Origin of the sequence: Stenotrophomonas sp. GD03654, from assembly GCF_029845105.1 — a bacterium.
GTDB lineage: Bacteria > Pseudomonadota > Gammaproteobacteria > Xanthomonadales > Xanthomonadaceae > Stenotrophomonas > Stenotrophomonas africana.
Genome location: NZ_JAOCLC010000005.1, coordinates 1 through 114,289 on the forward strand (window position 1 = coordinate 1; position 114,289 = coordinate 114,289).

The following is a 114,289-nucleotide window of genomic DNA, read 5'->3' on the forward strand; positions in this document are numbered from 1 at the left end:
TGGTCGGCGTGGGTGATGGTCAGGCCGTGCGGCGCACCGGGGTACACCTTCAACTCGGCGTCCTTGATGATCTGCGAAGACAGCTTGGCCGAGGCATCGAACGGCACGATCTGGTCGTCATCACCGTGCACGACCAAAGCCGGCACATCGATCTTCTTCAGGTCCTCGGTGTAATCCACTTCTGAGAACTCGTGCACGCAGTCGTACTGACCCTTGACGCCACCGAGCATTCCCTGCAGCCAGAACGCATCACGCATGCCCTGGGTAACGGTGTTGCCGTCGCGGTTGGCACCGAAGAACGGCGTGGTCAGGTCCTTGAAGAACTGCGAACGATCGCCACCGGTGCCCTTGCGGATGCCATCGAAGACCTCCAACGGGGTGCCGGCCGGGTTGGCATCGGTCTTCAGCATCAGCGGCGGCACGGCGCCGACCAGCACCACCTTGGCCACGCGCTGGCTGCCATGGCGACCAATGTAGTGGGCCACTTCGCCGCCACCGGTGGAATGGCCGACCAGGATCGCGTCCTTCAGGTCCAGCGTCTCGATCACCGCGGCCAGGTCATCGGCGTAGGTGTCCATGTTGTTGCCGTCCCAGGTCTGGCTGGAGCGGCCATGGCTGCGACGGTCGTGGGCGATTACGCGGAAGCCGTTCTGGCCCATGAACAGCATCTGCGGGTCCCAGGCATCGGACGACAGCGGCCAGCCGTGGGCGAACACGATCGGCTGGCCGGTACCCCAATCCTTGTAGAAGATGCGGGCGCCGTCGGCGACGGTGACGAAGTTGCTCATTGCAGGTTCCTTGGCGGAAGGGAGGGAAGGCGCTGGCAGTCATGCCGGTGCCTCCGGCAGTACAGCGCAGCGCCAGGCCGACGACTTGCACGGCTGTGCTGGATTGCACCAGATGTGACGCGTATCGCTCTGGCACGAAGCCGTTCCGGCATCGAGGATGGCGGCAGCCCTGTCGAGGAGCCTGTAATGTCGAATGCGTGTTGGCGCTTGTTGTGGTGCCTGCTGCTGGCCACGGGGGCGCATGCTCAGACCAACGTCTACAAATGCGTGGACGGGCCGCATCCGGTCTATCAGCAGACGCCGTGCCAGGGGCGTGCGGAATGGCGTTGGGAGGTGCCGGCGGAACCGCCCTCAACAGGTGCGACGGCGGCCAAGGCGGCGAGCCCGACCCCAAGACGTGCGCGCGTGGTGCAGCAGGGGCGTGCGCGGGCTGCGCTGATACCCATCAGCACGGATCCCACCGCCTGTGAGCGTGCGCGGCAGCAACGCGGGAAGGTCCTCGCCAGGGCCAAACGCCTGGACTTCGTACAGCGGCGGCAGCTGGATGACGCGGTGTACGACGCGTGCCGCTGAATCCAGGAGTGCCAGAAGCGACAACGGCGCCCAATGGCGCCGTTGTCAGCAGATGCCAGGTGCCGGATCTCAGCGACCGTCGCTGGCCGACGCCGGTGCCGGCGAGGGCACGCTGTCCGGCTTGGGCAGGCTCAGCTCCGGGTTGCCCTGTTCGGCCTGCAGGATCTGGATGCGGCGCTGCAGGGAATCCAGCTGGCTGTTGGTGCTCTGCACATCGCTGCTCAGGCTGACCGCCTGCTGCTGGGCCTGCTGCAGGGCAGCACTGACCTGGGCCGACTGTGCCTGCTGCTGTTCCATTTCCTGCTGCAGGGTGCGCAGGCGTTCCTCGTTGTAGGCCACCAGGCGCTCGGTATAGCGCTTGCCGGCTTCCAGGCGCGTGGTGTCGATGTAGACCTGGGCCAACTGCTCGGACTGCTGCGCGAAGGTGCGGTAGACACGCTCGGCGTTGTCGACGGCGTCGGTCTTGATCACCCGCCAGAAGTTCTTCTCCTGGAACAGGGCGACGTAGTAGGTCAGGGTGTTGGCATTGAACAGCAGGCTGGCGCCGTAGTTGCCGTTGTAGGTGGTGCGCAGCTCGGTCAGCTGGCGCGCATCCATCAGCTGCTTGAGCTCATCAACGGTGTTGCGCACCACCGGTGCGGTGCGCGCGGCCGGCTCTGCGGCTGCTTCGCGATCGCCACGGGCAGCCATCGCCGCCGGTGCCACCAGCATCATGGCCACGGCCAGCAGTGCCGCGCCGCGCGCGTGCCGGGCGAAGACCGCGCCCCCTGAAGTTTCTCGCATGTCTAGACCATCCACGGATGAGTGTGGGTTGAGATGAAGGTGGTTCCCCGCCGGGAGTCTAGCATGCGCGCGGGCGCCGCCAAGGGCGCCGGTCACGGGTCAGTAGACCAGCTGCGCCGCGCTGCACTGGATCGACTGCACGTTGACATCGGTGCGGCCCAGCTCCAGGCCCAGCACGCTGGCCAGCAGGTTGGTCAGCAGGGTGCCGACGCTGTTGAGGACCGGACGCAAAGCGGACAGGATCGGCTTGAGCAGCGTGCACAGCAGGCCACTGCAGGTGACGCTGCCGTCGGGGTTGGTGACGCCCGTTCCCCCCGCACCATCGAGGAAGCCGGCCGGTGCGGTCTGGATGTACGACGCCAGGTTGTTGCGCACACAGCCGTTGTAGTCGATCAAGTTGCCGAGCAGGCTGTCGCAGCGGTTGATCAGCAGGCCGCCGACCAGCGATCCGAGCAGGCCGTCGAGCAAGCCCAGCCCCTGTCCGGTGACGGTCGTCCTGTAGCCGGTCCACACCGAACCGTCTTCCCAACAGGTGGTCAGGCCCAGCAGGCAGGGCTTGGGCACGCCATTCTTCACCGTCCAGTTGCCCAGCGGCGCGAGGTTCCGTGCCGGGTCACCATCACGTAGCAACGGGATGACCTGATCGACGTTGTAGCGCCCGCCACTGGGAAAGGCCGCCAGTAGATAACGGTCGGCCAGGGCCTTGGCCGTGTCGTTGGCGCTCATGCCCTGCTTGGGTGAACTGAGCATGCCTGACAGCACGCGCAGCAGTTCATTGACCAGATCCGACACCGCGTTGCCTACTGCCAGCGGGTTGATCCGGGTCGATGCGGTCTCGCCGGCGGCCAGAGTCAGGTTCTGCGAGCTGGTCAGGGCGGGCAGGGTGATCTTGTCATTGATCAAGGGTTGCCCGAGCAGTTTCAGCAACTGCTCGTTCTTCAGGGTGGCGTCGCAGACATTGTTCTTGGAGAAGCGTTGCGCCGGGTCGACATTGCCGACACACGCGCGCAGCACCGACGAATCGACCTGGATGGTGGCCTTGGGTGGACTGGCGCCGCACTGGATACCGGTCAGCGTACCCATCGCGTTGGCGACATCGACATGCAGCGGCAGATGCAGGCGCGTGCCGAGCAGATTCAGCAGCGGCCCAAGTGCGAACAGATTATTGCTGTCCACGTCCACCAGCAGGCGCACCTGGGCGTTGTACGCGCGCGTGCCGACGCCACCGATGGCGATCGAGGGCGGCTCCACCACGCCGGCCTGGATGTTGATCCCCAGCAGGTCCAGCCCCTTCACCGCAACGCCATTGCCGTCATTGGCGATGGAAATGGCGGTGCTGATCAGGTTGAGCACGTTGACCTTGGTTTCCAGTGCGCTGCCGACCGTGCCATCCGGCGAAACGACCTCGGCGAACAGACCGCCACCCCCGGACTGGCTGCCCAGCACGATGTTGAGCTTGTTGATGTCCAACTGGGTGGCGACCAGATCGGACAGGGCGCGCAGCTGCACGCCGACGGTGGTATCGCGACCGACCACGGTGGCGGTGGCATCGACCAGCTGTGCCAGTGAGATCTTGTTGACCGACAGCAGGCGGTTGAAGTCGGCCACGCTGAGATTGGCGGTGACCGGGATGTTGAGCGCCTTGAGCAGGCCCGACGGGGTGATGTTGGCCTGGGCCAGACCGTCATAGGAGAGCACGGTCGCATTGGTGACATCCAGGCCGATCATGCGCAGTGTCGACAGCAGCACCGAGTTGCCGTTGGTGCGCAGCAGCTGCGAGCCCACCGCGAACACTGCCGTGGGCTCCGACCGGCGGGCAACAGCCTGTGCGCTGACGGTCGGCAGGCTGGTGTTCTGGCCGAAGAAGGGAAGCACACTGCGCTCGGCGACAACCTGTACTGCATTGCGCGGGTTGGCGGCATCGACGGTGGTGACGAAGCGGTTCGCGGTGGCGCGTGTGGCGCTCCAGTTGCCGCAGTGGATCTGCAGGCTCCCCGCAAACCTGTTCTGGGTGAGTGCGCTCTGCCGGGCAGCACTGTTGTCGCTGTTGTCCGAGGTGCACAACTCCAGTCGCTGCGCGCCGGCCAGAGCGGCCAGGTCGGCAACCTTCTGCGCATCGCGCTTGGCCCAGAACAGATAGCCGATTTCAATCAGGCCCAGCATCGCCAGCAACGCCAGCATGACCAGCATCATGGTGACCGACATGCCGCCGCGTGCGCGGCTGAAACTGAACTGGCGTGGGCGTTTCATGGCCTACCTCAGCGTCCGGATGAGGATGTTCCCTTGGACTTGGCGACATCGGCTTCAAAGAAGTCCGGGATCTCGTGTTCGAAACTCTTGATGTAGCGGGCATAGCTCAACGTGGCCTGGTCGCCAAGGATCGGCAGGCGCTGCCCGGCCTGCTGCCCCGAAGCCTGCAGGCGGAACAGGCCACGGGTGGTATCGCCGATCTGGCTGCGTACAGGGCGGACCGCCGGTGTGGTGGCATCAGTGGCGGCGATCGCCGCCGGCATCGCGGCGGGTTCCGGCGGTGCAGGTGTGGACAGATCCACGGTGGGCAGCGGCTCGGACTGCAACGGCCGTGAGGCCGGTGCGGGGCCGCTGCCGCCGAGCATCTGCCCGGTCAACGGCTGTTGCTGCGCCTGCGCGACGCCTGCAATCAACAGGCAGGCCAGCACAGGCAGCAGGCCTCGGGTCAGGGGCATCGCGGTCATGGTGTGTTCCCGTTCCGGTGATCGGAGGTGCTGAAGCGTTCCAGCATCGAAGGCGGCAGGCGCTGCGGGTCGCGCTCGTCGCGGGTCTCGCGACGCGGCTCGACGGCCAGCCGTGCAGCGCTGGCCGCGGGAGCAGCGACGGTGCGGGCAGGCGCGGGGGCGGCCACTGCTGCAGATGCCTGTCGTTGCTGCAGGCGGGTGCGGATCTGTGCGGCCTGCTGCTGGATGCTGCGAAGGGTGTCCTCGTTGAGGCTGGCCTGCTGCGCCAGGCGCTGGGCGGTGGCGGTGTCACCGCGCAACACGGCCCACAGGGCGAGGTTGGCCGTGGCCTTGGCGTTGCCCGGGGACAGCTCCAAGGCCTTGGCCAGCGGCTCACGTGCCTGATCGAACTGTCCGGCACGCAGGCGTGCGTAGCCGAGGTCTCCCAGATAGTCGGTATTCAAGGGCTGCAGCTGCGTGGCCCGCGCCAGTGCCTTTTCACTGCCTGCATCGTCATCACGGCGTGCGGCGATCAGGCCCAGGCCGTGCGCGGCGGCCGCCGCCTGTGGGCCGCTGGAAAGATCACGGTACAGGGCGATGGCCGCATCGGCCTGCCCGGTCTCGCGCAGCGCGTCGGCCTGCAGCAGACGCAGCGCCGGTGGATCGCCGTAGCGTTGGCGGAAGGCATCCACATGCGCCAGCGAGGCATACCAGGCACCCTGCAGCTGCATGCGCGCGATCAGCTCCAGGTAGGCATTGCGGCTGTCCTGCGGTGCCGGCTCGGGTGCGGCCAGGGTGGGCGCGCGCAGGTACTTCGGCGTGGTTGACGCGCAGCCGCTGGCGACGGCGGCGAGGGCAAGCAGCAGGCAGGAGGTGCGCAGGGCAGGCATCAGGGCGATCCCATCTTGGACATGGTGGTGGCCAGCGCGACCAGCGCCGGGCCGGCAAGGACCAGCATCAGCGCTGGCAGCAGGGTCAGCATCATCACCACGGTCATCTTCACCGAGAGCTTGCCGACCTTTTCCTTCAGGGTGTTACGGCGCTGTTCGCGCAGCCGGATGCTGAACTGCCGTAGCGGTTCCTGCACCGCGCCGCCATGTGCGTGCACCTGCAGGATCAACTGCATCAGGCTGGTCAGGTCATCGTAGGCATAGACTTCGCTCAAGCGCCGCAGCGACTGCGCGCGGGTGCGGCCGTGGGTGTAGGCGACGTTGGCCTCCTGCAGTTCGCCACCGAGGACCGGCAGTGCATCGCGCAGCTTGTCGCCCAGCGTCTGCAGGCTCTGGTCCATGCTGAAGCCCACGCCCTGCAGCAGGCGCAGCAGATCGATCAGCAGGGGCAATTCGTTCTCGACAGCGCGCCTGCGTCGCTTCACCCAGGCGGACAGGATGAACTTGGGCAGCAGCAGGCCGGCAGCCAGCGCGCCGATGATCACCATGATCCTGGCCAGCCCTGTGACGCTGCTGAATGTCAGCACCAGGGCCAGTACCAGCACGGCCAGCAGCAGGCGCAGGCCGAGGTAGATGGCTGTGCCGCGGCGGGTGTTCCAGCCGGCCAGGTCCAGCAGCAGCCGGTCTTCATTGGTCAGCAACGCGGCCTCGAGGCGACCGCCGCTGAGCGCCCGGCCGAAACGCTCCAGCCAGCCCAGAGAGTCGCGCTGCGGCGCTGTTTCGCTGTCACGGGCGTCTTCCCGCGGTTGCAGGGCCGTCTTCAATGTGGCTGACGTGCGGTGCTCACGATGGCTGCGTACCCAGCCGCCGATACCGAGCAGGGCGACACCGGCGGCCAGCACCAGCAGGGAGAGGGCGAACCACGCGCTGGCGCTCATCGGTCGTCTCCGCAGGGGCGGGGGTGGTTCATAGCGACTTGGCCAGGCGATACAGCAGGAAGCCACCGACAAGCTCCAGGCCCAGTGCAATCAGCAGGATCTTGTGGCCGAGCGGGTCATGCAGCACCGGCTGGAAGAAGTCCGGGCTGGCGATCGCCATCAGCACAGCGCAGGCCGGTGGCAGCAAGCCGAGGACCCAGGCCGACATGCGGGTCTCGGAGGTGGTCGCGGCCAGTTCCTGCTGGGCTTGTTCCAGGTCGCGCATGAAATCACCCATGCGCTGCAGGATCTGGTCGGAGCGGCCGCCGATGCGCACGCTGACGCCGATCACCACCGACAGTACTTTCAGTACGTCCATCCGGTAGGGCTGTGCGGCCAGTGCCAGCGCCCTGTCCAGGTCCATCCCGCTGCGCGCGTAGCGTACCGTGGTATCCAGCAGCCCGCGCAGCGGCGCGCTGGTCTGCATCGACGCGACCTGGAACGCCGCCTGCAGACTGTTGCCCAGTGCGGTCAGCCGTACCAGGTTGTCCAGGAAGTCGGGAAGCATATGCAGCAGCTGGGCGCGCAGTTTCGAGGTGCGCCGCATCACCCACAGCCAGCAGCCCAGCAGGTACAGCAGCAAGGTCAGCGGGAACATCCATGCGGTGCCGAGCCGCAGCATCGCTACGACCGAAAGCACCAGTCCAGGCACCAGCAGCATGATCGGAAGCTTCCAGCCGGTCTGCAGGCCCGCACGCTGCAGCAGGCCATCCAGCGGCAGCACACGGCGTGCACCGCTGGCCGTTCGCGCCGGATCGTTGGCAGCGGCGATGGATGGCCCGGCAGGTGCGCCACTGCCTGCACTTCCACGTGCGAGCTGCTGCTCGGCATGCTGCAGCGATGCCTGACGTTGTTCGCGGCTGCTGGCCGTACCCCACAGCCAGACCGCCAGCGCCAGCAGCACCGAGATGATGCTCAACACGCCCAGCAGCAGGCCGGTGCCCATGTTCAGAAGTCTCCGTACAGCGACTCGCGCAGCTGCTGGCGGAACGGCTCCAGTTTGTGCGAGTGCGGATGGAAGCCCAGCCCGATCCAGCGATCGGTCTCTTTGCCATTGCCGTCGATCTGCAGCTCGTGGCGGAACATTTCCTGGGTGGTGATCAGGTTGTCGCTGACGCCGGTGATCTCGGTGATCGAAACCAATACACGACGGCCGCTGCCCAATCGAGAGATCTGCACGATGAAATCGATGGCACTGGCGATCTGCCGGCGCAGGCTGTCTTCGCTGCCCTGGAAGCCGGCGAAGCCGGCCAGCATCTCGATGCGGTACAGGCAGTCGCGCGGCGAGTTGGCATGGATGGTGGCCATCGATCCGTCATGGCCGGTGTTCATCGCCTGCAGCATTTCCAGCACCTCGGCACCGCGTACCTCGCCGACCACGATGCGGTCCGGGCGCATGCGCAGGCTGTTGCGGACCAGGTCGCGGATGCTGACCGCACCCTGGCCTTCGGCACCGCCGATGCGGCTCTCGAGCCGCACCACGTGCGGATGGTTGAGCGACAGTTCGGCCGTGTCCTCGACGGTGATCACGCGCTCATTCGGGGGCACGTAGCTGGCCAGTGCATTGAGCAGGGAGGTTTTGCCGGAGCTGGTGCCACCGGAGACCAGGATGTTGCAGCGGCCCAGCACCATCGCCTTCAGCAGTGCCTGCATCGGTGCGTCGAAGGTGCCCTTGGCCAGCAGCTCGTCAGGCGTGAACGGATCCTTGCGGAACTTGCGGATGGACACCATCGGTCCGTCCACCGCCAGCGGCGAGATGATCGCGTTGAGGCGGCCGCCGTTGGGCAGGCGCGCGTCAACCATCGGATTGGAGTCATCCAGGCGACGCCCGAGCGGGGCCAGGATGCGGCGCAGGATGCGCAGCAGGTGGGTATCGTCGGTGAAGCGTTGGGTGGCGCGCTTGAGCTGGCCGCCCTGCGAGACATGCACGTCCCTGAAGCCATTGATCAGGATGTCTTCGATGGACGGATCGTGCAGCAGGTCGTCGAGCGGGCCGAAGCCGGTCAGTTCCTTGACCAGACCTTCGGCAACCACCTGCATCTCCTCCTCGTTGATCGGGATTCGCCATTCCTGGATGAATCCCACGGTCTGCACCTGCACCCATCGGGCGATGGTGTCCGGTGCCCAGGAGTCGATGTCGATGCGCTCGTCCTCGATGCTGTTGAGCAAGTGCTCATGCGCTGCCGACAGCACCTTCTGGTACTGCTCGGTCTGCGCGAACGGCACGTGCGCCGGCGCGGTGTCGGGCAGCACCGGGCGGGTGGCGGCATGCGGGAACGGGGTTACCTTGTCTTCCATTGCGATCCACCCAGGGCAAGGGAGAGTCTTTCCCGCAGTCCCTGTGCCTGGACCGGGCAGGCGGCCGGATCCAGGCGCGAGACGAGCGGGGCGAGGGCACGCAGGTATGGGTCGCGCGGTGCATCCTGCAACAGCAGGTGGCCCTGGCTGGCAGCGAGGCGCACACGCGGACGTTCGGGCAGCGTGGCCAGCAGCGGTACTTCGAAGCGACGCGCGATCTGTTCGGGGCTCATGCCGCCGCTGTCGTCGTGGCGGTTGATCACCAGCTGCAGGCGCTTCTCGCGCTCGCGTTGACCGGCCAGATGCTTCAGGGCCTGATCGAGCGACACCAGCGTGGCGATCGACGCGTCGATGACCAGCCAGATTTCGTCCGCCTGGTCCAGCAGCAGCGGTGGCAGCTGCCGCAACGGACAGCCACCGGCATCACACAGCACGCTGGCAAACACGCCGCGCAGGCGCTGCAGCAATGCGCCGGGATCGGACGGTGGCACCGCATCGCTGCCGCTGGCGCGGTCCAGCAGCACCAGCCCCGAATCGTGGCGTGCCATTGCGGTGCGGGCGAGGGTGGCATCGATGCGGCTGGCATTGCGCAGCGCGTCTTCGTAGTGGAAACGGCTGTCCAGGTTGAGGTACAGCGCCAGATCGCCGGAGGGCTGCGCCAGCTCCATCAGCAGGCCGTCCTGGTGCAGCGCTTCGCCCTGGGCGAGTGCGCGTGTCTGTTGTGCCAGCACCGACAGGTGTGCGGCCAGGGTACTGGTGCCGACGCCGGCGCGGACGCCCAGCAGTACGATCAAGCGTGCCTTGTGCGCATGTTGTGCGGCGGCGGCTGGCCGTGGCGACAGCGCCCGGCGCAGCGCTGCTTCGATGCCGGTATTGTCGCTGTCCAGGTCCAGCACATCACGCAGTCCCACGCGCAGGGCCATCACCACGCCTTCCACCTGACCGGGACTGGTGGCGCCGACCGCAACCAGCATCAGATCCGGCTCGGTCTGCTGCAGCTGCTGTGCAAGCACGCTTGACGCGGCCGCATGCTCTGGGCGGAAATCGAGCAGCACCAGGCTCTGCGGTCCGCGTTGCAGGTCCTGCGCGGAGGTCGGCGCACTGCTGTCCTGCCAGTGCAGGGTGGTGGTCGGCGGCAGCTTGGCCGCCAGCCGGGGCAGCAGTTCGCGATCCATTCCGTACAGGACCAGGTTCATCGGTGGACCTTGCGGATGCAGCGGCTGAGCGGTGGCGTAGGGCATGGGCGTGGTATCGCAGGCATCATGGAGTCAGCGCGAGAAACCGGGTACCGGGTCCTGGCTGATCGGGCCAAGCAGCCACGCGCCCCATTCGGGGAGGTTCGGCTTGGCCTCGCGGTCGCCAGGCAGCGGCAGCTCGGTATTGCGTGCCAACGGCTGCACCAGCCGTGGCGTAACGATGATCACCAGCTCCTTGTCCTGGCGCTTGTAGTCGAAGTTGCGGAAGAATGAGCCGATGATCGGCAGGTCGCCCAGCAGGGGGATCTTGCCGACGTTGGAGACGACGTTCGAGCTGACCAGGCCACCGATCACGAAGCTCTCGCCGTCGCCGAGTTCGACCGTGGTGTCGGCGCGGCGGGTGGTGATCGAGGGAATCTGCACGCCGTTGAGCGCGATGGCATTGCTGTAGTCCAGATCGCTGGCTTCCGGCGCCACCTTCAGCGCGATGCGGTTGGGCGACAACACCGTCGGGGTCACGGTCAGGCCGATGCCGAATGGTTTGTAGGTAATGGTGGTGGTGCCAAGTCCCTGTGGCTCCAGGATGGGCAGCTCGCCACCGGCCAGGAAGCTGGCGCTCTGACCGGACAGCGCAACCAGGGTGGGTTCGGCCAGCACGCGGGCCATGCCGTTGCTCTGCAGCAGGTCCACGTCGGCGTTCCACAGTCCCTTGGTCGAGCCGAACACCAGGCGGAACGCAGACGAGATGGGCGACTCGGCTTCATTGCCGGAGTTGCCCTCCTTCATGCCTGGCAGGATGCCGGTATTGCCCGGCAGCTGGCCGCCAGGCCGCGCGAAACCATAGGCGAAGCTGCCATTCCGGTTCTGGAAGCTGATGCCGATCTGCTTCAGCGCGGTCTTGTTGAACTCGACCACCTTGACCTCGACCTGGACCACGCCGCCGCTGTTGACGGTGGAGGCATCGGCGAGCATGCCGTCCTTGCCCAGCGCCATGGCAGCGGGCTTCTGCTCCTGCATGTGCGACAGCACACTGTCGGTGCTCCCCTGCAGCAGGCCCTGGTTGTCCTGCTGGGTGAACACCAGCCCGTTCGCACCTGCATCGGCGGCGCCCTGTACCGCACTCTGTACCCGTACCTGCAGGCGCTGTGGCTCGGTCTGCTTGCGATGCCAGAGCAGCAACGTGGTCGTGCCCGGAGCCTTGCCGACCAGCAGCGCCTGGCGCTGGCCGCGCAGCACCACGATATCGGCTACGCCCGGATCGGCAATGGCGACCCGCTCCAGATCGCCCGGCAGGGTCCAGGGGCGCTGCTCACGTGCCTGCAGTACCAGGTCGTCGGCAGCCACGCTCGTCGCCGGTGCCAGCAGCACCAGCAGCAGGGCCAGCCAGCGCTGGCGTGGGGACGGACGTGGACAGTGGCGACGTTCGGTCATGGATGCGCTCGATGCAGTCATAGGGAACCACGGGGAGCGGAGCCGTCACCGCGGATGATCTCGATACCCGGCGCGCGTGGCGCGCTGCGTCGCGGCGCCGGCGCGCGGGCGGGCGCTTCCGGGTAGTTGCGGGCGGGCGTGCTGCTGCGACCGGCCAGTGCATCGCCGTCGATGCCGGCGAACGCGTGATTTTCTGGCCGTTGCAGCGCAAGTTGCTGTTCTGCATCCAGGCCACGCAGCGGATCGATCACCCCGCGTGCCTGCGGGAACAGCGCCAGATCGGGCTGGCCGGAATCGGCAGGGTTGCGCAGGGCCAGGAACAGCTTGCCCTGCTGCGCACCCAGCAGCAGGCGGTTGGCATCGGCCACCGGTACCGCCAGTACCGCGCTGCGTGCGGGCTGGGTGGCCTCGCTGCCTGTGCTCTGGTTGCTGCTACCGGTGATGTCGGCGGCGCGTGGATCGTTGCGGGTGTCGGCCTCACTGCTGGCTACCGCAGCATCGCTGGCTGGGGCAATGTCCTGCTGGCCATAGCTGAGCACTCTCAGGCGTGACAGCAGCAGGCGGGTCTGCGCGGCTTCGCCTGGGCTGTTGACGTTAGGCTGGGCATTGCGAAGGTTGAGGAACACGTCGACGAAGTCACCCGGCAGGATGCGGTTGCCGGCACCCACCAGCTCGTCGACCGGTACGGCCAGCGCACGTTCGCCCGCGCGCAGCTGCAGCGAGAAGCCCTGTGCGAGACTGCCGGCACTGATCGCCGTGCCTTCAGCGATATCCTGCACCGGCACCTTGCCGACGACCGCGGACATGCTGGTGGCGGCACCGGCAACCGGCGTGCTTCGCTGTGCAAGGCGCACACCATTGGCGCTGATCGGTTCGCCGGCCGGCAGGCGCGCCACGGCTTCGACCACGGTGATTTCCTGGGCCTCGCTGTGCGCAACAGGGGCAACCGAGGCAGGCGCTGCCGACCTGCGTCCGATCATCAAGGCAACCACGGCCAGCAGCACGGCCAGCCCGATCAGGGCGACGGCGGCGATGCGGGTCAACTTGAGCATGGAACCGTCTCCTTGAGTGTTCGTCAGTTGCCGCTGCCGAGGTCGAGCTGGGCGACGGCGACGCTGCGGATGGGAGCCTTCATCACCCACTTGTAGAGCGTGGCGGTGCCGGGCAGGAAGGGGTGGCTGGCATAGTCGTAGCTGACCGTCACGGTGATGCATTGGACCGTGGCGAGGCCGGCACAGGGCGCCTGCGCGGATACCGTGACGGCGTTGCTTCCCCCATTGCTGCAGTCGACGGGCTGACCCGAGAAGTTCAGCAGCCACTGCATCGAACCACGCGCGGCAACACAGGCCGCTGTACGGCGTTCATTGTCAGTGCCGTAGCGCAGCGATGCGCGAGCACCCTCGGCCGAGGCGGTTGCCAGCGTCTGCTGGGCCGCCATGATCATCACGCCGGAGAAAGTGAACAGCAGTAGTGGCAGCAGGCCCAGCATCAGCATCAGCGCGAATTCAATGCTGACCACGCCCCGTTGCAGCCTTGGACGATGGATGTTCATGTCAGGCCTCCGTACGTACTGAAGAGGATCCAACCGATGGCTGCCATTGCCAGGTAGGCCGCGTAGGGAATGCCTTGGCGTCCCTGGCGAGCGCTTTGCATCCCGCGCAGCGCCGGGTGTGAATGCCATTGCGAACTCGCCCGGATCATCTGGGCCTGCAGGCCAATGGGCAGTACTGGACCCAGCCGGCGCGACACCAGCACCACCGCTGCATGTACCCCCGCTGCGATGCTGGCCGCGATCCAGATCGGCAGCAGCGCCTGCCAGCCAAGCATCAATCCCAGTGCGGAAAAAAATTTCACATCGCCGGCGCCCATCCAGCGCAGCGCATAGAAGGGCAGCAATGCGACCAGGCCGAGCGCCGCGCCGGCAACGTGGGAAATCCACGGCAGGCGCGGCGCACTGAACTGGCCGGCGATGAGCAGGACAACGGTGATCGCGCATGCAGACAGCAGCCAGGCATTGGGCACCCGACGGGCGTACAGATCGCTGATCGCGATCCGCAGGCACACACCGATGGCCAACAATCCCAGCAGTGTCATCACACACTCCATCGTCCGTCAGTGGACGGTCAGCAGTTGCTGTCCCTGATCCAACCTGGGACGCGGCTTACGCAGGCGTGGTGCCCGAGGCCTTGTTGGCAAGCTTGGTGAGATTCTCGAAGAGCGTGCTGAAGAACGTCTGGATCTGCGTGCTGCCCAGCGCGATCAGGACGCCGGCAATCACCGCGGCCAGCAACCCGTACTCAAGGGCGGTTACGCCGTCTTCTTCCTTCAGGAACTTGCGGATCGATGCGTTCATGACCTTTGTCTCCCTCAACCTGTCTGCTACAGGACACCTGTTGGGCGGTGGCCCGGCTCCGCCGGGATCGTCCGTGGGCCTCCGCGCATCCTGGCGGAGGAGGCACGGCGGGATGGACCCGCTGTGCTCAAGCAGGGTGATCGTTTCCAGGCGGGACGTCGTTCGCGCAATGACGACCCCGCGGCCAAGGGCCGGTGGTCGAAACATCGAGCGATACGTGCATGGTCATGCAGTCCCCCTGGGTGAGGCCATTGCTGGATGGCCGGATCACCGTGTTATCGACTTTGCCTGAATGGCGGCCAGCTGCAACCGGAACCTATATGCAAATTCGGCAGAAAGTCGTTGGGCCTTAAAACTTCAGTCCGTTTCTGTGACGAAAATCCGTTCCCTGGCAAAACGATTCATCGACGTGCAGATAATGTGATTCCAGATTCCTGCGCATGCGAAAACCGTGCCGTGGGCGACAACTTTACGTTCACGTCTGTATCCATCCTGTTCCGGGAGCGAGGGATGTTTATCCTCGTAAATTATCGGGCATACTCGCATTCAAGTATTCGTGTTTCTTTATGGGGCGAGCACGTTGTTGGCGGCATCGCTCGCCCCGGAGATGGAAGCAATTCCATGAGGGGTGCGTGCCCTGTCAGGCAGTGGGGGTCGCATCGCACGACGGATATAAACGGGGGGACGACACTGTCATGGTCGATGGTGGGGTAGGAGACAGCGACGAAAGCGGCCTGCGGTCGATCGACCTGGCGACGCTGAGCGGCGTACTTCGTGTGTGCGATGTCGAACTGCTTCTGCTCGATGGCAACGGGCCCCGGGCGGCCTTCGCTTCGCGCGTGCATGAAGAGGCTTTGTTCTGCAGCATCAGCTGTGGATTCCATTGTCGTGGCCGTTTCATGCTGCCGCCGGACTGGGCGATGCTGGGCTACCTGCATGCAACGGATGAAACGCTGAGTTGGTGCCACGGAGTACCGCTTACCCCCGGCATGGCGTTGACGGTGATGCCGGAAGGCATCAGCGAGTTCACGCTGAGTCCGGGTACGCACATGACGCTGATGCTGGTGCCGGTTGCGCGGGTGCAGCGAAAACTGACCGAGTTGAGCCTTCGCAGTACGCCGCCGGCAGGCCAGGCGTTGTCGTTGTTCAATCTCGCCAGCGAAACCACTCCTCTTGCACAGCATTACCAGCAACTGCACGTGCAACTGGGGCAGGGGGCGAGCCTGCAACCGGAAGAAACCGAGAAGCTGCTGCACGAGCACGTGCAGGCCCTGCTCGGTGCCGGTGCAGCCGATCGGCCTGGATGCAGTCGTGCACGGCGCACCCATTATCTGATCGCGCAGCGGGCAGAGAATTTCATGCGGCTCAATCTGCGCCGCAATATCTATATGAATGAGATCTGCGATGCGGCTGGCGTCAGTGAGCGTGGACTGCGCTACGCCTTCGAGGATCTGTTCGGCACCTCGCCCAACCGTTACCTGTCCATGCTGCGCCTGTGCGCAGCCTGCCGGAGCCTGTCGATGGCCGATTCCAGCCGTCGCTCGGTCAAGGCCATTGCCCTCAGCTGTGGGTTGTGGGACCTGTCGCGTTTCGCCGACAACTACCGCAAGGTGTTCGGTGAACTCCCGCGCGACACGCTCATGCGCGCGCCCGCGCAGATCGGCCAGCCGGCCTGAACCAAGCACCACAAGGGTTTCCCGGTCGTTTCTGCCGGAATTGCATATCCGCTTGCCGATATGGTTGCCGCTTCTGCATAACCGGCTGCCGATTCCGACCGTGGATTTGCCGGAATGCGCGATTGCCGTGCCGGAATGAAGTGCGCAGCCGCCGTTGCAAACGCTGAAATGTCAGTCACCTGCCTAACGGCAAGTCCACTGACATTCAAGTTGTTCGCCTACGGGGGAAATGCTCATGAACCGCATCTACCGGCGTGTATGGAACCGCCAGCTCAATGCTCTGGTTGTGGCCTCGGAACTGGCCACCGGCGACAGCGGCGGCAGCGCTGCCCGTGATCCGCGCAGTGCCCTGCTGATGCCCACCGCCTTGGCCCTGGCCCTGCTGTGTGCGCTGGCCAGCGGGCATGCAGGAGCGTCCGAATCCAATCAGTCCCTGCGTGACCTGCAGGCGCTCGCGGCCAAGTACGCGCAGCCGATGCCGGTCAAGGTTGATGCTGAAGTGGCATTGGCGGCCGCCTCGCGTCAGGCGCAGAGCACAACGGCAATCAGCGCTGATGCGCGTGTCGGCCTGCAACTGAGTACGAACGCGCTGCCTGTGGTGCGCGACGTGCTGCCGGCGACGGTGCAGGTGAAGCTGGATGCGAACACCGCGCCGGAGCAGGTCGCCGTTCCGGCGCTGGCGGCCGATGTCCGGGCCAATGTCGGGCTGGGTCATGCAGCGTCCAATGTGGCGAAGATTGATGCATCGCTGGCGGCCAACGTTGCACCGTCTGCGCACGGGCCGCTTGGTGTGGCTGCGGATGCGCAGGCGAAGGCCAGGGTTGGCGTCGCCGGTACCCAGGTGGCCTCGATCGATACCGGTGCCAAGGCGGCTGTCGCTGTTGCCGGCGCGTCCGCTGGCTCGCTGCCCGGCCTCAAGGCGTCGGTTGACGGCAAGGTGGATTCGCAGCTCAAGCTGGCGGGCCACCAGATCGACGGTCAGGGACAGGTCAAGGCGACGGCAGCGGTCACGCTGCCGGCCAAGGAGGAGCTGCCGGGCGAGACCCACGATCGTGCGATCACCGCAGCCTTCGATACCGGTGTTGCCGGCAAAGTGCGCGTGCAGGCGCCGGATGGCCAGGAAGTCGTGGCCGACCGCAATCTGAAGCTGGCCGGCCAAGCGACCGTGGCAGCGCAGAACAGCGCGCTTGGCGTCGGTGGCCTGGTGGGCGGCGTTGTCGGCGCGGCAGGTGGCGCCGTGGGTGGCGTGCTTGATGGCACCGTAGGCAACACGGTTGGTGCGGTCGGCGGCGCCTTGCACGGCACGGTTGGAACGGTAGGTGGCGCAGTGGGCAGCACGCTCAATGGCGCCGTGGGTACGGTTGGTGGAGCCGTAGGCGGTGCGCTCAACGGCACGGTCGGTTCGGTCGGCAGCACAGTCGGCGGAGCACTCAACGGTGCGGTTGGCACAGTGGGTGCAGTTGGCGGCACCGTGGGTGGTGCGCTCAACGGCACGGTCGGTTCGGTCGGCAGCGTAGTGGGCGGCGCGCTCAACGGCGCGGTTGGCACGGTGGGCGCAGTCGGCGGTACCGTGGGTGGTGCGCTCAACGGCACGGTCGGTTCGGTCGGCAGCGCAGTCGGCGGTACGCTCAACGGCGCGGTTGGCACGGTGGGTGCAGTTGGCGGCACCGTGGGTGGTGCACTGAATGGCACGGTCGGTTCGGTTGGTAGTGCTGTCGGCGGCACGCTCAACAATACAGTGGGTGCGGTAGGCAACACCGTCGGCGGTGTACTCAATGGCGCTACCGGAGGCAGCACGGGCGGCCTGGGTGGCCTGTTGGGCAACACGCTCGGCAGCGTCGGCGGCGCCGTGGGCAACCTGCTCAACGGCAACCTCAACGGTACCATCGGTAATCTGGGCAGCGCCGTGGGCGGCCTGGTGGGTGGCACACTGAGCGGCCTCGGCCTGACCAAGCCCTCGGCGATTCCGCCGACCAGTCCGAAGGCGCCGGCTCCGGCCGATCCGAATGCAGGGTTGATCATCGGCACTGGCGGCCTGGTCGGCAATGTCGGGCAGCTGATCGGCCCGACCACCACCAGCCTGTTCGGTGGCAACGGCTACCTGAGCAACGGTAACCTCAAGCTCAGCAACGCCAACGTGATGCAGACCTACTCGACGGTCAATGTGCTGGGCCTGCCGGTGGTCAACCTGTCGCCAGTCGGCAGCACCCTCAACGGGCTGGGCGGTGCCGCTACCGGTGGCAGCTCGCACCTGACCCTGATCGGTGGCGTCACCTCCGACAGCTACATCTACAACATCAACAATGGCAATCCGGGTGGCCTGCTGGGCCTGTTGCTGCCGAAGGACTCGCCGGCGTGGGCCGCCAAGTGCCTCGATATCGCCCTTGCAGACATCTCGTGCTGGGCGGTCAATGCCGCGCAGGACTACCAGGTGTTGATGGGGGACGGCGCCTTCGCCAACGGTTCGAAGGAAGTGGTGATCGGTGCCAATGCACGGCACGAACTGCCGAAGGTCGATGCCAACGTCGCCTTCCCGGGTGATGGGGGCAACGACCCGAGCAACCCGACCGGTGTACCGACCGCCGACTACGCTGCGCGCATGGGCCATTCGGTGATCGTCGGCGACAGTGCCGTCGGTACCGCAAACGGCCAGACCCTGCTCGGTGCTGAAGCCACCTCCAACCAGGCCAACTCGGTCGCACTGGGCTACCGCTCGGCCGCACTGCGCGGCGCGCAGGCCAGCTACAGTGCTTACGGCCTGACTGCACCGCAGGTCTCCGCCGGTGAAGTGTCGGTGGGCACCGCAGGTGGTGGCGAGCGCCAGATCACCAATGTTGCTGCCGGTAGTGCCAATACCGATGCAGTCAACGTGGTCCAGCTGAAGGGCGCGATCAGCCTCATCAACGATGTGGCGGCTGCAGCGGTGACCTACGACCTGGATGGTGCAGGTAATCCGAACTATCGTCGCGTCACGCTCGGCGCCGGCACCGGCACCACCACCATCGGCAACCTGGCCGGCGGCGCGGTCACCGCAGGCAGCCTGGAAGCGGTCAACGGTGGCCAGCTGGCTGCGACCAACGCCGCCATCGCCAGCTTCTTCGGTGGCCGCGCCGCGTTTGATCCGGCCAGTGGTGCCTTCACCGCGCCGCTGTTCGAGATCAGCACCATCTCCACCGGCGGCGCCATCGCCAAGGGCCTGTATGACAACGCTACCGATGCCTTCGCCGCGGTCGACGGCTCGCTGGTCAACCTCAACACGCAGATCACCGACATCCGTAACGGTGGCACCAAGTACCTGCGGGTGAACTCGACCGGTACCGAGGCGCTGGCCACTGGCACCGACTCGATTGCAGTCGGCACCAATGCCCGTGCCACCGCTGCCAACAGCATTGCGGTTGGTGCCGGCAGCCTGGCCGATCGTGCCAACAGCGTGTCCATCGGTGCCGCCGGTGCCGAGCGTCAGGTCACCAACATGGCCGCGGGTACGGCCGCCACCGATGCGGTCAACGTCGGCCAGCTGCAGGCATCGGAACAGGGTGCACTGCGCTATGACCTCAACGGCGATGGCAGCGTCAACTACGCCAGTGCCACGCTGGGCCAGACCGGCACCGCCACCACGCTGCGCAACCTGGGCCCGGGCCAGGTGAGTGCCACCAGCAGCGAGGCCATCAACGGTGCCCAGCTGTTCGCGGCCAACCAGGCAGTGGCCACCCATCTCGGCGGTGGCGCAGCAGTCAACGCCAGTGGCGTACTGACCGCACCGACCTACTCGATCAACAACGTTGCCGCCAACGGCACCGTCAGCAAGGGCAGCTACAACGACGTCGGTACCGCTTTCGATGCCGTCAGCAACTCGCTGGCCAACGTCGCTGACCAGACCGGCGAGATCGACAAGCTGGCCGTGAAGTACGACGTCGATGGCAGCGGCAACGTGCTCAACAGCGTGACGCTGACGGGTACCGGCACCGGCGCGGTGAAGATCACCAACGTGGCCGCCGGCAGCATCCTGGCCGGCAGCAGCGATGCCATCACCGGCGACCAGCTGTTTAACACGAACAGCACCATCGCCAACTACTTCGGTGGCACCACCGCCTACAACGGCACCACCAACGTGTGGACCGCGCCGAAGTTCAGCATCTCCAGCATCGCCACCGATGGCACCTTCACCAGCGGCGACTACAACAACGTCACCGCCGCCTTCACTGCCGTGGACGGCTCGCTGAAGGTCCTCAACCAGCGCATCACCAACGGTGGCGGTGGCAGTGCCTACCTGGCGGTGAACTCGACGGCGGCCGCAGCCACCGCGGCTGGTGCGGAAGCGGTGGCGGTCGGCCCGCAGGCAAGTGCAGCCGGTGCCAACAGTGTGGCGGTCGGCAACGGTGCCAGCAGCAGTGCCGGCAACAGCGTGGCACTGGGTGCCGGTTCGGTGGCCAGTGTCGGCGCACAGAGCGGCTATACCGGTGCCTATGGCCAGACCGGTGCCAGCAACTCGGCTGGTGAAGTCTCGGTCGGCAGCACCGGCAGCGAGCGCAAGATCACCCACGTTGCCGATGGCTCGGACGACCACGATGCGACCAACGTCGGCCAGCTCAAGAACGGCGTGAACTACGCCATTGACCAGTCCAAGTCCTACACGGACCAGAAGATCCAGAACATCACCAACGTGGCGGGCAGCTTCCGCGCCAACAACACCAACAACCTGGCCGATCCGTCCGCCAGTGGTGCCAACTCGGCCGCCGGTGGTGCAGGCTCCACCGCAGCCGGTGCCAACTCGACCGCGCTGGGCAATGGTTCGCAGGCGCAGGCCGACAACTCGGTGGCGCTGGGTGCGGGTTCGGTGGCGAACCGGGCCAACACGGTCTCGGTCGGTGCCGCCGGTGCCGAACGCCAGGTGGTCAACGTGGCCGACGGCTCGCAGGCCACCGACGCGGTCAACGTGCGCCAGCTGCAGGCCTCGCAGCAGGGTACGATCCGCTATGACACCACTACCAACGGTGCCACCAACTACAACAGTGTCACCCTCGGCAGCACCAGCAGCGGTCCGACCACGGTGCGCAACGTCGCCGCCGGCACCGCCGGTACCGACGCAGTCAACGTGGACCAGTTGAAGTCGGGCATGGCGCAGACCCTGGACTGGTCCAAGGCCTACACCGACGAGCGCATGGGCGGCTTCGAGCGTGACCTGCGCAAGACCGACAACCGCGCCTCGGCCGGTATCGCTTCGGCGATGGCCACCGCAGCCCTGCCGCAGCCCAGCGAAGCGGGCCGCAGCATGGCCTCGGTCGCCGCCGGCAGCTACAACGGCGAGTCTGGCGTGGCGGTCGGTATCTCCGGTGTCTCAGAGGGTGGCCGCTGGATCTACAAGTTCAGCGGTTCGACCAACAGCCGTGGCGAGGCCGGTGTGGCCGTCGGTGCCGGTATCCAGTGGTGATCGCCGTCGCCGGGCCGCAACCGCGGCCCGGCAGCGCGGAAACGTCCATAGGGGGAATGACATGAAACTGCATCGCATCGCCCGTAGCGGCCAGATGGCCGCCATGCTGGGCCTGGTCCTGGGGATGGGACTGCTGGCCGCCTGCCGCAGCCATGCGCCGGCCGCCGAGGGTCCTGCCGAAGCCACCGCCGTGCACTTCCCGGAGGCCTCCAAGGCTTCGCTGAAGGAAGGCATCTATCCTGACGTCGCCGACCTGCGCCGCTTCGCGCCGGGCATGACCAAGCGCCAGCTGTACACGCTGCTGGGTACGCCGCATTTCAATGAAGGCATGTGGGGCGTGCGCGAGTGGAACTACCTGTTCAACTTCCGCACCGCACAGGGCGCGGAGTACTTCACCTGCCAGTTCCAGGTCCGCTTCGACAGCAAGGGCGTCGCCCAGGGGGGCTACTGGAAGCCGGAATCGTGCGCGGCGGTGATCGAACCGCCACGGCCACCGGCGCCACCGGCACCGGCACCGTTGCCGGAGCAGCCGCTGCGATTGTCCGCCGATGCGTTGTTCGGCTTCGACAGTGCGGTACTCAGCGCTGAAGGCCAGCAGGCGGTGCAGGGCATCCTGGCGCAGGTACGCGAGGCCGCGCAGGTACAGTCGATCCGGGTGACCGGGTACACCGACCGTATCGGCAGTGCCAGCTACAACCAGACCCTGTCGCAGCGACGTGCCGAGGCCGTGCGCAGCGCGCTGGTGCAGGGCGGGGTGCCTGCGGCCAGCATCAGTGCAGAAGGGCGTGGTGCAGCGGAGCCGGTCGTGCAGTGCGAGCAGCGCAATCGGCGCGAGCTGATCGCCTGCCTGGCGCCGAACCGTCGCGTGCAGATCGCCGGAATGGCCCAGCCGCGCTGAGAGTCCCGCACCGGGGCCATGCCCCGGTATCCCGAGTCCCCCCTGACCGTCGGCAGGACGTGGTTACGTCTCCCCCGTTGACCACGCCTGCCGGCGGCTCAGGTTTTCCATGGTGCACGCGATGAACGCCCAATTCCTGCCTCTTTCCATGAAGACGGAAACCACACTGAGTGTGTACGGTCAGCTCGGTAATCATGCCGTGGTACGCATTCCCGGGCGGCGCCTGCCGGGGTTGATCCTGCAGGCCGATACCGTGGCCGGGTTCCTGGCCCAGCTGCAGGAAGCCCAGGCCTGCCTGCGCAGCGGCCGCGCGCAGCGCACCGATGCCGAGCTGGACATGCTGATCGACGTGCTGCAGCAGTGGTATGCGCTGATCGAATCGCGCCTGGCCGACGCTGGCGAGGCGCTGTAGAAGAAAAAGGGGACGGAGGGGATTAAGTCGTTCTTGCCCCGGCTGTGCCGGAAACGACTTAATCCCCTCCGTCCCCTTTTTTCTAGGCGCGGGCGCGCACCAGCCAGCAGGCGGCATCCACGCGTACGCGGTCGCCTTCGATGAATGGGTTGAATGCCGCCAGCGCCGTGTTGCGGAGCGAGGTGGCCCGTTCTTCGGGCAGGTTGCGCAGCGCCAAGCCAAGTGGGCCCAGCTGTCCCACGTAGGTCGGCAGCGCATCGCGGGCAATCGAACACGGCAGGTCCACCGCAATCGTCTCCACCTGCGTCCAGCCAGCGGCCTGCAACAGGCGCTGCACGTGCTGGCCATCGGCAAAGGCGAACTGGCCGGGTGCTCCTGGCGCACGCGGGGGAAGATCGAGTTCATCGCCAATGGCGCGCTCGGCCGTCGTCATGAACGGGTTCTCCGCTGCGCTGCGCCAGGCGATGAAGCGCAGGCCGGCACCGGGCCGCGCGGCGCGGTGCAGGTTGCCGAAGGCGGCCTCGGTATCCTCGAAGAACATCACGCCCAAACGAGATTGGATCCAGTCGAAGTGTGCGGGTGGCAGCGGATGCTGTTGTGCGTCGGCGACGATGAAGTCTGCGTCCAGTCCTGCCGCCTCGGCACGCTGATGGGCCATCGCCAGCATCGGCGCGGAGATGTCCAGGCCGGTGCAGTGCGCGGCAGGGCGAGCCGCTGCGGCGGCAAGCAGGCTGGCGCCGGTACCGCAGCCGATATCCAGCAGCTGCGTGACGGTCTGTGGAAGCTCGGCCACCAGCAGGTCGGCCATGGGCTGGAACAGGCCGTCGAGAATGGCCTGCTGCGCGACCCAGATCTGGCCGCCAGGGCCGTTCCACAGGGTGTTCTGATCAACGGGGGGTGTGCTGGTCATGGTCTTGCCTTGCGGGGAAGTCGCCCATAGGTTGGCGCTTGAAGGTCACTTGAGGTCAAGCCCGTGCGTGAACTGGATATCGGCGAGGTGGTCAAGCGCAGTGGCGTGCCGGCCTCGACCCTGCGTTACTACGAACAATTGGGCTTGTTGCAGGCCCTGGGCCGTCGCGGCCTGCGCCGGCAGTACGACGAGCAGGTGCTGGAACGGCTGGCGCTGATCGGTCTTGGCCAGGCGGCCGGGCTGTCACTGAAGCAGATCGGGGCATCGCTGCCGCCGCAGCATGGATGCATCTCGCTGGACCGCAAGGCGCTGCTGGCACAGGCTGATGTGCTGCAGCGGCAGATCACCCAGCTGCAGCGGGTGCGCCGGCAGCTGCAACGCGCGGCGGCCTGCCCGGAAGCGCAGGATGCGCGGCAGTGCGGTTCATTCCAGAAACTGTTGCGCGCGCAGCAGCGCATGGCGGGTAGGTGAGTTGCTGGTGCCCGTTCAATCGCGGGTACTGACTTCCCAGGTGGCATGCAGCACGCCCGGCACATGCTCCATCCGCGCCAGCACCACGTCCAGCTCATCGGCACTCACGGCGGTACTGACCAGCACCGCGATCACATCGGTGGGCGCATCGGCATGCTCGACCAACTGCACATCACCAACCGGATACTGCGCCGCCTCCAGCGCATCGACCAACCGCTCGCGCACCCGCGGCACCGCTTCGGCATCCACGCTCAGACGCACTTCGTAGGTGGCTTCGGTCGCCGCCTCGTTGATCGGGATGCGGTTGATTGCATTCACCAGCGGCCGCAGCAGGGTATTGCCGGCGATGATCAGTACGGTCAGCAGCACGCCTTCGGCCAGCATGTCCGCGCCGGTGCAGCTGCCCACCGCTGCCGAGCACCACAGGGTGGCGGCGGTGTTCAGGCCGCGCACGTTCATGCCTTCCTTCATGATCACGCCGGCGCCGAGGAAGCCGACCCCGGAGACCACGTAGGAGATCACCCGCACTGCCTCGGCGCTGCCGGCGATGCGCATGCCCAGGTCGACGAAGGCAGCGGCGCCGACTGCCACCAGCACGTTGGTGCGCAGGCCGGCCGTGCGTTGCCGGTACTGGCGCTCGGCGCCGATCAGCGTGCCCAGCACGAAGGCGGCCAGCAGGCTGACCACGGTGTCGGCGAAGGGGCCGGCCTGGAAGGTTTCAATGAAACGCATGGCCGGAGTCTATCGCGTCGAAGTGACAAGAGATCCACACCATGCGTGAATTTCAAAAGTGTCAGAAACGACTTAATCCCCTCCGTCCCCTTTTTTCGGGGTCAGTCGGTGTCGTCGACGCGCTCGCCCATCAGTTCGCGCTGGCGTTTGTCCAGTTCCTCGGCGTAGCGCTTGCGTACGAAAGCTTCGGAAACCACGCCCAGTACCTGGCCGTCGGCGGCGACCACGGCCAGTTCGTCGGCCTGGGTCTGGTCGAAGCGCTGCATCACGCTGACCACGTCCGCGGCTGGTGACAGCGACACGTCCCGGTTCCCGGCCAGCTCGCCGATCATGGTTTCCGGCTTCACGCCGTCGCCGTAGACGCGTGGAATCTGCACGATGCCGGCGTAGTGGCCCTCGCTGTCGATCAGGATCACCCGGCTGCCCGAGCCCAGCGGGAAGCGCTGGCGGAACGCGGCGGCATCGAGATCGGCCGGGGCGGTGGCCACGCCTTTGCGCATCAGCCGACCGGCGTTGAGGTTCTGCACCCAGCCCACGTCGCGGGCACTCTTGATGGTCTCGCCGCGCAGGTGCATGCGCCAGGTCGAGAACGAATAGCCGAACCACTGCCGTACCAGTGTGCTGGACACCAGCACCGCGCTCATCACCACGCTGGTCAGCAGGAAGTCGTGGGTACCTTCCAGCACCAGCATGGCCATGGTCATCGGCGCACCGACCACCGCCGCGGCCAGCGCCGCCATCCCGGCCAGTGCGGCCGAGGTGGCGTCGATCACCGGCACGCCGGTGGCCATGGCCAGCAGGCCGGCGAACAACGCACCGACCAGGGTGCCCATGAACAGCGAGGCGAAGAACAGGCCGCCCCGGAAGCCGAAGCCCAACGAGATGCCCGAGGCCAGGCACTTCAGGGTCAGCAGGCCGCCGATCCAGATAAGCGGCAGATGCGTGGTCAGGTCCAGGTGCAGCGCGCCATGTCCGGACGACAGCACCTGTGGGCTGGCCAGGGCCAGCGGAATCAGCAGCAGGCCGCCCACCACCGGCCGTCCCCACAGCGGCAGCGGACTGCGCTTGACCGTGCCTTCGATGGACGCGATCAAGCGCATGATGACAATACCGACCATCGCGCAGCAGCAGCCGAGCAGGCCGTAGATGGCGTAGTCCGCTGCACGCACGTCGATGGTCGAGGCGGCAGGCAGCAGGTAGGCCTCGATGCCGGCCTGGTCGGCCACGAACGCGCCGGCCAGTGCGGCAACCGCCACCGGCGCCAGTGCGGCCGGGGTGTAGGCGCCAATGACGATTTCGAAGGCATAGAACGCACCAGCCAAGGGCGCACCGAAGGCGGCGGCGATTGCACCGGCGGCACCGGCGCCGACGAGGATGCGCACGTCATTGCGGCGCAGGCGCATCACCCGGCCCAGCTGCGAACCGCTGCCGGCGCCCATCTGCGTATAGGAAGCCTCCAGCCCGACCGAGGCGCCGCAACCATTGGACAGCAGGGTCTGTGTCAGAACGATAAGGTTGTCGCGCATCGACATACGGCCGCCATGCAGGGCATTGGCTTCCACCGCATCAAGCAGGGGGCGCTTGAGCCGGGTCGCGGCCAGGCTGACCAGCCCGACCAGCAGGCCACCCAGCGGCAGCACCAGCAACGCAGTCCAGGTCAGCGAGGGCAGGGAGCTCAGGCGCATGCCTTCATCCAGCCCGTACAGGGTGCCCTGCAGCCAGCGTGCGATGCCGGACTGCAGCAGGGTCAGGTAGCCGGCGATCAGGCCGACCAGCAGCGCAAGTGCAATGAACCAGAGGTCGCTGCCGCGCAGTCGCAGGCGCAGGCCCTGGAAGGCCAGATGCAGGCGCGATGGCAAAGCAGACGGTGACATGGTGGCGGCATGATACGCCGCCACCGTGATCGCCACCGTCACTGCATCGGGCGATTACCGCTTCAGAAGCGGTAGCGGCCCTGCACGTAGAACGTGCGCGGCGCGGCTGCCATGCGGCCGGCGTTGCCATCGACGTTGCGGGTATACCAGCGCTTGTCGGCCAGGTTGTTCACGCCCAGCGCGATCTCGCTGTCACCCAGCCCGGGCACCTGCCAGGCCACCTGCGCGTTCCACAGGCGCACGCCCGGCACGCGGCCCACGCGCGCATCGGCGGTTTCTTCCCAGGTGTTGGCGGCATCGGAGAACTGACCGCTCTGGTGGGTGCTGGAGACATTGAACGTCCAGCCGGCCAGGGCGTAGCGGGCGCCGACGCTGTCGGTGTCGCGCGAGTAGAAGGGCACGTCCAGGCCGCGGTTGTCACCGGACTGCTGGATCGCCTTGGTCCAGGTGTAGTTGGCGTACAGCTCCAGCCCGGCCAGTGCGCTGTCCTCGGCGAAGCGGTACTCCAGCGCGCTCTCCACACCCTTGTGGTCGGTGGCACCAATGTTCTGGAAGGTGGGCGGGGTGATACCCGGCACCTGCAGGATCTGGTTGTCGAAGCGCATCTTGAACACGGTCACTTCCGCGCGCAGTGCGCCGTCCTGCCAGCGCGCGCCCAGTTCGGCGGTCTTTGCCACCTCCGGGTTCAGCGGATTGCGGGCGGTCTGCGAGTTCAGCTGGATGTTCTGCACCGGCCCGAACGACGTGGTGTAGTTGCCGAACACGGTCAGCTGCGGCGTCAGCAGGTAGGCGACGTTGAGCGAGGGCAGGGCCTTGTCGTTGCGGCTGCTGAAGGTCGCCGTGCCCCCGGCCTGGCGGCGGTCCATATCGATCCACTCCATGCGCACGCCCGGAGTGATCCGCCATTGGCCGATCGCGATGCGGTCGTCGATGTAGAACGCATGGGCATCGGTGGCGTTGTCAAAGCGGGTGGTGGCACTGGCCACGCCGGTACGGCGGGTGACGGTGTAGCTGCGGTCGTTGCCGCGCTCGCGCAGGAAGCGGTAGCCGGCGGTGATGTCGTGCACGCTGGCGCCCCAGTGCAGGCGCTGGGTGTAGCGCGGCTCGATGCCGAGCACGCGGTAGTCGCGCGGCTGCACGGTCAGCTGGGTATTGGCGGCGTTGATCAGCGAGCTGGCACGGTTGCTTTCGTTGTAATAGGCCAGCACCTCGAACTCGCTGTTGGCCGACAGCGTGTTGGTGTAGCCCAGGTCGATGCCGGTGCGGTGGCCCTTCCAGAAATCAGTGGGGCGGGTGTTCTGGAACGGATCGGCCTCGTACTGCGCGCGGGTCAGGCCGCCCGGGGTCAGCGAGCGCACGTCGTAGTACGACAGTTTGGCGCGCAGCTCCTGCTGTTCGTCGATGGCATAGGCGAACTTCAGCGCCAGGTCGTTGAAACGGTCATCGCTGCCCTGTCGCCAGCCGCGGCCATCCTGGCCGGAGTAGAGCAGGGCGGCGCCCAGCCCGTTGTCGCCGGTACCGCCGAGGAAGGCGTTGTACTGGGTGCTGTCACCGCCGCCATGGTCGTAGGCGGTGTAGCGCACGCCCGCTTCGCCGTGCAGGCCTGCCTCGGTGGGAATGGCGCGGGTGCTGAAGTTGATGATGCCGCCCACGTTCTGCGGGCCGTAGCGCACCGCGCCGCCGCCGCGCACCACGTCGATCGATTCGATGTTGGACAGGCTGGTCGGCGCGAACGACAGCTGCGGCTGGCCATACGGCGCCACCGCCAGCGGTACGCCGTCCAGCAGTACGGTCGAGCGCGGCGAGTAGCGCCCGGTCAGGCCGCGCACGCCGATGTTCAGCGAGACCGAGCTGCCGGCCGTGCCGGAGTTGTCGGTGACCTGCACGCCGGGGATGCGGCGCATCGCATCGCCGATGCTGGCCGCGCCGCTGGCCTCGATGCGCTGGCGCTCGACCACCGTGCGCGCGCCGGCGAAGCTCTTGACGCTGTCATGCAGGCCGGTGCCCAGCCAGCTGCCGGACACCTGGATGCTGTCCAGCGTTGTGGCGCCGTCCTGGGCGAAGGCACGGGTGGCCGGGAGCAGGCACAGGGCGAGGGCGGCAGCCAGGGGCAGGCGGGCCGGTTGCAGGGCGTGGATGGGCATCGGTGCGGGTTGTGGAAGGTCGTAAATGAGAATTATTGCTGATTCCATTCGCTATTGGAATGCGCCTCCGGTTCATGCCGATGCCCCGGTGGTAGAGTGGGCGATTGCTTCCTGACCCGCTGAGATCCGCCATGTCCCAAGCTGCTTTCTACCCCGTCGGAACCCCTGGCCAGCCGTGGGGAGCGGCGGAGCGGGAGGCGTGGCGTGGCCGCCAGCAGCGCCTGCGTCGCTATGACGAAGAGGTGCTGCCGCGCATCGCGGCGCTGGCTTCGCGCTTTGACAAGGTGGCCTACGGCCAGCTCGACTACGCGGGCGAGACCTACACCTTGTTCGCCCTGCGCAGCCGCGACTGGAACCCGGCGCTGCCGGCTGCCCTGGTCACCGGCGGCGTGCACGGCTATGAGACCAGCGGCGTGATGGGCGCGCTGGAATTCCTCGAAAAGCACGCCGCCGACTATGCCGGCAAGGCCAACCTGCTGGTGGCGCCGTGCGTGAATCCGTGGGGCTTCGAGCGCATCAACCGCTGGAACTTCGATGCGATCGACCCCAACCGCAACTTCCGCGCCGATGGCCCGGCCCGCGAGTCGACCGCGCTGATCGAGCTGATCACACCGATCCAGGGCCAGTTCGTGCTGCACATCGACCTGCACGAGACCACCGACAGCGATGAAAGCGAGTTCCGCCCGGCGCTGGCCGCGCGTGACGGCAAACCGTTCGAGCCGGGCCTGATTCCCGATGGCTTCTACCTTGTGGACGACAGCGAAAACCCGCAAGCGGCCTTCCAGCAGGCGGTGATTGCTGCGGTGGAGAAGGTCACCCATATCGCACCGGCCGACGACAAGGGCGAGATCATCGGTTCGCCGGTGGTGGCCCATGGCGTGATCGAGTACCCGCTGGTGAAGCTGGGCCTGTGCGCCGGCATTACCGGCGCGAAGTACACCACCACCACCGAGGTCTACCCGGACAGCCCGCGGGCGACCCCGCAGCAGTGCAACGATGCACAGGTGGCAGCGGTGTGCTCGGCGCTGGATTACGCGCTCGCCCGTCGTTGATGAAAAAGGGGACGGAGGGGATTAAGTCGTTTGTGCCACAAACAACTTAATCCCCTCCGTCCCCTTTTTTCGGTTCATCCAAGCGCGTCGGCCCACCACAGTGCGGCCGGTCCCGGCGGCGTATCACGGCGCCACAGCAGGTCGCTGTGGATGCGCCGTGGCCAGCCGGGCAGCACCAGTTCCACCAGCCGGCCACGGTCATAGCGCTGCACCAGCGCCCGCGGCAGCTCGGCCCAGCCGAGGCCGTCCTCGGCCATCTCCATCACCATCAGGTAGTCGGTGGCGGTCCAGGCCAGGCCGGTGACCACGCGGGATTGATCGACTTCCGCGCTTAGGCGCACCTGCCGATGCCGCGCCAGTTGCGCGGCGGCGCGACGTCCGGCGCGGGCCAGCGGGTGTTCGCGAGCCACGTACACCGATAGTTCGCTGTGGTGGGCCAGCGGTCGGGCGACCAGCCCATCGGGATAGCGCTCCTGCCTGGGCAGCAGGCCCAGCCCGGCGCGACCACTGCGGACCAGCTCCAGTACGTCCTCGCCCTCGGCATCCAGCCATTCCAGTTCGATCTCCGGGAACGCCTCGGCGAAGCGCTGCAGGATCCGCTGCTCGGGATCGAGCTGGTAGACATCGGAAAACACCACGGTCAGGCGCGACTCGACCGGTGCGGCCAGGCGCACGCTCAACTGTTGCAGGCGCGCATCGGCGGCCAGGATCTCCTGCGCGTGGCCAAGTACCTGGCGCCCGGCCTCGGTCAGCTGCGGGTAGCGCCCACTGCGATCGAACAGGCTCACGCCCAGGTCGGCCTCCAGGTGGGCAATGGCGGTGCTGACCGTCGACTGCGTTTTGCGCAACCGCCGTGCTGCGGCCGAAAACGAGCCCAGCGCGGCGGCTTCCACGAAGGCCTGCAGGGATTCAGGGGAGTAGGGCATTGATCCATCGCTCCTGTCGATGGAATCCATTTTGATACCACCGTAAAAGGCGATGATACTGGTCGCCATCGCCCCTGTCTGCGGGGCGCTCCGGACCCTCCACGCATCGCGTGGATCTATTGAAAAGGCGGCGCGGTCCCCGCCCTGCAAGGAGCTTCACATGTCCCGTACTGTCCCCGCCCGTGGCGCGCTGGTCGCCTGGGCCTGCCTGACCGTGGCGATCGTCGCCGAAGTGGTCGGCACCTCGTTCATGGCCCATGCCGCCCGCGATGGCGGCTGGACCGGTTATCTGATCATGGCCGGCGCGCTGGCGCTGTCCTACTTCTTCCTGGCGCAGTCGGTGCGCCGCATCGCCGTGGGCGTGGCCTACGCAGTGTGGGAAGGCCTGGGCCTGACTCTGCTGACCGTGGTCGGCCTCACCGTCTTCGGTGAAAGCCTGTCGCTGCAGCAGCTGGCCGGCCTGGTACTGGCAGTGGTCGGCATCGTCTGCGTCACCCTCGGGGAGGCGCACTGATGAACACCCTGGCCCTGTTTTTCGTGATCTGTTCGGCACTGATCGATGTCGCCGCCAACATGATGGTCGCCAAGTCGGAAGGTTTCCGCCGCTGGCGTTGGGGCGTCGGCGCGATCATCCTGGTCTGGATCGCCTTCGCCCTGCTGGGCCAGGCCGTGCGTTACATGGATCTGGCCACCGCCTATGCAATGTGGGGAGCGATCGGCGTGATCGGTACCGCCACCTGCGGCCGCCTGCTGTTCGGCAACCGCCTGCGCCCGATCGGCTGGGTCGGCATCGGTCTGGTCACTGTTGCGGTGCTGCTGCTGAGTACTGCGAAGTAACGCGTCGCCGTGCCAACCAAGGTTGGCACCTACCAGTGCTCAGTCGCTGTGCCAACCAAGGTTGGCACCTACCGGTGCTCAGTCGCTGTGCCAACCAAGGTTGGCACCTACCGGCGCTAAGCCAACCAGGGCTGGCACCTGCCAGAGCGTGAGCCGCCGCAGGCAAGCGCCCCGGGGAGGATCTCTCCGGGGCGCTGATGTTTCTGCAGCAGTTAGAAGCGTGCGGTGAAGTTCAGCCGCGTGGTGCGGCCCGGGCCGGGCATCAGGCTCATCGCCAGCGTGTCCATGTAGTAGGTGTTGCGCAGGTTGCTGACCACCAGTTCCACTTCGCTGCGCGGGGTGAACTGCCAGCGTGCATAGAAGTCGTAGATGGCGGTCGGCAGGTAGATGTTCTGCAGGCCGGTCGAGCCGGTGGTGTTCCAAGGCTTGTCGAGTTCATGGGTGGGGCCGCTGTTGTAGGTGCGTCGGATGCCGGTATCAAGGCGGCGATCGAACAGACGGAAGCCCAGCGTGCTGTGGATCGAGTACTTCGGCGGGTTCTGCGCGTTGACGAACGAGGTGCCAAAGCCGCCGTCCACGCAGTCCGGCGTGGTGTCCAGCTTGCTCCACTTTGCATATGGGTCGTCGCGCAGGCGCTTGGCGGTGGCCGCGTCGCAGGTGCGTGCGCGCTGGTAGTAGCTGGCCGACAGGTCCAGGTAGGCGATGCCGGCGTCATAGCCGGACTGCAGCTCGTAACCGGACACCGTGTAGTTGTCGACGTTGTCGACGTAGAAGGCCCAGTTGCTGGAATCGAAGCGACGGGTGATGGCGTTGTCGATATCGTTCTTGAACCAGGCCACCTTGAACGCCAGGCGATCACCGTCACGCCACAGGTCCTGCTTGAGCAGGCTGAAGCCGATGTCCCAGGAACGGTTCTTCTCCGGCTTCAGGTCGGCCACCGGGGCCGAGGTGCTGTTGCCCAGCGTCGACTCGAACAGGCTGGGCATCTTCCAGCCCTGCGCATACTTCACGTAGAAGAACATGTCCGCGTCGACGTTGAAGCGCGCTTCTGCATAGGGCGCAACGCCGTGGCCCGAGCGACGGATCGCCGGCTTGTAGCCCCAGGCGGTGGGAATCTGCTTGGTGTAGAAGCCGTTGGCACCGCGCGGGTCACGGATGAAGCCGTCGAAGTCGTAGGTCTGGCCCAGCGTGCTGTCGCCATAGGGCGTGGCGCGCAGCGAGTCATACGTATAGTTGCCCTGTGCATCCGGGTACCACTCCTTGTACCAGCCTGGCAGCAGCTGGCCGCCCTTGCTCAGGCGCGCGAAGGTATAGCGCAGGTCGCGCGATTCACTGACGAAGGCCACGCGGTTGCGGTCGCGGGTGCGGTAGTCGATGAAGCGGCCGCCGGCCGTCAGCGACAGCCAGTCCCACGGCTGCCATTGCAACGATGCCACCGCGCTGGCCTCGCGGCGCGTGCCCGAGCGCAGGTAGCGGTTGTTGTTGTAGTCCACCGGCAGCACCGGCGAGTTCGGTGCGGTGTCTTCGTGCTGCAAGGACGCGCCATAGCGCAGCGTCCAGGCGCCCAGCGCATTGCTGAAACGCGTGGTGTTGCTGCTGTCCACGCCCCAACGCTGGGTCTTCACGTCCGACTGCAGGCCCGGGCCGTAGGTCTCGCCCAGCGTGTCGGGCATCTGGTCCGAGGGCACATCCTTGAACAGCGGCGTGTTGGCGATGTTGCTGTTGAACATGCGGCTGGTGGCGGTGGTGAGCCACAGCGTGCTGCTCAGGTCCAGCCACGGATGTGCCTCGGGCCGGTAGCGGTGGCGCAGCGAGGTGGCATTGACCCGCATTTTCCCCGGCTCGAACTGGAACATGGTGTTGGCCTTGTCCACGTAGGTCACCCATTCGTTGGACTCACCCACGCGTCCGATCGCCGACGGCATGATCTCGCCGAAACTCGAATTGAAGTAGCGGTGGCTCAGCTCCAGGCGCTGGTTGGGGTTGGGTGTCCAGGTGAATTTCAGCAACGCCGATTCGTTGTCGGTATGCGTGTTGAGCACTTCATCGCCCGGATGGAAGAGCTTGGACACCGCCTGGCCGGACATGCCGGTGCCGCCGCTGGACAGGTGCTGGTTGTCATAGCGACGCGCACCGTTGCTGCCGGCGAAGTAGTTGCCCTGACGGCGCCGTGCATAGGCCGCGACCAGCTGCCAGTCTTCGCCGCGCTGGGCGAAGGCCACGCTGCCGTTCCAGTCGCGCGGGTCGCGCAGGCTGTTGCGGTTGTCGCTGCCACGTGCGATCTGCTTGAAGGTGCGGGTGCGGTCGATGCTGTTGTCGGCCACACCGCCGCGCACGCGCAGGCCCCAGTCCTGGCGGTCGTCGAGGATGTCATCGGCCTTCAGCGTTTCCATGTAGACCACGCCACCGATCGCGCTGGCGGCGTTGGCGGCCAGGCTCGGCCCCTTCTCGATGCTGATCGCGCTGATCAGGTCCGGGTCGAGGTAGCTGCGCTGCTGCACACCGGCATAGCCGCGGTACACGTCGATGGCCTGCTGGCCGCCGTCGATGATCACCGGCACCCGGTTCTGGCCCTGCAGGCCGCGGATGTTCACGTCCAGCGCACCACCATTGCGTACGTCTCCGGTGTGCACGCCGACTGCGCCGGCCAGCACATCGCCGATCGACTGGCCGCGGAAGCGTTCCAGCTGCTGGTGGTCCAGATGCACGCGCGAGCCGCTGTCGCGGTATACGGCATCGGCATCGGCCAAGCCCCAGGGCGACGCACCTTCGCTGGCCTGGCCGGCTACGCGCAGGGTGCCGATCTGGCGCACACCAGCATCGGTGGCGGGGGCGGCCTGCAGCACCACGCCGCTGGCATCACGCTGGAACGACAGGCCGGTGCCGGCCAGCAGCTGCGCCAGCGCGGCCTCGGTGTTGAGCGAGGTCTGCACGCCGCTGCTGTGGCGGCCGCGGGTCAGGCGCGCATCGGTGGCGATGGACAGGCCGGACTGCTGGCCGAACGTGGTCAAGGCCTGGTCGAGCGGTCCGGCCGGGATCTGCCAGCGAACGGCAGCGGCTGCATCCTGTGCGTGGGCGGCCGCCGGGAACAGGCACGGGGTGAACAGGGCCAGGCACAGCGCGATGGCAAGCGGGCGAGGGGAGGGGCAGGGGAGCTTCATAGGGGGGCGGCAACATCCGCAATGGGTTCCCTTGTAGTGCCCGCCGAGCGCGCAGAAAGGGAACCGCCATTTCAACGTGGACGCACAACGGTCCACCATGGCCAGCGTTGCTCGATGCGGATCGGCAGGGCGCGCGCCAGCAGTTTCAGGGCCTGCAGGCTGTCCAGGCGTGGCAGTACCGCAGTGACATTCAATGCGGACAGCGCCGGATCACAGCCCAGATAGCCACCATGGTGGCGGGCCAGTTCGTCGATCACCCGGATCAGCTGCGTGTCCTGCACCTGCAGTCGTCCGTCCTGCCAGTTGCCGCGCAGAGGATCGGCAGCCACCGATGTCAGTCCCCCCATCGGTCCGATCTGCAGCGCACTTCCCGCGGGCACATCCAGCGCCGCACCGAACATCGGGAGGCAGCGCACCACGCCTTCGAACACGTCCAATCGGCTGTCCTGCGCTTCGCGGCCGACCGCGAAGCGGGTGCCGATCGGCCGCAGATTCGCGCCAGGTACATGCACGGTCAGGGGCAGCCCGGAGAATGCGGGGTGATGTCCGGTCTGCAGCAGCAGTTCGCCGCGCAGCAGATGCAGGGCGCGGTGGCCGTTGCCGATGTCGATGGTCACTTCGCTGTTGGCGTTGAGCCACAACTGGCTGCCATCGGCCAGCGTCCAATGACCGGTGTGCCCGGCAGCGGTGCGTTGCGTTTGCAGGTGGCGCTGCGCCTGCAGCCCGTGCAGGCCGAGAATTGAGACCGCACCGATGCCGAGTGCGCCGCCGAGACTGCGAAGCGCGCGGCGGCGGCGATGGCCGGCGGCATCGAGCGCCGTTGCTGCCGCCGGTGCCGACAGCGGGGCGAACGATTGCCAGACCGCCTCGACCCGTCGCCAGGCATCGGCGTGACCAGCATCGGCCTGCAGCCAGACGTGCCAGCGCCGCTGGTCGCCGTCGCTCCAGCCCTGTTGGCGCAGCGCGAACCATTCGGCTGCCTGTTCCAGCGCCGGGCTGGCCAATGCCACACTCATGCCGCCGCGTCGCCGGACAGGCGCAGGCAGTGCAGCATGGCCTGCGCCATGTACTTCTTGACCATGCGTTCGGACACGCCGAGCTGCACGCCGATCTCCGCATAGCCCAGGCCGGACAGCCGCGCCAGCAGGAACGCGCGCCGTGGCCGCTCGGCGAGGCCGGACAGCATGTCGGCGATGGCATGCAGCAACTGCAATGCCTGGGTGCGCTCCTCTGCCGAGGGATGCACCGGCTCCGGTTGGGCGGCCAGCGCGGTCAGGTAGGCGCGTTCCAGGTCCGCGCGCTGCCAGTGGTTGACCAGCAGGGCGTGCGCGATGGTGCTGAGATAGGCGCGCGGCAAGCGCAGTTCTGATGGATCGACACGACGGCTGAGCAGGCGCAGGAAGGTGTCCTGGGTCAGGTCGGCGGCGCAGTCGGCGTTGTGCGTGCGGCGGCGCAACCAGCCGAGCAGCCAGCCATGGTGTTCGCGGTAGAACCCCGCCAGCGCAGTGCTGGAGGCGGCGGGCACGGCCATCGGCATTGATCATTAATGAGAATGATTCCCATTATAGGGTGATCGAGCGGCGCGCGACAAACGTTGCGCGGGGCGCAGCGGGAGAGGTCGCCGGATTTGCGATGCCCGACGTGCTCGCCGACACTGCGGTTTTCCACAGGGAGTGCCCGCATGTTCAGCCACATCACCGTTGGAACGAACGACATGGACGCCGCGCATCGCTTCTACGATGCACTGTTCGGTGCGTTGGGCGCACGTCCGGGCGTCTTCGATGACAAGGGCCGTCTGGTGTATTTCAAGGATGGCCGTATGTTCATCGTCACCGCGCCGATCGACGGTCAGCCGGCATGCCACGCCAACGGCGGCACCATCGGCTTCACCCTCGACAGTGCTGAGGCCGTGCGTGGCTGGCAGGACGCCGGCGTGGCCCATGGCGGCACCGCCATCGAAGACCCGGCCGGCATCCGCAGCATGGCCGGGCGCCAGCTGTTCCTGGCCTACCTGCGCGACCCGGATGGCAACAAGCTGTGCGCGGTGCATGTGATGTCGTAATTGGACAGTACGCGCGCGGCCGCGTCGCAGGCAGTGCGCGCGGCTGTGCTCGCAGCCGTCTGCCGGCGCGCGCGTGATAACACGTAATGGTGGATCGGGCCTGTGACCGCTGGCCACAACTTCATGCTCTGTCCACTGCGGTTCAGCCACAATCGGTCGGCTAACCCTTTGATCTACCGGAGAACGCCGCCCCATGGATGTACTGGAGCCGCAACAATCCCCGGTGCGCACCCTTCGGCCTGTGTTCGCCTTCGCGGCGATCGTTGTCGTGGCGTTCGCGCTGTTCGTCAGCCTGTTCCCGCTGGGCGCAGGCCGCCTGCTGCTGAAGGCGCAGGACTGGGCCGCACTCAATGTCGGCTGGTACTACCTGCTGGCGATGACCCTGTACCTGGTGTTCGTGGTCGGCGTGGCGCTGTCCAAATACGGTGGCATCAAGCTCGGCGCCGACCATGACGAGCCGGAGTTCAGCTACCTCTCCTGGGCCGGCATGCTGTTCGCCGCCGGCATCAGCATCACCCTGTTCTTCTTCTGCGTTTCCGAGCCGCTGACCCACTACCTGCAACCGCCGCAGGGCGATGCGGCCGCGGGCGAGGCTGGTGCGCGCCAGGCCATGCAGCTGCTGTTCCTGCACTGGGGCCTGCATGGTTGGGGCGTGTTCGCGCTGGCGGCGATGGCGATGGCCTACTTCGCCTACCGCCACAACCTGCCACTGGCCCTGCGCTCGGCGCTGTATCCGCTGATCGGAAAGCGCATCAACGGGCCGATCGGTTACACCGTGGACGCGCTGGGCATTGTCGCCACCGTGTTCGGCATCGGTGCCGACATGGGCTTCGGCGTGCTGCACCTTAACGCCGGCCTGTCGCACCTGTTCAACATCCCGCACTCCAACCTGGTGCAGATCATCCTGGTGGTCAGCATGATGGGCGCGGCGGTGGCGGTGGCTGTGTCCGGGGTGGAGAAGGGTGTGCGCTGGATGGCCAACATCAACATGCTGCTGGCGATCGCGCTGGTGCTGTTCATGCTGTGCGCCGGCCCCACTCAGTACCTGCTCAGCACGCTGATGCAGAACCTGGGCGACTATCTGGGCAGCGTGGTCGGCAAGAGTTTCGATGTGTATGCCTATGGTGGCCGACCGGAATGGCTGGGTGGCTGGACGGTGTTCTATTGGGCCTGGTGGATCGGCTGGGCGCCGTTCGTTGGCCTGTTCATCGCGCGCATCTCGCGTGGCCGCACCATCCGCGAATTCGTGTTCGGCGTGCTGCTGATTCCGCTGGGCTTCACCCTGGCCTGGCTGTCGATCTTCGGCAACAGTGCTCTGGACCAGGTGCTGCACCACGGCCAGCAGCAGTTGGCACAGCTGGCAGTGGATGATCCACCGACGGTGCTGTATGCACTGCTCGATGGCTATCCGTGGAGCCGCACGGTGATCGCGGTGACGGTGCTGGTCAGCTTCATCTTCTTCGTGACCTCGGCTGATTCGGGGGCAGTGGTGTTGTCCACGCTGTCCTCGCACGGCGGTGCGCCGGAGGATGATGGTCCGCGTTGGCTTCGCGTGTTCTGGGGCACGGTGATCGCGGTGCTGACCGCCGGGTTGCTGCTGGCCGGCAGCATCGATGCGCTCAAATCGGCGGTGGTGCTGGCGTCGCTGCCGTTCTCGGCGGTGCTGCTGCTGATGATGTGGGGGCTGACCCGCGCCTTCAGTGACGAATCGCACCGCAAGCGCGCGCTGCAGTACCGGCCATCGCCGCTGATCGGTGACGACCGCCACCACCAGGGCTGGCGCCAGCGCCTGAGCCAGGCGATGCATTTCCCGGTGCGCGACCAGGTCTACCGCTTCATGGACGACACGGTGAAGCCGGCGATGGAGGCGGTGGCCGAACAGCTGCGCGGCCAGGGCTGGGACGTGTCCACGCGCTTCGAGGCCGGCGACATGGAGCTGACGGTGAATCACGGCGAGCAGCAGGACTTCCTGTACAGGGTGATCCTGAGCGGCTACCTGACCCCGTCGTTCGCCGCACAGCAGTTGCGCAACCAGCGTTACTACCGCGCTGAAGTGCATCTGTTCGAAGGCAGCCAGGACTACGACCTGGTGGGCTACAGCCGCAAGCAGATCATCAATGACATCATCAGCCAGTACGAACGGCACCTGCAGTTCCTGCACCTGAGCCGGTGATGCGGTGGGTGCGGACCGTTGGTCCGCACCCCCTGTAGAGCCGAGCCCGCGCTCGGCTCCTCGGTGTCGGAAGAGCAGCCGAGCATGGCTCGGCTCTACAGTGGCAATCAGAACCTGTAACGAGCGCCCAGCGAGACGAACTGTCCGCGCAGGTTGTACTGGCTGATGTCGAAACCGTTGGAGCCACCGGCCGGGTCGAACGGCGGATCCTTGTCGGTCAGGTTCAGCACCGACAGCGACAGCGTAGTGTTGGCAATGCCTTCGTAGGCCACATACAGGTCCAGTTGGTGATACGGCTTGATGCGGTCACGCAGGCCGGGGTTGCTGGTCGCCGTGGCCACGCGCTGGTCGTAGCCGCTCACGTACTGCAGGCTCAGCGTGCTGCTCCAGTCGCCCACCGCCCAGTTCAGCGACGTGGTGCCACGGGTGCGCGGCAGTGCGCCGTGGCGGTTGTTGCCGGCCCCTTCATACGGTGCCTGACCGGCCACCAGCGGCTGCTTGAAGCTGAGCAGATGGGTCCAGCTGCCGGCCACGGTGAAGTTGCCCCAGCCGTCGGTGCGGAAGGTGCGGTTGGCTTCCAGGTCCAGGCCCGAGGTAGTCAGCTCGCCCTGGTTGGCATACTGGTTGGTGATGAACTGGATGCGCCCCTGTGCATCACGTTGCACGCGGCCGGGGAACAGCGTCGGGTTGTCGACGATGAACTGCGCGCTGTCCGGCTTGACCAGGTTGTCCTGCTCGATGCGGTACCAGTCCAGGCCGATGCTGGTATCGCCATCGGGGGACCACACCGCGCCCACGTTGAAGTTGCGCGAGCGTTCGGCCTTCAGGTCCGGATTGCCGGTGCGGATGTTGGTCACGCCACGGCTGCCACCGGGCTGCAATGGATCCAACGGATCGATCACCGAGCCGTAGCTGACGGTCTGGCCCGGCGCGATCTCCGGCAGCGACGGTGCACGGAAGCCACGCGAGAACGAACCACGCAGCAGCAGGCTGTCCAGCGGCTGCCAGCGCAGCGCTACCTTCGGCGAGAACGCCTTGCCGAAGTCGTCATAGTGGTCGCCACGACCGGCCACCTGCAGCTCCAGCGTGCGGTGCAGCGGCACGCTCAGTTCCGCATAGGCGGCGCTGACCTGGCGCTCGCCGTTGACCACGTTGATGGCCGGGCGCAGTTCGGTGCCCGACAGCACCTGCGCGCTGGTGCGCGCATCCAGTGATTCCTTGCGGAACTCCGCACCCCAGGCAAAGCCGACCGTACCGGCTGGCATCTCCCACAGCGAGGTCGAGGCCTTCAGGTTCAACGAGTGCAGCTTGTACCAGCCTGGCCGCTTGGTCTGCAGGCGCAGTGCATCCAGCGCGCCCGGCGTGGCGGACGGGTTGAGGAAGTTGTAACTGCCATCGCGCAGGATCTGTTCGAACGCGTAGCGGTTGACGAAATTGTCGACGTATTCTCGCTGCGCGCTCTGCGAAGTCAGCGCCGCCACTTCCCAGTCCCAGCGCTCGCCACTGCCGCGCACGCCGGCCAGGGCACGGTAGAACACCTGGGTGTTGTCCTTCAGGCGCGGGCCGATGTCGAAGAAGGTGTACTCGAACGGCAATGGCGTGCTGCCCGGGTTGTTCGGGTGGCCGACCGGCAGCACCGCCGGCACGTCGATCAGGGTGCCGGTGGCCGGGTTGTAGGCACGCAGGCCCGGGCCGACGGTCAGCGGCGCGCTGAAGATCTGGTCGGCCTTGTTGTGGCTGTACAGCACGTCGGCGAACGCCTCGACGTTGTCATTGAAGCGGTACGTTGCACTCAACGACGCCTGCAGGCGCTCGGCGCCGGGCTGCAGGGTCTTGAACGGCTGCGCGTTGAAGGCGCAGGCCTGGCCGGGCAGGGTGCTGCCGAAATCGCTGTACGGGCGCAGCTGGCTGCCATCCGGGCAGTTGGCGAACGGTTGCGGCGCGCGCGGGTTGGACAGCCAGTTGCCACCGGCAGTGGACCAGCCGGCCAGGCGGCCACCGGGCTTGTCGCGGAAATCGCCGCTGCGGGTGTAGGCACGCTGGTCGGCGTCGAGGCGATCACGCTTGAGCAGGTCCAGCCCGAACAGCACGTTCCAGCCCTGCTGTTCGAGGTCACCGAAGCCGGCCAGCAGGCTGGCCTTGCGTTCGTCGAGACCGCCCTGGGTGGCGGTACCGAGGCCGCCGCCCACTTCCACGCCCTGGAAGTTCTTTCGCAGGATGATATTGATGACGCCGGCGATGGCGTCGGAACCGTACACCGCCGAGGCACCATCCTTCAGCACTTCGATGCGCTCGACCGCGCTGATCGGCAGCGCATTGAGGTCGACGAAGGTGTCCTGGGTGTTGAGCGCAAAACCGAAGTTGGCCACGCGGTAGCCGTTGACCAGCACCAGCGTGTTCTTCGGCGACAGGCCGCGCAGGCCGATCGACGCCGAGCCGGCGGCGAAGCTTCCGGTGTACTGCTCGTCGAAGCTGTTGCCAGCGTTGGCCGACAGGTTGCGCAGCACGTCGGTGAGGGTGGAGCGGCCGGTCTGCTCGATCTGTTCGCGGCTGACGATCTGCACGGGGTTGGGCCCAGCGGTATCGCTGCGCTTGATGTTGGAGCCGGTCACAAGCACGGTGCCTAGGGTGGTGCTGTCCTTGCCGGAGTCGGCGGTTTCAGCGGCGCCGGCAGCGCCGGCGATGAGGCCCAGCGCGATGGCGCTGGCAAGCAGGTTCAGGGTGGTGCGGTACATGAAGCGACAACGCCGAACGGGGGAGGAGCCATCAGTACCGCACGCAGCCCCGTGCGCCTTCCAATGACGAAAGCGCATTCAGTTATACATCACAGGTTCTTAACGAAAGTCGGTGCCTCCGTTTGAGCAGACCCACTCGGTGGGTGCGGACCGTTGGTCCGCACTCCCCTGTAGAGCCGAGCCTACGCTCCGCTCCACACACTGACCGGAAAGCAGCCGAGCATGGCTCGGCTCTACAGAAGGCAATGTCAGCCGATCAAGGCCGCAGCAGCACCTTGCCGTTACGGCCCGAACCGGCGCCGGCCTTCGCCGCCTGGGCGATGTCGTCCAGCGCGAAGATCTGCTCCACCGGCAGGGTCAGTTCGCCGCTCGCCGCACGCTTCAGCAGTTCGCCAACCAGCCGGCGCTTGTCTTCCACCGCCATCGCCTGGCTGACCTTGCTGCCCCAGAATCCCTTCACCGTGGCTTCCTTGTAGATCAGTCCACCGGCGGGGATGCGCATCGGTTCGCCGCTCATCACACCGAACGACACCAGGGTGCCGTGGTGGCCGAGCAGGTCAACCAGGTCACCGCTGGCGTCGCCGCCGATGGAATCCACTGCGGCCGCGGCCTGTGCTTCGCCGGTTGCCTCACGCACGCGATCCTTCCAGCCGTCCACCGACGTGTCGAACACATGATCGATGCCCAGCGCCTGCAACTGTGCGACCGCATCGGCATTGCGCACCAGGTTGGCCACGTGCACGCCACGCGCCCGCGCCAGCATCGCCAGTGACTTGCCCACCGCACCGTTGGCAGTGTTCTGCACGATCCACTGGCCCGCCTCGACGTGCAGGAACTCCAGCAGCATCAGCGCGCTCAGCGGCATCGCGATCAACTGCGCGGCCATCTCGTCCGGGATCGCCTCCGGCATCGGGATCACCATGCGTGCCGGCGCAATGAACGCTTCGGCCCAGGTGCCGTGCACCGAGGCGGCGGCGACCCGCTGGCCGATCTGCAGGCCGTCGACACCGTCGCCGAGTGCATCGACCACGCCCAGTGCTTCACTGCCACCGATCGCCGGCAGCGTCGGCTTGTAGCCGTACAGGCCACGCACGGTCAGTAGGTCGTGGTTATGGATCGAGGCCAGCACGGTGCGGATGCGCACCTCGCCGGGGCCGGGCTCGGGCAGCGGCGCATCGGCAATGGCAAGGACGTCGGCCGGGTCGCCGAAGGAGGGGTACTGGGCAGCGCGCATGGACGGTGTTCCGGGGAAAGTGGATGTTGTACCGAACTGGGGACGCAGGCGTTGTCGACAAGGCGCCGCAGGTGCAACACGGCATCCTGCGACTGATCGTCGCGACATGTGCTGATTACCGCATCTTGTGTTGACGGCTTCGAGTATCCCCACTATGTTGTGGCCGTCACTCCCGGTCAGCCGTCGCCGCCGGACATGCAGCAAACGTCCCGCGGCCCGCCCCTGAGGCTTGCCGTGTCGACGCGGCCGCCATCGCGCGGACCCAGATCGCCCCCACGGCCCGGATACCGGCCGCAGGCGCAGGCAATTGCCGACGACCTGGTGTTCCCGCGCTATGGCATCCTACCCCGACCGCCCCGTGCGCCGGTATCGCGTGCAGGGCCGCCACGGCATCGACCGCCACGCGCGTGCGAGCCTGGAGTTCCACCACATGACCGACAGTACCTTCCGCGTGGCCGATCTGGCCGGCGCTGGCGGCGCCTTGCGCGCCGGCGGCGAGCGTGTGCCGACCTGGATTACCAAGGAGGCCGGCAACCGCCGCCTGCCGTTCGAGGCCGAGCGCCTGCAGCGCAGCATCGATGCAGTGCATGCCGAGTTCCCGCAGCTGGATGTGAGCGACTACCGCCGTGTGGTGCAGGCGATGGTCGAGCGCAAGCCCAGCATCAGCGCCGACGACCTGGTCGATCTGCTGATCCGTGAGGCCGAGTCGCGCGTGGACCTGGTCGCGCCGGAGTGGGAGCAGTTCGCCGCGCGCATCTACCTGCGCCGCCTGTACAAGCGCGCCAGCCGCAACCGCTTCTACGACGTCGGCCTGAAGTACGGCTCGTATGTGGGCCTGCAGGAAAGCCTGGCTGACCGTGGCATCTACAGCAACGACATCCTGCGCTGCTACTCGAAGGAAGAATTGCAGCAGGCCGGCGAGATGATCAATCCGGAACGCGATCGACTGTTCGCCTACAACGGCCTGTACCTGCTGGCCACGCGCTATCTGGCCAGCGACCGCAGCCGCGAGGTTTATGAACTGCCGCAGGAGCGCTGGCTGACCATCGCGCTGTACCTGATGCAGGAGGAAAAGCCGCGCGAGCGGCGCATGCAGCTGGTCGGCGAGGCGTACTGGGCGCTGTCCAACCTGTACATGACGGTGGCCACGCCGACCCTGGCCAATGCCGGCAAGGTAGGTGGGCAGCTGTCCAGCTGCTTCATCGACACGGTGGACGACAGCCTGCAGGGCATCTATGACTCCAACACGGATATCGCCCGCGTGTCCAAGCACGGCGGCGGCGTCGGTGCCTACCTCGGCTACGTGCGCAGCAGCGGCGCACCTATCCGTGGCGTGGCCAATTCCTCCGGCGGCGTGGTGCCGTGGATCAAGCAGCTCAACAACACCGCGGTGTCGGTCGACCAGCTCGGCCAGCGCAAGGGTGCGGTGGCGGTGTACCTGGACATCTGGCACCGCGATATCGAAGCCTTCATGGACCTGCGCCTGAACAATGGCGACCAGCGCCTGCGCGCGCACGATGTGTTCACCTCGGTCTGCGTGCCGGACCTGTTCATGGAGGCGGTGGAGCGTCGCGCCGACTGGTACCTGTTCGACCCGCACGAGGTGAAGCAGGCCAAGGGCTGGTACCTGCAGGACTTCTACGACGAGAAGCGCGGCTCAGGCAGCTTCCGCGACCGCTATGCCGAACTGGTAGCCGACGAGCGCATCAGCCGACGCACGGTGAAGGCCATCGATCTGTTCAAGCGGATCATGCTCAGCCAGTTGGAGACCGGCAATCCGTTCCTGTTCTACCGCGACGAGGTCAACCGCCGGAACCCGAACAAGCACGCGGGCATGATCTATTCCAGCAACCTGTGCACCGAGATCCTGCAGAACATGAGCCCGACGCGGATGATCCAGGAGATCGTCAGCGGCGACCAGATCGTCACCACACGCCGCGCCGGTGACTTCGTGGTCTGCAACCTGTCCTCGATCAACCTCGGCCGCGCGATCAGCGCGCCGGATGACCTGCTGGCCACCGATGTGCTGGAGCGCCTGATCCCGATCCAGGTGCGCATGCTCGACAACGTGATCGACCTCAACGCGTTGCCGGTGCCGCAGGCCACCATCACCAACCGCAAGTACCGCGCTATCGGCCTGGGCACGTTCGGTTGGCACCACCTGCTGGCGCAGCAGGCGATCCAGTGGGAATCACCGGATGCCGAAGAATTGGCCGACCGTCTCTACGAACGCATCAACTTCCTGACCATCCAGGCCAGCGCGCAGCTGGCGAAGGAGAAGGGCAGCTACCCGATGTTCGCGGGTAGTGACTGGCACAACGGGCGTTACTTCCGTGACCGCGACTACAGCGGCGCCGCATGGGACAGCCTGGCCCACGAGGTCGCCACGCACGGCCTGCGCAACGGCTGGCTGCTGGCCGTGGCACCGAACATGAGCACCGCGCAGATTGCCGGTTCCACTGCCTCCATCGACCCGATCTACAGCGCGTTCTACTACGAGGAAAAGAAGGACTTCCGGCGGCCGGTGGCAGCGCCGGGCCTGTCGCTGGAAACCTGGCCGTACTACGAGAAGGGTGCCTACAAGGTCGACCAGTTCGCCAGCGTGCGCCAGAACGCCCGCCGCCAGCGCCATGTCGACCAGTCGATCAGCTTCAACCTGTACGTGCCCAGCACCATCCGCGCCAGCACGCTGCTGGAACTGCACCTGAGCGCCTGGCGCGAAGGCCTGAAGACCACGTACTACGTGCGCTCCAACGACATCGACATCAGCGAATGCGAATGGTGCTCCAGCTGATTGCTTCGACTCCTGTAGAGCCGAGCCTATGCTCGGCTCAGGCGCAAGGCAGCCGAGCGTGGGCTCGGCTCTACAACGGCAACGCACGCAATACGAAGGTAGACGACCATGGCAACCCCCCTCGACCGCATCAAGATCCTCGAACCGCGCCATCCCAACCGCAGCACCGGCATCATCAACGGCCGCACCAGTGGCATCCTCAACTGGAACGACATCCCGTACCCGTCGTTCTATCGGGCCTACAAGGAGCTGTCGACCAACTTCTGGATTCCCGACGAGGTCGACATGAAGCTGGACGCCCGCCAGTACGGCGAGCTCAACTCGCGCGAAAGGAACGCGTACGACTCGATCATCGGCCTGCTGGCCACGCTCGATTCACCGCAGACCCGCTTCATCTACAACGTGGCCGAGTACATCACCGATCCGGCCGCGCATGCCAATGCGGCGATCATCGGCCAGCAGGAAGTGATCCACAACGAGAGCTACAGCTACGTGCTGGCCTCGATCACCGATCTGCCAAACCAGAACCGCATCTTCGAGATCGCCCGTACCCACCCGACCATCATCAAGCGCAACGCGCCGATCATGGGGGCGTACGACGACTTCATGCGCGAGAAGACCGCCGAGACCCTGCTCAAGTCGCTGATCCAGTCCTCGATCCTTGAAGGCATCAACTTCTATTCCGGGTTCGCCTACTTCTACAACATGGTGCGGCAGAACCGCATGAACGGCACCGGCAAGATCATCAGCTTCATCAACCGCGACGAACTGGCGCATACCAAGTTCATCAGCGAGCTGATCCGCGCCATCATCGGCGAGAACCCGGAGTTGCAGACCAACGAGTTGACCGCCTACGTGCACCAATCGTTCGAACACGCGATCGAACTGGAGACGCAGTGGTCGTCGGAGGTGCTGGACGGCATCGATGGCATCGACGTGGACGAGATGGTGCGCTACGTGAAGTACCGCGCCAACAAGATGGCCGGCATGCTCGGCATCGAGCGCCTGTACAGCGACACCACCGACAACGTGATGCCGTGGATCAAGGCCTACGCTGACAACTTCACTGAAACCAAGACCGACTTCTTCGAGATGCGCAATGCAAGCTACAAGAAGACCAACGTCGACAACGGCTTCGACGATCTCTGAGCCCAGCGCCGCGCTGAGTATCCTGGTGGTGGTCGCCTCGTTGAGCGGCAACACCCGCGAACTCGGCCGGCAGATCGCCGAGCGCTGCTGCGGTGCCGGCCATGCGGTGCACTGGCAGGAGGTCGACGACCTGCGCCAGGCGCCGCCACTGGCCGCCGGCGAGGCCGATCTGGTCCTGCTGGGCAGCTGGACCGACAACGCTGGCCGCACGCCGGCGGAGATGAAGGCGTGGGTGGCCGGCATCGCCGAGCGCGGCGAGCGGCCACGGCAGCTGGCAGTGTTCGGCACCGGCGAAACGCAGTGGGGGCAGGAGTACTACTGCGGCGCCGTGCACCGGCTGATCCGCTATTTCCGCAGCGACTATCCGCCGTTGGAGATCGAACAGATGCCGCATGGCGTTCGCCATGCCGAAGCCATTGATGCTTGGATCAATACGGTCCTGGCCCATTACTGGAGCAACAGCGATGCAGATCATCGACGCCACCACGCCTGAGCAGTTCCAGCAGCTGCTGGCCGAGCACCCGCGGGTGCTGGTGGATTTTCACAAGGACCAGTGCCCGGGCTGCCGGATGCTGGAGATGTCGTTGCACCGGGTGGCCAACAGCGTGGCGGGGCAGGGCACGACCCTTCTGCGCGTGCAGCTGGAAGTGCTGGGTGAGGCGTTCTTCCGCGAGTTGGGGCTGCGGCAGACGCCGACGCTGTCGCTGTTCCGTGATGGTGACGAACGTACGCGCCTGGCCGGGTTCCAGTCGCCGCAGCAGATCGAGGCCGCGATCGCGTTGCATTTGTAGAGCCGAGCCATGCTCGGCTGCTGTTCGTGCGGTGTGCGATGAGTCGAGCATGGCTCGACTCTAGACAGGCGTCCCTGGCATCTCGCGCTATGCGCCGCTGAAGGTATCCACCAGCAGTTTCACGTTCAACACCACGATCACCAGCGCGATCACCCAGGCAATCGCGCCCAGCCAGCGCGGTGCGACCAAGGTGCCCATCGTCACCTTGTCGGTTACGATCCGCACCAGCGGGATGATCGCGAACGGTAGCTGCATCGACAGCACCACCTGGCTCAGCACCAGCAGCTTCACCGCGCCCTGGTCGCCGAAGAGCATGATCACCACCACCACTGGAATGATTGCCAGTGCGCGTGTGATCAGTCGACGCAGCCACGGCGGCAGGCGCAGGTGCAGGAAGCCTTCCATCACGATCTGCCCGGCCAGCGTCGCGGTCACCGTCGAATTCAGGCCGGAGGCCAGCAGGGCGACGGCAAACAGTGTCGCTGCGGCGCCCACGCCCAGCATCGGGGCCAGCAGCTGGTGCGCCTGCTCGATGTCTTCCACATCAAAGCGGCCGTTGGCATGGAACACCGCCGCCGCCAGGATCAGGATGCTGGCGTTGATGAACAGTGCGAGGGTCAGCGCGAGGGTACTGTCGGTCACTGCCCAGCGCAGGGCACTGCGACGGCCCTCGTCGGTACGCGGATAGGCGCGGGTCTGCACGATGGACGAATGCAGATAGAGGTTGTGCGGCATCACCGTGGCACCAATGATGCCGATGGCGATGTACAGGGCGTGCGGATCAGTTACCACCTGCGCGTGCGGAATGAATCCGCCCAGCACGTCCATCACCGGCGGTGCGGCCAGCACGATCTGCACCATGAAGCAGCCGAAGATCACCATCAGCAGCGCGATCACGAAGGCTTCCAGCGCACGGAAACCGCGGTTCATCATCAGCAGCACCAGCAGGGTGTCCAGGGCGGTGATGACCGCGCCCCACAGCAGTGGCAGATCGAACAGCAGTTTCAGTGCGATCGCGGTGCCGATCACCTCGGCCAGGTCGCAGGCGATGATCGCCGCCTCGCACAGCGCCCACAGCGCCAGGTTCACCGGTTTCGGATACCGGGCGCGGCAGGCCTGCGCCAGGTCCATGCCGGTGGCGATGCCGAGCCGCGCCGACAGCGCCTGCAGGATGACGGCCATCAGGTTGGAAATGAGGATGACCGACAACAACAGGTAGCCGAAGCGCGAACCGCCGGCGAGGTCGGTGGCCCAGTTGCCCGGGTCCATGTAGCCGACCGAGATCATGTAGCCCGGGCCGAGGAAGGCCAGCAGGCGGAACCACCAGTGCCCCTTGTCGGGCACCGCGACCGAGGCGTTGAGCGCGCCCAGGCTGGCCGGAGTGGAGGCCGAAGGGTCGCGGGGCGCCAGGGTGTTCATGGGTCCGAATATAGCTCCTGCTATAGTCATTAGCAATGTGAAACAATCGTCTTTATCGCGTTACTGGTCCAGAATTCAGGTTCAACACCGGATTACACCGGAAGGACAGGCGCAGGCGTGGGCAAGACCGACGATTCGACATCGCTGAAAAGCACCCCCTTGATCGAGGCCGAGCGCCAGGTCGAGAGCTTCCGGCAAGTGCGCGAGGCGCACCGGATGGAGCTGGTGGAGGACTATGTCGAGCTGATCTCGGATCTGCTGGCCGACGGCGGCGAGGCCCGCCAGGTCGACATCGCGACCCGCCTGGGCGTGGCCCAGCCCACCGTGGCGAAGATGCTGCGGCGGCTGGCCCGCGATGGCTGGGTGGTGCAGCGACCGTACCGCGGCGTGTTCCTGACCCCGGAAGGCGAGGCGCTGGCGCATGCCAGCCGCCAGCGTCATCAGACCGTGGAGCGTTTCCTGCTGGCGCTCGGGGTGGATCCGGATACCGCACGGCGTGATGCCGAGGGCATCGAGCACCATGTGAGCGAGCAGACGCTGGCGTTGTTTGAAGCGTTCGTGCGCAAGGCCGAGGGCGGGGCGCCGTGACGGTAGCGCCGGGCCATGCCCGGCGGCATTTCGTGCGATCCCGATTTTTGTAGAGTCGAGCCATGCTCGACTGCTGTTCGCGCGGTGATGGAATGAGTCGAGCGTGGCTCGACTCTACAATTCGGGCGGGCAACGGGCCTGCTGCTGCGCGCACGCCCGTTTCGCCCATTCCTTCAACACCGGCTGCAGGCCTTCATAGCGCCGGCCGTGCCAACCATTGGCCAGCACCCTGCCGTCGGCATCGATCAGTACCAGATTCGGCGGTGCCAGCCCGGCCAATGCCTGCAGCGCCGGCATGCGCGCGGCGCGGCGTGGGTCCAGCACCGGCCACGGCATGTCCTGCGCGTGCATGTAGCGGCGCAGCGCGGCCTCGCTTTCATCCAGGCTGACGTACACCACTTCGGTATCGGCGCCGGCCTCGCGCAACGCGTCGCGCACGCTGCGCAGCGTGGGTACGAAGGCGTGGCACGGTGCACACCAGTCGGCACCGAAGTACAGCGCCACCAGTTTCGGCGGCTGCGTCCACTGCATCGGCCGCAGCGAACGCTGCTCCGGCCGCATCAGCGAGGCCGAGACCTGCGCGTGCAGGTCCGCAGCCATCGCCGGTGAGGCCAGCAGCACGGCACAGGCCAGCAACAGCGCTCGTAGTGGATCAGAACGCATAGCGCAGGTTGACGTACCACGAACGCGCGAAACGCGGCCCGTAGACATAGTCGCTGTCACGCAGCGCGCCCACTTCCAGGTCCTTCTGGCGCTGATCGAACACGTTCTTGACGCCTGCGGCCACCGACACTTCCTGCTGCGCCTGCGCGCCCAGATGCCGGTGCCAGCGCGCACCGAGGTCGGTGACCAGGAACGAGCGCGTGCGGTGCAACGCGCCCAGCCGGTTGTTCAGCACCGACATCGGTCCGGTATGGCGCAGCGCGACGAAGGTTTCCCAGGGCTCGGCGGGCATCCAGCTGAGCTGGGCCAGGCCAGTCCAGCGCGGGGTCTTCAGGTAGTCGCGGCTTTCGATCACGGTGTCGCCACCATCGCCGGTGTCGTCGAAGATGCGCTGCGGTTCGCGGAAGCGCGAGCGGTACCACGAGGCGCCGGCGGTCAGGCGCCACTGCGGCGAGGGTTGCCAGCCGAGGTTGGTTTCCGCGCCCAGCACGTTGGAGCCGGAGGCGTTGTAGCGCAGCTGGCTCAGTTGTCCGTCATCGCCACGCTGGATCTCGCCCAGCGCGAAGGTGTCGCGGATGCGTGCATAGGAGGCAGTGGCATCCCAGCTCCACACCGGATTGGCCGGGTCCGAACGCCAGTCGAAGCCGAACAGGGTGGTCAACGCGCGCTCTTCCTTCAGGCCATCGGTGTTGCGCACGCGCACCTGCTCTCCGCCGAGGGTATCGACGTGCACATCCTCGACGAAGATCTCCGGTGCACGGAAGCCGGTGGCAATGCCCGCCCGCCATTTCAGGTTCGGGTTGGCCTGCCAGGCCAGCGCGATACGCGGCGAGAACACCGCATTGTCCAGCTCCGAGCTCTTGTCCACGCGTGCGCCCAGCACCAGGTCGACGTTGTCGCGCAGGCTCCATTCGTCCTGGATGAAGGCGCCCAGGTTGTGGAAGGTGGCGTCCTCCAGCACCGCAAGGCGCCGGCCGTCACCGGTGCGGTTGTCGTCGCGCAACGCCTCGTGCTTGTACTGCACGCCGAAGGCCAGCGCGTGCGCGCCCAGCCGCCAGTTCAACTGGCTGTCGATGTAGTGCAGCGGGTTGTGGGTGCGGCCGTACTGGCGCCACGAACGCGAGGCCGCGCTGCCGGCCACGTTGCGGTCCAGCTGCGAGGGGTCATAGCCGGGCGCGGACGGATCGGTGACCACGTTGCCAAGGCCGCCATAGAAACTGTCGCGATCGATGTCGGCGAAGGCGTAGGCCAGGCGGAAATCGACGTCGGCGTTGACTTCCTGATCCCACGACACGCTGCCTCGGCGGTATTTCGTATCCAGCGATTCGGCGATGTTGGCCAGATACTCGGGCTGGTCCAGGCGGTTGCCGCCGCGGCGGGTTTCATCGGTCACCTGCAGGTCCAGGCGCAGCCGCGTGCCCGGCGTGGGCGCGTACCAGGCCTGCAGCCCGCCGACCTTGAGGTTCTTGCGGGTGATCTCGGTGTAGCCATCACCGTTGTAGTCGATGCCGCTGTTCCAGTTGCGCTGGGCAATCACCGACAGGCCGGCGTCTGCTTCCTTGGCCACCAGGTCCAGCCGCACATCGGCGTTCTTCTGCGGCGTGCCTTTCAGGACATCCACGCCGGCCTGCACATGGCCACCGCTGCGCGCCGGCAGCGGCGGAACCAGGTTGATCACACCGGCAACCGCACCCGGGCCGTACAGCGCCGAGCCACCACCCTTGACCACTTCGATGCGATCGACGAACCCGGCCGGGATCTGTTCCAGACCGTACACGCTGCCCAGCGTGGACAGTAGCGGAATGCCATCGAACAACAGCTGATTGTAGGCGCCGGGCAGGCCCAGCAGCTGTACTTCGCTGGTGTTGCAGTTCTGGCAGTTGCTCTCCACGCGCAGGCCGTTGATCAGCTCGGCTGCGCGCGAGAAGTCGGTGGCCGCGCGCAGCGCGATGTCTTCCTTGCGCAGCACTTCGGTGCGGATCGGGACATCGGACAGCAGGCGTTCGCTGCGGGTGGCAGTGCTGACCTTGACCTGCACGCGGTCCAGCTCGGTCGGTTTCGGAGTGGCGGCCAGTGCGGGCAGCGGCAGGGCAATGGCGGCGGCCAGGGGCAGCCGACGGATGAGGGGTGCGGCAACGGGCATGAGGGCGTCGTCCTTGGGGGAAGAAAGGCGGCGAGGGCGACCTGGCTGACGCATATTAAAGCAGTGGCTTATCAATATAGCAAGTGCTATATAACGAAGTCGTAGCAATTCCGAGTGGAGCGCCGGCCGGGTTAGATTATGCTGGTGTTATAACATTACATAAAGCAACCGCAACCCTGCCGGTGGTCATGTGCGGAGGATGGCGTTGCCGTGTGGGCAGGGAGGTTGGGGTCAGAGCCCTTTCCTTTGGAAAGGGATCCGACCCTCGGGGGCGATCGTCAGCCGCGGCGGAATGCGGCGGGCGTGCGGGCGCCGACGATGATCATGCGGATCATCGTGGAGATCTGCTCGACCAGTTCCGGATCCTTCTCCGGCGGCAGGTCCATGGCGGTCGCGCCCATCGCGAACACCAGCCGGGTGATGGCCTTGGCCACAAGTTCCGGGGCATGCAGTACCGCGCCATCCAGTGCGGCCAGTCGCACCAGGTCGTGCTGCAGCTCTTCCTCGAAATAGTGCAGCTCGCGTTCGACCGCGTGCTTGAAGTCGTCCGAGCCGACCGCGCCTTCGCGCAGCAGTACGTGCAGCAGCTTGTCGTCGGCGCGCAGCTGCTCCATGAAGGTCTCCACCGAGACCCGCACGACGCTGGTGGCGGTGGAGGTGGCGCGTTGGCGGGCCTCGCCGATGATGGTGCGCAGCGAGCGGCCGGCTGCATCGATCAGCGCCACGGCCAGTTCGTCCATGTCGCGGAACTGCCGGTAGAAGCTGTTCGGCGCGATGCCGGCCTCACGAGCCACTTCGCGCAGGCTGAGCGTGGACAGGCTGCGGTGCGGCCCGATCAGTTTCAGGGCGGCGGCCAGCAGATCCTCGCGGCTCACCGTACGGCGGGCCGGGCTGTTGGCATCTTCGGGCGTCGACAAGACGGTGGCGGCGGCCATGGGGGTTCCGGTGGGGCGAGGCTGAATCATACCCAATCCGGTTCAATATACACATGTATACACAGGTGTATGTGCGCCCGTATAGTTCACCCATGAACGCTGTCGTCCGTCCGTCCCTGTTCTCTCCGTACCGCTGGGTCTCGCCGTCGCTGTTCGATTTCTGGGCGGGCCAGCTCAATCCCCTGTGGACCCTGCGCGAGCCGGTGGCCCGCCTGGTCCGGCGTGAGCCGGCCGGCGAGGGCGCGGCGACCCTGGTCCTGCGCACCAACCGGCACTGGGCCGGCATGCGCGCTGGCCAGCACGTCACCCTGGGCGTCGAGATTGAAGGACGCCTGTGGCAGCGCAGCTACAGCCCCACCGCACTGGGTCGGCGTGAGCTGGCGATCACCGTCAAGGCGATCGAGGGTGGCCGGGTCAGCCAGCATCTGGTCCACCATGCGCAGCCGGGCGAACTGTGCCGCCTCGATGCCGCCTTCGGCGAATTCCATATGCCTGCCGCCGCGCCGGTGTTGCTACTGGCTGCCGGCAGTGGCATCACGCCGATGCGCAGCCTGTTGCGCGACGCCTGCCAGCGCCCGCTGGCAGCACCGGTGGACCTGTTCTATTGGGAGCGCACCGCCGCCCACCTGCAGTTTCGTGATGAACTGCAGGCGATGGCTGCGGCGCATCCGAACCTGCGCGTGCATCTGCTGACCACCCGTGAGGGTCAGGCGCCGGCCGCGCGCATCGATACCCATGATCTGCAGGTGGCCGGTGATGACACGCCGCTGGCGCAGCGCCATGTGCTGGCCTGCGGCCCAGACGGCTTCGTTGCCGCTGCGCGCGAACGCCTCGCGCACCAGGTGGCCGGCTTCCAGGCCGAAGCCTTCACCCCGCCGGCGCCGCTGCGCGATGCCAGCAGCGAAGGTGAGGTGTCGCTGACGCTTGCGCGCAGTGGCCGCCAGCTGAGCGTGCCGCGTGGCCGCTCGCTGCTGGAAAGCCTGGAAGCCCATGGCATCAAGCCCAAGCATGGCTGCCGCATGGGCATCTGCAACAGCTGCAGCTGTGACCGCGTCAGTGGCGCCACCCGCCACCTGCGCACCGGCGACCTGCAGTCCGAATCGGCACAGCCGGTGCGGATCTGCGTGAGCGCGCCGACTACCGACCTGACCCTGGATCTCTGAGGACGCCTGCCATGACCCGCGCTACCGACCGTGCCCTGAGTACAGCCGAGATGCATGCCTTCGGTGAGGAACTCGACGCGATCCGCGACCGTGTGATCGGCAGCCTCGGCGCCTCCGATACCCGCTACATCCGCCGGGTGGCTGCCGCCGTGCGCTGGTTCGGCGTGGGTGGCCGCGGCCTGCTGTTCCTGGCGGCATTCTCGCCGCTGTTCTGGATGCCGCTGCTGTGGCCGGCCGCGATCACCGGCACGCTGCTGCTGGCGCTGTCGAAGATCCTGGAGAACATGGAGCTGGGCCACAACGTCATGCACGGCCAGTTTGACTGGACCGGCGACCCCAAACTCAATGGCAACACCTACGAGTGGGATATCGTTGCCACCGCCGACAACTGGCGCAAGACCCACAATTTCCGCCACCACACCTACACCAACGTGCGTGGCATGGACGATGACATCGGCTACGGCCTGCTGCGCATCTTCCCGGAGCAGCGCTGGAAGCCGTTCTACCTGCTGCAGCCGATCATCGCGCCGATCTTCGCGCTGCTGTTCCAGTGGGGCGTGGCCGCGCAGGACCTGCGCCTGGGCCGTTGGCTGAAGGGCCGCATCAGCGGCCGTGCGATGTGGATGCAGACCCGCCCGGTGGCGCGGAAAATGGCCCGCCAGGTGCTGAAGGACTACGTGTTCTTCCCGCTGCTGGCCGGCCCGTTCTTCCTCACCGTGATGCTGGGCAACATGGTGGCCAACGGCCTGCGCAACATCTGGACCTACGTGATCATCTTCTGCGGCCACTTCACCGCCGAGTCGGAAACCTTCCCGAAGGAATGCCTGCGCAATGAATCGCGCGGCCACTGGTACCTGCGCCAGCTGCGCGGCTCGTCCAACATCAGCGGCGGCTTCCTGATCAACGTGCTGTCGGGCAACCTCAGCCACCAGATCGAGCATCACTTCTACCCGGACCTGCCGGCCAACCGCTATGCGGCCATTGCCAAGGAAGTGAAGGACATCTGCCGCCGTTACGGCCAGCACTACAACAACGGCTCGCTGCCGCGCCAGTTCGGCCAGGTGGTCTGGCGCATCCTGCGTCACGCGTTCCCGAGCAAGCCGCGCCGCCTGCCGATGTCGGACATCATGTCCACACCGGCATCGGCCAACGCGGGCTGATCGACTCAGCCCGCCTTCGCCAGGTCCGCCTGCTCGCGGTCCAGGCGTCGCAGGAACACCTGCATTTCCTTGCGTGCCTGCTGGTCGCCCTTGCTGCCGGCCACGCTCAAGCCGCGTTGCCATGCTTCGCGCGCCGCCTGTGGCTGGCCACTGGCCAGCCAGGCTTTGCCCAGCAGCTTCCAGGCGGCCGAGTATTGCGGATCAAGCACCACGCAACGGCCCAGATGGGTCGCCGCGCGCACCGGATTGCCGGCGTCCAGCCAGCCCTTGCCCAGGCCGAAGCGCAGCAGCGCGCCGTCCTTGCCGGCGGCAAGCATGCATTCCAGGGCTTCGATGTTCATCAGCGCACCTCCACCAGCAGCTCGGCCGGGCCGGGCTGGAAGCGGCCCCGATGGAACAGCAGCGGCGCGCCGCCGTTCTCGTGCACTTCGATGATGCGGCCGGCCAGCAGCAGGTGATCGCCCACCGGCCACTGTGCGTGGCGGGTACAGGTGAGATGGGCGACCGCACCGGCGATGCGTGGCGGGGCGTTCTCATCGTCATCCAGCAATGCCAGGCCGTCGAAGCGGTTGCGCACCTGCGGATCGGCAAAGCGCCGGGCCAGCGCCTCCTGGTCGGCCGCCAGCACGCTGATCGCAAAGCGGGTGGCGCGCTGGAAGGTGGACAGGCTCTGCGCATGCAACGCCAGGTTCCACAGCACCAGGGGCGGCTGCAATGACACCGGCACGAACGAATTGATGGTCAGGCCGATGGGTTTGCCCTGCGCATCGCGTGCGCAGACGATGGCCACGCCGGTAGGAAAGTGGCCGAGCAGCCGCCGCAGGGCACGCGGCGGCATCTCGACCGACGGCACCGGGGCCGGGGCGGGGAAGACCCCCGCCCACGGCCCGGCGTACGGCAGTGTCTCGCCGCTCATGAGGCCCGGGCCTGGCGGTAGCGCCGGCCGACCTCGGCCCAGTTGATGATGTTGAAGAACGCACCGATGTAGTCCGGGCGGCGGTTCTGGTAGTGCAGGTAGTAGGCGTGTTCCCAGACATCCAGTGCGAGGATCGGGGTGTGGCCGGACAGGCCGACGGCTGCACCCATCAGCGGGCTGTCCTGGTTGGCGCTGCTTTCCACCTGCAGGCGGCCATCGCGATCGCTGGTCAGCCAGGCCCAGCCGCTGCCGAAGCGGGTCTGCGCCGCCTTGGTGAACGCATCCTTGAAGGCATCGAAACCGCCGAGGTCGCGGTTGATGGCGGCGGCCAGTTCATCATCGGGTGCACCACCGTTGGTGCTGAGTACGGTCCAGAACAGGCTGTGGTTGGCGTGGCCACCGCCGTTGTTGCGGACCGCGCCACGTTGCGCCTCGGGCACGGCATCGAGGTTGGCGATCAGCGCCTCGACCGGCTGCTCGGCGATGCCGGCCTGCTCGATGGCGGTGTTGAGGTTGTTGACGTAAGTCTGGTGGTGCTTGCTGTGGTGGATCTCCATCGTGCGCGCATCGAAATGCGGCTCGAGGGCGTCGTAGGCATAGGGCAGCGGGGGAAGCGAGTACGACATCGAAGCAATCTCCGTGGGGAAGGCCAGAGGGCTGGCCGTGGGGAGATCGTTATCGCACCTCAACATTGGTTGAGGTCAAGGGGCGGGATTGAAATGCGTGCGCGTTCGTCGCTTTGATTCCTTCCATCAGTCTCTGCAGGACTGCTCCCTGCGGCGGCGCGGAGACGGAGTCAAAGGCAAGAGCAGGAGCGGCATGGTAGTGCCGGCCGCTGGCCGGCAGGCAAACCAGCCGCCAGCGCCTTCATCAACTCAACTCAACCAATCCTTGCACGCACCATCCACCTGGTCGCCGCACGCCTGCTGCATCCGCTGCTGCAGCCGCGCCAGTGTCTCCGCACCCTGGTGCTTGCCGCTCCACGTCTTCAACTGCCCGGCCAGGCGCTCGAAGCGCTGACGGGTGCGCTGGTGGTAGCCCGAAGGCTGTGCTTCCAGTTCGGCGATCAGCGAGGCGGTGGCCTGCTCGATGCGTGGTGCGTCGTCCGGCGCCAGCTTCAGCAGGCCCTCTACGTACAGCACGCCCCACTGCACGCGGGTGGCCGGACCCTGCGCACCGTCGTAGGCACGCTTCAACCACTCCAGCGCCCCGGCGGTATCGCCGCGTTGCTCGGCCAGTTCGGCCAGCTCGGGCATGTAGTAGTACGGCTGTTCGCTGCGCTTCAGCTCGGCCAGCAACAGCGCCTCGGCACCGGCGTCGTCGCCAACCTCGCGCAGGGCATGGACCGCGCTGCTGATCGTAGCCTGGCGCGCATGCGCATCGGTGGCGGCGGCATCGGCAGCGGCCACGCGCTGCTTGACCCGATCAACCAGCGGCGCGGGCAGTGCACCCTCCGGCTGCTGCTGACGGGCCAGCGACACTTCGGTCAGCGCGCGCGACAACGCGTCGTCGGCGCGGTCGCCGCGCTCGGCGTCTGCCCGCTCCAGTGCGACCAGCAGTTGCTGGCCCAGGGTGTTGGACGTGGCCGGGCCTGTGCTGGCCTGCTTCACCAGGTTGGCGCCGGCATAGCCCAGCAACTCGCGGTTGCGGCGTACTTCGGCGGGCTGCGCCAGCACCGCCTGCAGCAGTTCGCGCACTTCGGTGGGCGAGGCATCGGGCTTTTCGGCCGTCGCCAAGGCAAGCAGAGCGAAGCGGCGCTGCAGGGCGGCATCCGGTGCCGCCTTGGACAGCTGGCGCAGCACGTCCTGGCTCCTGCGCTCGCCGGCCAGGCGGTTGGCGTCCACTTCCCAGCCGTAGTCGCCCAGCACCTGCCAGTCTTCGGCAGCCAGCTTGCCCGGCGTCGCCAGCGCTGTGGCCAGGGTGGCGGCAACGGCACTGCGGCGGCCTGCGGCGACGGTCAGTGCCCGGGTCAGTTCGGCGGCGTCGTTGCCGCCGGCCACGCGGGTGATTTCGTTGCGCTGTGGGTCCAATACGATCAGGGTCGGATAGCCGCGTACGCCGAAGCGCTCGCCCCAGGCCTGCGCCCCTTCCTCGTCGCCATCCAGATAGACAGGAACGAATTTGCTGGTCAGCGCGATGAAGGCCGGATCCTTGAACAAGCCTGCTTTGAGCTGGTTGCACGGCGGGCACCAGACGGCACCCCAGTACAGCAGCACCGGCTTGCCGCTGTCGGCGGCCTCGGCGAAGGCATCGTCGACATCGCCCTGGCGCCAGGCGATTGCCTTGGCCGGCGCGGGCGCCTCGGCGGAGTTGGCGGTGGAAACCGGGGCCGGGGTGCAGGCGCTCAGCGCCGAAGCCAGCAGCAACACGGAAAGCGCGACGCGCATCGGCAGCATCTCGAAGGGCAGGGTGACAGGCCATTGTAGGAACCGCCGGGGAGCCCGCTGATTCAGTTTGCTTATGACGGGCGTGCCGCAGGGCATGACGCCCGCCGGGCATTGCCGGGCATGCCCGGCGGATGCCTTCAGGCCGCTGCCCGCACCATCTGTTGATACACCAGCCCATTGAACTCGCCGACGTCGCCGTCCAGCACGAAGCCATAGCGCAGGTAGGTCGGTACTGCATTGAGCGAGGCGCGCACGGTCAGGACCGGCTCGCGCACCTGTGGAAGCGCCGCCTCAAACAAAGCATGGCCGATGCCCTGGCCCTGGCAGGCGGGATCGACGAACAACATCGCAAGGTGCCGACCCTCCTTCAGTTCGATCACGCCGACGACACGGCCGTCCTGCTCGGCCACCAGGATGTGGTTGTCGCCCTGCAGGCGCGCGCCGAACGCTTCGGCTGCGGCGACACTGCCGAAGGTGGCGATGCCGGCCGCGCTGAGCGAAGGCGCGACCGCGGCAGTGAACGCAGCCAAGCACACCGCACTGATCGCGGGCAGGTCATCGACATGGGCAGGGCGGATCATCGGCATGCAGTGTTCTTCCGGTAGTGGGCGGCGCGTCATCGTTGCCGCAGGCCTGCACGCTAAGCTGCCGGCATGAGTGATTTCAATCCCGCATACGCTGCGTTGTTTCCGCAACAGGGCCTGAGCCTGGGCCTGATGACGCCGGTTGCATCGCATGGGTTGGCCGATCCGCACGAGGCCCGGCGCATCGCGCGACTGGCCGATGATCTGGGCTTTGCCGCGCTGTGGACACGCGACGTGCCGCTGATGGTGCCGCAGGGTCCGGACGCGACAGCAAGCGCGCTGGATGACCCGTTTCTGTGGCTGGGCATGCTGGCCGCCGCGACCGATCGCATCGTGGTCGGTAGCGCGGCCATCGTGCTGCCATTGCGGCAGCCGCTGCAGGTGGCGAAGTCGGCCTTGAGCCTGGACCGGATCAGCGGCGGACGCTTCGTGCTGGGCCTGGGTTCGGGCGACCGCCCGGAAGAATTCGCCGCCTTCGGTGAGGATCTGGAGGGCAGGGCGGCGACGTTCCGTGAGCGCTGGACGTTGCTGCGCGCGGCGTTGTCACCGGAGGCCGATGAGCGGAGCGCCGTACTGCAGGCCACGGGTGGCTTCGACGTGCTGCCGGCGCCGGCAGCGCGCATTCCGATGCTGGTGGTGGGTACCGCGCGGCAGAGCCTGCAGTGGGTCGCCCGCGAGGCCGAAGGCTGGGCCACCTATCACCGCGAGGAGGCCGCGCAGGAAGGACGCATCGGCCTGTGGCAGCAGGCGCTGGCGCAACGCGGCGGACCAGGCAAGCCGTTCGTGCAGTCGATGCTGCTGGATCTGCAGGCGGATCCGCAGGCGCCAGCCGAGCCGCTGCCGCTGGGCCTGAAGGTTGGCCGCGATGGCCTGCGTGACTACCTGCTGCGCGTGCATGCGCAGGGCGTGGCGCATGTGATGTTCAACCTGGTCGATAACGGGCGACCGATGGACGCGGTGCTGCGCGAGATCGGGGAGCAGGTTCTGCCGCATATGCTCCGGTAGGTGGCCACCTGGGTGGGACACGTTCCAGCAGTCGAGCACGGCCCGACTCTACATGGGGTTCGCATCTGCGTATCATTCGCATTTGATACCCCGATGCCGGAGCCCCCCGTGACCCAACCTTCCCCCATGCACCCGACCGGACGTCTGTTCGCCGCGGTCGCTTTCATCGAGGCTGTGACCTGGGCCGGGCTGCTCATCGGCATGTGGATGAAGTACGGCCCAATGGCCAGCGTGGCGCTGGTGAAGCTGTTCGGGCCGCTGCACGGCGTGGCCTTCCTGGTCTATGTGGCAGTCACCCTGTTTGCGGCGGTGCGCCTGCGCTGGCCGTGGTGGGCCAGCGCCCTGGCGCTGCTGGCGGCGATCCCGCCGCTGGTGACGCTGCCGCTGGAGTGGTGGTTCAAGCGCCGTGGCCTGCTGGGCCTGCGTGCGATGCGCTGAACCCGCTGTTGCATGCCCATTCAAGAGAATGGGTATCAAATGCAAATACGAGCCGTTATCATTTAAGGGTGGTGTCTGGTCCTGAGCGGGGCCGGTGCCGGGTGGGGCGCGCAGGTGCGCCCGCCCATCCTTTCCTGTTACGGCTGGTGTTCCATGCATGCACGTCCCGTCGTCCCCGGTTTGCCGGCGCTGGTGTTGGCTGCCCTGATCGGCACCATGGCGATGATGTCCTTCGTCGCTGTGATCGGCCCGGTGGTCCGCATGCTCGGCCTGTCCGAGTGGCATGCCGGCCTGTCGGTCACTGCCGCAGGCGTGTTGTGGATGCTGGCCGCGCGCCCCTGGGGCCAGCTCAGCGACCGCATCGGCCGCAAGCGCGTGCTGATGCTGGCGATGAGTGCCTACACCGTGGTCTACATCGCGCTGGCGGTGTTCATCGACATTGCCTTGCAGGCGGTGCCGCCGGTACTGGTGTCAGTGCTGGTGCTGGTCGGCGCGCGTGGCCTGATCGGCCTGTTCTATGCGGCGGTGCCTCCTACCGCAGCCGCGCTCATCGCCGACAAGGCACCGACCGGCCAACGTGCGAAATTCCTCGCCCGCCTGGGCAGCGCCAACGCGCTGGGCATGGTGCTCGGCCCGGCCGCCGCGGGCTGGCTGGCCTATACCAACCTGTCGCTGGCGCTGTACGTGGCCGCGCTGCTGCCGTTGCTGGCACTGGCGTTGCTGGCCTGGCGGCTGCCGGCCACGCCGCCCGTGGTGGGTGCGTCCTCACAACGCCGCACGCCGATGAGTCGCCTCGACACGCGCCTGCGCCTGCGCCTGCCGCAGCTGGCGGCGTTCATCGCGATGGTCTCGGTGACCATCGCGCAGGTCACGGTCGGCTTCTTCGCGATTGATCGCCTGGGCCTGGATGCGGCTGCGGGCGCGCGCATGGCCGGCATCGCACTCACAGCGGTCGGCGTCGGCCTGATCCTGGCGCAGGCGCTGGTGATGAAGCTGGAGGTACATCCACGCCGCTGGATCGTCCTTGGCGCCCTGATTTCCGGCATTGGCTTTGCCTCGGTGGCAGGCGTGCAGCAGTCCTGGCAGTTGCCGGCGGCGTATGCGCTGGCCGCGTTTGGCATGGGCTTCGTATTCCCCTCGTTCCAGGCGCTGGCCGCCGATGCGGTGGAGGCGCACGAGCAGGGCGCCGCCGCCGGCACCGTCGCTGCCGCGCAGGGGCTGGGCATGGTGGCCGGGCCGATGCTCGGCACGCTGTTGTATCGCGGCGGGCCAAGCCTGCCTTACCTGCTGGTCGGCGCGCTGCTGCTGTTTCTGTGCGCGCTGGCCGCAGCGCATCGGATGAAGGAGACCCCATGAACGATTCCCTGATGCAGGGCGCGTGGCCGGAGGCTGCGCCAGCGCCGCAGGAGAGCACCGACGACGCGTCGCTGTTCCTGTTGCAGCATGCGGGCCAGCACGTGCACGCACGCGGCTGTCGCGCCACGCTGCCGGCCGGTGCGCTGGCGACCTTGGCAGAGCGCGTTGCGGCGTTCTTTGCCCAGCAGCGTGGCGGCCCGGGCCTGCTGGTGGGGGCGGTGCCGTTCGAACCGCGTGCGGACGACGCGTTGTACCAGCCCGAGCGCCTGCTGCCGGCGCTGGCACTGCAGCCGCAGGCCGCACCGCCGCTGGACGGTTCCCTGAAGGCCGAGCCTGCGCCGCAGGACTATGCGTCAGCGGTTGCCGCGGCGGTGCAGGTACTGCGCGCGCCCGAACTGAACCTCCAGAAGGTGGTGCTGGCGCGCAGCCTGCTGGCGCGCACCCGCCAGGCGCTGTTCCCGGACGTGCTGCTGGCACGTCTGGGCGCGGATCCGTCGGTGGCGACCTACGCGGTGCCGTTGCCGGTGGAGCCAGGGCAGGCGCCAGCATGGCTGGTGGGGGCAACCCCGGAACTGCTGTTGCGCAAGCGCGGCGCCGAGCTGTTGTCGCATCCGCTGGCCGGTTCCGCGCGGCGCAGCGCCGATGTCGCCGAGGACGAGCGTGCGGCGCAGGCGCTGCTGGCCTCGACCAAGGACCACGACGAGCACCGCCACGTGGTCGAAGCCATCGTCGAGGGGCTGGCACCGTACTGCAGCCACATCGATGCGCAGCCGCGGCCGGTGCTGCATGCCACCGCCAGCATGTGGCATCTGGGCACCCGCATCCACGCCACCCTGAAGGATCCGCAGACGTCTGCCGCCGAACTGCTGGCACAGTTGCACCCCACGCCAGCGGTCTGCGGTACGCCACGGTTGGCGGCGCTGCAGCGCATCCGCGAACTGGAACCGGTGCCGCGTGGCTTCTATGCCGGCGCCGTGGGCTGGTTGGACGCTCAGGGTGACGGCGACTGGTACGTGGCGATCCGCTGCGCGCGCCTGCAGGGCACGCAGCTGCGCCTGTATGCCGGTGCCGGCATCGTGGCCGAGTCGCAACCCGAGGCCGAGGTGGCCGAAACCGCAGCGAAGTTCGCTGCCCTGTTGAACGCGCTGGGTGTCCATGAATCCGCGCCCGCCATCGAGCCTGCCGCATGAGTACCTCCACTGACTTTTCCCGCCTGCCACTGCAGCAGGTGTGGCCGGATGACCTGATGGCGCGCTATCGCGAGGCCGGTCATTGGCGTGGCGAGACCTTCCCGGCGTTCCTGCGCGAGCGGGCGGAACGCTATGCCGACGACATCGCGGTGGTCGCCGGTGATGTCCGTCTGAGTTACGCGCAGCTGTGGCACGAGGCGGGACGCATCGGCGCGGGCCTGCTGGCGCTCGGCCTGCAGCCGGGCGAACGGGTGCTGGTGCAGCTGGGCAACACGGCAGGCTTCATCACCACGGTCTGCGGCCTGTTCCGCGCCGGGCTGGTGCCGGTGTATGCGTTGCCGGCGCACCGCATCACCGAGCTGGTCCACTTCGCCAACAAGGCTGAAGCAAGTGCCTACATCACCACCACACTGCATGAGGGCTTCGATCATCGCGGGTTGGCAAGGGCGCTGCAGGCCAAAGTGCCGGCGGTTCGCCATTTGGTGATCGACGGCGATGCGGCGGAGTTCATCGCGCTGGAGGCACTGCAGGGCGATCGCAGCCAGCTGCCGGCCGATCCGGACCCGCAGTCGGTGGCGTTCCTGCAGATTTCCGGAGGCAGCACCGGGCTGTCCAAGCTGATTCCGCGTACCCACGACGACTACATCTACTCGTTCCGCGCCAGCAATGACCTCTGCGGCATCGACCGCGACAGCGTCTATCTGGTCGCGCTGCCGGCCGCGCACAATTTCCCGATGAGTTCGCCGGGCTTCTTCGGCGCACTGTATGCCGGCGCCCGCGTGGTGCTCAGTCCCGGCCCCGGTCCGGACGCGGCCTTCCCGCTGATCGCCCGCGAGCAGGTGACCTGCTGTGGGCTGGTGCCGCCGCTGGCGTTGCTGTGGGCGCAGGCGGCTGCCACCAGCAAGCATGACCTGTCCAGCCTGCAGGTACTACAGGTAGGCGGCGCCAAACTGGTGCCGGAGGCGGCGCGGCGCGTAATCGACGGCCTGGGCTGCACACTGCAGCAGGTGTTCGGCATGGCCGAAGGCCTGGTCAACTACACCCGGCTGGATGATCCGGAGGAACTGATCGTGGCCTGCCAGGGCCGGCCGATCAGTCCGGACGATGAAGTGCGCGTGGTCGATGACCATGACCAGCCGGTGGCCGAAGGCGAGGTGGGGCATCTGCTCACCCGTGGCCCGTACACCATCCGCGGCTACCACAACGATGCGGTGGCCAATGCGCGTTCGTTCACCGACGATGGCTTCTATCGCACCGGCGACCGCGTGCAGCAGCTGCCCGGAGGCTACCTGGTGGTGCAGGGCCGCGCCGGTGACCACATCAACCGTGCCGGCGAAAAGATCTCCGCCGAGGAGATCGAAGACCACTTGCTGGCACATCCGGGCGTGTTCGATGCCGCCGTGGTCTCCATTCCCGATGAGTACCTGGGCGAGCGCAGCTGCGCCTTCGTGATTCCGCAGGGCGAGCCGTTCAAGGCGCCGGCGCTGAAGTCCTGGATGCGCGGGCGCGGCCTGGCGGCGTTCAAGGTGCCCGATCAGGTCGTGTTCGTCGACAGTTTCGATACCACCGCGGTCGGCAAGATCAGCCGCCGCGAACTGCGCGCGCAGTTGCGTGCGCGTCATCTGCAACAGACAGGAGGAACGCGCTGATGGCGCTGCCCCGTATCACCGATTACCCCTTGCCGACCGCCGCTGAACTCCCGCAGGCGCGTGGCCCGTGGCGCCCGCAGCGCGATCGTGTCGCGCTGCTGGTGCACGACATGCAGCGTTACTTCCTGGCCGCGTTCGACGCCGGCAACGCACCGCTGCGGCCGGCCGTGGACAACATCGCACGCCTGCTGGCGCATTGCCGCGCGCACGGTATTCCGGTGTTCTACACCGCCCAGCATGGCGACCAGGACCGCCGTGACCGTGGCCTGCAGGCCGACCTGTGGGGGCCGGGCATGCGCCGTAGCGCCGACCATGAACCGATCATCGAGGCGCTGGCACCGCAGCCGGGCGAGCACGTGCTGGTCAAGCACCGCTACAGCGCGTTCCAGCGCAGCAACCTGGAGACGCTGATGCGGGTGCGTGGCCGCGACCAGTTGCTGGTGACCGGCGTGTACGCCCATATCGGCTGCACCGCGACCGTGGTCGAAGCGTTCCAGCGTGATATCGAGGCCTTCATCGCCGCCGATGCGGTGGCGGACTTCTCGCGTGCCGATCACGATCAGGCGCTGCACTGGATCGCGCGCACCAGCGGGGTGCCGATGACCACCGACCAGCTGCTGGAGGTGCTGTGATGGCTGCCACGGGTGAGGTGCTGGATCTGGAGCGGATGCGCGCCGATGTGGCGCGTGTGCTGGAGTGCACGCCGGCCGAGATCGGTGACGACGACAACCTGATCGACCTGGACCTGGATTCGATGCGCATGCTCGGCCTGGTCCTGGCCTGGGGCAACACTGGCCTGCCGCTGGAGTTCTCGCAGTTGGCCGAACACACGACGCTGCGCCAGTGGTGGAACGTGGTGCAGACGCTGCAGGCCGCGCAGAACGCATGAACGCCGTCGCGCTGGCCACGCCGGTGGCATTGACCGAGGCCCAGGCCGGACTGTGGTTCGCACAGCGGTTGGCACCGGACAACCCGTCATTCAATACCGCGCATGCGGTGTGGATCGACGGCCCGCTGGACGTGGCCGCGTTCGTTGCAGCGGCAGACCAGGCTGCGGGCGAGGCGCAGGCCTTCGCGCTGCGCTTTGCCGAAGGGGCCGATGGCCAGCCGCTGCAGTGGCATGATCCGGCACACGTGCCGCTGCTTTCGGTGCGTGATGTTTCCGCCGCGGCGGATCCCTCCGCTGCCGCACGCAGCCTGATGCACGCTGACCGGATGAGCCCGGTCGACCCCACCCGCGACCGGATCAGCCAGCAGGTGCTGCTTGAGCTGGGCGGGGAGCGCTGGGTCTGGTACCTGCGCGTGCATCATCTGGCGGCCGATGGCTATGGCATGGCGCTGTTCACCGATCGCGTCTGCGCGTTGTACGCCGGCCGCATGGGTGAGCCACTGCCGGGGCTGGCGGGCGTGCTGGCCGATGATGCCGCTTATCGTGCCGACCCGGGCCGCACGCAGGCCGGGCAATGGTGGCGCGAGCACATGCAGGGAGCACCGGCAGGCGTGGGTCTGGCCGGCACGCTCGCGGCCAGTGACGACGCGCTGCGCTGGGTGCAGCCGCTCGATGCGGCCTTCCGCGAGCAGCTGCTGCAGGCCTCGGCACGTTGGCTGCAGCCATGGCCGGATGTGCTGGCCGCGTTGTCGGCCGAGTACCTGCGGCGGATGAGCGCGGCCGATGAAGTGGTGCTGGGCGTGCCCTACATGGGGCGGCTCGGCAACGCGTCAGCGCGGGTGCCGGCGATGGTGATGAACGTGTTGCCGCTTCGCGTGGCGGCCGGCGAGGGCAGCGTCGAGGTCTTTACCCGTGGGCTAGGCCGGCAGCTCAGCCAGGGCCGCAAGCACGGCCGCTACCGCGGCGAGCAGCTGCGCCGGGACCTGGGCCTGGTCGGCGCGCAGCAGCGCCTGTACGGCCCGCTGGTGAATGTACAGCCATTCTACAAGCCGTTGGCGCTGACCGGCGTGCAGGCCACGCTGGAGGTGCTGTGCACCGGGCCGGTGGATGACCTGACGCTGGGCTTCCGTGGCGACGGCCAGAGTCTGCTGGATCTGGAGATCGAGGCCAATCCCGCGCTGTACAGTCGCGAGGATGTCGAGGCGCATGCGGCGCGGTTGCTGCATTTCGTGTCCGCGGCAGTGCAGGCTGACGATATCGCAGCCGTGCCTCTGGCGACGCCCGTGGAGGCGCAGCAGGTGCTGCATGGTTTCAATGCCACCGCGCACGCGCTGCCGGAGACGACCCTGGTCGAGCTGCTGCAGCAGGGCATGGATCGGGACCCGCACGCGCCGGCGCTGGTGTTCGGCGACGCTGCTTTGGATTACGCAACGCTGGAAGCGCGCAGTTTCGCGCTGGCGGCACAGCTGCGGGCGATGGATGTCTGCCCGGGCAGCGTGGTGGCGGTGGCATTGCCGCGCTCGCTGGAGCTGGTGATCGGGCTGGTTGCGGTGCTGCGCGCAGGCGCGGCCTATCTTCCGCTGGACCTTGCCCATCCCGATGAGCGGCTGGCGCGTATCCTCGCCTCGGCACAGCCTGTGTGCGTACTGGCTGCTTCCGAGGTTTCGGCGCGCATGGCTGGCGTAGCGGTGCTCGCGCCGGAGAAGTGGACCGCGCTGAGCTTCGCCGCGCCGTGGGCCGATCCTGCGCCCAGCGATGCGGCCTATGTGATCTATACCTCCGGTTCGACCGGCGAGCCGAAGGGCGTGGTCATCGAACACCGTGCCATCGTCAACCGCCTGCTGTGGATGCGCGAGCACTACGGCATCCGCGCCGATGACCGCGTGCTGCAGAAGACCCCGGCCACCTTCGATGTGTCGGTCTGGGAGTTCTTCCTGCCGCTGCTGTGCGGGGCCACGCTGGTGGTCGCCGGGTCCGATGCGCACCGCGATCCCACTGAACTGGCGCGCTTGATCCGTGGGCATGGCATCACCACGGCGCATTTCGTGCCGTCGATGCTCGATGCCTTCCTCGCTGCGCCGGCCTCGGCGGGGCTGCAGCTGCGCCGGGTATTCACCAGTGGCGAGGCGCTGGATGCCGCGTTGCGCGACCGCTTCCACGCGCGTGTGCACGCAGAACTGCACAACCTGTATGGCCCGACCGAGGCCGCAGTGGATGTCAGCTACTGGCCGGCGTCGGCGCAGGATCGTTCGCGGCCGGTGCCGATCGGGTTCCCGGTCTGGAATACCCGCCTGTACGTGTTGGACGCCCGGATGCAGCCGGTGCCGGTCGGTGTGGCCGGTGACCTGTACCTGGGAGGGGTGCAGCTGGCACGCGGCTATCTCGGTCGCGACGATCTGACTGCCGAACGCTTCATCGCGGATCCGTTCCGGGCGGGCGAGCGCATCTACCGCACCGGCGACGTGGCCCGTTGGCGGCGCGATGGTGCGGTGGACTACCTCGGCCGCAGCGACCACCAGGTGAAACTGCGCGGCCTGCGCATCGAGCTGGGCGAGATCGAGGCTGCACTGCGCGAGCTGCCTGGCATGGAGCGGGCGGAAGTGCTGCTGCGCCAGGATGCTCCCGGCGAAGTGCGTCTGGTGGCGTATCTGCCGACCGCGCTTGCCGATGCCGTAACGCTGCGCAGCCACCTGGCCACGCGCGTGCCGGACTATATGGTGCCCTCGGCGTTTGTCGGCGTGGACCACTGGCCGGTGACCGCCAACGGCAAGCTCGACCGCAACGCGTTGCCGAAGCCACCGCAACTTGAAGTTGCCGGCTTGGCGCCGCGCACGCCGTTGGAACAGGAGCTGGCGTTGTTGTTCGCCCAGGCGCTTGGGCGTGAGGCGCCGGTGGCAGTGGATGCAGATTTCTTCAGTCTCGGCGGTGATTCGCTGTCGGCGGTGCACCTGCTGCTGGCGATCGAGCAGCGCTGGCGCTGTGATCTGGGTCTGGGTGCCTTGTTTGCGCAGCCCACCGTGGCCGCGCTGGCAGTTCGTATTGCCGAGCCTCCCGCGCTGGCCGATCACGCACTGGGGCCGGTGATCGCATTGGCCGCAACCGACGCCGCCGGGCCCACGCCGCTGTTCGTGCTGCATCCGGCCGGGGGGATCGCCTGGAACTACCGCACCCTGGCCCGGGCACTGCAGCCGGCACGCCCGGTGTATGGCCTGCAGTCGCCGGCACTGGACGCCCGGCAGCCGCTGCCGAGCAGCATCGAGGCGATGGCCAACGACTACGTGCAGCGCGTGGTCGCACTACAGCCGAAGGGGCCAGTGCATCTGGTGGGGTGGTCGGTAGGTGGCATCCTCGCCCAGGCGATGGCGGTGCGCCTGCATGAGATCGGCCGCGACGTCGGCGAGCTGGTGCTGCTGGACGCTTATCCCAGCGAGTGCTGGCGGGCCGAGCCGGAACCCGATGCCATTGCCGCATTGCGGGCACTGCTGGCGATTGCCGGTCATGACCCGGATGCGCATCCGGAACTGGACAGTCGCGAACGCATTCTGGCGTTCCTGCGACGTGGCGGCAGTGCACTCGGCAGCCTGCCGGATGTGGTGCTCGATGGCGTGGTGCGCGCGGTGACCGGCACCAATCGACTGATCCGCGAACATATTCACCAATCGTTCGACGGCACGCTGGCGCACGTCCGTGCGGGCCGGGATCATCAGACGCGGCCGCAGCTGCAGTCGGCGTTGTGGCGGACCCACGCGCGCAAGGTGCAGGCGCTGGAACTGCCGTTCCTGCACGCCGAACTGACCGGCCGCGATGCGGTGGCGCAGTTGGCGCCATGGTTGTCGGCGCGGCTGCGCCAATGGGACGAGCAACAGGAGATCGCAGCATGCAGTTGACCGGTTTTGAAGACCGTGTAGCGTTGGTGACGGGTGCCTCCGGTGGCATCGGAGAGGCGCTGGTACGGCTGTTGGCCGAGGCCGGCTGCACGGTGGTGGCGACTGATCGCGAGGCACCCATGGTCGTGGAGGCACGTGTGCAGGCATTTGCTCTTGATGTGACCGACAGTGCGGCTGTGGACGCGCTGGTGGACCGGGTAGAGTCCAGCATCGGGCCAATCGCGCTGGCCGCCAGCGTCGCCGGGGTGCTGCATGTGGGTGGCGTGACCGAGACCACCGACGACGACTGGCGTCGGGTATTCGCGGTCAACGCCGATGGCGTATTCCATGTCGGGCGTGCACTGGCGCGGGTGATGTCGCCGCGCGGGCAGGGCGCGATGGTTACCGTCAGCTCGAATGCTGCCGGCGTGCCGCGGCATGGCATGGCCGCCTACGCGGCATCCAAGGCCGCCGCCACGATGTTCACGCGCTGCCTCGGGCTGGAACTGGCGCCGCTGGGCATCCGCTGCAACATCGTTGCCCCGGGCTCAACACTGACCCCGATGCAGACCGGCATGTGGCAGGACGAGCACGGTGCCGAGCGCGTGATCGCCGGCAGCCTGGAGACCTACAAGGCCGGCATTCCGCTGCGCAAGCTGGCCACGCCGGAAGACATCGCCCATTCGGTGATGTTCCTGCTGTCCGAGCAGGCCGGGCACGTGGCAATGAGTGATCTGTACGTGGACGGTGGCGCGACCCTGCGTGCCTGAGCTTTGTAGAGTCGAGCCATGCTCGACTGCTTTGCGGCATGAGTCGAGCATGGCTCGACTCTACAGGGTGTATCGGGTTGATCCGACGCCGGGCCATGCCCGGCGACGTCTCAGGGCAGGGTCAGGCGGTACACCAGCACGCGGTTGTCGTTGTCGTACGGGCTGTCGCAGGCCTGGCCCTGCATGCGGCAGTGGCGGGCGATGAAGTCGTTGTCGTTGCCGATCAGCAGCAGTACGTCGTTCGGATGCTGCGGGTCCAGCGCCGGCAGCACGTCCATGGCTTCCCACTTCTCTGACAGCAGTCCGGCATGTGGGCCGCGCTTTGTGTCCAGGTCCAGCCCGGCACGGGCCAACTGCGGGCGGTCCAGCAGGTTCAGCAGTTCGTCGCTGCGTGCTGGCATGATCTCCGGCTTCAGCGCGGTGTCGGTCGGGTCGGCCTGAACCGAGGCCGTGCCGGTTTCATAAGCACTTTCGGCCAGGTTGGTGGCATCGGCCACATCGACCAGCAGCACCGACTTGTAGACGATCGGGTCGTCGCCGTCCTTGCCCAGCCCGTTTCCGTCGCGGGCCAGCAGCAGAAAGCGATGGCCGTCCAGCGCGCGCAGCTCGCTCTGCGCCGCGGTTCGGTCCAGCTTGCCCTTGCCGTCGTGCGCGTAGGCAGGCAAAGCCATCACGTAATGGCCGATCGGCTGCTGTGGCGTTGGCGAGGCCGTCACGTCGTAGACCAGCACGCGGGTGTTGATGCGGCCCGCCGCGTTGCCCTGCGCACTGTCCTGCAGCGTGGCGCTCTGCAGGGCGACGAACAGGCGGGTACCGTCGGGTGACAGGCCCATGCCTTCCACGCCCTGGTTGTTGCGCCGGCCGGTCTGCGGTGGCGCCAGTGAACCGAACGCCGGCTTGCCATCGCGCTGCGGCCTGATCGCAGGCGGTGCCACGATCACGCCCTGCAGGTGCCCTTGCGCATCGAAGTAGTAGACGTTGGCGGTGTACTCGTCGCCGATATAGAAGTGACCATCAGCGGTGAACTGCAGCGATTCCGCGTCCAGCGACACCTTGCCCGCACCAGCGCCGCTGGCGGGCGAGGGCAGCACCACCTGGCGCTGGGTGACCGTGTGGTCACCGGGGTCGGCACCGGTGAACGGTTGCCCGTTGAAATCCTTCAGCACCACGCCCTTGTCGGGCACCATCGTCAGCGTGCCAAACTCGGATTTACCCGGGGAAACGTCGATGCGCAGCTGCATGCGCTCCACTCGGCCGGTGTAGTCGTAGAACAGGCCGGCCTCGGGGTCGTTGCGGCCGCGGTCGGGCAGGGTCCACAGCACGCCTTCGTAGCCGTTGGCGGTGCGCTTCCAGGTGCCGGGCTGCACCGCCAGCGACGAGAACGAGCCCAGCGTGTCGCCCAGGAAGTCCACCGTGCCCGCCGGCAGCCGCCCGGTGGCGACCAGGCCTTTGTCGACATAGGTACGACCGCCCAGCTGCAGGGTGCATGGTGGTGCACCCGTTGCCTCGTGCGGAGCGGCGTATCCGCTGGCGGAGAGCGTGGCCAGCAGCAGGGCGGTGGCGAGCATCGGTGGACTCCGGGCGGTCAATCAGAAGCGAAGGTCGATCGTACCGAACACCTGGCGCGGTGCCGAGGCATGGAACACATACAGCTTGCCGGCAGGGTCGCTGGGCGCGAACACGCTCGAATCCAGGTTGCTGGCGTAGCGCTTGTTGGTCAGGTTGGTCACGTTGAACGACAGGCGCATGCCCTTGGCGAAGCCGACCTGGCCGAAGTCATAGCCGCCGGCCACGTCGAACACGGTGAAGCCGCCGAAGCCCTGGTCGTTGGTGTAGGTGTAGAAGCGTTCGCCGGTGTACTTGCCGCGCAGGCTGGCAAACCAGCCGTTGTCACGCCAGGTGATCTCGGTGGCCAGCAGCTGCTTGGGCGTATCGGTCTGGATCTTGCCCTTGATCTGCTGCTCCACACCGGCCTGCACGTAGTTGGAGGCGTAGGTCGAACGGTTCAGTGAGGCCGAGGTGTACCAGCTGAAGTGCTCGTTCGGGGTCCACAGCACGGTCAGCTCGGCGCCGCGGCTGTCGACGGCGCCCACGTTGTAGAAGCGGTTGCCGCAGGTCGGGCCGACCGGCTGGCGCGAGTCGCAGGGGTTGTACTGCAGCAGGCGGTTGTCGAAGCGCACGCTGTAGGCCGCGATCGAGGCCTGCAGGGTATCGGTGACGAAGCGGTAGCCGGCTTCGAGTGAGCGCGATTCCTCCGGCTTCAGGTTGCCCTGCGCATTCCAGGTGGCCTGGCTGACCGCCTGCGGGCCCAGCTTGAACCCGCCCTGGAACATGGCGATGTTCTCGGCGTAGCTGGCGAATACTTCGTGGTGCTCGGCCAGGCGGAAATTGGCACCGATGCTGGGCAGGAAGTTTTTGCTGGCCTTCAACGAGCCGGTGGCGAACTGGTTGTTCGAGGCAGGCGGGATCGGCGCCTTCGCGTCGCCCGGCAAGGCCTGTGCATCGGAGGTGGCATGCAGGCTCTTGGCGCCGAATTCCAGGGTCAGGCGATCATCGAGCAGGCGCCAGGTGTCCTTCAGGAAGAACTGATGGGTCTTCCAGCGCGTGCGCTGGGCGAACACACCGACATCGGAGGGCAGGGTGTTCATGCCACTCAGGTCGCGCGGGCCATCCACGGCGGTCTGGTAGCGTTCGGCACTGCTGGTGTTGCGCTCGTACCAGACGCCGCCTTCGATGCGATGTGCACCCAGCTCCCAGTCGAACGACAGCGTGCCGCCATCGCGGTCGATGGTGTAGATGGTGTTGCGGAAGATGATCGGAATCTCCTGCGCCGTGCCCTTGTTCGACCACGCGCCACTGTTCCAGTTGTGGCCTTCGCCGCGGTCATCGTGGTGGTAGGCCAGGGCGCGCAGGCTGAAGCCATCGGTCAGGAAGAAATCGCCGGCCAGATAGTAGAGGTTGTCATCGCGCAGAATCTGCCCGGCGGTGAAGGCACCATCGGCATCCTTGTCCGGGCCGCTGTTGTCGCACTTCTTCGCGTTGAAGCTGGCAGTGTTGCAGTAGGCCTTGGCCACGGCCTTGTTCCAGTCCGGCGCGTAGCCGCCCCAGTCCCAGCCGAGGCCGCGCGACATCTCGTCCTTGGACAGGTAGAAGTAGTCAGCCTGCGTGGTCCGCGAGGTATCGACAAAACCGGTGATCTGGCCGCGGCCGAAGTTCCACACGCCCTTGGCATTGAACTGCTTGGTGGTGGATTTGTTGTAGGCGGTCTGGTCGTTCCACAGATCGGAGACGGCATTCATGCCGGAGACGTAGCCGGAGAAACCGTTGTACTCGCCGCTGTCCACGCGCACGAAAGTGCGACGATTGGCATCGCTGCCGAAGGTCTGCGCCACGCGGCCGCCGAGTTCCTGGGCCGGGCGGTTGGAGGTGTACGAGATGGTGCCGCCGAGGTTGCTGGTGGACGGCGTGCCGAGGCTGCCGATGCCTACCGCCAGTTCCGCACCGGCCATGTTCTCGCTGATCAGCGCACGGTTGATGGTCAGGCCGTTGTAGTTGTTGTACGCGCCATCGCCCAGCGGCACGCCGTCCAACGTGTAACCGAGACGGGTGGAGTTGAAGCCGCGCAGGCTGAGCGTCATCGACTGCTCGTTGGTGCCCAGCGCATCGGCCGACTGCGCGTTGACGCCCGGCAGCAGGTTCAGGGTCTTCTGCAGGCTGGTCCCCGGCGGCAGGATGTCGAGGTTCTCGCGGGTGATGCGCTGCACCTGGCGCGCTTCACCGCTGCCGATCACCGATACCGCATCGAGGGTGGTGGCGGAGGGTGTGCTGGAGGTCGGGGCAGCATCCTGCGCCCAGGCCGCAGGAGCGAGCGCGATCGACAGCGCTGCGGCCAACAAAGTTTTCGTCATGTTACGGACACTCAGGCGGGCACGAGCCAGCGCGAGGGCGCGGAGCTCATGGAGTTTGAAGAGGGAGATAGCCGATGCGACCGGCAGGCACTGCAGGCGCCGTGGGTCAACGTGAAAATGGTGCGCTAGACAGATGACTGTCTGGTGACACCGCTACACGCGTGGCATGCTGACGCATGCATTGGTGGATGCCAACCTTGGTTGGCATGCGCGGTGTCGTTGGTGGAGCGCCAACCAAGGTTGGCGTCTACCAGAAGCGCGGATCAGGATTGTCGTATCCAGGAACGCCGAACGAGGTCGGCGTCAATGTGCGATCAACCCGCGTTGCGCGGCTTGCGCGTGCGCTTCGGCTTTGCGTTGTCACCGCTGCTGGCGGCGCCATCCTGCAGCGCCTGCAGCCAGGACAACGTATCCACGTAATCGATGAAGTGGCGCAGGTAGCCGGGGCTGGTGGCCTGCATCGTGTCCAGCATGCGCTGCACCAGCACCGCCGAGTTCAGCGGGCCGCCATCGGCGGGAGCCTCGGCGCGCAGCGAGCGACGCACCTGCAGTTCGCTGCGCAGCTCCGACCACTCGCGCTGCACCTGCGCCAGCATCGGCACCTGCGGGTAATGCGGCAGCGAGCGCGACCCTGCATCGAGGTCACGCACCAGTGCGCGCAGGCCTTCGAGCGCTGGCGGCTTACTTGGCATCCGGCGCCTTGGGCTTGGGAATCGGCGCGATCTCCACGCGACGGTTGCGTGCGCGGCCTTCTTCATTGGCATTGGAACTGACCGGCTGCTCGCTGCCGAACGCGGCGGCGAACACGGCGTCGGCCGGTACGCCGTCGGCGATCAGGGTGCGGGTCACGGTCAGCGACCGCTGCGCGGACAGCTCCCAGTTGTCGGCGAAACGACGGTTGCCTTCGCGCACCGGCGCGTCATCGGTGAAGCCGCTGACCATCAGGATCTCTTCGCGACTGCCCAGGTAGGCGGCTAGTGGTGCGGCCAGGCTGCGCAGCAGCTCCTGGCCTTCCGGCTGCAGCTGGTCGGAGTTCAGCGCGAACAGCACGCTGCCGCTGATGCCGATGCGGCCGTCCACCAGGGTCACCCGCCCAGCAGCCAGCGGGCCAGCCAGTGCCTGCTCGAGGGTCTGCAGGCGCTTGGCTTCTGCCTGGCGCTGCTTCACTTCCTGATCCAGCCGCTGCGACAGTTCCAACTGCACAGCAACCACGCCGACCAGGATCAGCACGAACGCACCCAGCAGTACCGACATCAGATCGCCAAATGCGGCCCAGATCGGGGCATGCGAGCCGCCATCGACCTCCAGCTCGTCGCTCATGCGCTGCCGGCCTTGCCGCGGCGCGTGGCCAGCTGCTGCAGTTCTTCCATCACCTGCTTCTGCGACAGCAGGCTGAGGTCGACCACCTCGCGCGCCTGCGCCACGTAGTAGGCCAGCTGTTCATCGCTGCGGGCCAGCGAGGCATCCAGTGCGCCGCCGATCTGCTCCAGTCGGCCGGACAGCTCGGTGGAGGCGCTGCCGAACTGCGCGACCGCTTCACCAAAGGTGCTGGCCAACTGGCCCACTTCACCGGCGCTGCCGTTGAGCGCTGCGGCGATGCCGTCCAGCTTGCCGGTCTCGGCGGCGATATGGTCGGTGAAGCGATTGCCAACGCGCTCCAGCAGCTCGGCCGAGCCACCGACCAGTGCGTCCACAGCGGTGCGCTGTTCGTGCGAGGCATGGTTGATCGCATCGAGCAGGGTCTGCACGGTGGCCAGCAGGCGTCCGCGTTCTTCCAGCATCGCGTTGTCGCGCACCAGGCTCTCGGACAGCGTGCTGCGCAGCTCGTTGATGACGTCGGCAGCAGCTTTCGGTGCCGCCGCCGCGGTCTGCAGCAGGGTCGACACCTCGGCCAGCGTGGCGTTGGCCTGCGCGCGACCGTTCTCGCCGATCTGCTGCGCGGTGGCCGCCAGCGTGTCGCAGACCTGCTGCTGCTGCGCGGCCAGGCGTTCGCCGTTGGCCTGCAGGCGCTCGGCCAGATCGGTGGAAACGTGCTGCAAGGCATCGCTCCAGCGCTGCAGGCGCTGTTCATCGCCGGCCTGCAGCTGTGCCTGCAGGGTGGCGTGGGCCTGCTGCAGCTCGGCGCTGACCGCGTCCCACCGCGCCTGGCGCTGCTGTTCGCGGCTGTCCAGGCTGGCCTGCAGTTCGGCATGCGCGGTCGCGGCGGCGGCCTGCGCGGCCTGCCAATCCTGCGAGCGCTGCTGTTCGTGGTCCTGCAGCAGCGACTGGCTGGCGCTGTGCTGCTGCTCCAGTGCTTGCAGCAACGCCTGCGCGTGCTCCTCCAGCTGCTGACCGGCTGCGAGCAGCGCCTGCTGCTGGCGCTCGACCAGCGCGCTGTTCAGGGCCTGCTGCTGTTCGGCGGCGGCGCGCAAGGCCTCTGCATTGCCCTGTGCATCGGCCTGCAGGCGCTCGCCGATGCGCGCGACCAGCGCTTCGCCATGCGTGGCCTGGCCATCGCTGAAGGCCTGCAGGTGCTGGCGCAGATCACCCACCAGTGCCTGTTGTGCCTGGGTCTGTTCACTGACCACCTTGGCCCAGCTGGCCTCGGTGGCGACGCGGCTGCGCTCGAAACCGTCGCTCAGGCCGGCCAGCTGCTGCTGCACGGCCTGCTCGACGCGGGCGTGCAGTGCTTCGCCGTGACGGGCCAGGCCTGCCAGGGTGGTCTCGGCCATCGGCTGCAGCGCGCCACCGATGGCGGCGGCGCTGGCTTCGGCGCCTTCGCGCAGCGACTGCTGCAGCGAGACCGCCAGGCGCTCCTGCAGCGCCTGGCTCTGGGTCAGGAACTCGGCCTGGCCAGCCAGCAGGCGCTCATTGGCAGCCGCACTGTGCTGTTCAAAGGTGCTGGTCATCGCCTGCAGGCGGTCCACCAGCGCCGGCAGCGCCGCGGACTGTGCCTGCAGCAGGCGCAGCGATTCGGCGCGCTGCCAGGCCTGCGAGTACGGATGCAGGTCACCGGCAATGGCGCGGTCCAGCTGCTGCACGGCCTGCAGGCGGTCACGACGCAGCAGCGCTGCCAGCAAGCCGAGCATGGCCGAGCTGGCCACACCGGCGATCGAGGTACCGAAGGCCACCGCCAGGCCCTGCACCGGCGAGGCCAGCGAGCCGCGGATCGCGGCCATGTCGGTCGCGCTCTGCAGGGCCAGTCCGGTGCCACGCAGCGTGTCCATCATGCCCAGCAGGGTGCCGAGCATGCCCAGCAGCACCAGCAGGCCAACCAGGTACGGGGTCAGTACCGGTGCGGGCAGGGCAGTGCGCTCGCCTTCCACGCGGAGGCGCACGGCGTTGCGCAGGCCCACCGGCACGCGCTCCAGCCAGGGGGCGAGGCTTTCCTTCGCGCTGGACAGATCGTTCAGTGCGGTGCGCAGGCCGTTGCTGGCCTGGCGGTAGCGGTACAGCTCCACGCTACCGGCGATGTAGCAGGCAGCGATGATCGCCGCCACCGTTGCACCCAGCGGATGCACCGAAACGTAGCCAATGCCGATCCAGCACACGGCCAGCAGGCCGACAAGGAAAACAACGACATGGAAAGCAGTTCTGGACATGGTGTTCCGGTCAGTGGGAGCGCAGGGCGTCTTGCAGCCCTTCGATCGGGTGGAAGCGCAGCTGCAGCTCGGCGAGCAGCAGTGTGCGCATGTCTTGGCGGAAGGCCGCGCGCCAGCCGGGCTGGCCGTGCACGCGTTCAAAACGGGCGCTGAGCACTGCCGGCGCAGTGGCCAGCAGGCTGTGCTCGCGCGGGGTGAGGGTCTGTTCCATCACCGCATCGACCTCGGCCAGCCGCGCCAGCTCGGGCGAAACCTGCACCAGCTGGTCGCGCAGGCGGCCGCGCAGGCGCCCGGTGGCGGTCTGGATGGCCTGCTGCAGCACCCGGTAGCGCTGGCGCAGCGAGGCGAAGTTGGGTACAGCGGCGGCTTCGGCCAGGTCCAGCAGGCGCTCGGCCTCGGCATCCTCACTGATCGAGGCGAGCAGGCTGGCGCGCGCCTGGGCACAGTCGGCCAGCACATCCTGGACCGCTTCGGCGGCTTCACCGGGCTCGGGCAGGCGTCCGCCGAGCGCTCCGGACAGGGCCACGGCACGGCTCCAGTCCACCCACTGGCCGAGGCGATCGGTCAGGGCGGGACTGGTGGCCGGTATCGCGCCGTCGCTGAGACGGGCGAGCAGGCGGAGGAACTCCGGTCCACCCAGGACCGGCTGCGCTGCGTTCGCCATCAAGGGGTTGGGGCCAAAAACCGTTGATTTTACAACCAGATGACCCGGCCTGGATGAAGGCGGGGGCCGGGTGGGGGCGCCCGCAGGCGCGACAAGGCTTAGAATGTCCGGCTGCACCCATCCGTTCGACCCCTGGAGTTCCCCAATGACCGTTGCGCAGTTCTACCCGATCGGCACCCCCGGACAGCCCTGGGGCGACGCGGAACGCGCACAGTGGCGGGCCCGCCAGCAGCGTCAGCGCAGTTACCACGATGACGTGGTGGCCGCCCTTGAGCGCCTGGACGACAGTTTCGACGTGATCCAGTACGGCCAGTTGGACTATGCGCCGGACCATTACCCGCTGTTTGCCGTGGTCAACCACGACTGGAACCCGGCACTGCCGACCGCGCTGATCACCGGTGGCGTGCATGGCTACGAGACCAGCGGCGTGCACGGTGCCCTGCAGTTCCTGGAACAGCAGGCCGAGCGTTACCTGGGCCGGCTGAACCTGATCGTGGCGCCGTGCGTCAGCCCGTGGGGCTACGAGCGCATCCAGCGCTGGAACCCGGATGCCATCGACCCCAACCGCAGCTTCCGTGACGGCGGCCAGATCGAGGAAGCGGCCGCGCTGATGGCCTGGGTGGCCGAGCGCAAGCCGAACCTGCTGGTGCACCTGGACCTGCACGAGACCACCGACAGCGATCTGCACGAGTTCGATCCGGCGCGCTGTGCCCGCGACGGCAAGCCGTTCGAGCGCGACACCATTCCGGACGGCTTCTACGTGATCGGCAACAGCGAAGATCCGCAGGCCGAGTTCCAGAAGGCATTGATCACCGCCGTGGCCCCGGTCACCCATATCGCCCCGGCCGACGCCGAGGGCAACCTGGTCGGCCTGCCGCTGCAGTCGCCGGGCGTGGTCTGGGGTGAGTCGCGTTCGATCGGTGCCTGCGCCGGCTTCACCGACGCGCGCTTTGCCACAACCACCGAGGTCTACCCGGACAGCCCGCGCACCAACCCGCAGGAATGCAACGACGCCCAGGTGGCGGCGGTATGCGCCGGCCTGGATTTCGCCCTGGCCGCACAGTAACGCGCCACGTTCCGGGCGGTGACCGGCATCAGCCGGTGCCGCTTGGCCGGCGCGGTGGCGAGCGGCGCGCCGGTCGTCGCCCGGCAGCCGGCGAAGACATCCAGATCGCGCTGGTACACGCTGCTGCTGACACCGAACAGGCCCAGCAGGGAATGGAAGACATTGTCGTGGCTGTAGGCGCGGTGCAGCGCATTCCCACGCAGGCAGGCCATGTCCAGGCCCGCGTTGCGGCTGAACTCCGTTGAGAACCACATCACCATCGGCACCTGGGTCTGTTCGCGCGGGGCGATGAAGTAGGGCGTGCCGTGAAGGTACATGCCGCGTTCGCCGAGCGACTCACCATGGTCGGAGACATAGATCAGCGCAACGTCGCGGTGGTCCGAATAGCCCTGCAGCAGGTCGATGGTCTCCGCCAGCACCTGGTCGGTATGCACCAGGGTGTTGTCATAGGTGTTGACCAGTGCCTCGTTGCTGCAGTGCTGGATCTGGTTGCTGTCGCAGGTCGGGCTGAAGGCCCGCGACGCTGCGGGATACCGTTCAAAGTAGGTCGGCCCATGGCTGCCGAGTTGATGCAGCACGACCAGGGCATCGCCGTGGATCGCGTCGATGCGTGCGCCGAGCTGATGCAGCAGCACGTCGTCGTAGCAGGTGCCGTCGCCGTTGACGCACCGGCCGGCCACCTTGAGTGCGGGCATGTCCTCGGTCGGCACGCGCTCGCACACGCCCTTGCAGCCGCCATTGTTGTTGTTGCGCCAGAGCACGCCGACGCCGGTACGCTGCACGATGTCGAGCACGTTCTCCTCGGTCGCCGCGCGGACATCGTCGTACTGGCGGCGGGTCATCTGCGAGAACATGCACGGCACCGAGATCGCCGTTGCGGTTCCGCATGAGGAAACATCACTGAAGCTGATGACGCCTTCCTTGCGCGAGAGCCGGGGATTGGTCGCGCGTGGGTAGCCGTTGAGCTGGAAGTTCTGTGATCGCGCGGTCTCGCCGACGACCATGACTACCAGCTTCGGGCGCGGCCCCGGTACGCGCCGTGCGTCCATGCCGATCGGGCGCAAGGGTTGCTGGCGGGTGCTGTAGAGGCCTTTCAGATAACCGTGGGTATGGCGCACGATGTTCATCGGCAGCACCTGGTCACGGATATAACGATTGTTTCGCAGCAGCGAGGAGTAGTCCTTGTAGAATGCGAAGCCGACTGCCAGCAGTACCAGCAATGACGCCAGAACGCTGGCCGGCCACACCAGCAGCGAACGTATCGAACCGGCCCCGCTGGTGGTGCGCACCAGGGCCAGCCCGGCAGCGGGCAGCACGCCCAGCACCAGCAGGGTCAACAGCAGTGGCAGCGAGAGATAGGCGTTCAGCTCGGCCTGGTTGGTCTCGAACACGTTCTGCACCATGCTGCGATCGATCAGCACGTTGTAGTGCAGCATGAAATAGCTGCAGGCGGCGCTGACGACAACGAGCAGCACCAGCAGCGGCCTGCGCAGAAACGGCAGTGCCAGCAGTGGCGTCAGCATCAGGTTGAACAGGCAGAACAGCACCACCGGCAAGCTGGCCAGGAACAGCACGCTGCGCAGGCTGTTGAGGTCGATCAGCCCCCACAGCGTCTTCCAGAGGGCGATGTTTCCAATCGTGGTGAAGAACAGTGCGGCGGCCCAGACCAGAACGATCGGATGGGGCCGTGGAAAACGGAGGCATTGACGCACGAGCAGGTTCCGCGGAACGGGAGTGCGCGCAGTATCGAAACCGCTTTATCAGGAAGTTGTCAGGATTGGCGGCTCACCCCAGCAGGATCACGCCCCACACAGCGCCGACCATCAACAACGCGGTGGTCTGCGCGGCACTGCCCATGTCCTTGGCATTCTTGGACAGCGGATGCTGCTCCAGAGAGATGCGATCAACCACCGCCTCGATCGCCGAGTTGAGCAGTTCCACCAGCAGGCTGATGAAACAGACCGCCAGCACTATCGCGCGCTCGACCGCGCTGATGTCCAGCACGAATGCTGCAATGATCAACAGCGCGTGCAGAAGCAGCAGCTGACGAAAGGCTGCCTCGCCGCGGAAGGTGGCGATGAAACCATCGCGCGAATGGATGAGGGTGTGGAAGATGCGGCTCAGGCCGGTCTTGCCGTGCGGGTACTTGCCGCTGTCCTTGGGGTGTTGCATGCGGGTTCCGCCGTGAAGTGAGCCATCCCAGCATGTGCACGCGCGCGTCAGGAAACCGTCAGAGGGGCCACTCCAGGCTGAACCGGCATCCCTGCTGCGAGGAATGCACCGTCATCCTCCAGCCCAGATGCTCGACGATGCGCTGCACGATCGACAGCCCTAGTCCCTCGCCACTGTGCGGGTTGCCGGGCAGGAAACGCTCGAACTGCTGTGGGTCGATACTGGAGGGCAGGCCGGGGCCCGTGTCGGCGACGATGAGTGCGGAGTCGTGGAGGGTGATCCGCACTTCGCCGCATTCGGTGTACTGGCAGGCGTTGCGCAGCAGGTTCCAGATCACGCTGTGCGCCAGATTCGCGTTGGTGTCCAGCACGGTGTCATGCAGGGCATCAAACGCAACGATCACCGGCTTGCCGGAAAGCCAGGGCTCGCAGCGCTCCATGCAGGATTCGATCAGCGGACGCAGGGCCACCTGGTTGCGCGGCACGGTACTGGGGGCGCGCGAGAGCAGCAGCAGGCAGGTCAGCTGGCGCTGCATCTCCTGGGTGGTGCGCAGGATGCGCTCGGCACTGGGAACCAGGTGGCTGTCGGCCGGAAGCTGGCAGGCGAGCGTCTCTGCGGCGCCTCCGATGATGGCCAGCGGCGTGCGCAGCTCGTGGCTGGCATCGCCACTGAAGCACTGCTCGCGATGCAGGAACCGTTCGAGCTCGTCGCTGTGCCGGGCGAAGGCGCGGGCGAGTACACCAATCTCGTCGCGCGCGTCCTGATAGGGAAAGGGCTTCTGGCCGTCCTGCACCGCGTCCGCCAAGCGCGTGATGGGCGCGATGACGTGCGTCGCCACCTTGCGACCGATCAGGAAGGCGCCCAGCACGCAGATCGAGATGACCAGCGCCGCAAAGGCATTGATCAGGTGTTCCAGGTAGCCATAGGGGGCAGCGTCCTGCAGCAGGTAATAACGTTGGCCGCCACTGTCGAACACACGCAGGTGCCACTCGTTGGGTGCTGCTTCGCCGTGGTAGCCCGGACCGTACTGGCGCAGGACCATCGGCACGCTATGGCTGTCGTACAACTGGCTACCCGAGGGCAGGGCGGGGTGTTCGCCACGGGCCAGTGCTCCCTGCAGCTTCTGCACGGCACTATCCTGGGTCCGCGCGATGACGGCGGCCCTGACCTGGTCGTAGTCGACCTGTTCGGCCAGGACGATGAAACCCATTGCACCGGCCATCAACAGCACGAACGAGATCGTGATGCGGGTGCGCAGGCTCAGCCGGCGGTAGAGGGAAGCAGGGCTCACGCCAGCATGCGCCAGCCGACGCTGTGCACCGTGGTGATCAGCGCGGTGTCAAAGCTCCGGTCCACCTGCAGGCGCAGCTCATGGATGTGTGTTCGCAGCGCGCCGCTGTCCGGTGGCTCGTCGCCCCAGACCAGGTACTGCATCTCCTGCTTGCGCACCACCGCGGGAGCCGCACGCACCAGGCACATCAGCAGCTTGTGCGACGTGGGCGTCAGCGTAATGCAGCGGCCTTGCCGCCAGGCCTGTGGCGAGCGCGTGTCCACCTGCAGATCCTTCCACGCCAGCACGCTCTGGACCTGGCGACCCTGCGCCCGTCGCACCAGGGCCTTGATCCGCGCATCCAGTTCCGTCAGCGAGAACGGTTTGACCAGGTAGTCGTCCGCACCCAACGCAAGGCCCTGAACCCGGTCTTCGACTGGATCGCGCGCGGTCAGCATCAGGATCGGTACCGGGTTCTGGAACTCCTGGCGCAGCTTCTGGCACAGCGTCATGCCATCCAGGCGCGGCAGCATCAGGTCCAGCAGGATGGCGTCGTAGTCGTGCTGCGTGGCCCGGCGCAGGCCGCTGGCACCGTCGCGGGCGTCGTCCAGCACGTAGCCGAGAGGCTCGAAGAAGGCGTACAGGTTGGCTACGAGCTCGGGGTTGTCTTCGATGATCAGCAGGCGGGTCATGGCGTGCGTCCTTGCGCGTGGCCGAACTGTGCCCGATCCCTCACTGATTGCCAATGCGCAGGCTGAATGGATCGCGGCCTGGGTTCGGCCCCGTCAAACGACGTTCAATCGGCCGGGCTGCGTGAATCGCGGACCGAGTAGATCACCGAGAAGATCTTCCAGCCATGCTCGGTCCGGATCAGCTGCCACATTTCCTTGCCCCAGTTGGTCTTCACCCCATCGTCGTGGAAGCTGTAGTCGAACGACACCGAGGCCACATCGCCATCCGTCTCGATCTTGGTGTTGGAGAATGTCTCTTCTTTTGGCTTCGGCGAAGCCACCGCTCCGTCGATCAGCGCGATGAAGTTGTTGGTGGGAATCTGCCGAGCCTTGATCGCATCGGGCTTGGCCTTGCGGATGTCCTGCAGGCGCGCGTCCTCGGAGACGAACTGCCAGCCGATATCTTCCGGTTTTTCCGAAAAGAACAGGCCCATGTAGGTCGGCTTGTCCTTGTTGATCAGCGAGGTGCGGAACGATTCGACCACCTGTTCGATCGCTTTTACATCCGCCGCTGATGGGTGCTGGGTTGCGTGGGCCGGCTGGCCTGCGACGAGGAAGGCAGCGAGAAGCGCGCCTTGGAATCCGATGGTTCGCATCATTGACGTGGGTCGCAGCAGGGTAGGAGCGCCGCCGGGGCCACGGCTACAGGGCCCCGGCGCGCTCCACATTCAACGATGCAGCGCGTCAACAATCAAGCCGGTTGCGATCTCCACCAACAGGTACTCGTTGTCGGACTGGCGCACCCAACGCCGGTCGCGGCCCGGCTCACGCAGGTGATAGCGCGCATAGTCGTCCACCCAGTATCGGCGATCCACTTCGGACCACGGCAGGCGCTCACCGCGTCGCCAGGCCTTCTTCTGCCAGCCCGGCGGCGGCGCATCACGGTTGTGGGGGCCGCCGGCATGCGGCGGCGGGCCGTTGCCGCGGGCGTGGTGCGGCGGATCCGCGAAGGCGGGAGCTGCGGCGAGTGCTGCGGCCGTACTCACGGCAAGGGCAAGCAGACGTATGGATGTCATCGGGATGTCTCCGTCATGGCCGCGGTATGCGGCGCTGTGAACGCGAATGTAGGGCAGGCCATGTGAATGAATACGGGTGTCGGCATGCCGTTCATGAACAGATCGGGTTGCGCCTGCTGCTGCGAAGATGATCTCAGCGTATCGCACCATCGGCTGTGTCGCCCGCAGCCCAACCGCCGCCCAGTGACAGGAACAGTTCCATCTGACGGTCGACCCGCTCCGCGCGCGAGGTGGCCAACGCGGACTCCGCATCTGCCAGCGCGGCCTGGGCCGAAAGCACGTCGAGAAAATCGATCCTGCCGAAACGGTAGAGTTGCTGTGCCTGCCCGGCGGCCCGCGCTGCGTCCATCCGCGCCTGCGCCAGGCTGCGCTCGCGTTCAAGCTCCTGCGTGCAGGCAGAAAGCGCGGTCTCGGTCTGGCGCAGTGCCCGCAGCACGATGCCGTCAAACGAAGCGAGAGCAGTATCTGCATTGGCACCAGCCGCTGCGATGCGGGCCTTGGCTGCGCGGCGGTTGGGCCAGTGCCATGACAGCACGGGGCCGATGCTCGCACCGAAGCTGTCGGCTGACAGCAGATGCGCCGGTGTGCCAGCCACGCCCGAGGAGGCGCCCAGAGTGATCTGCGGATAGAGCCCCGCCGTCTCGACACCGATCATTGCAGTCGCGGCGGCCAGGCTGCGTTCGGCTGCGCGTACGTCAGGGCGCCGCTGGAGCAGCTGCCAGCCGTCACCGACCGGCAATGCTTGCTCCAGCTCAGGGGGCTGTGGGCACCCTTCCGCTTCCCTGGGATAGTCCGCCGGGAGCCTGCCCATTAGTGCGGCCAGTTCGAGCAGTGAGGCCTGCCGTTCCGCCAGCAGGTGCGGTATCCCCGCCGCGCTGCGGTTGACGGCGGCACCGGCACGGCTGACATCGAAGTCCGTTCCGCGCCCGCCTGCAGCCAGGCGTCGGGTTGCCTCCAGCGTGGCGCGCTGTATCGCCAGCACTTGCCGGGTTGCGGCGAGCGTGTGATTGCGGGTGCACACCTGGAGATAGGCACGGGTGACGGCAGCAGCGACGACCACGCGGACCTGGTCGCGTGCCGCAGCAACCGCCTCCGCGTTCGCGTTGGCGGCTTCGATGCCGCGGCGGATGCCGCCTGCGAGGTCCAGCGGATAGGAGAGGTGAAGACCCAGCGCATAGGACTGCGGCGCGGCCGACGCCTGGGTGTAACCACCGGCATGGGCGAGCGTGCCCGATGCATCCACGTCGGCCTGCACGGCACCGCGCGCACGGTACTCCAGCACGGTAGCGCTGGCGCGCCGAAGGTTGGCATCGGCGGCGCGCAGGTCGGTATTGGCCGCCAGTGCTTCGCGTACGTAGGCGTCAAGCTGGGGGTCGCCATACAGTTGCCACCACCGATCCGGTGGCACGTCGTGACTGAACGATGCGTCCTGGCCTGAGACGAACGCCCGGGCCGCCCGGGGGGAGGCTGCGACGGCATTCGCAGGCAGGTGATAATCAGGGCCGGATACGCAGGCCGTCATCGGCAGCAGCAGGGCAAGCAGCCCACCACGTACGGTTCGCACGCTCACTTGCAGGCTCCCTGGGCCGAGGGCGTGATGGTCACGTTCGCAGTGCGACCCACGATCAGACGCGTATCCGCCGGCGCATCATCGATGTGGATGCGGACCGGGATGCGCTGTGCAAGCCTCACCCAGGTGTAGGTCGGCGCCACGGCCGGCAGCAGGTTGTGCGTGCTCGAGCGCTGATCGTCGGCAATGCCGGCGGCAATGGTGTCCACGTGTCCGCGGACATCGCGGGCGTCGCCCATCAGCCGGGCCACGGCGGCATCACCCTCGGTGATGCAGCCCAGTTTGGTTTCCTCGAAGTAGCCTTCGATACGCAGGCTGCCGATATCGATCAGCGCCAGCGCCTGCGCACCGGGTTGCAGGTAGTCGCCCGCGTGCAGGTCCAGATTGGTGACGATGCCATCGGTAGTCGCGCGCACCTCGGTACGTCGCACGTTGAGCTGGGCTACGCGCTGTTCGGCTCGTGCCTGGGCAAGGGCGGCCAGCTCGGTATCGACCTTGGCGGCGTTGCGTTCGCGTGTTTCCGAGGCGACCAGGTTGCCAAGTGCGTTGTCGCGCGTCGATTCGCGGCGGGCCAGCGCCAGCGTCGCTCGTGCACTGCTGACCGCTGCGTCGGCCTTCTCAAGCGCGGCAGCGAAGCGCGGTTGATCCAGCACCAGCAGCAGCTGTCCGGCGCTGACCCGCTGGTTGTCGTGCACCAGCACCTGGGTGACCAGGCCTCCCATGTCCGACGCGACGCGCACCACATCGGCGCGCACCCGTCCATCACGCGTCCACGGGCGTGTTTCGTAACGATTCCAGAGGGACAGTGCAGCGACGACAGCAATCGCGAATACAACCAGCGTTGCGCTCCAGCGCCCGATGACAGCAAGCGTGTGTTTCATTTCATTTCTCGAACAGAGGCGCAAGCCGGATCATCAGCTCCGCCAGGATCACGAACAGGGAAAGGCCTACCAGCGGCCGTGCGGCGAACCAGCGGTACAGACCGAGGCTGGCGAGCAGACGTGAGGTCAGCATCGACAGCGCCAGCGCGGCGGCGGCCACGGCGAGCAGGCCGGGAATGAGCACGCCATCAATGGAAAGATCAGAAAACATGAGGTCGGTGCCGATGGGTGAGCGGGGGTGCCAGCAGGTCGCGGCGCAACCCGCAGAGCAGGTGCGACAGATGCTCCCGATCCGCGCTGCTGGCCACCGCTGCTTCTCGCATGCGGTCGAGCAGTTCCAGGAGATGGGCGTCGACACGGCGTGGCGCGTGGGCGCGGATCCTGGAATGTGCTGCGACGCGTTCGATCAGCGTCGCCTGAAGCGCTTGCATGCGCGGATCCTGCAGGCGCGTGTCCAGTGAGCGGAGTTGGCTGGATGCACGTGCCGCACGGACGTCCGCAAACAACGCTCGCAGGTCGCGTGCTGCGCTGGAACAGCCCTGCAACCTGGGAGCGAGCAGCCCGATTCGATCCAGCATGCGGCTGAGCCAGGCGCGGGTCATATCATCTTGTCCGGCGGCGTGTCGTGCGATGTCCCGACGGATCGAACGCTCCAGCCGTGCGCGGTTGCGGCCCGCATCGGCGGTCTGGAACAGCTGCATGCTGCACAGTGCCATTGCCGTACCGACGAACAACGCAACGCTGTTGTTGAGTGCGCCGACGATGTTGACCGTATTGGTCGCACCCAGGCCTGCGATGAGCGGGAAGGTCAATACCACGCCCAGGGCGGCCATGATGAAGGGCGGCCGGGCCAGGAACGATCCGCACAGCAGCAGCACCGGCGCGAACGCGGCAATCAGGCCGACGAAATCGGACAGCGCGGGGAAGATCAGCAGACCGTAGAGCAGGCCGACGGCAACGCCAATCAACGACCCCACCAGATAGCGCATGACATGCGGCGCCGGCGCTTCGAGGGTGCCGAACAGGACGCATGCAGTGCCGATGATGGACACCGCCGTGGCGCCCTCCGGCCAGCCGGTAACGATCCACAGCACGCAGCTCAGCAGGATGCCTACGAACGCGCCCAGCGCGCTGCGCAGGGCAAGCCGATGATCCCGGTGAAGTACCGCACCCTGCGCATGTCGGGCAAGGCGGGCAGGTACATGCCGGCGCCAGTCGGGGCGGGCAGCGCATAGTTGTGCCTGCAGCACGCGGCAGTCGGCGTGGGCGAGGTCGAGCTCGGCCTGTTGCGCGGCGAGGCCGGTCTGCATCAGCTCGCGCCAGCCAGGCGAATCCATGGCGCTGGCCTGTGATGAGCGCAGCCGTGCGAGGGAATCTTCCACCGCGCTGGAGAGCATCAGTACATCCAGCATCCGGTCATGCAGGGCACGCAGGATCTGCACCTGGGCCACGCCGTGGGCGCTGTCGAAGGGCAGGTGGATCGACAGCACATGCAGCTCGAGCAGGTCGGCGGCCACTTTCGAGCGGTCCGTCGCCAGCACCGTGTCCGATGCACCGGCGCGCATGTCGCGTGTCCATCGTTCCGCGTCATCCAGCACGGCAGCAACCCGCGCGTGCACGCGCATCGAGACCCGGCGCGGCAGCACCAGCCCATGTACCAGCGTAGCCGCCAGGATGCCGATGGCGATTTCCTGCACCCGCGTGATGGCGATGGTGAACACGTCTCCCGGCACCATCACCGCAGGAAACCCGATCAGGCTGGTGGTATAGCCGGCCAGCAGGAACGCGTACGCACGTGGCGTGCGGTCGAGCATCGCCAGATACAGGCACAGCGCCATCCACGCCGCGAGCGCGGCGCTCAGCACCAGGGGTTCATTGGCGAAGCGTGGCACCAGCACGACGGTGGCGACGGCCCCGCCCACGGTACCGAGCAGGCGGAACAGGCCGCGGCTCAGTGTTGCCCCGGAAAGGGGCTGCGACACCAGATAGACCGTCCCGATCACCCAGAATGGGCGATTCAGGCCGATCCGCAAGGAGACATACAGCCCCAGCGACGCGGCGAGCAGGCATTTGAGCGAGAACAGCACCGCCTCCTGGTCGGTCCTGAGGGCAGGGCTTTTCAATCGGGCAAATGCCTGGAGCACGTGGGGGCGGAACGGGGTGGGGGAGTGCATGCGGCTCATGCTAATGAGCGACCGCAACGGCGAATTTCGCTACAATGACAATCAATCGCTAAAACCGGTCAATGTGAGAATGGCTCGCATTTCGCTCCCCGGCTTTGACCTGGACCCGGACGAGACCGATCGCCCGGCGGTCGCCAGCCGCCTGCAGGTGGCCGAGCACGACGCAGAGATTCCCTTGCATGAGCACCGCAAGGGTCAACTGATTCTTGCGCTGCATGGCGCGGTGACCTGCGAAGTGGCCAATGCGCTGTGGATCGTGCCGCCCCAGTGTGGCGTCTGGATTCCGGGTGGCATGCCGCACAGCAATCGCGCCACCGCCAACGCGCGCCTGTGCTACCTGTTCGTCGAGCCCGGCGTCGTCGACCTGCCGGCGCAGTGCGTGACGCTGGCGATCTCGCCGATGCTGCGCGAGATGATCCTGCACCTGGCCGACGCGCCGCTGGACTACCCGCATGGCAGCCACACCGACCGGTTGGCGCGGGTGCTGCTGGACGAACTGGTGCAGATGCCGGCCGAGCATCTGTCGCTGCTGGTCAGCCATCACCCGAAGGTGCGGGCGTTGGCGGCGGCGCTGTCGGCGGATCCGGCAGATCGCAGCACCATCAGCCAGTGGGCCGTGCGCCTGGCCCTGGGCGAGCGCACGTTGAGCCGGCTCATCGAACGGGAAACGGGCTTGTCCTTCGGGCGCTGGCGGCAGCAGCTGCATCTGCTCATCGCCATTCGTGAACTCGCCGCGGGCGCACCGGTACAACGCGTTTCCGAGACACTGGGCTATGAGTCGGTGACGGCCTTCATCACGATGTTCAAGAAGGCGCTTGGCCTTTCCCCGGCGCGGTACTTCGCGGTGCGCCTGCGCGGGCAGTAGCGGGGAACAACGGGGGAAGCCGTTGTCTGGAACGGCTACTTCGAGGTGTCGGAGACCGATTGAATCGCGGCCACCACCGCAGCAGGGTCCTCGCGCTGGACGGTGTGGCCGGTTGCCAGGTAGCGATGCGAGCCACGCGTGAAGCCCGAGAAGAGCAGGGCGTGCTGCGCCTTCCAGAGTGCCATGCCCGCTGCGGTTTCTTCGAAGAACAGCGGTTCGGCAGCCAGCCGCGTTGCAGTCAGCAGCGCCACCGGCAAGTCCGGCATCGTGCGCGGGGTTTCCGCACCGGGTGCATCCAGTTGTTCGGTCAGCACGGCGTAGTCGGCGGCCATGGCTGGCGGCAGCATCGCCCGCAGCCGGGCATCATCTGCCTGCACGCGGGCACTGTCGGCCTGCTTGAACGCATGGCGCTGCCCCATCGTGGCCGGGTCCACCAGCACCAGGCCCTGCAGGCGCTCCGGATGGCGGCGTGCAAACTCCGTGGCCAGCAGGCCGCCATAGGAGTGACCCACCAGCACCACGCGGCGACCGGGAGCGAGCGTATCGATCACGGCTGTGAGGTCGGCCAGATGCCCATCGATGCGCTTGGGGTGACCGTCGCTGCCGGACTTCCCGAGTCCTGCGCGGGCGTAGGTGATGCTGTGGTAGTCGCGCCCCAGATCGGCAACCACCTCCTTCCAGGCGCCCGCGCCCTGCCCGAAGCCGGATTCAAAGACCGCGGTGATCGGGCCGCCCCCGGTCTCTTCGGCCTGCAGTGCGTAGGCGCCGCGATCCACCTGGATTTCCCCTGCGTGGGCGGTGCCTGCAGCAGCCATCATCGCGGCCAGCACCCACAACGTCACTCGGCTGCTCTTCATTGCCATTCCCCTGGGCCGTGACGCGTGCCGGCCCTTCCGATGGGTCAGGTCTGCAGCGGAGTGCCACAGCCTGGCGACCTCGCGACAGGTCGTGCTGGTAATGTAGTGATGTATAACACCAACTCCCTGTGCAGGAAGTCATGGGGACGGGCGTAGACCGCTGAATGGCGTTGGATGCTTGAATCTGTGATCGGTTACGCAACTCCACACTTGAATGTGCAAGCGTCCTCAACGATAAAGGCGGCATGTGGCACTGCCGCATTCCGGACCAGGGACGATCCGAAGCATGACGCGGGGCACAGCTCCGCGTTCTCGTTCCCGCCGGCGCTGTGTTCGTCCAGGAAGGAGAACAGGGATGTTGGAACCACTGAAGACCATTTCGTGTGCCGTGCTGGCGATCGTTGCCGTTGGCTGCTTCGCCCCCGCAGTGGCACAGGCGCAGGAAAGCAAGATCACCTGGCGCATTTCACAGCCCGGCGGCAATTCGACGCAGTACAAGACCCAGCAGCAGGCGGTGCAGGCGATCAAGAGCCTTCCCGCACCCAGTCCATTCCCGCCGGAGTTCCAGTTCGGCTGGCAGTCTGTCGACAAGATCAAGTCGAAAGTTGTGGACTTGAACGGCAATACGTCGATCACCTACTGGATGGGGAAGTCGCAGCCCTCCGACCCGGACTGGTCCTACATTGGGCGTGACATATTCCCGACGGAAGAGGCGATGGTGGCCGATCTTCTTGCGGACCAACAAGCCAGCAATCCCGTGTGCCCCGGGGCGGCGGTCACTCCTTCTGGCGACTGGTTTGCAGCTTCGCCCGATCAGGAAGGTGTCATCGAGTCGCGCTACTACGATCTGACTTCCATGGCTGGCAACAACACGGCTGAATCACCCTGCACGCCGTACACCGGAACGGTGGCGGTCGCGCGTACCCGGCGCTTGAACTGCCCGATTCCCCTCACACAGTGGTCCAACAAGCACAACGCCTGCGTCAGCGAAGAATTCGTTGCGACCATCACATCGAAGTCGCAGAAGTGCGACAAGGACGGCGGCAACGGTAGCTGCTCCATGTCCCGTAACGATACAGCGGCGAACATGAGTCCGATTCCCGATAAGGACCCGGCCTCCAACGGCGGTACCTGCGACGGCAATGTCGGCAACCCATGTGATGTCAAAACGGGGGAGAAGTATGAGATCGCGCCGGACTTCGATCTGGGCTGGATCGCACTGACGCGTTTTTATCACTCTGGCATCTCGACGTCCTCCGGTGGCTTCGGCTATGGCTGGACCCACTCGCTGGGCGCCCACCTGGCACTGGATGGCGTTGACAGTGCGGGCATCATTGAAAGCACCGGTTTCCAGCGTGCATTCAAGAAGGTCGGCCAGGCCTATGAGGCGGACGACGACAGTGGCGATCGTCTGGTCCAGAACGGCAACTGGACACTGTACTCGGAGGGCTCCATCTCGACCTTCGGCGCGGACGGGCGTCTGGCCGCCAAGCGCTTCCCGGATGGCACGTCGCTGACCTATATCTACGACGACAGCGACCGCCTTGCGGCCGTCACCCACAGCAGTGGCCGCACACTGGAGTTCGTTTACCAGTCCGACGACTATGAGGCGCTGATCAGTTCGGTGCTGGTCGAAGGCATTGCGCTCGCCGCCTATACCTACACGCCGCAGAACCAGGTCGCCACGGTGACCTATGCGGGTGGCGATGTGCGCACGTATCACTACGAGAACCAGGCTTTCCCCCAGCACCTGACGGGTATCACCGCCGAGGACGGTCGCCGCTACAGCACCTTTACCTACGATTCCATCGGTCGTGTGATCTCCAGTCAGCATGCCGGCGGTGCCGATGGCGTGACACTGGCCTACAGCCCCAATGGTGGTGCGGTGGTGACCGACGCGCTGGGGCGGCAGACCGACTACACCCTGACACCCGGGGGCGACACCGCTCCGTCGCGCAAGGTGACCGGCCTGAGTGATTCGCAGGGAACCGTCAGCCGGACCTACTACGACCAGAGTGTCGACTTCCGCCGGCGCCTGGATACCTACACCGATCGCCGCGGCATCCAGACCAAGCACACCTATGCGCAGGGCACCGATCCGGTGAGTGGTCGTGCCGTCAGCATCCATACCGTGTCCGAAGCGTTCGGCCTGCCCGAGCAGCGGGTGGTGACCACGGCGCGCGACGTCGAAACCAACGCGGTACTGACCACCCGCATCGGCAATCGTGAAACCCGAACGTCCTTCAATACCCGGCGTCAGCCGACAACCAACACGGTGACCGACACCGCGTCCGGTCAGGCGCGCATCACCAGCTACACCTACTGCGAAGCCGCTGATGTGGTAGCGGCAGGCAGCTGCCCGGTGGAGGGGCTGCTGAAGAGCGTGGATGGCCCGCGCACGGATGTGGCCGATGCCGTTACCTATGCCTATTACTCGGCGGATGATGCAGGGTGCGCGACCGGAGGTGCCTGCAGCTATCGCAAGGGCGACCTGCGCAGCGTGACCAATGCGCTGGGCCAGACGGCCGAGACTCTGGCTTACGACGCGTTCGGGCGGCCGTTGTCGGTCAAGGATGCCAACGGCATTGTGACCGACTACACCTACCATGCCCGCGGCTGGCCGACTTCGGTCACCGTGCGCGGTGCCGCCACAGCCGAGGACCGGGTGACCCAGATCAGCTACTGGCCGACCGGCCAGGTGCAACAGGTCACCGAGCCTGACGGCAGCAGCGTCACCTATGTCTACGACGCCGCCCAGCGGCTGACGGATATCGCGGACAGTGCGGGCAATACCATTCACTACACGCTGGACAACGCCGGCAACCGCCTCAAGGAAGACACGCTGGATACCGGCGGCACCCTGCGTCGCACTCTGGCAAGGACGTTCAACACGCTCGGCCAGCTGACCGCGCTGAAGGACGCAGGCAATCACGCCACCGGCTTTGCGTACGATGCCAACGGCAACCCGCAGACCGTGACCGACGCCCTGCAGCGCGTGACCAGCCAGCAGTTCGATCCGCTGAACCGCCTGGCCCAGACCCTGCAGGACGTCGGCGGCGTCGCGGCGGAGATCCGCAGCCAGTACAACGCGCTGGACCAGGTCACCCAGGTCACCGACCCGAAAGGCCTGCATACGACCTATGCCTACAACGGGTTCGGTGATCTGACCGGACAGGTCAGTCCGGACAGTGGCGCCAGCAGCTTCACCGTGGACGCCGCCGGCAACCGCAAGACGGCCACCGATGCGCGTGGCGTCACCGCCACCTATCACTACGATGCACTTAACCGCCTGATCGGCATCGCCTATCCGGACCCCAATCTGGACGTGGGCTACAGCTATGACGTCGCGCCAGCGGCCTGCGCCGCCGACGAGCGCTTTGCCAAGGGACGCCTGGGGCAGGTGCTGCATGCCAATGGCAGCACCCAGTACTGCCATGACCGCTTCGGCCAGGTCACCCGCAAGGTGCAGACCGTCAATGGTGTGGCCAGCACACTGCGCTATGCCTACAGCAAGTCGGGTCGCCTGACTGCGTTGACCTACCCCGACGGCAGCGTGGCCGACTACGTGCGCGATACCCAGGGCCGCATCAGCCAGATCGGCCTGACCCGCCCCGGCCAGGCGCGCCAGATCGTGGTGAACAACGTGACCTATGCGGCCTTCGGCCCGGCCACTGGCTGGACCTACGGCAATGGCCGCCAGCTGCAGCGTCCGCTGGATCTGGACTATCGCCCGCAGGCGGTGCATGACCCGGCCGCAGGCGGCCTGTCGCTGGGCTATGGCTATGACCCGGTCGGTTCGATCACCGAACTGAAGAACGGCACAGGCTCGACGGTGCTGGCCAAGTACGCCTACGACACGCTGGGGCGCCTGACCCAGACCCAGGACGGTACGACCGGCACGCCGATCGAAACCTATGCCTACGACACCACGGGTAATCGCACTTCGCTGACCACTTCGGCGGGCACTGCCAGCTACACCTATCCAGCAACCAGCCATCGCCTGACTGCGGTGGATGGCGAAGCACGCAACCATGACGCAGCGGGCAACACCACCAGCATCGGCAGCAAGACGTTCATCTACAACGATGCCAACCGCATGAACGCGGTGAAGCAGGGCAATGCCGTACTGGAAAGCTACGGTTACAACCATCGCGGTGAACGCGTACTGCGTACCCCGGCCGGTGGCGCAGCGCAGATCACCCTGTATGACGAGGCGGGGCAGTGGCTGGGCAACTACTCGGCCACGGGCCAGGCGCAGCAGCAGGCGATCTGGCTGGACAACTACCCGGTGGCGCTGATCAATGTGCAGAGTACCGGCGTGCCGGAACTGGCCTACGTCCAACCAGATCACCTGGGCACACCGCGCGTGGTGATCGACCCGGTGCGGAATGTCTCGATCTGGGAGTGGAGCAACAAGAGCGAGGTGTTCGGCAACCAGATTCCCAATGCCGATCCGGATGGCGATGGTGTGGCATTCGAACTGGCGCTACGCTTCCCGGGCCAGCAGGCGACGGATGCGAGCGGGTTGTTCTACAACTACTTCCGTGACTATGACCCGGCGTCGGCTAGATACGTGGAGAGCGATCCCGTTGGGTTGAACGCGGGCGTCAGTACGTATGGCTACGTGATCTCGAACCCCGCCCGATTTACTGATCCGCTTGGGCTGACGACGACGCTAATAACGACATACGATTTCGGTATTGCAAGCCATTCGGCGATTCATGTTTCGATACCTGGCAAGCCTGATTTCCTCTACGATCCTTCCGGCAGCTACGCACCTGGTGGTCGTCGAGGAACCGGTGGGCTATTTGAGGGGCGCGATGCTAGCTTGGCCAGCTACAAAAAGTATCAGGTGGGAACTGGTAGTCGAGTTGAATTAACGGTGATCCCTCTGACTCCGGAGCAAGAGTTAACTCTCATTGCGAACGCGGAGGAGTGGGGGGATGCACGTGGCTTCTGGTGTGCGAGCCACGTGTCCGGCGCGTTGGATGGAATGTGTGGGATAAAGCAAACACTCTTCCCGGGTGTTCTTCAAAAGAGTACAAAGGCGGCAGAATGTCCAGTCAAGTGAAGGATAGGCTCATCTCATCATTGATATGCTTCACTCTATCTGTCTCTGTGAATTCTGCGGGATGGATATGGATATCCGCTTTCATGAAGATAGGGGCGATGCGAGTTCCATACGTACTGCTTCTCTCACTACTTCTTTCGATTACATTCTATGCGCTCTCTCGATGCGAAAGTATGCGCCGCATCCCGCGAAGTTTAGTGGTGGGGTTGATCGCTGGTCTTGTACTCGGGGTCGTGGCTGTAACTTCTTCCAATCTGGCAATTGATGGGGGGGGGCGCTTGCTTCTACAGAGCCTTGAGAGATTCGGAGCAACGGCGTTGGTCGCAGACCTTTGGCCGTCGCTATTACTTGGAAGCTGGCTTGTGGGGGCGGTCGCATTTTGCGGGGCGTCGGTTTACTTAAGGCGAGCGTTCCTGAGGACGCCCTGAATAATCGCCGTAGAGCCTTGGATTTCGACCGCGCTGAATTGATCCTATGCCTGCGGCGCCACCGGTAATGGCCGCGCTGATCACCTCGGCGGGAACTGCCGGCTACACCTATCCAGCATCCAGCCATCGACTGACTGCAGTGGATGGTGAAGAGGGCAGCCATGACGGGACCGGCAACACCACCAGCGTCGATAGCAATGCGTTCGCCTACAACTATGCCAAACGCATGAATGCACGGTGATGCGGTGCTAGAAAGCTATGCCTACACCCTTCGCGGTGAACGTGTGCTGCGTACCCGACCGGTCACGTTGTACGACGAGGCTGTGCAGTAGTTGGGCAACTAGTCGCCACGGGCCAGGCGCAGCAGTGGGCCATCGCGCTGGACAACTATCCGGTGGCGCTGATCAGCGTGCCAAGCGCAGGTGTGCCAGAGCTGGCCTACATCCAGCCGGATCATCTAGGCACGCCGCCGCGCGGTGATCGACCTGGTGCGGAATGTCGCGATCTGGGAGTGGAGCAACAAGAGCGAGGCGTTCGGCAAGCAGATTCCGAGGGCCGACCCGGATGGGGATGGTGTGGCGCTCAAACTTGCGCTGCGCTTCCTGGGGCAGCAGGCGACGGATGCGAGTGGGTGTTCTACGACTACCAGGGCGAGTATGACCCGGCAGTGGGGCAGTACTCGCAGAGCGACCCACTCGGGCTGAGCGCGGGGATGACGACGTACGCATACGTATCGTCGGGTCCGCTTGGTGCGGCTGATCCGTTTGGTCTGTGCGAGGATGATCACGTCTACCGCATTGATCGATTCAGCCTCTGCTCTCCGCAGTCCGCATTCAGAGCTGCGAGAGTGGTAAGTGCTCCAGGCGCGCCGCCGGCCCGAGAGGGGTTCACTCCGGACGTTGAGATTGTCGGGAACGGTGGACGAAACCACATTTCGCAATGGGTGGACTCAAAGAGCATGACAATCGTGAACTCAACGCGTCCCGGCCATCAGTTCCATCCAGGCACGGTATCGTGGAAGGTGGCGCCAGGGCCGCTGGGAATCGGGTCGCAGATCACAATCGTGGGCGAAGGATCCGGGCCCAATCCGATACTCAACGATGCGCTTGGTTTTGGGATTTTTGGTCCGGCGGCTACATTGGCCGCAACGCTTTGCATCGTTGGGCCACGTTGATGGTAAAGCTCCTGACAGTGGTGCTTCTGATTGGAGTGGGATTGGGATTATCCGATGGCGCTTTCGCTATCGGAAAGCGGCCCTTCAAGATGATCCAGTTCTGCGTGCATGACCAAGAGGGCGTGAGACGGTTCAAGCAGACCCTCGGCACCATCGCCAAGGACGAAGGAATGCAGTTCTTCGATGGCAGCGAGGAATTAGATCGCCAGCTGGCCAGGTCAAAGGTGGAGGTGAAGCACCCTGTTGTCTATGTCGGAGTGAAGCGGGGAGATGGCTCTGGACTGGAGGCGGGGAGCCTCGGATTGGATCGCTTCGAGATAGCTATCGGCTTCTCCGAAGGGAAGATGCCCGCCGAGGCACGGTCATTTTCTGTCCGCGTCGAACGCGCCTTGGCTGAGCGCTGGAATGTCCACGCGATTCCAGCACACAAGGGCGCTACACCGCTGGCATGTCGGGCGGGAAGGCCGCTAGCGGCCGAGCAATGAAGCAGCTGCGAATGTAAGTGAGTTCAAGACGAGCGGCGCAAGAAGAGGGGAGAGCCCAAGGTGAGGTATGCCGCAGCTGTTATTGCTGGGTAACTCAATACTGGGGAGCTTCGGGAGCCTTGAGCGGGGCAAGGGGTCGTTGCTAGTGGCGACCATCTGAGAACTGAGTTCGCCCTGGTCGACGATGACAGGCCGAGGCTCGTCGACCTGGTTGACCGTTGGAAGGCGGTCGGCTAGCCGTTGTCCGGCCTGAAGTGTTTCCGTATCGATACCACCTCGACCGGAAGCGTCATTCTCATCTACGCCAGGACATGGCGGATCGAGCATCTGTCGATGGCGGATGCAGTGCCCTGAAGGACATTCCGTGCCCAGATTGCTCACTCCCGACGAGGTCTCCCTCATCCATAGGCTGCTGCCGGAGACGACCGAGCTGTCCGAACGGTTGTTGAAGGATCTGGCGCTCGCCCAGGTGGAGGACGTGGAGGTCGTCGGATTCGGGGGCGTGGTGTTCCTGTCCAGCACGACCCAACGCTTCGGAAGTGACATTGCCACGGCCATGCTCGCCGATGCCGACGGTGTGCCGGTGAGAGTCACCCTGTGCCTGGACAACCACGATCAGCTCTTCGAGCTGGAGCTGTGCAAGGTGGACTTCTCTCCGATCATCGGCGTCGATCTGAGAAGCGCTTTCAGCGAGCATTGACGCCTGTTGAAAGCGTTCCTCGCTGAAGGCCGTTGCGCCTGGCGTTCACCCTTCGGGCTGCAACCGCCCCACCGCCTGCGCGCACAACGACTGGCAGGCCATGACCAACCCTTCCATCACCCGGTCGCCCACGTACTGCCCGGGTTCGCCGTTCTGCCGGGTGCGTTCGGCCGCCAGCAGCATTTCCAGCACCACCCGCAACCCGGTCAACGCGCAATCGGCGTCGGCCAGGGCCAGGCAGCGCCCGGGCAGCTGATGCCGCTCCGGCCAGGGGTGACCGTCGGCCGCCGCACCGGAGCCGATGCGGTGGAGGTTGGCGATGAAGGTGTTCCTGTCCATGGCAGGCGCAGCCTGTGGCGAACCGTCGTCGCCGGCGGCGCTGCGGTAGGCGTGCAGATGCGGGAAGTCCGATTCGTTCATGGCGAGGCTCCGTGCAGGGCAATCGGTAGCCGCCACCCGAAAGGTGGCGGGCGGTACGTGGTTCGAATCCGGGTTGGCCTCAAGCCGGCGGGCGCGAACGCCCCCAACGCACCGCCCGCCATAGCCGGCAGACGGATTGCCAGCCGGCGCCACGCATGGTGACGCCGGCTGGCAAGCGCACTTACTCAAGGCCAACACGGGATTCGAAGCCCGGCCACCCTTTTCCGGTGGCACGCCATCTGAGCCCCTGGCGCTGTGCAATGCCAATCAGAAGAGTTGTAAACATCACTCGATTGGAGACGCTTTTGACATTGTCCTACGCTGTTAAGCCCCGCCAGTGCTGGCTGGCGTAGTGATCCGCCCGCAACGTGCAATCTGCGACATGTGTCCAGGTTGTCACGGCGAACGGGACGGGCGGGGCGGGCCTATCACGACAGGCGGCGCCAATTCAGGCTGCGTGCCTCCCGGGTTGACGCTTTCAACGCCCCAGCGCACTCTGCGGGCTGGGGTCGACAACCCGTTCAGGGGCAGGGCTGCAGGGTGGTACCAGGAGGCGGAACAGCCATGAGCCAACTCACCGACAGTTTCGGACGCAGCTTTCCGTACCTGCGCTTGTCGCTCACCGAAGCCTGCAACTTCCGGTGCAGCTACTGCCTGCCCGATGGGTACCAGGCCGACGGCCACCCGCGTTTCCTGCAGGTGGAGGAGATCGGCCGCCTGGTGCGGGCCTTTGCGGCGCTGGGGATGAGCAAGATCCGCCTGACCGGCGGCGAGCCCAGCCTGCGCAAGGACCTGGATGAGATCATCGCCACCGTGGCGGCGGTGCCGGGCATCCGCAAGGTGGCCATCACCACCAATGGCACGCTGCTGCCGCGGCGCCTGCCCGGCTGGCACCGGGCCGGGCTGACCGCGCTGAACGTGAGCATGGACAGCCTGCAACGCGAGCGTTTCCACACCATCACCGGGCACGACCGCCTGCCGGAGATCCAGCAGGGCCTGGCCCTGGCGCAGGCGCTGGGCCTGCCGGCGATCAAGCTCAACGCGGTGCTGCTGCGTGGCCTGAACGACGACGAGCTGCCGCAGTGGATGGACTACCTGCGTGACCGCCCCTTCAGCGTGCGCTTCATTGAACTGATGCGCACCGGCGACAACGAAGCCTATTTCCAGCGCCACCACCTGCGCGCCGACGTGGTGGTCGAGCAGCTGCTGGCCGCGGGCTGGCAAGAGCGTCCGCGCGCGGCCGATGCCGGTCCTGCACGCGAGTTCGGCCACCCCGGCCATCGCGGCAGCATCGGCATCATCGCGCCGTATTCGCGTGACTTCTGCAAGGGCTGCAACCGCCTGCGGGTGACCGCCAAGGGCGACCTGCGGCTGTGCCTGTTTGGCGAGTTCGGCGTACCGCTGCGCCCGCTGCTGCAGCGCGACGATGACCACGACGCGCTGCTGGCACGCATCACCACCCAGCTTGGCCTGAAAGCGGCCGGGCATGGATTGCACCAGGGCCAGACCGGGCTGACCCCGCACCTGGCCTCCATTGGAGGATGAGCAACACGATGAGTGGGGAATTGAACGCGGCCTTCCACATGGCCGATGTGCGCAATAAGCGCATCAGCCGCCGCCGTGCGGTGGCGGTGGGCGAGCTGCATGCCGGTCCGGCGGCCTATCCGCTGATTGTCGAGCGCCGCCTGCCCAAGGGCGATGCGCTGGTGATGGCCGAGATTGCCGGCCTGCAGGGCGCGAAGATGGCCTCGATGCTGATGCCGCTGTGCCACCCGCTGCCGCTGGAACTGGTGCAGGTGTTCTGCGCGCCGGTACCGGAACGGCAGGCGATCCGCGTGTGGTGCGAGTGCGCGAGCGAGGCGCGCACCGGCGTGGAGATGGAGGCACTGGCCGGCGTCAACGCGGCGCTGCTGACCCTGTACGACCTGAGCAAACCAGTGGAACCGGCCCTGCGCATCGAAGGCATCCGCCTGCTGTTCAAGGAAGGCGGCAAGCGCGGGGTCTGGCTGCACCCGGACGGCATGGACGAGGCCGAGCGCGCGCGTTTCAAGCCGCGTGCGCCGAAGGGCCTGCAGGGCGCGGCCTGCGCGGTGATCACCCTGAGCGATCGCGCCAGCGAGGGTACCTATGAAGATATCTCTGGCCCGACCCTGGTGGCCGGGCTGAAGAAGCTGGGGGGCGTGGTGGTAGCCGCAGAGGTACTGCCCGATGGCATTGAGCCGTTGGCGGGCCGCCTGCAGGCCTTGGCCGCCGAGGGCGTGCGCCTGTGCCTGTGTACCGGTGGTACCGGGCTGGGCCCGCGTGACCTGACCCCGGAAGCGCTGCGTTCCTTGAACGCGCGGCCGGTGCATGGCTTGGCGCAGATGGTGCGGGCCTTGAGCGCGCAGCACACGCCGATGGCCTGGCTGAGCCGCGCCGAGGTGGTGCAGCTGGGCAACATGCTGGTGTTTGCATTGCCGGGCAGCCCGAAGGCAGCGGCGCAGTGCCTCGATATTCTGGCGCCGGTGCTGGGCCACGCCCTGGCCATGGTCGATGGCGGTGGCCACTGATGATTGCCTACAGCGAGGCCTTGCAGCATCTGCTGGATGCGGCCACGCCGCTGCCGGCCGAACATCTGCCGCTGCATGAGGCTGGCGGCCGTACCTTGGCCAGCGACATCCACAGCGCGCAGTCGTTGCCGCCGTTCGACAATTCGGCGATGGACGGCTTCGCGCTGCGCGCCAACGGCGCAACGTTCGAAGCCGGTACCGAATTTGCCGTGCAGGGTTGGCAGGCGGCTGGCGATGCTGGCGCCGAAGGCGGCGAGGGTGCCTGGGAAATCATGACCGGTGCGCGCATGCCGGTTGGGCTGGATACGGTGGTGCCGGTCGAGAACGTGGAGATCCTCGCCAGCGAGGACGGCCGCCCGACCCGCATCGCCCTGAAGGCATCGGTGAAGCCGGGCCAGAACGTGCGCCTGCGCGGCGAAGACGTTAGCGACGGCGAGCGCGTGCTGCAGGCCGGGCAGGTGCTGGACATCAACGCGCGCACCTTGCTGCATGCGATCGGCGTGGCTCAGGTGGCGGTGATGGCACGGCCGAAGGCCGCGGTGATCGCCACCGGCAAGGAGCTGGTGACCGAAGCTGCGCAGACGCTGGAATCCGGGCAGATCCGTGACAGCAACCGGCCGTACCTGGTCGGCCGCCTGCAGGCCGCCGGTGCCGAGGTGGTCTGGCAGGGCACGGTGGGCGATGAGGTGGCCGCGTTCAACGCGGTACTGGATGCAGCGCTGGACGCGGGTGCGCAGCTGTTGATCAGCACCGGCGCGGTGTCGGCCGGCCGCTACGATTTCATTCCCGACGCGCTGCGCGGCCGGGGTGCGCGCATCGTGTTCCACAAGGTGGCGATCCGCCCCGGCAAGCCGTTGCTGTTCGCGGTGCTGCCCAATGGTGCGCTGTACTTCGGCCTGCCGGGCAACCCGGTGTCGGCTGCGGTGGGCCAGCGCTTCTTCGTGGAACCGGTGCTGCGCCGCCTGCTGGGGCTGGTACCTGAGCCGGTGCTGACGTTGCCGCTGCAGGCCGACGTGCGCACGCCGCCCGGCCTGCGCTTCCACGCGCGGGCGCGGGTGGAAGTGGACGCGCAGGGCCGCCTGAGTGCGCGCGTGCTGGCCGGGCAGGAGTCGTTCCGTTTGATGTCCATGCTGCAGGCCAACGCTTGGGTGGTGCTCGAAGGCGAGGGCGGCGTGGTCGCCGCCGGCACGCCGGTGCGTGTGCAGGGCTGGGGTCATCATGACCCGGTGCAGCTGGCAAGCCAGGAGTCATGATGAGACAGGTGAATCTGCAGTTGTTCGGCGCGTTTTCCGATCTGGATGCCAGCCGCGAAATCGCGGTGGAGGTGGCTGGCGGCACCGTGGCCGATCTGCGCCAGGCGCTGCGTGAGCTGCTGCCGGTGCGGTGGCCGGGTTTCCGTGCCGGCCTGCTGGATTACTCGGCATTCGCCGACCAGCAACAGGTGCTGCGCGACCACGACGCGCTGCCCGACGATGGCCGGGTGGCGATCCTGCCGCCGGTGAGCGGGGGCTGAGCGATGAGCGAGACGATCATTGCCAAGGTCGTGGACCGCGCGCAGGCGGCGATCGATCCGGCCGAAGGCATCGCGGCGGTCTCCGATCCCGGCTTCGGCGGCATCGATGTGTTCATCGGCAAGGTGCGTGACGTCAATGTGGGCCGGCGGGTGACCGGGATCACCTACGATCTGTTCGAACCGCTGGTGCTGAATGAGTTCAAGCGGTTGGCGGCCGAGGTCGAGTCGACGTTCGGTCCGAAGCTGAAGCTGTACGTGGCGCATGCCAAGGGCCGGTTGGGCATTGGTGATGTGGCGGTGGTGGTGGCCGCCGGCAGCCCGCACCGTGACGAGGCGTTCCGGGCCTGCCGGCAGTTGATCGAGGTGGTCAAGCACCAGTGCCCGATCTGGAAGCAGGAGCATTACGAAGACGGCGACAGCCAGTGGAGCGAAGGTTGCAGCCTGTGCCATGCGGACAGCGAAGCCTTGCACCCCCATGGCCACGGGCATTGACCACGCCCTTCGGGGGGCGCCGGTTCCAGTAGATCCACGCCATGCGTGGATGAGGCTTCCCCGATGAATCCGGTGGGCGCAGCCACGCATGGCGTGGCTCTACCATGAATGGAACCATCAACGGCATCGTGCTGGCCGGTGGCCTGTCCGCGCGCATGGGCCGCGACAAGGCACTGCTGCCCTGGCAGGGGCGCACATTGCTGGAACACATGCGCGGCCTGTTGAAGCAGGCGGGCGCGCGCGAGGTCTGGGTCAGCGGTGACTACCCGGCGTTTGGCGGGATCCCAGATCGGGTTGCGCGCTGTGGACCACTGGGCGGCCTCTATAGCGTGGCGATGCAGATGCCTGATGGCCCTGCCTGGGTAGTGCCGGTGGATACGCCACGGTTGAGCGCGGCACTGCTGCAGCGACTTCGCCTGGCGGAAGGCACTGCCTGCGCGGTGTTCGCCGATGAACCATTGCCGATGCGGTTGCAGATCGATGATCATTGCCGCCGCGTGCTGCAGGCCTTGATCGATGACCCGACGGCGCGCCGTTCACTGCGCGCCCTGCAGGAACGCCTGGGTGTGACACGGTTGCCGCTGGCGCCGGAGGATCAGGCGTTGCTGCTCAACTGCAATACCCCGTCGGAATGGGAGTCCATCACAGCATGAAGGTCCAGCTGCAACAGCAATCGATGCGCCTGCGCGTGGATGAAGAAGAACTGGCACGATTGCTGGCAGGTGAATCGGTGGAGAACCTGACGCGCTTTGGTGGCAGCGGTGGCTGGGGCGTGGCGCTGTCGCTGCATGCCGGCGACCAGGCCGTGCTGCTCGATGGCGGGACATTCTGCCGGTTGGTGCTGCCGCGCCAGGCCGTTGAGTCGCTGGCGGGGAGGCTGCCTTGCCGCGATGGCCTGGGCTTCGGTATCGCGTTGGACGACGACAGCATGCTGCAGCTGCAGTTCGACGTGGACGTGCGCGACAGCATGCGCCAGCGTGGCCCGCAGCGACGCTCTGAACCTGCGCCAGAGTAGGCGCATGGTGCGCAGGGTGGGGCGCCCCGCTGTCGTATGATGACGGCCTTCGTTCCTGCGTTGCTGCAATGCCCCTGAACCCCTCCGCTCCCTCTGCGTCCCGACCGGCTACGCCCAATCCGGCAGCGGCCGATGACGGTGACGCGCTGCATTTCTGCAGCACCTGCGCGTTCTCCGATGCCTGCATGTCGCAGGGCTACGACAAGACCGCGCTGGGCGAACTGCATGTGCTGGTCGACCACGTCGGCCCGTTCCAGGCCGGCGACTATCTTTTCCGTGCGGGCGATCCGTTCGATTCGATCGCAGCGGTCCGCGCGGGCATGGTCAAGACCTTTGTCGATGACAGCCAGGGCAACGAGCAGGTGCTGGGTTTCAGCCTGCCGGGCGAGGTGATCGGGCTCAATGCCATCCACGGCGCGCGCTTCCCGTGCAACGCCGTGGCGCTGGACACCGTCTACCTGTGCCGGATCTCGTTCCCGCGATTGAGCCTGCTGGCCAGCCGCATGCCGGGGCTGCAGGCGCGGCTGTTCAGCCTGCTCAGCGCCGAGATCGGCAAGGTGGCCACGCTGGCCGCCAACCATCGCACCGAGGAGCGCATGGCGGCGTTCCTGCTGGATCTTTCCGAGCGCTATGCCCGGCGGGGCTTCTCGGCGACCCGATTCAACCTGAGCATGGCCCGCACCGATATCGCCAACTACCTGCGGATGGCGCCGGAGACGGTGAGCCGCGTGCTGCGCCGTTTGAGCGAAGAGGGTGTGATTGCGGTGAACCAACGTGAGATGCTGTTACTGGACCCGGACCGGCTGGCGGAACTGGCCGTAGCCCGGGACGCCGGACTGGACTGATCAGGCAGAGGGCTGGGTATGAAGCGAGCGGCATTGTTGTTGCTGGGACTGCTGGCCACGGTGCCGGCCTGGGCGGCTGAGCTGACGGTGTCGGCGGCATCGAGCCTGACCGAGAGCATCCGCGAACTCGGCACTGCCTATGAGAAGGCGCACCCGGGAACCAGGGTCGATTTCAACTTCGCCGCGTCGGGCGTACTGCTGCAGCAGATCAGCCGCGGCGCGCCGGTGGATGTGTTCGCCTCGGCCGATGAAACCACGATGGACCAGGCCCAGCAGCAGAATCTGCTGGCTTCGGGTACCCGCGAGGTGTTCGCGGTGAACGCGCTGTGGGTGGTGGTGCCGCCGCAGGCCAAGGCCGCGCCGCGCACCTTGAAGGACCTGGCCGGTGCCGGTGTGCAGCGCGTTGCGCTGGGCAACCCGGACAGCGTGCCGGTCGGCCGCTATGCCAAGAGTGCGCTGGAAGCGGCAGGCCTGTGGCCGTCGGTGCAGGGCAAGACCATTACCACCCAGAACGTTCGCCAGTCGCTGGATTACGTGGCGCGCGGTGAAGTGGACGCCGGCTTCGTCTATGCCACCGATGCGCAGGCGATGCCCGACCGGGTGCGCCGCGCCTTTGCGGTGCCGGTGTCTGGGCGCATTGCCTATCCGCTGGCCGTGGTCAAGGCCAGCTCACAGCAGGCGGAAGCCAAGCGCTTCACCGCCTTCGTGCGTTCGGCACAGGGCCAGGCGATCCTGGCCAAACACGGGTTCGGCAAGCCCTGAGGCATGGATCTGGACTGGAGCGCATTGGGGTTGTCGCTGAAGGTGGCCGGCTGGGCCACCGCGATCAATCTGGTGCTGGGCGTGGCACTGGGCGCGCTGCTGGCGCGTCGGCGCTTTCCCGGCCGTGAGCTGCTGGATTCGCTTCTGACCCTGCCGATGGTGCTGCCACCGACGGTGCTGGGCTATTACCTGCTGGTGCTGATCGGCCGCAACGGCCCGATCGGCGCGTGGCTGCAGTCGTGGTTCGGTATCAACCTGGTGTTCACCTGGCAGGCGGCGGTGATCGCCGCGGCAGTGGCTTCGCTGCCGCTGGTGTTCAAGCCGGCGCGCGCGGCGTTCGAAGAAGTGGACGGGCAGTTGGAACAAGCCGCACGCACGCTCGGTGTGTCCGAAGCCGCGGTGTTCTTCCGCGTCACGCTGCCACTGGCCTGGCGTGGCATTCTTGCCGGTCTGTTGCTGGCGTTTGCACGCGCGATGGGCGAGTTCGGCGCGACGCTGATGGTGGCTGGCAGTATTCCTGGCCGCACGCAGACGCTGTCGATCGCCATCTACGAGGCGGTGCAGGCCGGTCAGGATGGCAAGGCCAACGCGCTGGTGATCCTGACCTCGGTGGTCTGCATCGTGATCCTGTTGCTGGCTGCGCGGCTGGTGGGCGGACCTCGCCGGGAGCTGCGAGATGTGGCTTGACCTGCAGGTGCAGCGTCGCCTGCTGGCAGCAGGCCAGGAATTCGTGCTGGATGTCGCGCTGCAGTGCACGCAGCGCCAGGTGGTGCTGTTCGGGCCCTCGGGCGCGGGCAAGAGCCTGACCCTGAAGGCGGTGGCCGGGCTGCTGCGGCCGGGGCAGGGGCATGTACGGCTGCAGGGGCAGACCCTGTTCGATGCGGCCACCGGCGTGGATCTGCCGCCGCAGCGCCGCCGGTTGGGCTATGTCTTTCAGGACTACGCGTTGTTCTCGCACCTGAGCGTGCGCCAGAACGTGGCGTTCGGGCTGGAGCGCGGCTGGTTCAATCCATTGCGCAGCCGACGCATCGATGCGGTGGAGCAGTGGTTGCACGCATTCCGCATCGACACGGTGGGCGATCTGCTGCCGTCGCAGGTATCGGGTGGCCAGCGCCAGCGAACTGCTCTCGCGCGAGCCCTGGTGACGCAGCCACAGGCGCTGCTGCTGGATGAGCCGTTCTCCGCTCTGGACCACGACCTGCGCCAGCACCTGCGCCAGGAGCTGGAAACGGTGCTGGACCGGACCGGCATCCCGTTGCTGTTGATCAGCCACGACCCGCAGGACGTGGCGATGTTCGGCCAGCAGGTGGCGCGCGTAGTGGATGGTCGCATCGTCGGCGGTTGAGCTGCGGTTGTAGAGCCGAGCCCATGCTCGGCTGCTGTTGGCGGTGTCGCGAAAAGCAGCCGAGCATGGGCTCGGCTCTACAGGATCAACAGATCAATACAACTCACAGTGCGTGCGACCTTCGCCCCGCAGCGCGTCCCAGTGCCCTTCGCCACCGATGGCATCGATGGCTTCGCGCACCGCGCTTTCCAGGTGGCGCTTGTTGCCGCACAAGTACAGATGCCCGCCGCGGGCCAGGACATCGCGCACTTCGCTGGCGCGCTGTTGCAGCACATGCTGCACATAGACCTTTTCCGCGCCGTCGCGCGAGAACGCAGTATGCAGGCTGGTCAGCACGCCACGCGTGTGCCAGTCCTGCAGCTGTTCCCTGTAGAGGTAGTCGTGCTTGCTGTGCTTCTCGCCGAATACCAGATGCACCTCGCGCTCGTGGGCGTTGGCCTGCAGTTCCTGCATCAGGCCCATCAGCGGTGCAATGCCGGTACCGGTGCCGACCAGCAGCAGCGGTGCCTCGCCGGTCTCGGGCAGGTGGAAGCCGGGGTTGGAGCGGCAGTACACACGGGCATGGTCGCCGCCATGCAGCAGGCTGCCGGTGGCAGTACCGAAGCGCTCGCGGCCGCGCAGGGTGTAGCGCACTTCGCGCACGCACAGGCTCAGCTGGTCGTCGCACGGGTGCGAGGCGATGGAATAGGCACGCGGCAGCCGCAGTGACAGCAGTTCACGCAGCCGGGCCAACGGCACGCTGTCCGGGGTGGCGTGGTCCTGTAGCACGTCCAGCAGGTCCAGGCCGTGCAGGTAGGCGTCCAGCTCGCGCTTCTGGCTGACCTTCAACAGGCCCTTCAGTGTCTCGCTGCCGCCGAGCCTGGCCAGTTCGCGCAGCACGCCCTTGCTCAGCAGGCGCAGCTCGCGGTCGTGCAGGGCGGCCACGGCGGCAGTGTCGCCGTACCAGCTCGCCACCGCGTGCAGCAGGGTTGGACCGTTCCCCGGCACCACGTGCAGGGTGTCGCCCGCGCGGAAGGCCATGCCGCTGCCGGCAATGTCCAACTGCAGGTGCCACGCCGCCGGGTCGCTGCTGTTCAAGCGGCGGCGTTCGAGAATAGGCGCGGCAAAGGCATTGTCTTCGCCATAAGCGGTGACCTGCAGGTGCAGGTCCTGGCCAGCGTTGAGGTCGCCATCCAGCACCTGGCCCAGCACCGGCTGCCATTGCTGGAAGAACTGCTCGTAGCCCAGGTCGGCATCCACGCGGTGCAGCAGTGGCTGCGCCTGGCGCTCGCGCAGGGCGGCATCCAGCGCCTTGGTAAAGCCGCAGAAGCTCGGGTAGCCGGTGTCACCAAGGCCGAACACCGCATAGCGCAGACCGCTCAGCGTTGGGGTCTGGCGTAGCGTTTCGAAGAACTGCTCGCCGTTGGCTGGCGGCTCGCCATCGCCGAACGAGCTGGAGATCGCCAGCAGCACATCGCCGTGGCCGAGACTGGCCACGTCGATGTCGTTGAACGGAAGCACCTGCGGCGCGTGCGGCTGCAGGTCCACGCCCAGACGCTGGGCCAGGGCGCGGGCATTGCCCGACTCGGACGCGAAACCCACCAGCAGGCGGCTGAAGGGCGTACTGGTCGGGATGGCGTTCACGCGGCCTCGTAGAAGTCGTCGAACCTTTCCTTGCTGAACTCGACCAGGTCGTAGTTCTGCATCAGGTCGTTCACCACGCGGCGGATGCTGATGTACGAAGTGATGTTGCCATCGGCGTCGAACAGCGGCTGCACGGTCGTGTCGACCACGTAAAGCACGCCGCCTTTTCCAAGGTTGGGCACGATGCCGGTCCAGGTCTTGCCGGCCTTGATGGTGTCCCACATGTCCTTGTAGACGGCCTTGGGAACATCCGGATGGCGCACGATGCTGTGCGGCTGGCCGATCAGCTCCTCGCGGGCGAAGCCGGTGAGCGTGCAGAACAGGTCGTTGGCGTAGGTGATGTTGCCCTGCAGGTCGGTGGTGGAAATCACCATGACGTTCTGCATGGCGTTCAGCAGCTGGGCGTTGTCGGGGGTGTAGCTCATCGCAGGGTCCTTGTGGATGCCGGCCGCGCCGGCGTGTTCGGGTGCTGCATAGGAATACGCCCGCGCGGCGGCGGGCGGTTTGACATTGGTCAAGCGCGTGGCGCGAAGGCCTGCGACCGGGTGTCGCAGGGAGAATCTCCGTAGCGCCGAGTCCATGCTCGGCTCACGCGGCAAACGGGATTGCCAGCAGCCGAGCGTGGGCTCGGCTCTACATGAGAGGCACGGGCGGGAGGCGGGTGGACGTCATGTGTACTGAGCTCATGACGTGTTGTCACAAAGAAATCGCCATGGCTTCACGGTTGATTGATCGCATGCAGGGCTATTGTCGTCCTGAGCCTCTCGCTGACGTCCCCCACGTCCTGCGTCGACTTCCTCCCCACCATCAGCGCCCATCAGGGCGCCGCTGGCGTCCGTCTGCCTGAAATACCCGAGAGACCCTCCCATGGCCAGCGCTGTCCAGTCCGCTTCATCTGTTGCGACCTCTTCCGGTTCGCTCGTGCCGATCGGCACCCGCCGTGGCCACTCGCAACCACTGCAGCTGCCTGAACTGGTACAGCGCGTGTTGTTCGTCGCCACCGAGATGGCCGACTTCATCAAGGCCGGAGGCCTGGGCGACGTGGCCGCAGCCCTGCCGCGTGCGGTACGCGGCGCCTGTGATTCGCGCGTGCTGCTGCCCGGCTACCCGGAGGTACTGCAGCGCCTGCCACAGCTGCAGCGGGTGGGGCAGGTCAGCTCGCGGGCCGGCTTGCCAGCGTGCACGATCGGCATGGCGGTGCAGGCAGACGGTCTTCCGATCTATGTGCTGCTCTCGCCTGAGCTGTACGAGCGTGAAGGATCGCCCTACGTCGACGGGCAGGGCCAGGAGTGGAAGGACAACGCGGTTCGCTTCGCCACGCTCTCACACGCGGCCGCGGAGATCGCGGCCGGGCGTGCCGGGCTGGACTGGTCGCCGCAGCTGCTGCACCTGAACGACTGGCCCGTGGCGCTGGCTGCGGCATACGTGCGCTGGGACCGGACAGCCGTGCCGACCCTGCTGACGATCCACAACCTGGCTTACCAGGGGCTGTTTCCGTACGCGCTTGCCCCTGCGCTGGGCATACCGGCCGAACACCTGGATGAGCTTCACTTCCACGGGCAGATGTCGTTCCTGCAGGGCGGGATCACCAATGCCACGCGCCTGAACACGGTCAGCCTGCGCTACGCGCAGCAGATCACTGCCCCGGACGATGGTTGCGGGTTGCACGACCTGTTGGCGCGCCGAGCGGCTGGTGGCCACCTCAGCGGCATCGTCAACGGCATCGACGCCAGCTGGGACCCGCGTCGTGACATCCACCTCAAGGCCCACTTCGGCATTGGTGAGTGGACCGGTCGTGCCACCAATGCGCACGCGGTGCGCAGTGCATTCGGCCTGGCGCCCTCCGCTGGCCCGCTGTTCGCGGTGGTCTCCCGCCTGGTGCACCAGAAGGGCCTGGACATCACCTGCGACGTGGCGCCACAGATCGTGGCGGCCGGCGGCCAGCTGGTCATCATCGGAGGCGGCGAGCCGCAGGTGGAAGCGCAGGTGCAGGCGCTGGCCCGGCGCTACCCGGGTCGCGTGGGCGCATTCATCGGCTTCGAAGAGGCGCTGGCCCGCCAGATGTTTGCCGGCGCCGACTTCCTGCTGATGCCTTCGCGTTTCGAACCCTGCGGGCTGAGCCAGATGTACGCGCAGCGCTTTGGCTGCCTGCCCATCGCGCACGCGACCGGCGGCTTGGTGGATACCGTCGAGGATGGCGTGACCGGATTCCTGTTCCACGGCGCCAATGCTGATGGCCTGCGCCGTTGCGTGGAACGGGCGATGCGCACCTTCCGCCTGCCGGGCCTGCTGCAGGCCATGCGCCGCGCCGCCATGCTCCGGCCAGGTGGCTGGGATGCGGCGGGGCGTGCGTATCTGGCGCTGTACCAGCAGACTTGCCAGGTGGCCGCATGAGCCACGACAGCCTGCATCCGGCCAGCCTTGACGACCAAGCCATGGTGGGCGCCGGACTGGACGAGCGCGCGGCGCCGGCATTGGAAGACCTTGTCCATGCACGACCTGCCGATGCATTTGCCTGGCTCGGGCCGCATCAACAACCGGATGGCCAGCGACAGCTGCGCGTACTGGTTCCCCACGCGCATCGCGTGGAAGTGATTGCGGGCCCGGAGCGGCGCTGGGGTCTGCAGCCGGGCCCTTTGCCCGGGCTGTTCGAGGGGCCGGCTGGCGAAGCGCCTGTGCCGCTGCTCGCCCTGCATTTCGAGCAGGGTGTGGAGCAGGTGCACGATGTCTATTCCTTCGGCCCGCTGCTGGACGAGGCGCTTCTGCAGCGCTTTCATGCCGGTGATGCTGATGCAGCGCGGCAGCTGGGTGCGGTGCCGACGCAGGTGCAGGGCATTGCGGGCGTGCGCTTCGCGGTGTGGGCGCCCAATGCCCTGCGGGTCGCCGTGGTTGGCGATTTCAATGGGTGGGACGGCCGACGCCATCCGATGCGGCTGCGTCACACCGCCGGCGTGTGGGAGCTGTTCCTGCCGGGCGTGCAGGCCGGTGCCCGTTACAAATTCCGCATCGTCGGCGCCGACGGCCGGGTGATGCCCGATAAGTTCGATCCGATGGCGCGCTGGGCCGAGCTGCCACCGGCGACAGCATCGCGGGTGCCTTCGGCTGTGCCGATGCAGTGGCACGATGACGCATGGCTGGCGGCCCGCCGCCAGGCCGGAACCCGCGCACCGCTGTCGATCTACGAAGTGCATGCGGGCTCCTGGCAGCGCAGCGACGAGGGTGCGCCGCTGGACTGGGATGCCCTGGCCGAGCGGTTGATTCCGTACGTGGCCGGGCTTGGCTTCACCCATATCGAGCTGTTGCCGGTGAGCGAACATCCCTTCGGCGGTTCCTGGGGCTATCAGCCGCTGGGGATCTACGCGCCGACGGCACGCCATGGCACCCCGCAGGCCTTCGCACGCTTCGTGGACCGCTGTCACCAGGCCGGCGTGGGAGTGATCGTGGACTGGGTGAGCGCGCACTTCCCCAACGATGCGCATGGCCTGGCCGGGTTCGATGGCACCGCGCTGTACGAGCATGCCGATCCGCGCGAAGGGGTGCACGCCGACTGGGACACGTTGATCTACAACTATGGCCGCAACGAAGTGGCCGCCTACCTGATCGGCAGCGCATTGGAGTGGGTGGAGCGCTTCCACATCGACGGTCTGCGCGTGGATGCAGTGGCCTCGATGCTGTACCGGGATTACAGCCGTGCCGAGGGGGAGTGGATACCCAACGAGCAGGGCGGACGCGAGAACCTGCAGGCGGTCGCGTTCCTGCGGCGGATGAACCAGGCGCTGCGCGAGCGCTTTCCGGACGTGCTGGTGATCGCCGAGGAATCCACCGCATGGCCGGGGGTGACCGCGCCGGTGGAGGAGGGTGGGCTTGGCTTCACCCACAAATGGAACATGGGCTGGATGCACGACACCCTGCAGTACCTGGGGCGCGACCCGGTCCATCGCCCGCATCACCACAGCGAGATCAGCTTCGGCCTGGTCTACGCCTTCTCCGAACGGTTCGTGCTGCCGCTGTCCCACGACGAGGTGGTGCACGGCAAGGGGGCGCTGCTGGCCAAGATGGCCGGCGAGCCGGCGCAGCGGCTGGCCCAGCTGCGCGCGTATTACGGCTTCATGTGGGCGCACCCGGGCAGCAAACTGCTGTTCATGGGCGGCGAGTTCGGCCAGGGCCATGAGTGGTCGCACGATGCGGCACTGGACTGGGCACAGGCGGCCAGCGGTGAGGGCCGGGGTCTGTCGCGTCTGGTGGGCGACCTCAATGCCGTGCTGCGCGCCGAACCCGCGCTGTATCGTGACGAGCGCGACGAACGCGGTTTCGCCTGGAGCGTGGCGGACGACAACCGCAACAGCGTCTATGCCTTCATCCGCCGGGATCCTGCCGGCAGCGGCCGCACCCTGCTGGTGGTGAGCAACTTCACCCCGGTGCAGCGCGACGGGTACCGGGTAGGCGTGCCGCAACCGGGGCGTTGGACCGAACGTCTGAACACCGACAGCGGGTATTACGGTGGCGACAATGTGGGAAACCTCGGCGCGGTGCTTACC

98 protein-coding genes and 1 pseudogene (1 of these 99 cut by a window edge) are annotated in these 114,289 nt (G+C 66.7%); 46 read left to right on the top strand and 53 right to left on the bottom strand.

What is annotated here, in order from left to right:
* The coding region (locus N5J73_RS03210; RefSeq protein WP_279940565.1) for an alpha/beta hydrolase at positions 1-788 on the bottom strand (788 nt) is incomplete at its 3' end.
* A 186-nt stretch (positions 789-974) separates the two neighbouring features.
* Here N5J73_RS03210 and N5J73_RS03215 point away from each other — a divergent pair.
* On the top strand, positions 975-1,361 hold the full coding sequence (locus N5J73_RS03215; RefSeq protein ID WP_049448348.1) for a hypothetical protein: 387 nt from the start codon (positions 975-977) through the stop codon (positions 1,359-1,361).
* A gap of 69 nt (positions 1,362-1,430) precedes the next feature.
* Here N5J73_RS03215 and N5J73_RS03220 read toward each other — a convergent pair whose 3' ends face one another.
* From N5J73_RS03220 to N5J73_RS03280, 13 genes are all read right to left on the bottom strand, one after another.
* A complete protein-coding gene (locus tag N5J73_RS03220; protein WP_049448349.1) occupies positions 1,431-2,144 on the bottom strand; it encodes a DUF2968 domain-containing protein in 714 nt (237 codons plus the stop codon).
* 99 nt (positions 2,145-2,243) lie between these two features.
* Positions 2,244-4,394 carry a TadG family pilus assembly protein gene (locus N5J73_RS03225; protein WP_049448350.1) on the bottom strand — a complete coding sequence of 717 codons (2,151 nt, stop codon included), beginning with the start codon at positions 4,392-4,394 and terminating at the stop codon, positions 2,244-2,246.
* An 8-nt stretch (positions 4,395-4,402) separates the two neighbouring features.
* A complete protein-coding gene (locus N5J73_RS03230) occupies positions 4,403-4,858 on the bottom strand; it encodes a DUF3613 domain-containing protein (protein WP_049448351.1) in 456 nt (151 codons plus the stop codon).
* Positions 4,855-5,727 carry a Flp pilus assembly protein TadD gene (locus tag N5J73_RS03235; protein ID WP_049448352.1) on the bottom strand — a complete coding sequence of 291 codons (873 nt, stop codon included), beginning with the start codon at positions 5,725-5,727 and terminating at the stop codon, positions 4,855-4,857. The genes N5J73_RS03230 and N5J73_RS03235 overlap by 4 nt, the downstream gene beginning before the upstream one ends.
* Complete coding sequence (locus N5J73_RS03240) at positions 5,727-6,665, bottom strand: type II secretion system F family protein (protein ID WP_049448353.1); 939 nt, start codon at positions 6,663-6,665, stop codon at positions 5,727-5,729. Before N5J73_RS03240 ends, N5J73_RS03235 begins: the two co-directional genes overlap by 1 nt.
* Positions 6,666-6,693: 28 nt before the next feature.
* Positions 6,694-7,650, bottom strand: coding sequence for a type II secretion system F family protein (locus tag N5J73_RS03245; protein ID WP_099589687.1), 957 nt, complete (start codon positions 7,648-7,650; stop codon positions 6,694-6,696).
* 2 nt (positions 7,651-7,652) lie between these two features.
* On the bottom strand, positions 7,653-9,002 hold the full coding sequence (locus tag N5J73_RS03250; RefSeq protein ID WP_049448358.1) for a CpaF family protein: 1,350 nt from the start codon (positions 9,000-9,002) through the stop codon (positions 7,653-7,655).
* Entirely contained in the window at positions 8,987-10,243 is a 1,257-nt protein-coding gene (locus tag N5J73_RS03255) for a fimbrial protein (protein WP_049448359.1), read from the bottom strand. The genes N5J73_RS03250 and N5J73_RS03255 overlap by 16 nt, the downstream gene beginning before the upstream one ends.
* 27 nt (positions 10,244-10,270) lie before the next feature.
* Positions 10,271-11,629, bottom strand: a complete 1,359-nt coding sequence (locus N5J73_RS03260) for a type II and III secretion system protein family protein (RefSeq protein ID WP_279940568.1) — start codon at positions 11,627-11,629, stop codon at positions 10,271-10,273.
* Positions 11,630-11,646: 17 nt separating this feature from the next.
* The gene (cpaB, locus tag N5J73_RS03265) at positions 11,647-12,681 is read right to left on the bottom strand and encodes a Flp pilus assembly protein CpaB (protein WP_049448363.1); all 1,035 of its coding nucleotides are present in this window, start codon (positions 12,679-12,681) and stop codon (positions 11,647-11,649) included.
* A gap of 23 nt (positions 12,682-12,704) precedes the next feature.
* Positions 12,705-13,181: a TadE/TadG family type IV pilus assembly protein gene (locus N5J73_RS03270; protein ID WP_049448365.1), complete on the bottom strand. Its 477-nt coding sequence runs from the start codon at positions 13,179-13,181 to the stop codon at positions 12,705-12,707.
* Positions 13,178-13,723, bottom strand: a complete 546-nt coding sequence (locus N5J73_RS03275; RefSeq protein WP_049448367.1) for a prepilin peptidase — start codon at positions 13,721-13,723, stop codon at positions 13,178-13,180. The genes N5J73_RS03270 and N5J73_RS03275 overlap by 4 nt, the downstream gene beginning before the upstream one ends.
* A gap of 67 nt (positions 13,724-13,790) precedes the next feature.
* Positions 13,791-13,982, bottom strand: coding sequence for a Flp family type IVb pilin (locus N5J73_RS03280; protein ID WP_049448369.1), 192 nt, complete (start codon positions 13,980-13,982; stop codon positions 13,791-13,793).
* Between the two features lie 695 nt (positions 13,983-14,677).
* On the opposite strand from N5J73_RS03280, the gene N5J73_RS03285 reads away from it, so the two are divergent.
* The 4 genes from N5J73_RS03285 (at position 14,678) to N5J73_RS03300 (ending at position 22,399) form a co-directional block, all read left to right on the top strand.
* The gene (locus N5J73_RS03285; RefSeq protein ID WP_049448371.1) at positions 14,678-15,658 is read left to right on the top strand and encodes a helix-turn-helix domain-containing protein; all 981 of its coding nucleotides are present in this window, start codon (positions 14,678-14,680) and stop codon (positions 15,656-15,658) included.
* A gap of 235 nt (positions 15,659-15,893) precedes the next feature.
* Complete coding sequence (locus N5J73_RS03290; protein WP_279940572.1) at positions 15,894-21,089, top strand: ESPR-type extended signal peptide-containing protein; 5,196 nt, start codon at positions 15,894-15,896, stop codon at positions 21,087-21,089.
* Between the two features lie 61 nt (positions 21,090-21,150).
* Positions 21,151-21,987, top strand: coding sequence for an OmpA family protein (locus N5J73_RS03295; protein ID WP_049448114.1), 837 nt, complete (start codon positions 21,151-21,153; stop codon positions 21,985-21,987).
* A gap of 121 nt (positions 21,988-22,108) precedes the next feature.
* On the top strand, positions 22,109-22,399 hold the full coding sequence (locus N5J73_RS03300) for a hypothetical protein (RefSeq protein WP_019659952.1): 291 nt from the start codon (positions 22,109-22,111) through the stop codon (positions 22,397-22,399).
* Positions 22,400-22,481: 82 nt separating this feature from the next.
* On the opposite strand, the gene N5J73_RS03305 is transcribed toward N5J73_RS03300, so the two are convergent.
* Positions 22,482-23,309: a class I SAM-dependent methyltransferase gene (locus N5J73_RS03305; RefSeq protein ID WP_049448116.1), complete on the bottom strand. Its 828-nt coding sequence runs from the start codon at positions 23,307-23,309 to the stop codon at positions 22,482-22,484.
* Positions 23,310-23,372: 63 nt separating this feature from the next.
* Here N5J73_RS03305 and N5J73_RS03310 point away from each other — a divergent pair, with 63 nt between their 5' ends.
* The gene (locus tag N5J73_RS03310; RefSeq protein WP_279940574.1) at positions 23,373-23,780 is read left to right on the top strand and encodes a MerR family transcriptional regulator; all 408 of its coding nucleotides are present in this window, start codon (positions 23,373-23,375) and stop codon (positions 23,778-23,780) included.
* Between the two features lie 15 nt (positions 23,781-23,795).
* Here the strand turns inward: N5J73_RS03310 and N5J73_RS03315 are convergent, their stop codons facing one another.
* From N5J73_RS03315 to N5J73_RS03325, 3 genes are all read right to left on the bottom strand, one after another.
* A complete protein-coding gene (locus tag N5J73_RS03315) occupies positions 23,796-24,512 on the bottom strand; it encodes an MgtC/SapB family protein (RefSeq protein ID WP_010485159.1) in 717 nt (238 codons plus the stop codon).
* Between the two features lie 101 nt (positions 24,513-24,613).
* A complete protein-coding gene (locus N5J73_RS03320; protein WP_049448151.1) occupies positions 24,614-26,386 on the bottom strand; it encodes a chloride channel protein in 1,773 nt (590 codons plus the stop codon).
* Between the two features lie 62 nt (positions 26,387-26,448).
* Positions 26,449-28,530 (bottom strand): TonB-dependent siderophore receptor, encoded by a 2,082-nt coding sequence (locus N5J73_RS03325; protein ID WP_049448119.1) that lies wholly within the window; start codon positions 28,528-28,530, stop codon positions 26,449-26,451.
* Positions 28,531-28,661: 131 nt separating this feature from the next.
* Here N5J73_RS03325 and N5J73_RS03330 point away from each other — a divergent pair, with 131 nt between their 5' ends.
* A complete protein-coding gene (locus N5J73_RS03330; protein ID WP_049448120.1) occupies positions 28,662-29,582 on the top strand; it encodes a M14 family metallocarboxypeptidase in 921 nt (306 codons plus the stop codon).
* A gap of 74 nt (positions 29,583-29,656) precedes the next feature.
* On the opposite strand, the gene N5J73_RS03335 is transcribed toward N5J73_RS03330, so the two are convergent.
* Positions 29,657-30,508 (bottom strand): LysR family transcriptional regulator, encoded by an 852-nt coding sequence (locus N5J73_RS03335; RefSeq protein WP_049448121.1) that lies wholly within the window; start codon positions 30,506-30,508, stop codon positions 29,657-29,659.
* A 160-nt stretch (positions 30,509-30,668) separates the two neighbouring features.
* Here N5J73_RS03335 and N5J73_RS03340 point away from each other — a divergent pair, with 160 nt between their 5' ends.
* Together N5J73_RS03340 and N5J73_RS03345 are read left to right on the top strand one after the other, a co-directional pair.
* Positions 30,669-31,022 (top strand): SMR family transporter, encoded by a 354-nt coding sequence (locus tag N5J73_RS03340; RefSeq protein ID WP_010485170.1) that lies wholly within the window; start codon positions 30,669-30,671, stop codon positions 31,020-31,022.
* Positions 31,022-31,345 carry an SMR family transporter gene (locus N5J73_RS03345; RefSeq protein WP_049448122.1) on the top strand — a complete coding sequence of 108 codons (324 nt, stop codon included), beginning with the start codon at positions 31,022-31,024 and terminating at the stop codon, positions 31,343-31,345. The genes N5J73_RS03340 and N5J73_RS03345 overlap by 1 nt, the downstream gene beginning before the upstream one ends.
* A gap of 212 nt (positions 31,346-31,557) precedes the next feature.
* Here N5J73_RS03345 and N5J73_RS03350 read toward each other — a convergent pair whose 3' ends face one another.
* The 3 genes from N5J73_RS03350 to N5J73_RS03360 form a co-directional block, all read right to left on the bottom strand.
* Positions 31,558-34,506 carry a TonB-dependent receptor gene (locus tag N5J73_RS03350; protein WP_049448123.1) on the bottom strand — a complete coding sequence of 983 codons (2,949 nt, stop codon included), beginning with the start codon at positions 34,504-34,506 and terminating at the stop codon, positions 31,558-31,560.
* A gap of 71 nt (positions 34,507-34,577) precedes the next feature.
* Positions 34,578-35,522: a FecR domain-containing protein gene (locus tag N5J73_RS03355; protein WP_049448124.1), complete on the bottom strand. Its 945-nt coding sequence runs from the start codon at positions 35,520-35,522 to the stop codon at positions 34,578-34,580.
* Positions 35,519-36,037 (bottom strand): sigma-70 family RNA polymerase sigma factor, encoded by a 519-nt coding sequence (locus tag N5J73_RS03360; protein WP_010485178.1) that lies wholly within the window; start codon positions 36,035-36,037, stop codon positions 35,519-35,521. The genes N5J73_RS03355 and N5J73_RS03360 overlap by 4 nt, the downstream gene beginning before the upstream one ends.
* A 150-nt stretch (positions 36,038-36,187) precedes the next feature.
* Here N5J73_RS03360 and N5J73_RS03365 point away from each other — a divergent pair, with 150 nt between their 5' ends.
* Together N5J73_RS03365 and betT are read left to right on the top strand one after the other, a co-directional pair.
* Entirely contained in the window at positions 36,188-36,568 is a 381-nt protein-coding gene (locus N5J73_RS03365; RefSeq protein ID WP_010485179.1) for a VOC family protein, read from the top strand.
* Between the two features lie 193 nt (positions 36,569-36,761).
* Complete coding sequence (gene betT, locus N5J73_RS03370) at positions 36,762-38,741, top strand: choline BCCT transporter BetT (protein WP_049448125.1); 1,980 nt, start codon at positions 36,762-36,764, stop codon at positions 38,739-38,741.
* A gap of 107 nt (positions 38,742-38,848) precedes the next feature.
* On the opposite strand, the gene N5J73_RS03375 is transcribed toward betT, so the two are convergent.
* Positions 38,849-41,476, bottom strand: coding sequence for a TonB-dependent receptor (locus N5J73_RS03375; protein WP_049448126.1), 2,628 nt, complete (start codon positions 41,474-41,476; stop codon positions 38,849-38,851).
* Between the two features lie 256 nt (positions 41,477-41,732).
* On the bottom strand, positions 41,733-42,710 hold the full coding sequence (locus N5J73_RS03380; protein WP_049448127.1) for a zinc-binding dehydrogenase: 978 nt from the start codon (positions 42,708-42,710) through the stop codon (positions 41,733-41,735).
* A 430-nt stretch (positions 42,711-43,140) separates the two neighbouring features.
* Here N5J73_RS03380 and N5J73_RS03385 point away from each other — a divergent pair, with 430 nt between their 5' ends.
* From N5J73_RS03385 to N5J73_RS03400, 4 genes are all read left to right on the top strand, one after another.
* Positions 43,141-45,504, top strand: coding sequence for a ribonucleoside-diphosphate reductase subunit alpha (locus tag N5J73_RS03385; protein WP_049448153.1), 2,364 nt, complete (start codon positions 43,141-43,143; stop codon positions 45,502-45,504).
* A 108-nt stretch (positions 45,505-45,612) separates the two neighbouring features.
* Complete coding sequence (locus N5J73_RS03390) at positions 45,613-46,653, top strand: ribonucleotide-diphosphate reductase subunit beta (protein ID WP_049448128.1); 1,041 nt, start codon at positions 45,613-45,615, stop codon at positions 46,651-46,653.
* Positions 46,654-46,678: 25 nt separating this feature from the next.
* Positions 46,679-47,146, top strand: a complete 468-nt coding sequence (locus N5J73_RS03395) for a flavodoxin (RefSeq protein ID WP_080354919.1) — start codon at positions 46,679-46,681, stop codon at positions 47,144-47,146.
* The gene (locus tag N5J73_RS03400) at positions 47,118-47,444 is read left to right on the top strand and encodes a thioredoxin family protein (RefSeq protein WP_005409967.1); all 327 of its coding nucleotides are present in this window, start codon (positions 47,118-47,120) and stop codon (positions 47,442-47,444) included. Before N5J73_RS03395 ends, N5J73_RS03400 begins: the two co-directional genes overlap by 29 nt.
* A gap of 87 nt (positions 47,445-47,531) precedes the next feature.
* Here N5J73_RS03400 and N5J73_RS03405 read toward each other — a convergent pair whose 3' ends face one another.
* Positions 47,532-48,863 carry an Nramp family divalent metal transporter gene (locus tag N5J73_RS03405; RefSeq protein ID WP_049448129.1) on the bottom strand — a complete coding sequence of 444 codons (1,332 nt, stop codon included), beginning with the start codon at positions 48,861-48,863 and terminating at the stop codon, positions 47,532-47,534.
* A gap of 117 nt (positions 48,864-48,980) precedes the next feature.
* Between N5J73_RS03405 and mntR the strand changes: the two genes are divergently transcribed.
* Positions 48,981-49,451, top strand: coding sequence for a manganese-binding transcriptional regulator MntR (mntR, locus tag N5J73_RS03410; RefSeq protein ID WP_014037494.1), 471 nt, complete (start codon positions 48,981-48,983; stop codon positions 49,449-49,451).
* 114 nt (positions 49,452-49,565) lie between these two features.
* On the opposite strand, the gene N5J73_RS03415 is transcribed toward mntR, so the two are convergent.
* From N5J73_RS03415 to fabR, 3 genes are all read right to left on the bottom strand, one after another.
* A complete protein-coding gene (locus tag N5J73_RS03415; protein ID WP_049448130.1) occupies positions 49,566-50,114 on the bottom strand; it encodes a thioredoxin-like domain-containing protein in 549 nt (182 codons plus the stop codon).
* Positions 50,104-52,257 (bottom strand): TonB-dependent receptor, encoded by a 2,154-nt coding sequence (locus tag N5J73_RS03420; protein WP_049448131.1) that lies wholly within the window; start codon positions 52,255-52,257, stop codon positions 50,104-50,106. Before N5J73_RS03420 ends, N5J73_RS03415 begins: the two co-directional genes overlap by 11 nt.
* 278 nt (positions 52,258-52,535) lie before the next feature.
* Positions 52,536-53,192: an HTH-type transcriptional repressor FabR gene (fabR, locus tag N5J73_RS03425; RefSeq protein WP_005416927.1), complete on the bottom strand. Its 657-nt coding sequence runs from the start codon at positions 53,190-53,192 to the stop codon at positions 52,536-52,538.
* A gap of 92 nt (positions 53,193-53,284) precedes the next feature.
* On the opposite strand from fabR, the gene N5J73_RS03430 reads away from it, so the two are divergent.
* Positions 53,285-54,355: a ferredoxin reductase gene (locus tag N5J73_RS03430; protein WP_049448132.1), complete on the top strand. Its 1,071-nt coding sequence runs from the start codon at positions 53,285-53,287 to the stop codon at positions 54,353-54,355.
* Positions 54,356-54,366: 11 nt separating this feature from the next.
* Positions 54,367-55,515, top strand: a complete 1,149-nt coding sequence (locus N5J73_RS03435; RefSeq protein ID WP_049448133.1) for an acyl-CoA desaturase — start codon at positions 54,367-54,369, stop codon at positions 55,513-55,515.
* A 5-nt stretch (positions 55,516-55,520) separates the two neighbouring features.
* Here N5J73_RS03435 and N5J73_RS03440 read toward each other — a convergent pair whose 3' ends face one another.
* The 5 genes from N5J73_RS03440 to N5J73_RS03460 all read right to left on the bottom strand — a co-directional run bounded on the left by N5J73_RS03440 (position 55,521) and on the right by N5J73_RS03460 (position 59,405).
* A complete protein-coding gene (locus tag N5J73_RS03440) occupies positions 55,521-55,856 on the bottom strand; it encodes a tetratricopeptide repeat protein (protein WP_005409958.1) in 336 nt (111 codons plus the stop codon).
* Positions 55,856-56,431: a flavin reductase family protein gene (locus tag N5J73_RS03445; RefSeq protein WP_049448134.1), complete on the bottom strand. Its 576-nt coding sequence runs from the start codon at positions 56,429-56,431 to the stop codon at positions 55,856-55,858. The genes N5J73_RS03440 and N5J73_RS03445 overlap by 1 nt, the downstream gene beginning before the upstream one ends.
* Positions 56,428-57,057 (bottom strand): superoxide dismutase, encoded by a 630-nt coding sequence (locus N5J73_RS03450; RefSeq protein WP_049448135.1) that lies wholly within the window; start codon positions 57,055-57,057, stop codon positions 56,428-56,430. The genes N5J73_RS03445 and N5J73_RS03450 overlap by 4 nt, the downstream gene beginning before the upstream one ends.
* Before the next feature lie 249 nt (positions 57,058-57,306).
* Positions 57,307-58,827, bottom strand: coding sequence for a thioredoxin family protein (locus N5J73_RS03455; protein WP_049448136.1), 1,521 nt, complete (start codon positions 58,825-58,827; stop codon positions 57,307-57,309).
* Positions 58,828-58,955: 128 nt separating this feature from the next.
* Positions 58,956-59,405: a GNAT family N-acetyltransferase gene (locus N5J73_RS03460; RefSeq protein WP_049448137.1), complete on the bottom strand. Its 450-nt coding sequence runs from the start codon at positions 59,403-59,405 to the stop codon at positions 58,956-58,958.
* Between the two features lie 66 nt (positions 59,406-59,471).
* Here N5J73_RS03460 and N5J73_RS03465 point away from each other — a divergent pair, with 66 nt between their 5' ends.
* The 9 genes from N5J73_RS03465 (at position 59,472) to N5J73_RS03505 (ending at position 70,565) form a co-directional block, all read left to right on the top strand.
* The gene (locus N5J73_RS03465; protein ID WP_049448138.1) at positions 59,472-60,407 is read left to right on the top strand and encodes a TIGR03571 family LLM class oxidoreductase; all 936 of its coding nucleotides are present in this window, start codon (positions 59,472-59,474) and stop codon (positions 60,405-60,407) included.
* Between the two features lie 126 nt (positions 60,408-60,533).
* Positions 60,534-60,845, top strand: a complete 312-nt coding sequence (locus N5J73_RS03470; RefSeq protein ID WP_049448140.1) for a DUF3817 domain-containing protein — start codon at positions 60,534-60,536, stop codon at positions 60,843-60,845.
* Between the two features lie 153 nt (positions 60,846-60,998).
* Complete coding sequence (locus N5J73_RS03475) at positions 60,999-62,201, top strand: MFS transporter (protein ID WP_049448142.1); 1,203 nt, start codon at positions 60,999-61,001, stop codon at positions 62,199-62,201.
* Complete coding sequence (locus N5J73_RS03480) at positions 62,198-63,391, top strand: isochorismate synthase (RefSeq protein ID WP_049448144.1); 1,194 nt, start codon at positions 62,198-62,200, stop codon at positions 63,389-63,391. Before N5J73_RS03475 ends, N5J73_RS03480 begins: the two co-directional genes overlap by 4 nt.
* A complete protein-coding gene (locus N5J73_RS03485; protein ID WP_049448145.1) occupies positions 63,388-65,040 on the top strand; it encodes an AMP-binding protein in 1,653 nt (550 codons plus the stop codon). The genes N5J73_RS03480 and N5J73_RS03485 overlap by 4 nt, the downstream gene beginning before the upstream one ends.
* The gene (locus tag N5J73_RS03490) at positions 65,040-65,672 is read left to right on the top strand and encodes an isochorismatase family protein (RefSeq protein WP_024958585.1); all 633 of its coding nucleotides are present in this window, start codon (positions 65,040-65,042) and stop codon (positions 65,670-65,672) included. The genes N5J73_RS03485 and N5J73_RS03490 overlap by 1 nt, the downstream gene beginning before the upstream one ends.
* Entirely contained in the window at positions 65,672-65,929 is a 258-nt protein-coding gene (locus tag N5J73_RS03495) for a phosphopantetheine-binding protein (protein ID WP_046986169.1), read from the top strand. The genes N5J73_RS03490 and N5J73_RS03495 overlap by 1 nt, the downstream gene beginning before the upstream one ends.
* Entirely contained in the window at positions 65,926-69,816 is a 3,891-nt protein-coding gene (locus N5J73_RS03500) for an enterobactin synthase subunit F (RefSeq protein WP_049448148.1), read from the top strand. Before N5J73_RS03495 ends, N5J73_RS03500 begins: the two co-directional genes overlap by 4 nt.
* A complete protein-coding gene (locus N5J73_RS03505) occupies positions 69,807-70,565 on the top strand; it encodes a 2,3-dihydro-2,3-dihydroxybenzoate dehydrogenase (protein ID WP_049448149.1) in 759 nt (252 codons plus the stop codon). Before N5J73_RS03500 ends, N5J73_RS03505 begins: the two co-directional genes overlap by 10 nt.
* 110 nt (positions 70,566-70,675) lie before the next feature.
* Here N5J73_RS03505 and N5J73_RS03510 read toward each other — a convergent pair whose 3' ends face one another.
* The 6 genes from N5J73_RS03510 to N5J73_RS03535 form a co-directional block, all read right to left on the bottom strand.
* Positions 70,676-72,133 carry an esterase-like activity of phytase family protein gene (locus N5J73_RS03510; protein WP_279940580.1) on the bottom strand — a complete coding sequence of 486 codons (1,458 nt, stop codon included), beginning with the start codon at positions 72,131-72,133 and terminating at the stop codon, positions 70,676-70,678.
* A 21-nt stretch (positions 72,134-72,154) separates the two neighbouring features.
* Positions 72,155-74,473, bottom strand: a complete 2,319-nt coding sequence (locus N5J73_RS03515) for a TonB-dependent receptor (RefSeq protein ID WP_049447675.1) — start codon at positions 74,471-74,473, stop codon at positions 72,155-72,157.
* Positions 74,474-74,787: 314 nt separating this feature from the next.
* Entirely contained in the window at positions 74,788-75,165 is a 378-nt protein-coding gene (locus tag N5J73_RS03520; protein ID WP_049447674.1) for a DUF2894 domain-containing protein, read from the bottom strand.
* Positions 75,155-75,793 carry an OmpA family protein gene (locus N5J73_RS03525; RefSeq protein ID WP_005409939.1) on the bottom strand — a complete coding sequence of 213 codons (639 nt, stop codon included), beginning with the start codon at positions 75,791-75,793 and terminating at the stop codon, positions 75,155-75,157. Before N5J73_RS03525 ends, N5J73_RS03520 begins: the two co-directional genes overlap by 11 nt.
* Positions 75,790-78,054, bottom strand: a complete 2,265-nt coding sequence (locus N5J73_RS03530) for a DUF802 domain-containing protein (protein ID WP_049447673.1) — start codon at positions 78,052-78,054, stop codon at positions 75,790-75,792. Before N5J73_RS03530 ends, N5J73_RS03525 begins: the two co-directional genes overlap by 4 nt.
* A gap of 10 nt (positions 78,055-78,064) precedes the next feature.
* A complete protein-coding gene (locus N5J73_RS03535) occupies positions 78,065-78,718 on the bottom strand; it encodes a DUF3348 family protein (protein ID WP_049447672.1) in 654 nt (217 codons plus the stop codon).
* Between the two features lie 145 nt (positions 78,719-78,863).
* On the opposite strand from N5J73_RS03535, the gene N5J73_RS03540 reads away from it, so the two are divergent.
* Positions 78,864-79,784, top strand: a complete 921-nt coding sequence (locus N5J73_RS03540) for a M14 family metallocarboxypeptidase (protein WP_049447671.1) — start codon at positions 78,864-78,866, stop codon at positions 79,782-79,784.
* Here the strand turns inward: N5J73_RS03540 and eptA are convergent.
* The 10 genes from eptA to N5J73_RS03590 all read right to left on the bottom strand — a co-directional run bounded on the left by eptA (position 79,688) and on the right by N5J73_RS03590 (position 89,511).
* Positions 79,688-81,496 carry a phosphoethanolamine transferase EptA gene (gene eptA, locus N5J73_RS03545; RefSeq protein WP_049447670.1) on the bottom strand — a complete coding sequence of 603 codons (1,809 nt, stop codon included), beginning with the start codon at positions 81,494-81,496 and terminating at the stop codon, positions 79,688-79,690. The genes N5J73_RS03540 and eptA overlap by 97 nt on opposite strands.
* A gap of 73 nt (positions 81,497-81,569) precedes the next feature.
* A complete protein-coding gene (locus tag N5J73_RS03550) occupies positions 81,570-81,956 on the bottom strand; it encodes a diacylglycerol kinase (protein WP_049447669.1) in 387 nt (128 codons plus the stop codon).
* Positions 81,957-82,014: 58 nt separating this feature from the next.
* The gene (locus tag N5J73_RS03555) at positions 82,015-83,247 is read right to left on the bottom strand and encodes a HAMP domain-containing sensor histidine kinase (RefSeq protein WP_049447668.1); all 1,233 of its coding nucleotides are present in this window, start codon (positions 83,245-83,247) and stop codon (positions 82,015-82,017) included.
* Positions 83,244-83,918 carry a response regulator transcription factor gene (locus N5J73_RS03560; RefSeq protein WP_049447667.1) on the bottom strand — a complete coding sequence of 225 codons (675 nt, stop codon included), beginning with the start codon at positions 83,916-83,918 and terminating at the stop codon, positions 83,244-83,246. The genes N5J73_RS03555 and N5J73_RS03560 overlap by 4 nt, the downstream gene beginning before the upstream one ends.
* Before the next feature lie 104 nt (positions 83,919-84,022).
* Entirely contained in the window at positions 84,023-84,556 is a 534-nt protein-coding gene (locus N5J73_RS03565; RefSeq protein WP_204315335.1) for a nuclear transport factor 2 family protein, read from the bottom strand.
* A gap of 69 nt (positions 84,557-84,625) precedes the next feature.
* A complete protein-coding gene (locus N5J73_RS03570) occupies positions 84,626-84,973 on the bottom strand; it encodes an RcnB family protein (RefSeq protein WP_049447665.1) in 348 nt (115 codons plus the stop codon).
* Between the two features lie 133 nt (positions 84,974-85,106).
* Complete coding sequence (locus tag N5J73_RS03575; RefSeq protein WP_049447664.1) at positions 85,107-86,543, bottom strand: efflux transporter outer membrane subunit; 1,437 nt, start codon at positions 86,541-86,543, stop codon at positions 85,107-85,109.
* A complete protein-coding gene (locus N5J73_RS03580; RefSeq protein ID WP_049447663.1) occupies positions 86,540-87,424 on the bottom strand; it encodes a biotin/lipoyl-binding protein in 885 nt (294 codons plus the stop codon). Before N5J73_RS03580 ends, N5J73_RS03575 begins: the two co-directional genes overlap by 4 nt.
* Before the next feature lies 1 nt (position 87,425).
* On the bottom strand, positions 87,426-87,635 hold the full coding sequence (locus tag N5J73_RS03585) for a DUF1656 domain-containing protein (RefSeq protein ID WP_049447662.1): 210 nt from the start codon (positions 87,633-87,635) through the stop codon (positions 87,426-87,428).
* Positions 87,625-89,511, bottom strand: coding sequence for an FUSC family protein (locus N5J73_RS03590; protein ID WP_279940585.1), 1,887 nt, complete (start codon positions 89,509-89,511; stop codon positions 87,625-87,627). Before N5J73_RS03590 ends, N5J73_RS03585 begins: the two co-directional genes overlap by 11 nt.
* A gap of 166 nt (positions 89,512-89,677) precedes the next feature.
* Between N5J73_RS03590 and N5J73_RS03595 the strand changes: the two genes are divergently transcribed.
* A complete protein-coding gene (locus tag N5J73_RS03595) occupies positions 89,678-90,472 on the top strand; it encodes a helix-turn-helix transcriptional regulator (protein ID WP_049447660.1) in 795 nt (264 codons plus the stop codon).
* A gap of 35 nt (positions 90,473-90,507) precedes the next feature.
* Here N5J73_RS03595 and N5J73_RS03600 read toward each other — a convergent pair whose 3' ends face one another.
* Positions 90,508-91,329, bottom strand: a complete 822-nt coding sequence (locus N5J73_RS03600) for an alpha/beta hydrolase (protein ID WP_164078510.1) — start codon at positions 91,327-91,329, stop codon at positions 90,508-90,510.
* A gap of 355 nt (positions 91,330-91,684) precedes the next feature.
* On the opposite strand from N5J73_RS03600, the gene N5J73_RS03605 reads away from it, so the two are divergent.
* The 4 genes and pseudogenes from N5J73_RS03605 (at position 91,685) to N5J73_RS03620 (ending at position 99,187) form a co-directional block, all read left to right on the top strand.
* On the top strand, positions 91,685-96,400 hold the full coding sequence (locus N5J73_RS03605) for an RHS repeat-associated core domain-containing protein (RefSeq protein ID WP_049447657.1): 4,716 nt from the start codon (positions 91,685-91,687) through the stop codon (positions 96,398-96,400).
* A 470-nt stretch (positions 96,401-96,870) separates the two neighbouring features.
* Positions 96,871-97,600: pseudogene (locus N5J73_RS03610) on the top strand (RHS repeat-associated core domain-containing protein); the annotation flags it as partial.
* 401 nt (positions 97,601-98,001) lie between these two features.
* On the top strand, positions 98,002-98,487 hold the full coding sequence (locus N5J73_RS03615) for a hypothetical protein (protein ID WP_234367921.1): 486 nt from the start codon (positions 98,002-98,004) through the stop codon (positions 98,485-98,487).
* Between the two features lie 364 nt (positions 98,488-98,851).
* Positions 98,852-99,187 (top strand): hypothetical protein, encoded by a 336-nt coding sequence (locus N5J73_RS03620; protein ID WP_049426758.1) that lies wholly within the window; start codon positions 98,852-98,854, stop codon positions 99,185-99,187.
* 45 nt (positions 99,188-99,232) lie between these two features.
* On the opposite strand, the gene N5J73_RS03625 is transcribed toward N5J73_RS03620, so the two are convergent.
* Positions 99,233-99,607 carry a hypothetical protein gene (locus N5J73_RS03625; protein WP_049426757.1) on the bottom strand — a complete coding sequence of 125 codons (375 nt, stop codon included), beginning with the start codon at positions 99,605-99,607 and terminating at the stop codon, positions 99,233-99,235.
* A gap of 564 nt (positions 99,608-100,171) precedes the next feature.
* On the opposite strand from N5J73_RS03625, the gene moaA reads away from it, so the two are divergent.
* The 11 genes from moaA (at position 100,172) to N5J73_RS03680 (ending at position 108,128) form a co-directional block, all read left to right on the top strand.
* Positions 100,172-101,152 carry a GTP 3',8-cyclase MoaA gene (gene moaA / locus N5J73_RS03630; protein WP_049447655.1) on the top strand — a complete coding sequence of 327 codons (981 nt, stop codon included), beginning with the start codon at positions 100,172-100,174 and terminating at the stop codon, positions 101,150-101,152.
* A gap of 8 nt (positions 101,153-101,160) precedes the next feature.
* Positions 101,161-102,156, top strand: coding sequence for a bifunctional molybdenum cofactor biosynthesis protein MoaC/MoaB (gene moaCB, locus N5J73_RS03635; RefSeq protein ID WP_049447654.1), 996 nt, complete (start codon positions 101,161-101,163; stop codon positions 102,154-102,156).
* Positions 102,156-103,409 (top strand): gephyrin-like molybdotransferase Glp, encoded by a 1,254-nt coding sequence (gene glp / locus N5J73_RS03640; protein WP_049447653.1) that lies wholly within the window; start codon positions 102,156-102,158, stop codon positions 103,407-103,409. Before moaCB ends, glp begins: the two co-directional genes overlap by 1 nt.
* Positions 103,409-103,669: a MoaD/ThiS family protein gene (locus tag N5J73_RS03645; RefSeq protein WP_049447652.1), complete on the top strand. Its 261-nt coding sequence runs from the start codon at positions 103,409-103,411 to the stop codon at positions 103,667-103,669. The genes glp and N5J73_RS03645 overlap by 1 nt, the downstream gene beginning before the upstream one ends.
* 3 nt (positions 103,670-103,672) lie before the next feature.
* The gene (locus N5J73_RS03650) at positions 103,673-104,161 is read left to right on the top strand and encodes a molybdenum cofactor biosynthesis protein MoaE (RefSeq protein ID WP_049447651.1); all 489 of its coding nucleotides are present in this window, start codon (positions 103,673-103,675) and stop codon (positions 104,159-104,161) included.
* 104 nt (positions 104,162-104,265) lie between these two features.
* On the top strand, positions 104,266-104,814 hold the full coding sequence (locus N5J73_RS03655; protein ID WP_049447650.1) for a molybdenum cofactor guanylyltransferase: 549 nt from the start codon (positions 104,266-104,268) through the stop codon (positions 104,812-104,814).
* Positions 104,811-105,176 carry a hypothetical protein gene (locus N5J73_RS03660; protein ID WP_005413668.1) on the top strand — a complete coding sequence of 122 codons (366 nt, stop codon included), beginning with the start codon at positions 104,811-104,813 and terminating at the stop codon, positions 105,174-105,176. The genes N5J73_RS03655 and N5J73_RS03660 overlap by 4 nt, the downstream gene beginning before the upstream one ends.
* A gap of 68 nt (positions 105,177-105,244) precedes the next feature.
* Complete coding sequence (locus tag N5J73_RS03665) at positions 105,245-106,021, top strand: helix-turn-helix domain-containing protein (RefSeq protein ID WP_049447649.1); 777 nt, start codon at positions 105,245-105,247, stop codon at positions 106,019-106,021.
* Between the two features lie 18 nt (positions 106,022-106,039).
* Positions 106,040-106,783 (top strand): molybdate ABC transporter substrate-binding protein, encoded by a 744-nt coding sequence (gene modA / locus N5J73_RS03670; RefSeq protein ID WP_049447648.1) that lies wholly within the window; start codon positions 106,040-106,042, stop codon positions 106,781-106,783.
* A 3-nt stretch (positions 106,784-106,786) separates the two neighbouring features.
* Positions 106,787-107,470 (top strand): molybdate ABC transporter permease subunit, encoded by a 684-nt coding sequence (gene modB, locus N5J73_RS03675; protein WP_049447647.1) that lies wholly within the window; start codon positions 106,787-106,789, stop codon positions 107,468-107,470.
* The gene (locus N5J73_RS03680; protein WP_049447646.1) at positions 107,460-108,128 is read left to right on the top strand and encodes an ATP-binding cassette domain-containing protein; all 669 of its coding nucleotides are present in this window, start codon (positions 107,460-107,462) and stop codon (positions 108,126-108,128) included. The genes modB and N5J73_RS03680 overlap by 11 nt, the downstream gene beginning before the upstream one ends.
* A gap of 93 nt (positions 108,129-108,221) precedes the next feature.
* On the opposite strand, the gene N5J73_RS03685 is transcribed toward N5J73_RS03680, so the two are convergent.
* Both N5J73_RS03685 and N5J73_RS03690 read right to left on the bottom strand, forming a co-directional pair.
* Positions 108,222-109,751 carry a sulfite reductase flavoprotein subunit alpha gene (locus N5J73_RS03685; protein ID WP_049447645.1) on the bottom strand — a complete coding sequence of 510 codons (1,530 nt, stop codon included), beginning with the start codon at positions 109,749-109,751 and terminating at the stop codon, positions 108,222-108,224.
* Positions 109,748-110,176 (bottom strand): PAS domain-containing protein, encoded by a 429-nt coding sequence (locus tag N5J73_RS03690; RefSeq protein ID WP_049447644.1) that lies wholly within the window; start codon positions 110,174-110,176, stop codon positions 109,748-109,750. The genes N5J73_RS03685 and N5J73_RS03690 overlap by 4 nt, the downstream gene beginning before the upstream one ends.
* Positions 110,177-110,618: 442 nt before the next feature.
* Here N5J73_RS03690 and glgA point away from each other — a divergent pair, with 442 nt between their 5' ends.
* Both glgA and N5J73_RS03700 read left to right on the top strand, forming a co-directional pair.
* A complete protein-coding gene (gene glgA / locus N5J73_RS03695) occupies positions 110,619-112,145 on the top strand; it encodes a glycogen synthase GlgA (protein WP_080354898.1) in 1,527 nt (508 codons plus the stop codon).
* Positions 112,142-114,289 carry the 5' portion of a 1,4-alpha-glucan branching enzyme gene (locus N5J73_RS03700; protein ID WP_049447641.1) on the top strand. Its footprint extends 87 nt past the window's final position, so 2,148 of the gene's 2,235 nt are visible here — the first part of the coding sequence; its start codon is at positions 112,142-112,144; its stop codon lies off the right edge, out of view. The genes glgA and N5J73_RS03700 overlap by 4 nt, the downstream gene beginning before the upstream one ends.

What these genes read in the sequence shown, in the direction of transcription:
- N5J73_RS03295 (WP_049448114.1), top strand. Translation starts at nt 21,151, where the DNA reads ATGAAACTGCATCGCATCGCCCGTAGCGGCCAGATGGCCGCCATGCTG.
- N5J73_RS03615 (WP_234367921.1), top strand. Translation starts at nt 98,002, where the DNA reads ATGGTAAAGCTCCTGACAGTGGTGCTTCTGATTGGAGTGGGATTGGGA.
- N5J73_RS03290 (WP_279940572.1), top strand. Translation starts at nt 15,894, where the DNA reads ATGAACCGCATCTACCGGCGTGTATGGAACCGCCAGCTCAATGCTCTG.
- moaCB (WP_049447654.1), top strand. Translation starts at nt 101,161, where the DNA reads ATGAGTGGGGAATTGAACGCGGCCTTCCACATGGCCGATGTGCGCAAT.
- N5J73_RS03645 (WP_049447652.1), top strand. Translation starts at nt 103,409, where the DNA reads ATGAGACAGGTGAATCTGCAGTTGTTCGGCGCGTTTTCCGATCTGGAT.
- N5J73_RS03245 (WP_099589687.1), bottom strand. Translation starts at nt 7,650, where the DNA reads ATGGGCACCGGCCTGCTGCTGGGCGTGTTGAGCATCATCTCGGTGCTG.
- glp (WP_049447653.1), top strand. Translation starts at nt 102,156, where the DNA reads ATGATTGCCTACAGCGAGGCCTTGCAGCATCTGCTGGATGCGGCCACG.
- N5J73_RS03565 (WP_204315335.1), bottom strand. Translation starts at nt 84,556, where the DNA reads ATGATGCGAACCATCGGATTCCAAGGCGCGCTTCTCGCTGCCTTCCTC.
- N5J73_RS03605 (WP_049447657.1), top strand. Translation starts at nt 91,685, where the DNA reads ATGTTGGAACCACTGAAGACCATTTCGTGTGCCGTGCTGGCGATCGTT.
- N5J73_RS03585 (WP_049447662.1), bottom strand. Translation starts at nt 87,635, where the DNA reads ATGTTTTCTGATCTTTCCATTGATGGCGTGCTCATTCCCGGCCTGCTC.
- N5J73_RS03270 (WP_049448365.1), bottom strand. Translation starts at nt 13,181, where the DNA reads ATGAACATCCATCGTCCAAGGCTGCAACGGGGCGTGGTCAGCATTGAA.
- N5J73_RS03375 (WP_049448126.1), bottom strand. Translation starts at nt 41,476, where the DNA reads ATGTACCGCACCACCCTGAACCTGCTTGCCAGCGCCATCGCGCTGGGC.
- N5J73_RS03250 (WP_049448358.1), bottom strand. Translation starts at nt 9,002, where the DNA reads ATGGAAGACAAGGTAACCCCGTTCCCGCATGCCGCCACCCGCCCGGTG.
- N5J73_RS03330 (WP_049448120.1), top strand. Translation starts at nt 28,662, where the DNA reads ATGTCCCAAGCTGCTTTCTACCCCGTCGGAACCCCTGGCCAGCCGTGG.
- N5J73_RS03470 (WP_049448140.1), top strand. Translation starts at nt 60,534, where the DNA reads ATGCACCCGACCGGACGTCTGTTCGCCGCGGTCGCTTTCATCGAGGCT.
- N5J73_RS03580 (WP_049447663.1), bottom strand. Translation starts at nt 87,424, where the DNA reads ATGAAACACACGCTTGCTGTCATCGGGCGCTGGAGCGCAACGCTGGTT.
- N5J73_RS03430 (WP_049448132.1), top strand. Translation starts at nt 53,285, where the DNA reads ATGAACGCTGTCGTCCGTCCGTCCCTGTTCTCTCCGTACCGCTGGGTC.
- N5J73_RS03380 (WP_049448127.1), bottom strand. Translation starts at nt 42,710, where the DNA reads ATGCGCGCTGCCCAGTACCCCTCCTTCGGCGACCCGGCCGACGTCCTT.
- N5J73_RS03515 (WP_049447675.1), bottom strand. Translation starts at nt 74,473, where the DNA reads ATGACGAAAACTTTGTTGGCCGCAGCGCTGTCGATCGCGCTCGCTCCT.
- N5J73_RS03420 (WP_049448131.1), bottom strand. Translation starts at nt 52,257, where the DNA reads ATGCCCGTTGCCGCACCCCTCATCCGTCGGCTGCCCCTGGCCGCCGCC.
- N5J73_RS03690 (WP_049447644.1), bottom strand. Translation starts at nt 110,176, where the DNA reads ATGAGCTACACCCCCGACAACGCCCAGCTGCTGAACGCCATGCAGAAC.
- N5J73_RS03445 (WP_049448134.1), bottom strand. Translation starts at nt 56,431, where the DNA reads ATGAGCGGCGAGACACTGCCGTACGCCGGGCCGTGGGCGGGGGTCTTC.
- N5J73_RS03255 (WP_049448359.1), bottom strand. Translation starts at nt 10,243, where the DNA reads ATGCCCTACGCCACCGCTCAGCCGCTGCATCCGCAAGGTCCACCGATG.
- N5J73_RS03560 (WP_049447667.1), bottom strand. Translation starts at nt 83,918, where the DNA reads ATGACCCGCCTGCTGATCATCGAAGACAACCCCGAGCTCGTAGCCAAC.
- N5J73_RS03460 (WP_049448137.1), bottom strand. Translation starts at nt 59,405, where the DNA reads ATGCCGATGATCCGCCCTGCCCATGTCGATGACCTGCCCGCGATCAGT.
- N5J73_RS03435 (WP_049448133.1), top strand. Translation starts at nt 54,367, where the DNA reads ATGACCCGCGCTACCGACCGTGCCCTGAGTACAGCCGAGATGCATGCC.
- N5J73_RS03300 (WP_019659952.1), top strand. Translation starts at nt 22,109, where the DNA reads ATGAACGCCCAATTCCTGCCTCTTTCCATGAAGACGGAAACCACACTG.
- N5J73_RS03280 (WP_049448369.1), bottom strand. Translation starts at nt 13,982, where the DNA reads ATGAACGCATCGATCCGCAAGTTCCTGAAGGAAGAAGACGGCGTAACC.
- N5J73_RS03285 (WP_049448371.1), top strand. Translation starts at nt 14,678, where the DNA reads ATGGTCGATGGTGGGGTAGGAGACAGCGACGAAAGCGGCCTGCGGTCG.
- N5J73_RS03345 (WP_049448122.1), top strand. Translation starts at nt 31,022, where the DNA reads ATGAACACCCTGGCCCTGTTTTTCGTGATCTGTTCGGCACTGATCGAT.
- N5J73_RS03440 (WP_005409958.1), bottom strand. Translation starts at nt 55,856, where the DNA reads ATGAACATCGAAGCCCTGGAATGCATGCTTGCCGCCGGCAAGGACGGC.
- N5J73_RS03525 (WP_005409939.1), bottom strand. Translation starts at nt 75,793, where the DNA reads ATGAGCGACGAGCTGGAGGTCGATGGCGGCTCGCATGCCCCGATCTGG.
- N5J73_RS03260 (WP_279940568.1), bottom strand. Translation starts at nt 11,629, where the DNA reads ATGACCGAACGTCGCCACTGTCCACGTCCGTCCCCACGCCAGCGCTGG.
- N5J73_RS03505 (WP_049448149.1), top strand. Translation starts at nt 69,807, where the DNA reads ATGCAGTTGACCGGTTTTGAAGACCGTGTAGCGTTGGTGACGGGTGCC.
- fabR (WP_005416927.1), bottom strand. Translation starts at nt 53,192, where the DNA reads ATGGCCGCCGCCACCGTCTTGTCGACGCCCGAAGATGCCAACAGCCCG.
- N5J73_RS03510 (WP_279940580.1), bottom strand. Translation starts at nt 72,133, where the DNA reads ATGCTCGCCACCGCCCTGCTGCTGGCCACGCTCTCCGCCAGCGGATAC.
- N5J73_RS03325 (WP_049448119.1), bottom strand. Translation starts at nt 28,530, where the DNA reads ATGCCCATCCACGCCCTGCAACCGGCCCGCCTGCCCCTGGCTGCCGCC.
- N5J73_RS03540 (WP_049447671.1), top strand. Translation starts at nt 78,864, where the DNA reads ATGACCGTTGCGCAGTTCTACCCGATCGGCACCCCCGGACAGCCCTGG.
- N5J73_RS03500 (WP_049448148.1), top strand. Translation starts at nt 65,926, where the DNA reads ATGAACGCCGTCGCGCTGGCCACGCCGGTGGCATTGACCGAGGCCCAG.
- N5J73_RS03235 (WP_049448352.1), bottom strand. Translation starts at nt 5,727, where the DNA reads ATGCCTGCCCTGCGCACCTCCTGCCTGCTGCTTGCCCTCGCCGCCGTC.
- N5J73_RS03320 (WP_049448151.1), bottom strand. Translation starts at nt 26,386, where the DNA reads ATGTCACCGTCTGCTTTGCCATCGCGCCTGCATCTGGCCTTCCAGGGC.
- N5J73_RS03305 (WP_049448116.1), bottom strand. Translation starts at nt 23,309, where the DNA reads ATGACCAGCACACCCCCCGTTGATCAGAACACCCTGTGGAACGGCCCT.
- N5J73_RS03495 (WP_046986169.1), top strand. Translation starts at nt 65,672, where the DNA reads ATGGCTGCCACGGGTGAGGTGCTGGATCTGGAGCGGATGCGCGCCGAT.
- N5J73_RS03660 (WP_005413668.1), top strand. Translation starts at nt 104,811, where the DNA reads ATGAAGGTCCAGCTGCAACAGCAATCGATGCGCCTGCGCGTGGATGAA.
- N5J73_RS03600 (WP_164078510.1), bottom strand. Translation starts at nt 91,329, where the DNA reads ATGAAGAGCAGCCGAGTGACGTTGTGGGTGCTGGCCGCGATGATGGCT.
- N5J73_RS03225 (WP_049448350.1), bottom strand. Translation starts at nt 4,394, where the DNA reads ATGAAACGCCCACGCCAGTTCAGTTTCAGCCGCGCACGCGGCGGCATG.
- N5J73_RS03490 (WP_024958585.1), top strand. Translation starts at nt 65,040, where the DNA reads ATGGCGCTGCCCCGTATCACCGATTACCCCTTGCCGACCGCCGCTGAA.
- N5J73_RS03240 (WP_049448353.1), bottom strand. Translation starts at nt 6,665, where the DNA reads ATGAGCGCCAGCGCGTGGTTCGCCCTCTCCCTGCTGGTGCTGGCCGCC.
- N5J73_RS03400 (WP_005409967.1), top strand. Translation starts at nt 47,118, where the DNA reads ATGCAGATCATCGACGCCACCACGCCTGAGCAGTTCCAGCAGCTGCTG.
- N5J73_RS03475 (WP_049448142.1), top strand. Translation starts at nt 60,999, where the DNA reads ATGCATGCACGTCCCGTCGTCCCCGGTTTGCCGGCGCTGGTGTTGGCT.
- N5J73_RS03680 (WP_049447646.1), top strand. Translation starts at nt 107,460, where the DNA reads ATGTGGCTTGACCTGCAGGTGCAGCGTCGCCTGCTGGCAGCAGGCCAG.
- betT (WP_049448125.1), top strand. Translation starts at nt 36,762, where the DNA reads ATGGATGTACTGGAGCCGCAACAATCCCCGGTGCGCACCCTTCGGCCT.
- N5J73_RS03485 (WP_049448145.1), top strand. Translation starts at nt 63,388, where the DNA reads ATGAGTACCTCCACTGACTTTTCCCGCCTGCCACTGCAGCAGGTGTGG.
- moaA (WP_049447655.1), top strand. Translation starts at nt 100,172, where the DNA reads ATGAGCCAACTCACCGACAGTTTCGGACGCAGCTTTCCGTACCTGCGC.
- N5J73_RS03570 (WP_049447665.1), bottom strand. Translation starts at nt 84,973, where the DNA reads ATGACATCCATACGTCTGCTTGCCCTTGCCGTGAGTACGGCCGCAGCA.
- N5J73_RS03405 (WP_049448129.1), bottom strand. Translation starts at nt 48,863, where the DNA reads ATGAACACCCTGGCGCCCCGCGACCCTTCGGCCTCCACTCCGGCCAGC.
- N5J73_RS03625 (WP_049426757.1), bottom strand. Translation starts at nt 99,607, where the DNA reads ATGAACGAATCGGACTTCCCGCATCTGCACGCCTACCGCAGCGCCGCC.
- N5J73_RS03230 (WP_049448351.1), bottom strand. Translation starts at nt 4,858, where the DNA reads ATGACCGCGATGCCCCTGACCCGAGGCCTGCTGCCTGTGCTGGCCTGC.
- N5J73_RS03365 (WP_010485179.1), top strand. Translation starts at nt 36,188, where the DNA reads ATGTTCAGCCACATCACCGTTGGAACGAACGACATGGACGCCGCGCAT.
- N5J73_RS03465 (WP_049448138.1), top strand. Translation starts at nt 59,472, where the DNA reads ATGAGTGATTTCAATCCCGCATACGCTGCGTTGTTTCCGCAACAGGGC.
- N5J73_RS03390 (WP_049448128.1), top strand. Translation starts at nt 45,613, where the DNA reads ATGGCAACCCCCCTCGACCGCATCAAGATCCTCGAACCGCGCCATCCC.
- N5J73_RS03455 (WP_049448136.1), bottom strand. Translation starts at nt 58,827, where the DNA reads ATGCTGCCGATGCGCGTCGCGCTTTCCGTGTTGCTGCTGGCTTCGGCG.
- N5J73_RS03655 (WP_049447650.1), top strand. Translation starts at nt 104,266, where the DNA reads ATGAATGGAACCATCAACGGCATCGTGCTGGCCGGTGGCCTGTCCGCG.
- N5J73_RS03530 (WP_049447673.1), bottom strand. Translation starts at nt 78,054, where the DNA reads ATGTCCAGAACTGCTTTCCATGTCGTTGTTTTCCTTGTCGGCCTGCTG.
- N5J73_RS03335 (WP_049448121.1), bottom strand. Translation starts at nt 30,508, where the DNA reads ATGCCCTACTCCCCTGAATCCCTGCAGGCCTTCGTGGAAGCCGCCGCG.
- N5J73_RS03650 (WP_049447651.1), top strand. Translation starts at nt 103,673, where the DNA reads ATGAGCGAGACGATCATTGCCAAGGTCGTGGACCGCGCGCAGGCGGCG.
- modB (WP_049447647.1), top strand. Translation starts at nt 106,787, where the DNA reads ATGGATCTGGACTGGAGCGCATTGGGGTTGTCGCTGAAGGTGGCCGGC.
- N5J73_RS03595 (WP_049447660.1), top strand. Translation starts at nt 89,678, where the DNA reads ATGGCTCGCATTTCGCTCCCCGGCTTTGACCTGGACCCGGACGAGACC.
- N5J73_RS03355 (WP_049448124.1), bottom strand. Translation starts at nt 35,522, where the DNA reads ATGAGTGTGGCATTGGCCAGCCCGGCGCTGGAACAGGCAGCCGAATGG.
- N5J73_RS03360 (WP_010485178.1), bottom strand. Translation starts at nt 36,037, where the DNA reads ATGGCCGTGCCCGCCGCCTCCAGCACTGCGCTGGCGGGGTTCTACCGC.
- N5J73_RS03315 (WP_010485159.1), bottom strand. Translation starts at nt 24,512, where the DNA reads ATGCGTTTCATTGAAACCTTCCAGGCCGGCCCCTTCGCCGACACCGTG.
- N5J73_RS03480 (WP_049448144.1), top strand. Translation starts at nt 62,198, where the DNA reads ATGAACGATTCCCTGATGCAGGGCGCGTGGCCGGAGGCTGCGCCAGCG.
- modA (WP_049447648.1), top strand. Translation starts at nt 106,040, where the DNA reads ATGAAGCGAGCGGCATTGTTGTTGCTGGGACTGCTGGCCACGGTGCCG.
- N5J73_RS03450 (WP_049448135.1), bottom strand. Translation starts at nt 57,057, where the DNA reads ATGTCGTACTCGCTTCCCCCGCTGCCCTATGCCTACGACGCCCTCGAG.
- N5J73_RS03535 (WP_049447672.1), bottom strand. Translation starts at nt 78,718, where the DNA reads ATGGCGAACGCAGCGCAGCCGGTCCTGGGTGGACCGGAGTTCCTCCGC.
- N5J73_RS03415 (WP_049448130.1), bottom strand. Translation starts at nt 50,114, where the DNA reads ATGCGTTCTGATCCACTACGAGCGCTGTTGCTGGCCTGTGCCGTGCTG.
- glgA (WP_080354898.1), top strand. Translation starts at nt 110,619, where the DNA reads ATGGCCAGCGCTGTCCAGTCCGCTTCATCTGTTGCGACCTCTTCCGGT.
- cpaB (WP_049448363.1), bottom strand. Translation starts at nt 12,681, where the DNA reads ATGCTCAAGTTGACCCGCATCGCCGCCGTCGCCCTGATCGGGCTGGCC.
- N5J73_RS03215 (WP_049448348.1), top strand. Translation starts at nt 975, where the DNA reads ATGTCGAATGCGTGTTGGCGCTTGTTGTGGTGCCTGCTGCTGGCCACG.
- N5J73_RS03665 (WP_049447649.1), top strand. Translation starts at nt 105,245, where the DNA reads ATGCCCCTGAACCCCTCCGCTCCCTCTGCGTCCCGACCGGCTACGCCC.
- N5J73_RS03275 (WP_049448367.1), bottom strand. Translation starts at nt 13,723, where the DNA reads ATGACACTGCTGGGATTGTTGGCCATCGGTGTGTGCCTGCGGATCGCG.
- N5J73_RS03220 (WP_049448349.1), bottom strand. Translation starts at nt 2,144, where the DNA reads ATGCGAGAAACTTCAGGGGGCGCGGTCTTCGCCCGGCACGCGCGCGGC.
- N5J73_RS03550 (WP_049447669.1), bottom strand. Translation starts at nt 81,956, where the DNA reads ATGCAACACCCCAAGGACAGCGGCAAGTACCCGCACGGCAAGACCGGC.
- N5J73_RS03350 (WP_049448123.1), bottom strand. Translation starts at nt 34,506, where the DNA reads ATGAAGCTCCCCTGCCCCTCCCCTCGCCCGCTTGCCATCGCGCTGTGC.
- N5J73_RS03385 (WP_049448153.1), top strand. Translation starts at nt 43,141, where the DNA reads ATGACCGACAGTACCTTCCGCGTGGCCGATCTGGCCGGCGCTGGCGGC.
- N5J73_RS03340 (WP_010485170.1), top strand. Translation starts at nt 30,669, where the DNA reads ATGTCCCGTACTGTCCCCGCCCGTGGCGCGCTGGTCGCCTGGGCCTGC.
- N5J73_RS03520 (WP_049447674.1), bottom strand. Translation starts at nt 75,165, where the DNA reads ATGCCAAGTAAGCCGCCAGCGCTCGAAGGCCTGCGCGCACTGGTGCGT.